At 45.9% G+C, this 115,343-nt stretch carries 111 protein-coding genes, 1 tRNA gene and 2 pseudogenes (2 of these 114 cut by a window edge); 93 read left to right on the forward strand and 21 right to left on the reverse strand.

All coding sequences use genetic code 11. The features are described from left to right. Together V1224_05315 and V1224_05320 are read left to right on the forward strand one after the other, a co-directional pair. Nucleotides 1-144, forward strand: partial view of a hypothetical protein gene (locus tag V1224_05315; GenBank protein ID WWR16853.1) — the 3' end only. Its footprint begins 1,230 nt before the window's first position; 144 of the gene's 1,374 nt are visible here — the last part of the coding sequence; the start codon falls outside the window, past its left edge; it ends in the stop codon at nt 142-144. Between the two features lie 14 nt (nt 145-158). After that, complete coding sequence (locus V1224_05320; GenBank protein ID WWR16854.1) at nt 159-566, forward strand: hypothetical protein; 408 nt, start codon at nt 159-161, stop codon at nt 564-566. Between the two features lie 71 nt (nt 567-637). Here the strand turns inward: V1224_05320 and V1224_05325 are convergent. Further along, nucleotides 638-711: transfer RNA gene (locus V1224_05325), tRNA-Val, on the reverse strand. A gap of 78 nt (nt 712-789) precedes the next feature. Between V1224_05325 and hemL the strand changes: the two genes are divergently transcribed. Then, nucleotides 790-2,052, forward strand: a complete 1,263-nt coding sequence (gene hemL, locus V1224_05330) for a glutamate-1-semialdehyde 2,1-aminomutase (protein WWR16855.1) — start codon at nt 790-792, stop codon at nt 2,050-2,052. A 17-nt stretch (nt 2,053-2,069) separates the two neighbouring features. On the opposite strand, the gene V1224_05335 is transcribed toward hemL, so the two are convergent. Next, the gene (locus V1224_05335) at nt 2,070-2,633 is read right to left on the reverse strand and encodes a chromate transporter (protein ID WWR16856.1); all 564 of its coding nucleotides are present in this window, start codon (nt 2,631-2,633) and stop codon (nt 2,070-2,072) included. Next, complete coding sequence (locus V1224_05340; protein WWR16857.1) at nt 2,630-3,193, reverse strand: chromate transporter; 564 nt, start codon at nt 3,191-3,193, stop codon at nt 2,630-2,632. The genes V1224_05335 and V1224_05340 overlap by 4 nt, the downstream gene beginning before the upstream one ends. A gap of 130 nt (nt 3,194-3,323) precedes the next feature. On the opposite strand from V1224_05340, the gene V1224_05345 reads away from it, so the two are divergent. Continuing rightward, nucleotides 3,324-4,217: a LysR family transcriptional regulator gene (locus tag V1224_05345; GenBank protein ID WWR16858.1), complete on the forward strand. Its 894-nt coding sequence runs from the start codon at nt 3,324-3,326 to the stop codon at nt 4,215-4,217. A 244-nt stretch (nt 4,218-4,461) separates the two neighbouring features. Here the strand turns inward: V1224_05345 and typA are convergent, their stop codons facing one another. Then, entirely contained in the window at nt 4,462-6,294 is a 1,833-nt protein-coding gene (gene typA, locus V1224_05350; protein ID WWR16859.1) for a translational GTPase TypA, read from the reverse strand. Nucleotides 6,295-6,487: 193 nt separating this feature from the next. Between typA and V1224_05355 the strand changes: the two genes are divergently transcribed. From V1224_05355 to V1224_05380, 6 genes are all read left to right on the forward strand, one after another. Continuing rightward, a complete protein-coding gene (locus V1224_05355; GenBank protein WWR16860.1) occupies nt 6,488-7,135 on the forward strand; it encodes a single-stranded DNA-binding protein in 648 nt (215 codons plus the stop codon). Nucleotides 7,136-7,283: 148 nt separating this feature from the next. Then, nucleotides 7,284-8,168: a 4-hydroxy-tetrahydrodipicolinate synthase gene (dapA, locus tag V1224_05360; protein WWR16861.1), complete on the forward strand. Its 885-nt coding sequence runs from the start codon at nt 7,284-7,286 to the stop codon at nt 8,166-8,168. A 127-nt stretch (nt 8,169-8,295) separates the two neighbouring features. After that, complete coding sequence (locus V1224_05365; GenBank protein ID WWR16862.1) at nt 8,296-8,784, forward strand: hypothetical protein; 489 nt, start codon at nt 8,296-8,298, stop codon at nt 8,782-8,784. Nucleotides 8,785-8,802: 18 nt separating this feature from the next. Continuing rightward, nucleotides 8,803-9,150: a DUF4190 domain-containing protein gene (locus V1224_05370; protein ID WWR16863.1), complete on the forward strand. Its 348-nt coding sequence runs from the start codon at nt 8,803-8,805 to the stop codon at nt 9,148-9,150. A 119-nt stretch (nt 9,151-9,269) separates the two neighbouring features. Next, nucleotides 9,270-10,031 (forward strand): 4-hydroxy-tetrahydrodipicolinate reductase, encoded by a 762-nt coding sequence (gene dapB / locus V1224_05375; GenBank protein WWR16864.1) that lies wholly within the window; start codon nt 9,270-9,272, stop codon nt 10,029-10,031. A 3-nt stretch (nt 10,032-10,034) separates the two neighbouring features. Beyond that, nucleotides 10,035-12,026 carry a fructose-1,6-bisphosphatase gene (locus V1224_05380; protein WWR16865.1) on the forward strand — a complete coding sequence of 664 codons (1,992 nt, stop codon included), beginning with the start codon at nt 10,035-10,037 and terminating at the stop codon, nt 12,024-12,026. A gap of 84 nt (nt 12,027-12,110) precedes the next feature. Here V1224_05380 and V1224_05385 read toward each other — a convergent pair whose 3' ends face one another. Next, a complete protein-coding gene (locus V1224_05385; GenBank protein ID WWR16866.1) occupies nt 12,111-12,530 on the reverse strand; it encodes a hypothetical protein in 420 nt (139 codons plus the stop codon). 241 nt (nt 12,531-12,771) lie between these two features. Here V1224_05385 and hisA point away from each other — a divergent pair, with 241 nt between their 5' ends. Further along, complete coding sequence (gene hisA / locus V1224_05390; GenBank protein WWR16867.1) at nt 12,772-13,548, forward strand: phosphoribosylformimino-5-aminoimidazole carboxamide ribotide isomerase; 777 nt, start codon at nt 12,772-12,774, stop codon at nt 13,546-13,548. A gap of 1 nt (nt 13,549) precedes the next feature. Here hisA and V1224_05395 read toward each other — a convergent pair whose 3' ends face one another. Together V1224_05395 and V1224_05400 are read right to left on the reverse strand one after the other, a co-directional pair. After that, nucleotides 13,550-14,506, reverse strand: a complete 957-nt coding sequence (locus V1224_05395; GenBank protein WWR16868.1) for a hypothetical protein — start codon at nt 14,504-14,506, stop codon at nt 13,550-13,552. 173 nt (nt 14,507-14,679) lie between these two features. Beyond that, nucleotides 14,680-14,880 carry a cold-shock protein gene (locus tag V1224_05400; GenBank protein ID WWR16869.1) on the reverse strand — a complete coding sequence of 67 codons (201 nt, stop codon included), beginning with the start codon at nt 14,878-14,880 and terminating at the stop codon, nt 14,680-14,682. A gap of 189 nt (nt 14,881-15,069) precedes the next feature. Here V1224_05400 and V1224_05405 point away from each other — a divergent pair, with 189 nt between their 5' ends. Both V1224_05405 and V1224_05410 read left to right on the forward strand, forming a co-directional pair. After that, on the forward strand, nt 15,070-15,855 hold the full coding sequence (locus tag V1224_05405) for a peptidoglycan DD-metalloendopeptidase family protein (protein WWR16870.1): 786 nt from the start codon (nt 15,070-15,072) through the stop codon (nt 15,853-15,855). A 9-nt stretch (nt 15,856-15,864) separates the two neighbouring features. Then, nucleotides 15,865-16,287 carry a polymer-forming cytoskeletal protein gene (locus V1224_05410; GenBank protein WWR16871.1) on the forward strand — a complete coding sequence of 141 codons (423 nt, stop codon included), beginning with the start codon at nt 15,865-15,867 and terminating at the stop codon, nt 16,285-16,287. A 176-nt stretch (nt 16,288-16,463) separates the two neighbouring features. On the opposite strand, the gene V1224_05415 is transcribed toward V1224_05410, so the two are convergent. After that, complete coding sequence (locus tag V1224_05415) at nt 16,464-16,754, reverse strand: YerC/YecD family TrpR-related protein (GenBank protein ID WWR16872.1); 291 nt, start codon at nt 16,752-16,754, stop codon at nt 16,464-16,466. A gap of 133 nt (nt 16,755-16,887) precedes the next feature. On the opposite strand from V1224_05415, the gene V1224_05420 reads away from it, so the two are divergent. The 3 genes from V1224_05420 (at nt 16,888) to V1224_05430 (ending at nt 20,000) form a co-directional block, all read left to right on the forward strand. After that, the gene (locus V1224_05420; GenBank protein ID WWR16873.1) at nt 16,888-17,523 is read left to right on the forward strand and encodes a DUF1836 domain-containing protein; all 636 of its coding nucleotides are present in this window, start codon (nt 16,888-16,890) and stop codon (nt 17,521-17,523) included. A gap of 96 nt (nt 17,524-17,619) precedes the next feature. Further along, nucleotides 17,620-18,591: a PfkB family carbohydrate kinase gene (locus V1224_05425; protein WWR16874.1), complete on the forward strand. Its 972-nt coding sequence runs from the start codon at nt 17,620-17,622 to the stop codon at nt 18,589-18,591. A 68-nt stretch (nt 18,592-18,659) separates the two neighbouring features. Continuing rightward, nucleotides 18,660-20,000 (forward strand): hypothetical protein, encoded by a 1,341-nt coding sequence (locus tag V1224_05430; protein WWR16875.1) that lies wholly within the window; start codon nt 18,660-18,662, stop codon nt 19,998-20,000. Nucleotides 20,001-20,274: 274 nt separating this feature from the next. Here the strand turns inward: V1224_05430 and V1224_05435 are convergent, their stop codons facing one another. Then, a complete protein-coding gene (locus V1224_05435; GenBank protein WWR16876.1) occupies nt 20,275-21,288 on the reverse strand; it encodes an ABC transporter substrate-binding protein in 1,014 nt (337 codons plus the stop codon). A 163-nt stretch (nt 21,289-21,451) separates the two neighbouring features. Between V1224_05435 and V1224_05440 the strand changes: the two genes are divergently transcribed. From V1224_05440 to V1224_05535, 20 genes are all read left to right on the forward strand, one after another. Then, complete coding sequence (locus V1224_05440; GenBank protein ID WWR16877.1) at nt 21,452-23,887, forward strand: UvrD-helicase domain-containing protein; 2,436 nt, start codon at nt 21,452-21,454, stop codon at nt 23,885-23,887. 126 nt (nt 23,888-24,013) lie between these two features. After that, complete coding sequence (locus V1224_05445) at nt 24,014-24,301, forward strand: hypothetical protein (GenBank protein ID WWR16878.1); 288 nt, start codon at nt 24,014-24,016, stop codon at nt 24,299-24,301. Between the two features lie 123 nt (nt 24,302-24,424). Continuing rightward, the gene (gene rlmD, locus V1224_05450) at nt 24,425-25,819 is read left to right on the forward strand and encodes a 23S rRNA (uracil(1939)-C(5))-methyltransferase RlmD (protein ID WWR16879.1); all 1,395 of its coding nucleotides are present in this window, start codon (nt 24,425-24,427) and stop codon (nt 25,817-25,819) included. A 316-nt stretch (nt 25,820-26,135) separates the two neighbouring features. Continuing rightward, nucleotides 26,136-27,092: a ParB/RepB/Spo0J family partition protein gene (locus V1224_05455; GenBank protein WWR16880.1), complete on the forward strand. Its 957-nt coding sequence runs from the start codon at nt 26,136-26,138 to the stop codon at nt 27,090-27,092. 25 nt (nt 27,093-27,117) lie between these two features. Continuing rightward, nucleotides 27,118-27,414, forward strand: a complete 297-nt coding sequence (locus V1224_05460) for a TnpV protein (protein WWR16881.1) — start codon at nt 27,118-27,120, stop codon at nt 27,412-27,414. A gap of 132 nt (nt 27,415-27,546) precedes the next feature. Further along, a complete protein-coding gene (locus tag V1224_05465; GenBank protein ID WWR16882.1) occupies nt 27,547-28,488 on the forward strand; it encodes a ParM/StbA family protein in 942 nt (313 codons plus the stop codon). Nucleotides 28,489-28,503: 15 nt separating this feature from the next. Further along, on the forward strand, nt 28,504-28,959 hold the full coding sequence (locus tag V1224_05470; GenBank protein WWR16883.1) for a hypothetical protein: 456 nt from the start codon (nt 28,504-28,506) through the stop codon (nt 28,957-28,959). 202 nt (nt 28,960-29,161) lie between these two features. Next, nucleotides 29,162-29,350 carry a hypothetical protein gene (locus V1224_05475; protein WWR16884.1) on the forward strand — a complete coding sequence of 63 codons (189 nt, stop codon included), beginning with the start codon at nt 29,162-29,164 and terminating at the stop codon, nt 29,348-29,350. A gap of 183 nt (nt 29,351-29,533) precedes the next feature. Then, complete coding sequence (locus V1224_05480; protein ID WWR16885.1) at nt 29,534-29,887, forward strand: hypothetical protein; 354 nt, start codon at nt 29,534-29,536, stop codon at nt 29,885-29,887. Between the two features lie 29 nt (nt 29,888-29,916). Beyond that, nucleotides 29,917-31,374: a relaxase/mobilization nuclease domain-containing protein gene (locus V1224_05485; GenBank protein ID WWR16886.1), complete on the forward strand. Its 1,458-nt coding sequence runs from the start codon at nt 29,917-29,919 to the stop codon at nt 31,372-31,374. 233 nt (nt 31,375-31,607) lie between these two features. After that, nucleotides 31,608-31,820, forward strand: a complete 213-nt coding sequence (locus V1224_05490; protein WWR16887.1) for a helix-turn-helix transcriptional regulator — start codon at nt 31,608-31,610, stop codon at nt 31,818-31,820. Nucleotides 31,821-31,866: 46 nt separating this feature from the next. Beyond that, entirely contained in the window at nt 31,867-32,856 is a 990-nt protein-coding gene (locus V1224_05495) for an AAA family ATPase (protein ID WWR16888.1), read from the forward strand. A 13-nt stretch (nt 32,857-32,869) separates the two neighbouring features. Further along, on the forward strand, nt 32,870-35,395 hold the full coding sequence (locus V1224_05500; protein WWR16889.1) for a S8 family peptidase: 2,526 nt from the start codon (nt 32,870-32,872) through the stop codon (nt 35,393-35,395). 68 nt (nt 35,396-35,463) lie between these two features. Then, entirely contained in the window at nt 35,464-36,978 is a 1,515-nt protein-coding gene (locus V1224_05505; protein WWR16890.1) for a class I SAM-dependent DNA methyltransferase, read from the forward strand. Further along, complete coding sequence (locus V1224_05510) at nt 36,968-37,318, forward strand: hypothetical protein (protein WWR16891.1); 351 nt, start codon at nt 36,968-36,970, stop codon at nt 37,316-37,318. Before V1224_05505 ends, V1224_05510 begins: the two co-directional genes overlap by 11 nt. Before the next feature lie 77 nt (nt 37,319-37,395). Beyond that, nucleotides 37,396-38,574 (forward strand): restriction endonuclease subunit S, encoded by a 1,179-nt coding sequence (locus V1224_05515; protein WWR16892.1) that lies wholly within the window; start codon nt 37,396-37,398, stop codon nt 38,572-38,574. Between the two features lie 73 nt (nt 38,575-38,647). Continuing rightward, entirely contained in the window at nt 38,648-39,541 is an 894-nt protein-coding gene (locus V1224_05520; protein ID WWR16893.1) for a hypothetical protein, read from the forward strand. After that, nucleotides 39,541-40,482, forward strand: coding sequence for a DUF1848 domain-containing protein (locus V1224_05525; GenBank protein WWR16894.1), 942 nt, complete (start codon nt 39,541-39,543; stop codon nt 40,480-40,482). The genes V1224_05520 and V1224_05525 overlap by 1 nt, the downstream gene beginning before the upstream one ends. 19 nt (nt 40,483-40,501) lie before the next feature. Then, the gene (locus V1224_05530; GenBank protein WWR16895.1) at nt 40,502-43,621 is read left to right on the forward strand and encodes a type I restriction endonuclease subunit R; all 3,120 of its coding nucleotides are present in this window, start codon (nt 40,502-40,504) and stop codon (nt 43,619-43,621) included. A gap of 40 nt (nt 43,622-43,661) precedes the next feature. After that, entirely contained in the window at nt 43,662-44,681 is a 1,020-nt protein-coding gene (locus V1224_05535; protein WWR16896.1) for a PDDEXK nuclease domain-containing protein, read from the forward strand. Between the two features lie 246 nt (nt 44,682-44,927). On the opposite strand, the gene V1224_05540 is transcribed toward V1224_05535, so the two are convergent. Then, nucleotides 44,928-46,352, reverse strand: a complete 1,425-nt coding sequence (locus V1224_05540) for a hypothetical protein (GenBank protein ID WWR16897.1) — start codon at nt 46,350-46,352, stop codon at nt 44,928-44,930. Nucleotides 46,353-46,797: 445 nt separating this feature from the next. Between V1224_05540 and istA the strand changes: the two genes are divergently transcribed. From istA to V1224_05575, 7 genes and pseudogenes are all read left to right on the forward strand, one after another. Further along, the gene (gene istA / locus V1224_05545; GenBank protein WWR16898.1) at nt 46,798-48,354 is read left to right on the forward strand and encodes an IS21 family transposase; all 1,557 of its coding nucleotides are present in this window, start codon (nt 46,798-46,800) and stop codon (nt 48,352-48,354) included. Beyond that, entirely contained in the window at nt 48,351-49,118 is a 768-nt protein-coding gene (locus tag V1224_05550) for an ATP-binding protein (protein ID WWR16899.1), read from the forward strand. The genes istA and V1224_05550 overlap by 4 nt, the downstream gene beginning before the upstream one ends. 156 nt (nt 49,119-49,274) lie before the next feature. Continuing rightward, nucleotides 49,275-49,451 (forward strand): annotated as a pseudogene (gene mobC / locus V1224_05555) (plasmid mobilization relaxosome protein MobC). A gap of 160 nt (nt 49,452-49,611) precedes the next feature. Next, on the forward strand, nt 49,612-49,950 hold the full coding sequence (locus V1224_05560; GenBank protein ID WWR16900.1) for a hypothetical protein: 339 nt from the start codon (nt 49,612-49,614) through the stop codon (nt 49,948-49,950). A gap of 3 nt (nt 49,951-49,953) precedes the next feature. Continuing rightward, nucleotides 49,954-50,322, forward strand: coding sequence for a VapD family protein (gene vapD / locus V1224_05565; protein WWR16901.1), 369 nt, complete (start codon nt 49,954-49,956; stop codon nt 50,320-50,322). Nucleotides 50,323-50,485: 163 nt separating this feature from the next. After that, nucleotides 50,486-50,776, forward strand: coding sequence for a CD1845 family protein (locus tag V1224_05570; protein ID WWR16902.1), 291 nt, complete (start codon nt 50,486-50,488; stop codon nt 50,774-50,776). Nucleotides 50,777-50,855: 79 nt separating this feature from the next. Continuing rightward, nucleotides 50,856-52,271 carry a relaxase/mobilization nuclease domain-containing protein gene (locus tag V1224_05575; GenBank protein WWR16903.1) on the forward strand — a complete coding sequence of 472 codons (1,416 nt, stop codon included), beginning with the start codon at nt 50,856-50,858 and terminating at the stop codon, nt 52,269-52,271. A 168-nt stretch (nt 52,272-52,439) separates the two neighbouring features. On the opposite strand, the gene V1224_05580 is transcribed toward V1224_05575, so the two are convergent. Beyond that, a complete protein-coding gene (locus V1224_05580) occupies nt 52,440-52,805 on the reverse strand; it encodes a helix-turn-helix transcriptional regulator (GenBank protein WWR16904.1) in 366 nt (121 codons plus the stop codon). Nucleotides 52,806-52,952: 147 nt separating this feature from the next. On the opposite strand from V1224_05580, the gene V1224_05585 reads away from it, so the two are divergent. From V1224_05585 to V1224_05630, 10 genes are all read left to right on the forward strand, one after another. Next, the gene (locus tag V1224_05585; protein ID WWR16905.1) at nt 52,953-53,141 is read left to right on the forward strand and encodes a helix-turn-helix domain-containing protein; all 189 of its coding nucleotides are present in this window, start codon (nt 52,953-52,955) and stop codon (nt 53,139-53,141) included. Then, complete coding sequence (locus V1224_05590; GenBank protein ID WWR16906.1) at nt 53,134-53,832, forward strand: response regulator transcription factor; 699 nt, start codon at nt 53,134-53,136, stop codon at nt 53,830-53,832. Before V1224_05585 ends, V1224_05590 begins: the two co-directional genes overlap by 8 nt. Then, nucleotides 53,829-55,058: a HAMP domain-containing sensor histidine kinase gene (locus V1224_05595; protein ID WWR16907.1), complete on the forward strand. Its 1,230-nt coding sequence runs from the start codon at nt 53,829-53,831 to the stop codon at nt 55,056-55,058. Before V1224_05590 ends, V1224_05595 begins: the two co-directional genes overlap by 4 nt. 64 nt (nt 55,059-55,122) lie before the next feature. Next, nucleotides 55,123-55,818 carry an ABC transporter ATP-binding protein gene (locus V1224_05600; GenBank protein ID WWR16908.1) on the forward strand — a complete coding sequence of 232 codons (696 nt, stop codon included), beginning with the start codon at nt 55,123-55,125 and terminating at the stop codon, nt 55,816-55,818. Continuing rightward, nucleotides 55,802-58,162 carry an FtsX-like permease family protein gene (locus V1224_05605; protein ID WWR16909.1) on the forward strand — a complete coding sequence of 787 codons (2,361 nt, stop codon included), beginning with the start codon at nt 55,802-55,804 and terminating at the stop codon, nt 58,160-58,162. Before V1224_05600 ends, V1224_05605 begins: the two co-directional genes overlap by 17 nt. Nucleotides 58,163-58,268: 106 nt before the next feature. Next, complete coding sequence (locus V1224_05610) at nt 58,269-58,436, forward strand: hypothetical protein (GenBank protein WWR16910.1); 168 nt, start codon at nt 58,269-58,271, stop codon at nt 58,434-58,436. Between the two features lie 308 nt (nt 58,437-58,744). Next, nucleotides 58,745-59,167, forward strand: a complete 423-nt coding sequence (locus V1224_05615) for a sigma factor-like helix-turn-helix DNA-binding protein (protein WWR16911.1) — start codon at nt 58,745-58,747, stop codon at nt 59,165-59,167. A 507-nt stretch (nt 59,168-59,674) separates the two neighbouring features. Beyond that, complete coding sequence (locus V1224_05620) at nt 59,675-59,878, forward strand: hypothetical protein (protein ID WWR16912.1); 204 nt, start codon at nt 59,675-59,677, stop codon at nt 59,876-59,878. A 133-nt stretch (nt 59,879-60,011) separates the two neighbouring features. Further along, entirely contained in the window at nt 60,012-60,188 is a 177-nt protein-coding gene (locus V1224_05625; protein ID WWR16913.1) for a hypothetical protein, read from the forward strand. Between the two features lie 89 nt (nt 60,189-60,277). Continuing rightward, on the forward strand, nt 60,278-61,786 hold the full coding sequence (locus V1224_05630; protein WWR16914.1) for a recombinase family protein: 1,509 nt from the start codon (nt 60,278-60,280) through the stop codon (nt 61,784-61,786). A 26-nt stretch (nt 61,787-61,812) separates the two neighbouring features. Here V1224_05630 and V1224_05635 read toward each other — a convergent pair whose 3' ends face one another. Continuing rightward, on the reverse strand, nt 61,813-62,550 hold the full coding sequence (locus V1224_05635) for a hypothetical protein (GenBank protein ID WWR16915.1): 738 nt from the start codon (nt 62,548-62,550) through the stop codon (nt 61,813-61,815). 610 nt (nt 62,551-63,160) lie between these two features. Here V1224_05635 and V1224_05640 point away from each other — a divergent pair. From V1224_05640 to V1224_05665, 6 genes are all read left to right on the forward strand, one after another. Further along, complete coding sequence (locus V1224_05640) at nt 63,161-63,325, forward strand: SHOCT domain-containing protein (GenBank protein ID WWR16916.1); 165 nt, start codon at nt 63,161-63,163, stop codon at nt 63,323-63,325. Between the two features lie 154 nt (nt 63,326-63,479). Beyond that, the gene (locus tag V1224_05645) at nt 63,480-65,183 is read left to right on the forward strand and encodes a recombinase family protein (GenBank protein WWR16917.1); all 1,704 of its coding nucleotides are present in this window, start codon (nt 63,480-63,482) and stop codon (nt 65,181-65,183) included. A gap of 1 nt (nt 65,184) precedes the next feature. Beyond that, the gene (locus V1224_05650) at nt 65,185-65,418 is read left to right on the forward strand and encodes a hypothetical protein (GenBank protein WWR16918.1); all 234 of its coding nucleotides are present in this window, start codon (nt 65,185-65,187) and stop codon (nt 65,416-65,418) included. A 246-nt stretch (nt 65,419-65,664) separates the two neighbouring features. After that, nucleotides 65,665-67,716, forward strand: a complete 2,052-nt coding sequence (locus tag V1224_05655; GenBank protein WWR16919.1) for an N-6 DNA methylase — start codon at nt 65,665-65,667, stop codon at nt 67,714-67,716. Between the two features lie 17 nt (nt 67,717-67,733). Further along, the gene (locus V1224_05660) at nt 67,734-68,798 is read left to right on the forward strand and encodes a restriction endonuclease subunit S (protein WWR16920.1); all 1,065 of its coding nucleotides are present in this window, start codon (nt 67,734-67,736) and stop codon (nt 68,796-68,798) included. Between the two features lie 260 nt (nt 68,799-69,058). Next, complete coding sequence (locus V1224_05665) at nt 69,059-69,811, forward strand: hypothetical protein (protein ID WWR16921.1); 753 nt, start codon at nt 69,059-69,061, stop codon at nt 69,809-69,811. A 70-nt stretch (nt 69,812-69,881) separates the two neighbouring features. Here the strand turns inward: V1224_05665 and V1224_05670 are convergent. Further along, nucleotides 69,882-70,219 (reverse strand): annotated as a pseudogene (locus V1224_05670) (helix-turn-helix domain-containing protein). A gap of 177 nt (nt 70,220-70,396) precedes the next feature. Here V1224_05670 and V1224_05675 point away from each other — a divergent pair. The 15 genes from V1224_05675 to fba all read left to right on the forward strand — a co-directional run bounded on the left by V1224_05675 (nt 70,397) and on the right by fba (nt 84,991). Continuing rightward, nucleotides 70,397-71,212, forward strand: a complete 816-nt coding sequence (locus V1224_05675) for a transporter substrate-binding domain-containing protein (GenBank protein ID WWR16922.1) — start codon at nt 70,397-70,399, stop codon at nt 71,210-71,212. 22 nt (nt 71,213-71,234) lie between these two features. Continuing rightward, nucleotides 71,235-72,023: an amino acid ABC transporter permease gene (locus V1224_05680; GenBank protein ID WWR16923.1), complete on the forward strand. Its 789-nt coding sequence runs from the start codon at nt 71,235-71,237 to the stop codon at nt 72,021-72,023. After that, on the forward strand, nt 72,013-72,750 hold the full coding sequence (locus V1224_05685) for an ATP-binding cassette domain-containing protein (protein WWR16924.1): 738 nt from the start codon (nt 72,013-72,015) through the stop codon (nt 72,748-72,750). The genes V1224_05680 and V1224_05685 overlap by 11 nt, the downstream gene beginning before the upstream one ends. Nucleotides 72,751-72,813: 63 nt before the next feature. Then, nucleotides 72,814-73,698, forward strand: coding sequence for an ATP-grasp domain-containing protein (locus V1224_05690; protein WWR16925.1), 885 nt, complete (start codon nt 72,814-72,816; stop codon nt 73,696-73,698). Nucleotides 73,699-73,797: 99 nt separating this feature from the next. Continuing rightward, the gene (locus tag V1224_05695; protein WWR16926.1) at nt 73,798-74,724 is read left to right on the forward strand and encodes a sugar-binding domain-containing protein; all 927 of its coding nucleotides are present in this window, start codon (nt 73,798-73,800) and stop codon (nt 74,722-74,724) included. Nucleotides 74,725-74,951: 227 nt separating this feature from the next. Further along, a complete protein-coding gene (locus tag V1224_05700) occupies nt 74,952-75,587 on the forward strand; it encodes a DAK2 domain-containing protein (GenBank protein ID WWR16927.1) in 636 nt (211 codons plus the stop codon). Nucleotides 75,588-75,627: 40 nt separating this feature from the next. Next, a complete protein-coding gene (locus tag V1224_05705; GenBank protein ID WWR16928.1) occupies nt 75,628-76,629 on the forward strand; it encodes a dihydroxyacetone kinase subunit DhaK in 1,002 nt (333 codons plus the stop codon). Nucleotides 76,630-76,643: 14 nt separating this feature from the next. After that, nucleotides 76,644-76,970 (forward strand): hypothetical protein, encoded by a 327-nt coding sequence (locus V1224_05710; GenBank protein WWR16929.1) that lies wholly within the window; start codon nt 76,644-76,646, stop codon nt 76,968-76,970. A gap of 428 nt (nt 76,971-77,398) precedes the next feature. Then, nucleotides 77,399-79,336, forward strand: coding sequence for a DNA mismatch repair protein MutS (locus V1224_05715; protein ID WWR16930.1), 1,938 nt, complete (start codon nt 77,399-77,401; stop codon nt 79,334-79,336). A gap of 28 nt (nt 79,337-79,364) precedes the next feature. Beyond that, complete coding sequence (locus V1224_05720; GenBank protein WWR16931.1) at nt 79,365-79,544, forward strand: hypothetical protein; 180 nt, start codon at nt 79,365-79,367, stop codon at nt 79,542-79,544. 80 nt (nt 79,545-79,624) lie between these two features. Continuing rightward, complete coding sequence (locus V1224_05725) at nt 79,625-80,890, forward strand: hypothetical protein (GenBank protein WWR16932.1); 1,266 nt, start codon at nt 79,625-79,627, stop codon at nt 80,888-80,890. 327 nt (nt 80,891-81,217) lie between these two features. Continuing rightward, complete coding sequence (locus V1224_05730) at nt 81,218-81,649, forward strand: hypothetical protein (protein WWR16933.1); 432 nt, start codon at nt 81,218-81,220, stop codon at nt 81,647-81,649. A 91-nt stretch (nt 81,650-81,740) separates the two neighbouring features. Continuing rightward, nucleotides 81,741-83,075, forward strand: a complete 1,335-nt coding sequence (gdhA, locus tag V1224_05735) for an NADP-specific glutamate dehydrogenase (GenBank protein WWR16934.1) — start codon at nt 81,741-81,743, stop codon at nt 83,073-83,075. Nucleotides 83,076-83,376: 301 nt separating this feature from the next. Beyond that, nucleotides 83,377-83,967 (forward strand): NUDIX hydrolase, encoded by a 591-nt coding sequence (locus V1224_05740; protein WWR16935.1) that lies wholly within the window; start codon nt 83,377-83,379, stop codon nt 83,965-83,967. Nucleotides 83,968-84,055: 88 nt separating this feature from the next. Beyond that, nucleotides 84,056-84,991: a class II fructose-1,6-bisphosphate aldolase gene (fba, locus tag V1224_05745; GenBank protein WWR16936.1), complete on the forward strand. Its 936-nt coding sequence runs from the start codon at nt 84,056-84,058 to the stop codon at nt 84,989-84,991. Between the two features lie 107 nt (nt 84,992-85,098). Here the strand turns inward: fba and V1224_05750 are convergent, their stop codons facing one another. Beyond that, complete coding sequence (locus tag V1224_05750) at nt 85,099-85,605, reverse strand: DUF5721 family protein (GenBank protein ID WWR16937.1); 507 nt, start codon at nt 85,603-85,605, stop codon at nt 85,099-85,101. A gap of 162 nt (nt 85,606-85,767) precedes the next feature. On the opposite strand from V1224_05750, the gene V1224_05755 reads away from it, so the two are divergent. After that, nucleotides 85,768-86,628: a DegV family protein gene (locus tag V1224_05755; protein ID WWR16938.1), complete on the forward strand. Its 861-nt coding sequence runs from the start codon at nt 85,768-85,770 to the stop codon at nt 86,626-86,628. A 249-nt stretch (nt 86,629-86,877) separates the two neighbouring features. Here the strand turns inward: V1224_05755 and V1224_05760 are convergent, their stop codons facing one another. Both V1224_05760 and V1224_05765 read right to left on the reverse strand, forming a co-directional pair. Further along, nucleotides 86,878-87,177, reverse strand: coding sequence for a DUF1294 domain-containing protein (locus V1224_05760; GenBank protein WWR16939.1), 300 nt, complete (start codon nt 87,175-87,177; stop codon nt 86,878-86,880). Nucleotides 87,178-87,209: 32 nt separating this feature from the next. Further along, nucleotides 87,210-88,433 carry an argininosuccinate synthase gene (locus V1224_05765; GenBank protein ID WWR16940.1) on the reverse strand — a complete coding sequence of 408 codons (1,224 nt, stop codon included), beginning with the start codon at nt 88,431-88,433 and terminating at the stop codon, nt 87,210-87,212. A gap of 278 nt (nt 88,434-88,711) precedes the next feature. On the opposite strand from V1224_05765, the gene argC reads away from it, so the two are divergent. From argC to V1224_05800, 7 genes are all read left to right on the forward strand, one after another. Next, nucleotides 88,712-89,767: an N-acetyl-gamma-glutamyl-phosphate reductase gene (argC, locus tag V1224_05770; protein WWR16941.1), complete on the forward strand. Its 1,056-nt coding sequence runs from the start codon at nt 88,712-88,714 to the stop codon at nt 89,765-89,767. Nucleotides 89,768-89,818: 51 nt separating this feature from the next. Then, nucleotides 89,819-91,633 carry a polysaccharide biosynthesis protein gene (locus V1224_05775; protein WWR16942.1) on the forward strand — a complete coding sequence of 605 codons (1,815 nt, stop codon included), beginning with the start codon at nt 89,819-89,821 and terminating at the stop codon, nt 91,631-91,633. A gap of 1 nt (nt 91,634) precedes the next feature. After that, a complete protein-coding gene (locus V1224_05780) occupies nt 91,635-92,078 on the forward strand; it encodes a GNAT family N-acetyltransferase (protein ID WWR16943.1) in 444 nt (147 codons plus the stop codon). A 39-nt stretch (nt 92,079-92,117) separates the two neighbouring features. Next, entirely contained in the window at nt 92,118-93,341 is a 1,224-nt protein-coding gene (argJ, locus tag V1224_05785) for a bifunctional ornithine acetyltransferase/N-acetylglutamate synthase (protein ID WWR16944.1), read from the forward strand. A 101-nt stretch (nt 93,342-93,442) separates the two neighbouring features. Next, complete coding sequence (gene argB, locus V1224_05790) at nt 93,443-94,336, forward strand: acetylglutamate kinase (protein WWR16945.1); 894 nt, start codon at nt 93,443-93,445, stop codon at nt 94,334-94,336. Next, complete coding sequence (locus V1224_05795) at nt 94,333-95,526, forward strand: aspartate aminotransferase family protein (GenBank protein ID WWR16946.1); 1,194 nt, start codon at nt 94,333-94,335, stop codon at nt 95,524-95,526. The genes argB and V1224_05795 overlap by 4 nt, the downstream gene beginning before the upstream one ends. A gap of 21 nt (nt 95,527-95,547) precedes the next feature. Next, on the forward strand, nt 95,548-96,825 hold the full coding sequence (locus V1224_05800) for an extracellular solute-binding protein (GenBank protein WWR16947.1): 1,278 nt from the start codon (nt 95,548-95,550) through the stop codon (nt 96,823-96,825). 11 nt (nt 96,826-96,836) lie between these two features. Here V1224_05800 and V1224_05805 read toward each other — a convergent pair whose 3' ends face one another. Both V1224_05805 and V1224_05810 read right to left on the reverse strand, forming a co-directional pair. Then, a complete protein-coding gene (locus V1224_05805) occupies nt 96,837-97,403 on the reverse strand; it encodes a methyl-accepting chemotaxis protein (GenBank protein ID WWR16948.1) in 567 nt (188 codons plus the stop codon). Beyond that, the gene (locus V1224_05810; protein WWR16949.1) at nt 97,396-98,862 is read right to left on the reverse strand and encodes a cache domain-containing protein; all 1,467 of its coding nucleotides are present in this window, start codon (nt 98,860-98,862) and stop codon (nt 97,396-97,398) included. The genes V1224_05805 and V1224_05810 overlap by 8 nt, the downstream gene beginning before the upstream one ends. Nucleotides 98,863-99,054: 192 nt before the next feature. Here V1224_05810 and V1224_05815 point away from each other — a divergent pair, with 192 nt between their 5' ends. The 7 genes from V1224_05815 to holA all read left to right on the forward strand — a co-directional run bounded on the left by V1224_05815 (nt 99,055) and on the right by holA (nt 106,986). Then, on the forward strand, nt 99,055-99,486 hold the full coding sequence (locus V1224_05815) for a DMT family transporter (protein WWR16950.1): 432 nt from the start codon (nt 99,055-99,057) through the stop codon (nt 99,484-99,486). Between the two features lie 158 nt (nt 99,487-99,644). Next, entirely contained in the window at nt 99,645-100,454 is an 810-nt protein-coding gene (locus tag V1224_05820; protein ID WWR16951.1) for a helix-hairpin-helix domain-containing protein, read from the forward strand. An 81-nt stretch (nt 100,455-100,535) separates the two neighbouring features. Further along, nucleotides 100,536-101,225 (forward strand): response regulator transcription factor, encoded by a 690-nt coding sequence (locus V1224_05825; GenBank protein ID WWR16952.1) that lies wholly within the window; start codon nt 100,536-100,538, stop codon nt 101,223-101,225. Between the two features lie 12 nt (nt 101,226-101,237). Beyond that, nucleotides 101,238-102,713 carry an ATP-binding protein gene (locus tag V1224_05830; protein WWR16953.1) on the forward strand — a complete coding sequence of 492 codons (1,476 nt, stop codon included), beginning with the start codon at nt 101,238-101,240 and terminating at the stop codon, nt 102,711-102,713. A 37-nt stretch (nt 102,714-102,750) separates the two neighbouring features. Then, nucleotides 102,751-103,662: a GerMN domain-containing protein gene (locus V1224_05835; GenBank protein WWR16954.1), complete on the forward strand. Its 912-nt coding sequence runs from the start codon at nt 102,751-102,753 to the stop codon at nt 103,660-103,662. 31 nt (nt 103,663-103,693) lie between these two features. Continuing rightward, nucleotides 103,694-105,979 carry a DNA internalization-related competence protein ComEC/Rec2 gene (locus V1224_05840; protein WWR16955.1) on the forward strand — a complete coding sequence of 762 codons (2,286 nt, stop codon included), beginning with the start codon at nt 103,694-103,696 and terminating at the stop codon, nt 105,977-105,979. Between the two features lie 32 nt (nt 105,980-106,011). Next, nucleotides 106,012-106,986 (forward strand): DNA polymerase III subunit delta, encoded by a 975-nt coding sequence (gene holA, locus V1224_05845; protein WWR16956.1) that lies wholly within the window; start codon nt 106,012-106,014, stop codon nt 106,984-106,986. A gap of 33 nt (nt 106,987-107,019) precedes the next feature. On the opposite strand, the gene V1224_05850 is transcribed toward holA, so the two are convergent. Continuing rightward, nucleotides 107,020-108,474: a DUF6612 family protein gene (locus tag V1224_05850; protein ID WWR16957.1), complete on the reverse strand. Its 1,455-nt coding sequence runs from the start codon at nt 108,472-108,474 to the stop codon at nt 107,020-107,022. A gap of 299 nt (nt 108,475-108,773) precedes the next feature. Here V1224_05850 and V1224_05855 point away from each other — a divergent pair, with 299 nt between their 5' ends. From V1224_05855 to V1224_05870, 4 genes are all read left to right on the forward strand, one after another. Next, entirely contained in the window at nt 108,774-109,499 is a 726-nt protein-coding gene (locus V1224_05855; protein ID WWR16958.1) for an ABC transporter ATP-binding protein, read from the forward strand. Between the two features lie 6 nt (nt 109,500-109,505). Then, on the forward strand, nt 109,506-111,218 hold the full coding sequence (locus tag V1224_05860) for a hypothetical protein (protein ID WWR16959.1): 1,713 nt from the start codon (nt 109,506-109,508) through the stop codon (nt 111,216-111,218). A 1-nt stretch (nt 111,219) separates the two neighbouring features. Then, a complete protein-coding gene (locus V1224_05865) occupies nt 111,220-112,593 on the forward strand; it encodes an ABC transporter permease (protein WWR16960.1) in 1,374 nt (457 codons plus the stop codon). A gap of 131 nt (nt 112,594-112,724) precedes the next feature. Beyond that, nucleotides 112,725-113,573 (forward strand): formate/nitrite transporter family protein, encoded by an 849-nt coding sequence (locus V1224_05870; protein WWR16961.1) that lies wholly within the window; start codon nt 112,725-112,727, stop codon nt 113,571-113,573. Nucleotides 113,574-113,671: 98 nt separating this feature from the next. On the opposite strand, the gene glgD is transcribed toward V1224_05870, so the two are convergent. After that, the gene (gene glgD / locus V1224_05875; protein ID WWR16962.1) at nt 113,672-114,814 is read right to left on the reverse strand and encodes a glucose-1-phosphate adenylyltransferase subunit GlgD; all 1,143 of its coding nucleotides are present in this window, start codon (nt 114,812-114,814) and stop codon (nt 113,672-113,674) included. Beyond that, on the reverse strand, nt 114,808-115,343 hold the 3' end of the coding sequence (locus tag V1224_05880; GenBank protein ID WWR16963.1) for a glucose-1-phosphate adenylyltransferase. The gene runs 673 nt beyond the window's last position; the window shows 536 of its 1,209 coding nt (coding positions 674-1,209); its start codon lies beyond the right edge, outside the window — the gene reads right to left on this strand; its stop codon occupies nt 114,808-114,810. The genes glgD and V1224_05880 overlap by 7 nt, the downstream gene beginning before the upstream one ends.

The following is a 115,343-nucleotide window of genomic DNA, read 5'->3' on the forward strand; positions in this document are numbered from 1 at the left end:
TATTCTTATAAAGAAGATCAGGATTTAGATGAATGGATGGCAGATTACGCCAGTAAAAACAATACTTATGATACTGATCAGAAACAGAATTTTCTACATATGAAACAGGACTTTGAACAGTACAGGAAGAAACGGAGCGCGTGAGGAGGAAATTTGTGATGAATATGATTGGTTATGCGTTAATCATGGCAAAGAGATTTTATGATGAAGACACTTACAATCATGCAATAAGAGTTGCTACTTATATAGCGGAAAATCCAATGATTCACGATGAAAATATGGAGGACTGTATTGCTTTGGGAATTATGCATGATCTGTTGGAAGATACAAAGTATTTGAGCGGTGGAATTAACGATTCTCATTTCAAAGAATGTCTGGAACTGCTTACAAGACCGAATGATATGGACTATATCAATTACATAAAAAATATCAGAGAGTGTTCCGATACGAATCCGGAATCTTATTGGGTAAAACTCGCCGACATCAAAGATCATTTGTCAGAAACAGATACTTTAACGGACGAGTTAAAAGAAAAATATTTAAAGGCATTGCCATATTTATTATAAGAATGGTATGATTGATCTGTCATACGTGCAAGAACACATGGACATATGGAACGGAATAGAACAAACGAAAATGGAAGCAAAGGGGCTCGAACCCTTGACCTCCCGCTAGTCAGGCGAGCGCTCATCCCAGCTGAGCTATGCTTCCATCTGATTTATTATATCATATTCGGACGGAGATTGGAAGAAGAAAAACAGAAAAACTATATTTCATCAGGAGAATCATATGCAGATACAGAGATCACAGGAATTATACCGGGAGGCGCTGACCCTGATGCCCGGCGGCGTCAACAGTCCGGTGCGGGCATTTGGCAGTGTAGGAGGCACGCCGCTCTTTATCAGGCGGGCGCAGGGAGACCGCCTGGTCGATGAGGACGGCAATAGCTGGATCGATTATGTGTGTTCGTGGGGGCCGTGTATTCTGGGCCATGCCCATCCACAGGTGGTGGAGGCCGTGCGGGAGGCGGTCTGCGACGGGCTTACCTATGGAGCGCCGACGGAAAAGGAAGTGAGGCTTGCCGGTATGATCCGCGCGTGTATGCCATCAATGGAAAAGCTGCGGCTTGTCAATTCCGGCACAGAGGCGGTTATGAGTGCGATCCGGGCGGCCAGAGGCTATACGGGCAGAGAAAAGATCGTCAAGTTCAGAGGCTGTTATCATGGACATTCCGACAGCCTGCTCGTGAAGGCGGGGAGTGCGGCGCTGACAGGCGGGGTGCCGGACAGTGCCGGCGTACCGGTTTCCTGCACGGAACATACACTCATCGCCTCTTACAATGACCGCGAAGACGTGGAGAGGCTGTTCGCCGCGTATGGAGAGCAGGTCGCCTGTCTGATCGTCGAGCCGGTGGCGGCCAATATGGGCGTTGTGCTTCCTCAGGAGGGATTTTTGGAATTCCTGCGGGAGATTACCGAAAAATATGGTGCGGTGCTGATTTTCGACGAGGTAATCACAGGATTCCGGCTGGGGATCGGCGGTGCGCAGGCGCACTATCATATCGCGCCGGATCTGACGACGCTGGGGAAGATCGCAGGGGGCGGGATGCCTTTGGCCGTATACGGGGGCCGGAAGGAGATCATGGACTGTGTGGCTCCTCTTGGCAGCGTATATCAGGCGGGAACCTTGTCCGGGAATCCGATTGCCACAACGGCCGGGATAGCGACGCTCTCCGTTCTCATGGAGCATCCGCAGATTTATGATGAGGTGGAGGAAAAGGCAGCCAGACTGGCGTCAGCCTATGAGAAGACGGGACGGGTACAGATTAACAGGATCGGTTCGCTGCTCTGTGCTTTTTTTGCGGAAAGGCCGGTGACAGATTATGACAGCGCCGTTGCTTCTGATACCGGAACCTATGCGCGCTATTTTAAACATATGTTAGATTATGGTATCTATGTGGCTCCGTCTCAGTTTGAGGCGATGTTTGTCTCCGCGGCGCACAGTGCGGAAGATATTGAGAAGACCGCACGGGCAGTTGAGACATTTGCATAAGATATGGGCGTGTATTGTTATGTTAAGTAAAAGATAAGCCCGGCGGCGCCGCTGATCAACATGATTGCGATCGGATTGATCTTCCATTTCCGCAGCAGGAGCAGCGCCGCCAGAAATATGAACAGCGCGGCCCGATCAAATGATAAAAAATTCAAATGGGATCTGGCGCCGCCATACAATGCCGTCATCAGGATTGTGACCGAGGCCGAAATGATCAGCCCCAGGGACGCAGATTTCAGTCCGTTCAACACTTCGAGCGCATAGACAGACTTTTGGTGAGTCTGGAAAAAGCAATATAATACGAGAGAAATGATAACACCGCAGAGTACACATCCGGCTGTTGCGGCCAGAGCGCCCGCGAATCCGCCGATCTGCAGCCCAACGAAGGTCGAGGTATTTACGGCCAATGGTCCCGGCGTCATCTGTGAGATGGTGATGATGTCGGTAAACATTTTCTCGCTGATCCAGCCGGTCTTTTCCACGACTTGTTCCCGGATCAGAGGTATGATTGCGTAACCGCCGCCGATACTTAATAAGCCGATTTTCAGAAATTCAAGAAATAAATTCCACACAGGATTCATTTACCTTTCCTCTTTTTATAAAACACCTGAAAGATACACAAAAAGCAGCAGATTATGAGTATCAAAGCCACGTTGATACCAAATAGGAAATTTGCCATGAATGAGAGAGGGATCATGGCAGATAAAAAGAGAGAACGCCTTTTCAGAATCAACGCACACATATCAGTGATCAGATCAATCATTAAAGCTGCGACACCGGCTTCCATTCCCTTTAAGATTGCCGTAACGATTTCGTTTGAGACAAATAGTTTATAAAATGCAGAGACAACTGTGAGGATGATGAGTGGAGGGAGGACCGCGGCAAGACAGCTAATCAAGGCTCCCGCGATACCGGCGACTTTATATCCGGCCAAAGCAGAGAGATTGATTGCGATCGCTCCGGGCGTCGACTGGGCTATGGCCGCCATGTTGATTAATTCTTCTTCCGTAAAATATCGCTTTTTTGCTACGAAAAACCGACGAACCATCGGGACAACGATATATCCGCCGCCAAATGTGAAAGCGCTGATAAAGAGATTGACTGCCAGGAGCCAGCCATAGGTTTTCAGATTGTGTTTCAAATTATCCCTCCTTTGCTCTGCTTATTATATCTTTGGAACAATAATCTGTAAAATGCTATAATTTCATATTATCCATCTAATTTATTCATGCCTAAAAGGGGAACATGACATTGAGATCAAAGGAGAAGACATGGTAATACGATACCTGGAGATTTTGGAAGCGGTTGCTGAGACCGGAACATTTACAGGAGCCGCCAGAAAACTGTATATTACACAGTCGGCAGTGTCTCATGCCATCGCTGAACTGGAAAAGCAGGCGGGAACCGCTCTTTTTGAACGTTTTCCCAAGGGCGTTGCCCTTACCCGCTGTGGGGCAGCCCTTCTGGAGGAGTCGCGAAATATTCTGACGGCCTGCAGAAGTTTAGACAGGAGAATTCATCATCTGGAAGAAAACACGCCTGTCAATATCGTGTCGAGTATTACGGTCGCCTCTTTTCTGCTTCCTGAAATACTGAGCGAATTAAAAAGCTCATCCCCGGAAGTTCAGGTTTCCGTCCGGGTTGCAAGCGCAAATGCTGCGATTGATATTTTGCAGCGTGGGAATGCTGATATTGCATTTTGGGAAGGAATTGCCCCTGAGGGTGATTTTCAGAAGATCCGTCTGGGTGCATATCGGCTGTGCGCTGCCTGTGCGCCTGATTTTCATTTGCCAGACCGGATGATGACACCGGACCGGCTATGCAGCTATCCGCTGCTGCTTCGTGAACAGGGGAGTGCAATCCGTGATACGTTTGACCGGATGCTCGCGCTTGTCAATTTGAAAGCGGAACCTGTCTGGGAGAGTGTGAACTCACTTGCTCTGATCAAGGCTGCTGAGGCTGGGCTGGGCATTACTGTTTTGCCGGAAAAGTTACTGTCGGATTCTTTGTTCCTGAAGAAATTGTGTTTGATTCCTGTTGATCACATGGAAATGGAAAACCAGATGCTGGCGTTATACCATAAGGATAAGTATATGACAAAACCTTTTCAGATTTTGACAGACAGGCTGAAAAGCAGAGAGGTATCCTGCTGTTTCCTGACATGATACCCTTTGTCCACTGAGGTTATTATTCCTATATTAATGATTGACCTTTACAAATCCGCTCTGCTAAGGTATAGTAATACCTATGAAGCAGATGCGGATTGTCTTTTTGTTTCCGGTGCGATACCAATGTTATCTCACGGACTCCGTTTCTAAATTCTTTTCTACATCAATTCGATCGAATTTCATTGATTTCCATCTGATTTTGTTTATTTCTTCGACACAGTAATGTTATTTGCCTGCCTTTTCAATTCTTTTTCATGGCGGCGCGTTTTCTCATCGTCGGGTCAAGGATTTTCTTACGGATCCGCAGACTTTCAGGTGTGATTTCCAGAAGCTCGTCCGTGTCGATAAACTCTAACGCCTGTTCCAGACTGAGAACTCTCGGCGGCGTCAGACGAAGCGCTTCGTCTGCGCTGGAGGAACGGGTATTGGTCAGATGCTTTGTCTTGCAGACATTCAGTTCAATATCTTCCCCTTTTCCATTTTGCCCGATTACCATGCCGGCATAGACTTTTTCACCGGGTCCGATAAAGAGCGTTCCTCTTTCCTGGGCGTTGAAAAGTCCGTAGGTGATGGCTTCGCCTGCCTCAAAGGCAATGAGAGACCCCTGTTTTCGGTATTGAATATCGCCTTTGTAGGGACCGTAGCCGTTGAAGACGGAATTCATGATGCCGTTGCCTTTCGTATCGGTCAGGAACTCGCCGCGGTAGCCGATCAGCCCTCTTGCGGGGATCGAAAACTCCAGACGTGTGTAGTTTCCGTTGATCGGTTTCATATTTAACAGTTCCCCCTTGCGGGTGCTGAGTTTTTCAATGACCGTACCGGAAAATTCTTCGGGCACATCTACGTACACCAGTTCCATCGGCTCCAGCTTCTTGCCGTCTTCGTCCGTATGGTATAAGACTTCCGCTTTACTCACGGCAAACTCATAACCTTCCCGGCGCATATTCTCTATGAGAACGGACAGATGCAGTTCGCCTCTGCCGGACACTTTAAAGCTCTCTGTCGTGTCTGTCTCCTCCACCCGCAGGGATACGTCTGTGTTCAGCTCGCGCAGAAGTCTGTCGCGCAGATGGCGGCTTGTGACATACTTGCCTTCTCTGCCTGCCAGCGGGGAATCGTTGATGATAAACTGCATGGCGATCGTCGGTTCGGAAATCTTCTGAAAGGGGATTGGCTTCGGATTTTCCGGGGAGCAGAGAGTATCACCGATGTGAATGCTGGCGATTCCGGAGATGGCCACGATTGAACCGAAGCGGGCCTCCCTGACTTCTGTTTTGCTCAGACCGTCAAATTCATATAATTTACTGACTTTTACTTTCTGAGATTTGTCCGGATCATGGTGATTGACGATGACAACTTCCTGTCCGACGCTGATCGAACCGTTGTCTACTTTGCCAACGCCGATGCGGCCTACATATTCATTGTAATCGATCGTGCTGATGAGCATCTGGGTACCGGCGTCGGGATCGCCGACCGGTGCAGGGATATAATTGATGATCGTCTCAAAGAGAGGGATCATATCGGTGTTTTCACTGTCAAGATCGAGTGTTGCCGTTCCTTCTTTGGCGGAGGCGAAGACGAAAGGACAGTCAAGCTGTTTTTCGTTGGCCTCCAGGTCGATAAAAAGTTCGAGCACTTCGTCGATGATTTCCTCCGGGCGCGCTTCCGGGCGGTCGATTTTGTTGATGCAGACGACGACCGGATGGTTCAGTTCCAGTGCCTTTTTCAGTACGAATCTTGTCTGCGGCATTACGCCCTCAAAAGCGTCTACGACAAGGATGACGCCGTTTACCATTTTCAGAACCCGTTCCACCTCACCGCCAAAATCGGCATGTCCGGGTGTGTCGATGATGTTGATCTTCGTACCTTTGTACATGACGGCAGTATTTTTGGAGAGAATGGTGATACCCCGTTCTCTTTCGATGTCACCGGAATCCATGACCCGTTCTGCCACTTCCTGGTTTGCCCGAAAGACGCCGCTCTGCTTCAGAAGCTCGTCCACAAGGGTTGTCTTGCCATGGTCCACGTGCGCGATGATTGCTACATTTCTTATATCGTTTCTTGTCTGTTTCATAATCTCCTCCATCAATAAAAACCAAATAATTATAGCATTCCGCGGAAGAAGTTGCAAGCAGGAAGAAATGTCGAATCCGCAGTCCGGAATTGTCGAATCCGGCGTCGGATACAAGTTCTAACAAATAAAAAGTTACATATATTAGTAATACATCACTGGAAAAAATTCTTTGAATTAAGAAGGGAGAACAACAATGACAGATAAGGTAATTGAAAACAACCAGGTAACGATCATGGGAGAGGTCATAGGTGATTTTGTATTCAGCCATGAAATTTTTGGAGAAGGATTTTATATGGTGGATGTAGAAGTGGCCCGTCTCAGCGAATCTTCGGACGTTATTCCGGTCATGGTCTCAGAGAGACTGCTGGATGTCAGTGCGGACTATAAAGGAAGATACTTGTGTGTGACCGGACAATTTCGTTCTTACAACAGACATGAGGAAAAGAAAAACAAGCTGGTACTCTCCGTGTTCGCCAGAGAAATTGAATTTATGGAGGCCATAGAAGAGAGTGCGAAAACAAATCAGATCTATCTGGACGGTTTTATATGTAAAGAGCCGGTATATAGAAAGACGCCGCTCGGAAGAGAGATCGCGGATCTGCTGCTGGCGGTCAACCGGCCTTACGGGAAATCTGATTACATACCATGTATCTGCTGGGGAAGAAATGCCAGATATGTGAGCAGCTTTACGGTAGGCTCCAGATGTCTTGTGTGGGGCAGGATTCAGAGCCGGGAATATATGAAAAAGATTTCAGAAGAGACGACGGAAAAGCGCGTTGCCTATGAAGTGTCGGTGAGCAAACTGGAACTTGCTGACGAACTGGAAGAAAGCTGCCAGTAATCTCTGTTCAGGAGCAGAAAGACGATTGACAGTGTTTTTTATGTCTGTTATGATAAATGTATTCTAATAAAGCAATAAAGTGCATAGAGGCTGGCTCATCGGTATCTGAGCCAGCATTTTTACATTATCGTCTAAGGAGGAAAGAGAGATGGCAGTATTCAAAGGGGCGGGTGTGGCGATCGTTACACCATTTCATGAGGATGGTTCCGTAAATTATGAGAGTTTTGCAGAGCTGTTGGAATTTCAGATCGCAAACGGAACGGACGCGATTATCGTCTGCGGTACGACGGGAGAGTCGTCTACACTGACACATGAGGAACATCTGGATGTGATTCGCTATTGTGTCAAACAGGTGGCAGGAAGAGTGCCGGTCATCGGCGGTACGGGTTCCAACTGCACGGAGACGGCGGTCTATCTGTCTCAGGAAGCGGAAAAAGCAGGGGTGGACGGTATTCTTGTAGTGACACCCTATTATAATAAAGCGACACAGAACGGACTCTACAACCATTTCAAAAAGATTGCCGATTCCGTTTCCGTGCCGATGATTCTGTATAATATCGCAGGCCGTACGGGGATTAATATCGCACCGGAGACGATCGTGAGACTTTGCCGGGACGTGAAAAATATCGTTGGCGTCAAAGAGGCCTCCGGAAATATTTCTCAGGTTGCCAAGATTATGTCTCTGGCTGACGGCTGTGTGGATCTGTATTCGGGCAATGACGATCAGATCGTTCCGCTGCTCTCGCTCGGCGGCAAAGGTGTGATCTCGGTTCTTTCCAATGTGGCGCCGAAGCAGACGCATGACATCTGCGCAAGGTTTTTTGAGGGAGATGTGGAGGGAAGCCGGAAGCTCCAGCTGGATGCCCTCTCTTTGATCGATGCGCTGTTCTGTGAGGTGAACCCGATCCCGGTGAAGGCGGCGCTCAATCTTCAGGGCAGAAAAGCAGGGTCTCTGCGTATGCCGCTCACGGATATGGAGCCGGAGCATGTGGAGAAGCTGAAAAAAGCCATGAAAGAGTTCGGAATTCTGTAGAATATACGGTATAAATCTTGACAAACAGGGGAACTTTTTGTAAGATTTACTTGATTCATGCTGACATATAATAAGAAGCTGAATTCTATCATGAATGATATTAGAGTAAGGGAAGGGAGTAGTTATCATGAATTGGACAGTCACAGACAGTAATGGACAGACGCATAATCTTGCGTGCAAGGCAAAGGCTTTCACAGGCCCTCACATCACGGTAGATTCTAATACATACCGTGTAAAATCAAGCAACTGGTTTGTAAATCTGGTTGATTACAGTGTGGATTTTCCGGGAGCGAACTGCCATATCGTAATGATTGGCAACAAGATGAGACTTGCGGTAAACGGTGTATATCAGGATGACGGAAGTGCATATGAACCGATGACTTCGATTCCGGCATGGATATGGGTCCTGGTGGCGCTGAGTGTGATAGGCGGATATTGCTGCGGAGGAATTATCGGTATTGCGGTAGGTGCGGTATTCAGTACAATGTATATCACTAACATTTTGAAGAAAAATACCACTAAGGTATTTATCTGGTTTGGTGTGTTTGTTGTAATCGCCATTATCCTGCTTTTCCTTCAGTTCCAGCTTGTGGCATTGACGAATTCCGTGTATTGATAAATACAGAGGCAGCGTATGAACGAGAATCAGAACAATAGTCAAAACAATAACGGGTATACGACGTTTACACCCAATAATTATAACGGTCCGGTCGTAGTGGCCAATGCGATTCCGGAGAAAAACGGCAAGTATGCGGTGGCCAGTCTTGTACTTGGTATTTTGTCATTGATCTTTTGCTGGACGATAGCGGCAGGATTTGTAATGAGCATCATTGGTCTTATTATGGGCATCATCAGTCTTGCTAAGAAAAACCCGCAAAAGGGTATGGCGATCGCCGGGGTTATCCTGTCAGTGCTGGCGCTTCTGCTCAGCGTGGCAATGGTTGTTGCAGTCGTTGTGATGGCAGGAGCAGGATACTTATAATATGTAGATTGAGGAAAAAGGAGAAGAGTGCTCCGGATATTGTTCCGGGGCACTCTTTGTAACATTTATGTGAATACAAGTGGCAAATGGAATGATTGGCAAGAAAGCAGGGATAATTTATGGTAAAGATCATCATACATGGATGTAATGGCCGCATGGGGCAGTTTGTCAGCAAAATGGCGGCGGAAGACAGTGAAGTGGAAGTAGTGGCGGGGATTGATCTCTCGGATCATCGGGACAATCCCTATCCGGTCTTTGATGAGATCGGGAAATGCGAGACCTCGGCAGACGTGGTTATCGACTTCGCATCGGCAGCGGCGGTGGACGGACTGCTGGATTATTGCAGGGAGAAGAAAGTGCCGTGTGTACTCTGTACAACCGGACTCAATGAAGAGCAGCTCAGGAAAGTGGAGGAGACAGCAAATGAGACCGCGGTTCTGAGATCAGCGAATATGTCGGTCGGTATCAATCTGCTGCTAAAATTATTGAAAGATGCGGCCGGGGTACTGGCGGCTGCCGGTTTTGATATGGAGATCGTGGAGAAGCATCATAACCAGAAACTTGACGCGCCGAGCGGTACGGCTCTGGCTCTGGCAGATTCGCTGAATGAGGCGCTGCAGGGGGAATATGAATATGTGTATGACAGAAGCGCCCGCAGACAGACACGGCCGCAGAAGGAGATCGGCATCTCGGCGGTGAGAGGCGGCACGATCGTTGGGGATCATGACGTCATATTCGCGGGTACAGATGAAGTGATCACATTTTCGCACAGGGCCTATTCAAGAGAAGTGTTTGCAAAAGGAGCAATTCAGGCTGCGAAGTTTCTGGCCGGGAAACCGTCCGGGTATTACAGTATGAACGATGTGGTAGAAGGAAAGTAAGAGATGGAGATAGCAACGGAAAAAATCGGTGAAGATGTCATAGAGATGGAGCTGATGTATTTAAAGACTCTGGCAAAGCAGTATCCGACGATCGCCTCGGCGTCCACGGAGATTATCAATTTACAGGCGATTCTCAATCTGCCCAAGGGGACGGAACATTTTCTGACAGATATTCATGGGGAATATGAGCAGTTTAATCATGTGCTGCGCAACGGTTCGGGCTCAGTCAGAAGCAAGATTGATGAAGAGTTTGGCAATACACTGAGCAGCAGGGATAAGAAAAGTCTGGCGACGCTGATCTATTATCCGAAAGAGAAGCTGGAGCTTGTGCTGCAGCAGGAGGATAATATTGACGACTGGTATAAAATTACACTCCATCGTCTCGTACAGATCACCAAACGTGTCTCTTCCAAATATACCCGTTCTAAGGTGAGAAAGGCATTGCCGAAAGATTTTGCCTATATTATCGAAGAACTGATCACGGAGAAAGCGGACATCCAGGACAAAGAGGCTTACTATAATGAGATCATCCATACGATCATCCGTATCGGCAGTGCGCCGGGTTTTATCGTGGCGCTGAGCCGGCTGATCCAACATCTTGTCATCGATCATCTGCATATTGTGGGAGATATTTATGACAGAGGTCCGGGGCCGCATATCATTATGGATACACTGGAAGAGTATCATTCCGTTGACATTCAGTGGGGCAATCATGACATTGTCTGGATGGGGGCGGCCAGCGGACATCTCGCCTGCATAGCCAATGTCATCCGTGTGGCCGCCAGATACGGCAATCTGGATACACTGGAAGACGGCTATGGGATCAATCTGATACCGCTTGTGACATTTGCCATGAAGACATATGCCGATACAAACTGTGACCTCTTTGCGATCAAATATAATACCAATTATAATACGAAAGACCTGGGCATAGATATGAAGATGCACAAGGCGATCGCGATTTTGCAGTTTAAACTGGAAGGTCAGGTCATCAAGCGTCATCCGGAGTTCCGGATGGAGGACAGGCTTTTGCTTGACAAGATCGACTATGAAAACAAAACGGTTATGATCGGCGGCAAGGCTTATGAGATGCGGGATGTGGATTTTCCCACGGTCAATCCGGAAAATCCCTATCGGCTGACAGAGGAGGAGGCGGAACTGATGGAGCGGCTCCGGCAGGCTTTTGTCCACTGCGAGAAGCTGCAGAGACATATCCGTTTCCTGTTTTCCAAGGGCGGTCTGTATAAAGTATATAATTCCAATCTGCTCTATCATGGCTGTGTGCCGATGGATGAGGAAGGTAATTTTAAAAGAGTCGAAGTGGATGGCAGGCAGTACAGCGGCAGGGCACTGTACGATGCGCTCGAGCATTATGCGAGAAAAGGATTTTATAACCGGCGTAACGTGGCCGAGAAGAGAAAGGGGCAGGATATTCTGTGGTATATCTGGGCCGGTCCCAATTCTCCGGTGTTCGGTAAAAATAAAATGGCGACGTTTGAGCGGTATTTCGTGAAAGACAAAGAGACGCATGTGGAAGTAAAGAACAGCTATTACCGGCTGATGGACAATGAAGAGATCGTCAATAAGATCCTGCGTGAGTTTGGACTTGACGAAACGAAATCTCATATCGTGAACGGCCATGTCCCGGTTGAGCTGAAGAAAGGGGAGACGCCGATCAAATGCGGCGGTAAGCTGCTGATCATTGACGGCGGATTTTCCAAGGCTTATCAGGGAAAGACGGGTATTGCCGGCTATACGCTGATTGCCAATTCACATGGTATGCGTCTTGTCGCCCATGAGACATTTGAGTCCAAAGAAGCGGCGATCCAGAACGAGTCGGATATTTTCTCCGATTCCATCGTTATTGAAACGGCTGTCAATCGTCTGCAAGTGGCGGACACGGACATCGGCAGAGAGTTAAAGAACAGTATCTGCTATCTGGAGCTGCTTCTGCAGGCATATCAGGATGGCAGTCTTGTGGAAAAGGTAAAATAAAAAGGACTGTTGCATCTCATAAAAAGAAATGCAACAGTCTTTTTCAGATCCGCTTTTTCTGTAAAGTACCGTATGCGGGTCAGATCAATCGTTATTGGAACCTACCACATCATCGGTAACATCGGAGACACCGTCTGCGATGTCGGAAACGCCGTCTGCGGCATCATCGACAACATCGCCTATCGCATTGCCGGCGTCGTCGAGTACGGTTTCGTTGCCGCCGTTTGTCGTGTTATCCGTTGTATTCTGATCGTTGTTGTTATTGTCGGCGTCTGTCGTATTGGTATCCGTGCCGTTACCTGTTTCTGTACCGTCGGTGCCGGTGTTGCTGTCCGTAGTTCCGGCTGTCGTATCAGTTGCAGCACCGTTTGTCGTGTCATTGGTCGTGCCGTTTGTTGTTCCCGTCTGATTGTTCTCATTGCTTTTTTTACCACAGGCGGCAAGCGCTGCGCACAGCATGATGAGAACAAGAGAGAGGGACAGCATTTTTGCGTACTTTTTCATAATCTCGCTCCTTTTCTTTTACACTGATCGCACTGCGGCGGCATGAAAACAGATCGCGGAAGCGATCGGCCGCAGGCGGAGAATCCTGCAAGCAGGCTTCTTTCTTGGTAGTATGTTCCGTGAAAAAATTTTTATACATGTTTTAAATGAAATGACGGGGCGGGAAATCATTGTATGAAAATGGCAGTTGAGATAAAATAGAAACTAGGAAAACTAAAGAGAATGATAACAGGAGATTACTATGCAGTTCAGACCATGCATTGATATTCACAATGGCAAAGTGAAACAGATCGTAGGCTCCAGCCTGCGGGATGCGGATGATTTTGCGCAGGAAAATTATACGGCGGAGCATGATGCTGCCTATTACGCCCGACTATACAGAGAGAAAGGAATCCGCGGCGGACATGTGATTTTATTAAACGGAGCGGACAGTGCATATTTTGAAGCGACGAGAACGCAGGCACTGCAGGCGTTGAACGCATATCCCGGCGGCCTTCAGGTCGGCGGAGGGGTGAATGCAGAGAATGCGGTCACGTATCTGGATGCCGGAGCATCCCATGTCATTGTCACATCCTATGTATTTCGTGATGGCAGAATTTACTATGAAAATCTGCAAAAACTTTGCCGTGAGACAGGTAAAGAGCGCCTTGTACTTGATTTAAGCTGCCGGAAACGTGATGGACAGTATTATATTATGACGGACAGATGGCAGAAATATACGGACCAGATTCTGGACCGGAAAATATTGGAATTTCTGTCGGATTATTGTGATGAATTTTTGATTCATGCCGTTGATGTTGAGGGAAAAGGAGATGGCATTGAAGAAGAGCTTGTGAAGTTTTTAAGTGATTTTGAGAAAATTCCCATCACTTATGCGGGTGGCGTCCACAGCTATGGAGATATTCGGCTGTTAAAAGAGAAAGGACGCGGCCGAATTCATGTTACGATCGGCAGCGCCCTTGACCTGTTCGGGGGTCATTTGAAACTGGAGCAGATATTAGCGGAAGTCAGTGGATAGATTACAGATCAGTAATTGTTTTCTGTGGAATCTCCTCTTCCGGCTGGGGCGGCATGGACGCCGTATACGACAGGGTGATACTTCCGAGCGGATTGTCGTCCTCGTCGTAGAAGGTCACGGTAAAGGGGTCCTCGCCAAGCTGATAAATTTTAATGTCCAGTTTTCCATCCTGTTGGAATTCTTTTTCATTGAAGCGGACTCTGTTTTCGTCATAGTTTTCCACTCTGGCAAGAACAGCGGGCTTTCTTACAAGGATGTCGGCAGTAAGCACGTCACCGACAAAGACGGCGGAACCGCTCGGGAGAGAGGGGACGACGCCGTAATTGGCCACGCCGTAACACCAGGAGGAGGCGTCTGTCAGCTCTTTGGAACGGATTGTTCCGTCGCTTGAAGTAAAGGCGCCTTCTTCCAGGTTTACATAATAAGTTTCACCGCTTTCAGGAGTATCCGCCAGGCGGATGACCAGGTGTGTGCCGCTGTTCCAGCCAAGCAGGCTGAATGTGGAATCCTGTTCACCGACAAGACATTTCTCTTTGTCCTCTAAGTTGATCTCTTCCACGACGGAATCGTCAGAGAGTCTGTGGACCGTCATTTTTCCTGTGCCGGGGATCACGTCCTGGCGCTTGAAGTAAGCGTGGAGCGTATTGCTTCCATATACCATATAATACCCTTTTTCATTGGGCATGAAGCTCACCGGACCGATGGAATCACCGGGCAGCGGAGCATCTTCGGAATCTTCGCCGGCCGGGGCAGCGGATGGTTTGTCCTCGGCGGTCTCTTCTTTGGCGTCGGTTTCCTGGCTGTCACTTTCTGCCGTGTCGGCTTTGTCGTTATCTGCTGCCGGAGCCGTCTGCGCCGTTTCAGGGGAAGGGACTGCAGCGCTTTCTGAGCCGCACCCGGTCAGCAGGGCGGCAGCTACAGCCGCTGTCATAATAAAAAGTAATGCCGTTTTTTTCATGATAGTCTCCTTTCTGATGTTTCGGGAAAAAAAGAACCAGCCTTTGAGGCTGGTCCCTCTCATAATCCGTTAAAACAATATTGCGTATTTCTAAAATAAAATGAATTTTCGGGTCAATTTATATTAAGAAAAGGCACATCGAAAAACTGATTATAGAGCGTTACAAGATGATCTTATAACTTAGTTACGTTTACTGCCTGCGGTCCTTTTTCTCCGTTCACTACTTCGAACTCAACAGAAGCGCCTTCTTCAAGAGATTTGAAGCCTTCCATATTCAAGCCTGAGTAATGTACGAATACATCATTTCCCTGCTCATCGGAAATGAAACCATAACCTTTTTGGTTGTTGAACCATTTTACTGTACCTTTGTTCATTCAGATACCTCCAAAATAATATATGAAATTGTTGAATACAACAAAACTAGAATAGCATATAAAGAAAAAAAAGTAAAGAAAAGAAGACAAAACTTTCATTGAAAATAAAAAAATATTACAGAGTTATTAAGATAAATTTTACAAAACAGAAAAAGTGTGATAAAATCATTCGTACGGAGGTGAAAACAAGTGGAATCCGGAAAGCATAAGAAGAGAATCACTTATACGATCATGATAATTCCTGATTCTCCGGATGGAGGTACACATCCTTTTTATCTGAAGCAGAAAATGATAACGACTGTTCTCAGTCTGACTGCGGTGATACTGGCAATATCGCTTGGCGCCGCAATATTTTTCTGGGCATCTTTAAAGAGGGTGCAGCCACGGGAGGAAGAGCTACAGCAGCAGATAGCAGAGTTGACAGAAGATAATATACAGCTTGAAAAGGACAATCTGGAATTAACCGAAAAGGTTACTATTCTAAGCGATACAGTTGCGAAGAATGCGGAGACGCAAAAGGAACAGGAAAAGGAAGAGGAGGAAAAAAGAACTCCCACAGGATTTCCTCTTGCGGGCAGAGCGACCATACTGCAGAGTTCTGAGACGGATGCAGCTTTGACGGCAGAGGCCGGGGACACAGAGGGCGGTGATGGTGACGCACAGGAGGAGACCATACAGGAGCCGATCGTGGTATTCTCTGCATCTGTTGGCACAAAGGTGATTGCCACAGCCAGCGGAACGGTCGTTTCCGTAGAGGATGATGAGGTTTATGGACACAGGATAACGATTGACCATGGAAATGGTTATATGTCGATCTATCGCGCGGCTTCCGACCCAAGAGCAGCGGCGGGGGATGAAGTGGAATCAGGCAGCGAACTGTATGAGATGCAGATTCCGGACGAGAGATTGGGTTATCAGATCACACAGGATGGTACACTGATAGATCCGCTGGATCTGTTGGAAGTATACGGTTAGGAGGGGACTATGTTATCAAAGAAGAACAACAATGACGCAGTAAACGGGAACATTAAAAGTATCATCGGGCAGGATGCCGTGTTTGAGGGCACCCTGCACGCAAAAGATACGACAAGGGTAGATGGGCTGATCAAAGGCGATGTGGAGATCGGAGAGGCTCTGATACTTGGTGTTACCGGTAAGATCGTGGGCAATGTCAATGCGTCTACGATCATGGTTGGAGGACAGGTGGAAGGAGATCTGAATGCAAAAGATAAGATCGTGATCTCAGCCACCGGTAAAGTTACCGGAAATATACGTGCGAAGAAGCTGATCGTGGATGAGAACGGTGTATTCCGCGGACAGTGCTTTATGGGGGAAGAGGTTATCAAGAAGGAAGAACCTCAGACCGCTCAGACGGCAGTCAAAGACGAAAAGAAAGATAAGATCTGAAAGTTTACATAAATCTGTAAAAAAGGATCAAAATGAAAACAGGAATTTCCGCAAGTCATTACAGAACAAAATGGCTTTCGGGAACTCCTGTTTTCAGTTATATCATCTTTCAGACCGGGTGGCCCAAAGAGGTATTTTCCTCTTGCCCGTTGACCGGTGAAAATCAATAGGTTCTTTTATTTTTCTGCAAGTCTGTCAAAGATCAGATCATAGCCATCGTTGCCATAATTCAGAGAGCGGTTGACACGGCTGATTGTGGCTGTGGAAGCTCCTGTTTTTTCGGCAATCTCCAGATAGGTCTTATGTTCCCGCAACATTGTGGCGACTTCGAATCTCTGAGAGAGAGATAACAGTTCGTTGACGGTGCACAGGTCCTCAAAAAAACTGTAACACTCTTCCTTGGAATGTAAACATAAAATGGCGTCAAACAAATGATCGACCGCCTCTGTCCGGATTTTCTTGTTCATGATACCCTCCTTTGCTACTCTGCTAACATTTTAACATACGAAAGTCAGGGAGTAAAGAGACAATGGGAATCTGAAAGAACTGCTTGTCATGTAGTTCTAAAAACTATATACTATATCAAAAGAGGTGTAGAACATGACGATAAACACAGAAGATTTGCTGAACAGCATTATGGAAAGTTTTGACAGGATCGGGCATGTGAGGTCGGAAGATATTCCGAACATTGATCTGTATATGGATCAGGTGACGACATTCATGGACCGCAACCTGAAAAATACGACGCGGGACCCGGACAATGACAAAATACTGACAAAGACAATGATTAATAACTATGCAAAAAACAATTTGCTCCCGCCGCCGGTAAAAAAGAAATATTCCAAAGAGCATGTGCTGCTTTTGATCTTTATTTACTATTATAAAAATATATTGTCGATTACGGATATACAGACATTGATGTCACCGATAACCGAGCACTATTTCGGCACGGCAGACAGTCTTAATCTGGAGGCAATCTATGATGAGGTATTCCGCCTGCAGGGGGATCAGATTGAACGCCTGAAAAAGGATGTCCTGGACAAGTATAAAGATGCGCAGGGTTCCTTTGCGGAAGCCGGGCAGGGTGAGCAGGATTTTCTGCACATGTTTGCATTTATCTGTTATCTGAGTTTTGACGTGTATGTGAAAAAACTGCTGATCGAAAAAGTGATTGACAGCTTCCAGAAAGCGCAGACAGGTAAGGACAATAAGACGAAGGACAGGAAGAAGGATTAGGGAGACATCTCTTGTCCGTTACCGTTCTATTTGATAAAATATAAGGAAGAGCTTCTTAATATCTACCAATAATCATGTCTTACAGGAGGGAAAGAAATGGCGGAAAAGAAATATGATGTGTTGGCGCTGGGGGAACTTTTGATTGATTTTACAGAGAATGCAGTCAGCAGTCAGGGTAATCCGATGTTTGAGGCGAATCCGGGCGGGGCGCCGTGTAATGTGCTGGCGATGCTGAACAAGCTGGGAAAGAAGACCGCTTTTATGGGAAAAGTAGGAAAAGACCAGTTTGGCGTTATGCTGCGAAATGTATTGAACGAGCTGGGAATCGGTACGGAAGCGCTTTATGAGGATGAAGATGTGCGCACGACGCTTGCCTTCGTACATACGGCAGAAGACGGGGACCGGGATTTTGCATTTTACCGGAATCCGGGAGCGGATATGATGCTGGATGTGTCCGAGGTCCGGGAGGAGATGATCATGGATGCGAAGATTTTCCACTTCGGAACGCTCTCCATGACGCACGAAGGCGTCCGGGAGGCCACGAAAAAAGGACTGCGTATTGCCAGAGAACATGACATTCTGATTTCTTTTGATCCGAATCTGCGCCCGCCGCTGTGGAAGAGTCTGGACGAGGCGAAAGAGCAGATCTTATATGGATTGGGGCAGTGTGATATTCTGAAGATCTCTGATGATGAGATTTTGTTTGTGTCCGGCTGCGATACGATAGAAGCGGGTGTGGACTGGATTCGGGAGCGTTACGGCAATATTCGCCTGCTGCTGGCGACGCTCGGGAAAGAGGGAAGCTATGCGTATTATAAAGATCAGAAAGTGATGGCAAAACCGTTCCTCAATCCGAATACGATCGAGACGACAGGGGCGGGAGACACGTTCTGTGCCTGCATTCTCAACTATGTGCTCGAACACGGTCTGGATGAACTGAACGAGAAAGACCTGCTGGAGATGCTGACATTTGCCAACGGCGCTTCCAGTCTGATCACGACAAGAAGAGGCGCGCTGAAAGTGATGCCCGAGAAAGAAGAAGTGGAACAATATATTTCCGGCAGGTAACGTCCGATTCAGTCAAGGGAACAGAAATTCTGCATAAACTAAATGGAAAGTAATTTTCAGGAGGTTCTATGCAGACTTTTAATCCATTTGAGGAGAGACCGATACCGGTTGAGAAATGGTTTATGGACTGGGACACGATGTATCCCTGTCCTTACAACAAAGAGACAGTAAATCCTTACACGAAATGCCGTATTGTTCTCATGAACGGCACCGAGTTTGAGGCACAGTGGTTTTCGAGAAACTTTTCCAGACATTGCGGCAATAATGACATCAGGAGGGAACTGGCTCTTGTGCGCAGGAGCGAGCAGCAGCAACAGAAGCGGATCAGCTGTCTGAAACCGAAGAATGAGACGATACTGGAGCACACGATTTCCTATGAACAGCTTGCCGTCGATCTGACGAGCGTCCTGGCGAAGCAGGAGAGCGACTGTAATGTAAAGAATGCGCTGAACTTTGCCTTGCTCGAAGATTTTGACCATCTGTATCGTTATTCCAATCTGCTGGACTATGAATATGGCGGCTGTCCGGAAAAGCTGGTGGGCGGTTATACGGAGATTATGCCTGCCCGCCCGACGATCTCGGAGCACAGACATCCGAAAGACAGCATTTTCCATCATATCGGCAAGGAGGCCTCTGTGCAGACAAAGCTGAATGTGGGCATTATCACTGCAGCCGAGCAGCAGACGATGAACTACTATATGAATGTGGCACCTCTGTACAGCAAGTCCGATCTGGGCCGGAGACTGTATCAGGAGATCGGCATGATCGAAGAAGAGCATGTGAGCCAGTACGAGAGTCTGAAAGATACGGATATGACATGGCTGGAAGACTGGCTGATGCATGAGTATACGGAATGTTATCTGTATTATTCGTGTATGCAGACAGAATGTGATCCGTCGATCCGCCGTATCTGGGAACAGTGTCTTGTACAGGAGATTGCACATCTTCATAAGGCAAAAGATATGCTCTGGGAATATGAACACAAAGACTGGATGGAAGTCATCCCCTGCGGGGACTTCCCACAGATATTGATACTGCGTTCCAACGTAGATTATGTGCGGGAGATCATACGTACGACGACAGGCAATACTCAAAGAGAAGAGTGTGTCGTACCGCTGTTGCAGCTTCCGCCGGACTACAGATTTTATGAATATCAGGATATTGTGAACTGCAATGTGGGCAGTGTTGCCAGTCATAATGTGATCTGTCAGCGGATTGCGGGCAGAGGTTGTGACTACCGCTATGAGATCGCGCCGAGTCCGCTCATTGAGCTGCGTGACCGCAGGATGGATAATACCCAGCTCGCAAGGGATCCTCAGGCAACACCGGCTTCCACGCAGGTTTGCGGTACGAGCATGGGAGGATGCAGCTGTGTGGTGAACACGGAGTGCGGCCCTGTGACATTCTGATCATTCCATTCAATCTGAGATAATATCTGTCCACCTCAGAGAAACAGCGGTCGACAGATTTCATGTGAGAAAGAAGAAAGACAGCGCCAGGCTGTGAATGTTCCAGTTCACAGCCGGCGGTGTCTTTTATATGTGACAGAGATGAAAACGGGGAATGCGGGAGAGGAAAAGGGCATCCGCAATGTCATGTGAGACAGTGGGATGCCCTGATAATTATCCTGCCGACAGCCGGCAGGTTTCGCCCATATATGTGGATCACGACAGGAGAGCGGGATTATTTTGCGGCTTTCTCTGCAAATTCTGTCGTCACGAGGTCTTCATAAGGCACGCGGCTTTCCAGTTCGCCGGCCTCTTCCAGAATGTTTTGCAGCAGGGCAAAGGCATCCTGCTGGAAGATCAGGTTGTCGGCCCAGGTATCCTGCTCCGCGTAGCGGGTTACGATCGTGGTGATCGTCTCCAGGTCGGTCTCTTCGAACTGGGGCTGGATGATCTTGGCGATTTCTTCCGGCGTATGGCTGTTGACATAGTCCATGCCTTTTTGCAGGGCATTGGTGAACGCCTGGATTGTGTCAGGGTTTTCTTTGATAAAGCTGCTCTTGGCGCTGAATGCAGTGTAAGGCACATAGCCCGAATCCGTTCCGAGGGAGGCTACCACATAGCCGTCGCCTTTGGCCTCCAAAGAGGTGGCGTGAGGCTCGAATTCAACGGTGAACTGTCCCTGTCCGCCGGAGAAAGCAGCCGCAGTGGAGCCGAAGTCAATGCTCTGATCGATAGAGACATCTGCTTTGGGATCAATGTTATGTTTCTTCAGAATATACTCGAATACCATTTCCGGCATACCGCCCGCGCGTCCGCCAAGGACGTCGGTCCCTTTGAGCATATCCCAGGAAAAGTCGTCGATCGGTTCCCGGGAGACCAGGAAGTTGCCGGCGCGCTGTGTGAGCTGGGCAAAGTTGACGACCGGATCGGAAGTCCCGCCCAGATATGTGTAGATAGATGCCTCAGAGCCCATGAATCCGATGTCTGCTTCGCCGGAGAGAACGGCGGTCATCGTCTTATCCGCACCGAATCCCGTCACAAGCTCTACTTCCAGTCCTTCCTCCTCGAAATAGCCTTCCTCGATCGCCACATACATCGGCGCGTAAAAGATAGAATGCGCGACTTCATTTAAAACAACTTTTTTTGCGGCTGCATTCTGCGCGCTTTGCCCTGTCGCAGCTCCGCAGCCTACCAGAGTGGTGAGCAGCAGAGAGAACAGGAGCAGTAAACTGATCAGTTTTTGTTTCATAATGGGTTCCTCCCAAATAAGAATTGATAGTGTATTATATTTGGAAAGTTTGTAAAAGGTGCGAAAGTTATGATATAATATCGACAGACATGATAGCCGCCGGATGGCATCAGCCATTATATCCGGAGGTCATTCCCCAAATTATTGCAGGAGAAAAATCAAGATGAGTATATACGACACTTTAAACGAACAGCAAAAGGAAGCGGTCTTTCATACGGAAGGCCCGGTCCTCATTCTTGCAGGTGCAGGCTCCGGTAAGACGAGAGTCCTGACTCACAGAATTGCCTATCTGATCGACAGGTGCAGCGTCAATCCATGGAATATCATGGCGATCACCTTTACGAATAAGGCAGCAGGTGAGATGAGGGAACGCGTTGACAATATTGTAGGTTATGGTGCGGAGAGCATTTGGGTGACGACGTTCCATTCCAGTTGTGTGAGAATGCTGCGGCGGTACATAGACAGGCTTGGTTACGATAACAATTTTACGATCTATGATACCGACGATCAGAAGACCGTCATGAAAGACATATGTAAACGGTTGGAGATCGATACCAAAATGCTGAAGGAGAGGACAATCCTCTCAGCGATCTCTTCCGCGAAAAATGAGTGTATTTCTCCGACGGAATTCGAGCTGAATGCCGCCGGGGATTTTACTGCGCAGAAAATTTCCAAAGTGTATGGAGAGTATCAGCGGACGCTGAAGAAAAACAATGCGCTTGATTTTGACGATCTGCTCGTCAAAGCTGTGGAATTGTTCCGGACTTGTCCGGATGTGCTTGAGTATTATCAAGACAGATTTCGCTATATTATGGTGGATGAATATCAGGATACCAATACAGTACAGTTTGAATATATCCGTCTTCTTTCCGCAAAGTACAGAAATCTGTGTGTGGTGGGCGACGATGACCAGTCGATCTATAAATTTCGCGGTGCCAATATCAGAAATATTCTGGACTTTGAAAAGGTATATCCGGAGGCGAAAGTCATCAAGCTGGAGCAGAATTATCGTTCCACGCAAAATGTGCTCGACGCGGCGAACCAGGTAATCCGCAATAATATTGGCAGGAAAGAAAAGGCGCTCTGGACGAATAAGGGCGCTGGCAATGCCATTCATTTCCGGCAATTTGAAACGGCATATGACGAAGCGGAATATATTACGGAAGACATCCGCAGGAAAAAGCGGGAAGCGACGGCAGACTATGGAGCGTGCGCAGTACTCTTTCGAACGAACGCACAGGCCCGTCTGCTGGAGGAGCGTTTTGTCGTTGCCGGCATACCCTATGATGTAGTGGGCGGTGTAAACTTCTATGCCAGGAAAGAGATCAAAGATCTCCTGGCTTATTTAAAGACCATTGACAATGGCAAGGACGATGTGGCGGTAAAACGGATCATCAATATTCCCAGGCGGGGGATCGGCGCCGCCACGATCGCCAGAGTGCAGAGCCATGCGGATGAGCGGCAGATCAGTTTCTATGACGCTCTGAGGGAGGCGGATCAGATTATGGCCATCGGCAAAAGCGCTGCCAAGTTGCAGCCTTTTGTGACACTGATCCAGGGGTTTCGTGGAAAACTGGAGTATTATGGATTGCAGGAATTGCTGCAGGATATTATTGATACGACAGGCTATGTAAAGGCTCTGGAGGAATCCGGGGAAGAGGATGCGGAAAACAGAATTGAAAATATCGACGAATTGATGAATAAAGTGATCGCTTATGAGGACAGCCATGAGGAGCCAAGCCTGAGCGGGTTTCTGGAAGAAGTGGCGCTCGTGGCCGATATTGACAATGTGTCGGATGACGACAACAGAGTATTGTTGATGACACTGCACAGTGCCAAAGGACTGGAATTTCCCCATGTATATCTTGCAGGCATGGAGGATGGCGTGTTCCCGAGTTATATGACGATCACAGCGGATGATCCTCTTGAAATAGAAGAAGAGCGTCGGCTCGCCTATGTGGGTATTACGAGAGCGAGAGAGGATCTGACGCTGACGTGTGCAAGGGCGCGTATGGTCCGGGGCGAGACGCAGTATAATATGGTCAGCCGGTTTGTGAGGGAGATACAGGAGGAACTTTTAGATCATAAGCCACCTGCGGTCAAAAAGCGGGGCTGGGAAGATTATTCAAATGATACCAGTGTCAGAAGTCATTTCCGGGAGAAGCCCTTTGGAGGAGATTTCAGTGGATTTGGCGGTGACAGCGGCGGAAGAAAAAGTTCGGAAGGTGGATTTGGCGGCGGCCGAAAGATAAGTGCAATGGGTTCTGCCAGCGGGCTGGGCGGCGGTGTAGGTGTTACCAGACCGGTGAATGATCCCCGGCTCAGGCCCAAAGCGATCGTTACACCGCGCAGGACAGAAGAAGAAAACCGGCCTTTTTTTACAAAAGGAGCCGCATCAGGCGTCAGCTTATCTAAGGGGGCACCTGCCGGAGAAAGACCGGATTACGAAGTGTCTGACCGGGTGAGACATGTGAAATATGGAGAAGGGACTGTACGCAATATCGAAGAGGGCGTCAGGGACTACCAGGTGACAGTTGAATTCGACGGTGCGGGGACGAAAGTCATGTACGCCGCCTTCGCAAAATTAAAAAAAGTCTGATCAAAAAATTGAATTAGGTGTAGTAAATTTAATGCAAAAGTGGTACAATATGTAAGACGATAATTTGCAAGAGACGACCACAGATAGAATACCGATTACGGTGTTCGGAAAAGGAAGGAAGGTTTTATGAATAGATTGGAAGATGTCATCAATATGAAAAGGTTACAGGAGCTCTTAGGAAAAAAGGAGGAAAAGAAAGAGATTTCTCCGATTTGTTGGGTGATCGCTATCGGTTTGATTGTGGCGGTAGCAGCCGGTATTGCCTATGCAGTATATCGTTATTTCACACCGGATTATCTGGAAGATTTCGACGATGAGTTCGAAGAGGATTTTGACGATGAATTTTTTGATGATGAGGATGAGTCCGGCGAGGCTGCATCGGTAAATACGGAGGAGAAGGCAGCAGAAGAATAATGCCGGAGACAAAATGAATTGAGTATGTGGCGGGGTGTGGAGACATCCCGCTTTTTCGTGTTAGAATCAGGTATTTGAATTTGATACAGAGGATTATCACAAGTTCGGGAGGAAGTAGCAGCGATGAAGAAAGGTCAGATTGTACAGGGACAGGTGGCGGATGTGAAGTTTCCCAATAAGGCCACTGTATTGTGTGAGGATGGGACCACGTGCGTTGTCAAAAACGCATTACCGGGGCAGAAAATCTCTGTGATGATAACTAAAATACGGAAGGGCAAAGCGGAAGGCCGGCTTCTGGAGGTGCTGGAACAGGCAGAGAATGAGATTGAGAGTGATTGTCCCCATTTCGGGAAGTGCGGCGGCTGTAATTACCGGAACCTGCCTTATGAAGAGCAGCTTGCTCTGAAAGAGAGGCAGGTAAAGGCATTGCTTGTACCGGTTCTTGAAAAACAGTCCGGGAAATATGTCTTTGAACCGATCCGCAGAAGTCCTGCGGTCCATGGCTATCGCAATAAGATGGAATTTTCCTTTGGCGATGGCTGCAAGGATGGTCCGCTGGAGCTTGGCCTGCATAAGAGAGACAGTTTTTATGATATTGTGACGGTATCGGATTGCCAGATCATAGATGAAGATTATCGTAAGATTGTTAAGACAGCGCTGGAATTTTGCCGGGAAAAGAGATTTTCCTTCTATCACAGATTGCGCCATACCGGCTATCTGCGTCATCTGCTCGTAAGAAAAGCGGGCAAAAGCGGGGAGATACTGATCGCGGTTGTGACGACAACGCAGGAGGAGCATGATCTCGCGGAGCTTGCGGAGCGGCTGTGCGCTCTTGCATTGGACGGAAGGATCGTGGGAGTTCTGCATACGAAAAACGACAGTGTCGCTGATGCTGTAAAAAATGACGATACTGTCGTTTTATATGGACAGGATCACTTTTATGAGGAACTGCTGGGTCTGAAATTTAAGATTTCTCAGTTTTCCTTCTTCCAGACAAACAGCCTTGGGGCGGAGGTGCTGTACGAAACGGCGCGTGAGTTTATCAAAGAGGCAGGAGCAGGAGCGGACAGCGAGCCGATCAAAGTGCTTTTTGATCTGTACAGCGGAACGGGTACGATCGCTCAGTTGATGGCGCCTGTGGCCAGACGGGTAGTCGGTGTGGAGATCGTGGAGGAGGCGGTGCAGGCCGCCAGAGAAAATGCGGCGCTGAACGGGATAGATAACTGCGAATTTCTGGCAGGAGATGTACTGAAGGTGATAGATACGATAGAAGAAAAGCCGGATCTGATCATCCTCGATCCGCCCCGCGACGGTATCCATCCGAAGGCGCTGGGAAAGATCATCGCCTATGGTGTGACTCATATTTTATATATTTCCTGCAAGCCGACGAGCCTGGCCAGAGATCTGGAACTGTTCCTTGCAGGCGGATATGAGGTGGAGAGAGTGACGACAGTGGATATGTTTCCGGGGACCGGGCATGTGGAAGTCGCATGTTGTCTACAAAGGAAGGATTCGTAGAAGTCCTTGAGTTTACGCACTTTGCGAGGATTTTTAAGTTTAACCGAACACCTGAAATTGGAAAGAAAAAAGAGATTTCTCACGAGATTAAAGTGTCCGTAGTTATGGAACTCGTATGAGTGGACACAAAAATGTATCGTTCACAAACTCAATCATTACAGAAAAATCTTATCAACAACTGAATAATAGGTAAGTCGAAAGACCGCTTGTTTTCTATATTTTTGTGGTATGGAGCAGGCGGTCTTTTTTGATTTTAGAACTGCCAGCATTCATCAGACACCTTGATAATCAAATTAAAAAGTAGGAGGACAAACAGATGGAGCAGACTGGCAAAAAGAGTATATGTGGGATTTTCGGCCACAATGTACAGACAGAAAATGTAAAGATCAGCGAACTGCATGATTTTCAGGGGCATCCGTTCAAGGTAGAGCATGATATGCAGCTCTTTGAATTATCGAAGAGTATTGAGGAGAAGGGCGTACTTGTTCCCTTGATTGTAAGACCAAACCCAATTGGATCAGGGTATGAAATCGTTGCAGGGCACAGAAGAAAAGCAGCCAGCGAATGGGCAGGTATAGACACGGTTCCTGTGATGATTGTGCAGATGGATGATGCAGAAGCAACGATAACGATGGTGGATAGTAATTTACAGCGCGAGCATATCAAGCCTAGTGAGAAAGCTTATGCCTATAAAATGAAGCTGGAAGCCATGAAGCAGCAGGGAAAGAAAATTACTGAACCTATGTCTCAAGTTGGGACGAAGCTGTTAAAGAATGTGGGAGAAACCGGAAAGCCCGTACTTCGTTCGGATGAGCTTTTAGCAAAACAGGTTGGGGAGAGCCGGAACCAGATTGCAAGGTATATCCGTCTGACAAATCTTATTCCCAAGATTCTTGATATGGTGGATGAAGGGAAAATAGCGTTTACTATAGCGGTGGAACTTTCTTATCTGAAGGAAGAGGAGCAGTATGAGCTTCATGCGGTAATGGATTTGGAGCAGTGTACGCCGTCTCTTTCACAGGCAAACAGGATGAAACGCCTGAGTCAGTCAAAGGGGATTGATATGGATAAAATGTATGATATTTTGGGAGAGGAAAAAGCAAATCAGAGAGAACAGATTAAAATTAGGGCAGATTCGTTATCGCAGTATTTTCCCGCAGATTTCACACCAAAGCAGAAAGTGGAACTGATAGAAAAATTGGTCAGGGATTGGCATGAAAAACAAACAGGTATTCATAATCGTTCAGCTAAAAGAGTGGAAAAATCACGATAGAAACAGATGATTGGAGGATAAAGTTATGGGTAGGCAGAAAAAAGAATTATCAATATTTGAACAAATGGGTGGCACTTACACAGAAAAAGACGGTATCTTATATCCCAATATCCGTATTGGCGAAGAAGAAACAGAAGCAATGCAGAATACCTTTTCAGGAAAATACGGAGATTTATGGAAAAAGTATCTGAAAGAAAACCAGCCGGAAAGATATTATCATTTGGTTCATTTAGGGCAGTTGAGACAAAAAGCGGCAGAAATCAATGAAGAAGCAAATGAATTGCTGGAAAGGATTATGCAAAAGTATTTACAGAAGCATTAACCGGAGAATCCAGATTCTACAATGGAAATGTGGCAGCTTCGGGAACAGGCTAAGGCAATGGCAGAGGAAGTGGTTCTTCAAGATGTTGTCTACTGCTATCACTAAATCAAAACGAAAAGAGAGGGAAAAATTATGGCGAATATAAGAGAATATAACATGAATGGAACATTGATTTTAGGAATTGATCATGGATATGGGAATATCAAAACAGCACACAGGGTATTTCCAACAGCGCTGATCAAGAGTGAGAAAGCGCCAACTTTCAGTAAAGATTATTTGGAGTATGATGGACATTTCTATATTATCGGGGAAGGTCATAAGAGCTTTATCGCTGAAAAGCAGTCGGATGATGATAATTATATCCTGACGCTTGCGGCAATTGCAAAAGAACTGAACGCAAGGGAATTAACCTCTGCCAGAGTGCATCTTGCAGCAGGACTTCCGTTGAAGTGGGTGCAGGCGCAGAGAGAATCTTTCCGTCAATATCTGATGCAGAATAAGATTGTGCAATTTCGTTATAAAGGCAGACAGTACGAGGTTGAGATTGCCGGATGTACGGTCATGCCGCAATGCTATTCTGCGGTGGCGGAAAACTTGAAAGATTTTAAAGGGATGAATTTACTTGCCGACATTGGCAACGGAACAATGAACATCATGTATTTAAACAATGGAAGGGCGATGGAGAGTAAATCATGGACAGAGAAACTCGGTGTTTTCCAGTGCATGCAGCGTATCCGCAATAAGGTGCTGGACGAAACGGGAACAAACCTGATGAACGAGGTCATTGAAAATTATCTGAGGACAGGGGAAACGGATATTGCAGAGCCTTATGCCTCACTCATGAAAGAAGCAGCAGTTTCCTATGTACAGGAGATTTTTCAGAAGCTGAAGGATTATGAATATAATGAAAGCCTTATGCAGCTTCACTTTATGGGCGGCGGCGCAAGAATCGTGGAAGTTGTCGGGGAATATAACCGGGAGAGGACGCATTTTAATCACGATATCTGTGCGACTGCAAAGGGATATGAATATTACTGTTACATGATTTTGCGCCACAACAAAAAGTGCAGCTAGAAAGAAGGTGCAGGAATGACAGGAAATATCCGTAACCGCAATGTGCGGTTTTATGAGGAAAAGGAAGCTGACAGACGGGCATGGGAAATACTTCACTCAGAAGCTGTCAGGGCATTTCCCTCGCAGAATGACTTTATCATTCAGGCAATCAATGATTTTTATGACAGGCATCTGGCAATATCGGATGATCCTTATCTGGAAACAAGGGAAAAAGAGGATGCCTTTGCAGATAGGATCGTGGAAAAGGTGGAACAGAAAGTGCTTGGCAACCTGTCACAGCTTATCGGCATTTACCTTTTGCAGCAGAATATCTTGGCAACAGGAAATGATGCACGAGCGGAAAATTATTTGAAAGAAAATGGGGAGATGCAGGTATTAAGTTCCGGCGGTGGTATTCTGCAAAATGGCGGGGAAGCTGAAACAGAGGAACTGGAGGAGAATGAGTTCCTTGATTTCAGTTTTGGAGGATAGCCGGAATGGGGGTTCTTAGGGGGCAAAGCCCCCTGAGCAGGTAGCACCGGTGGCGCAGACAGTGAGGAAGAAATAAAAACCGGAGTGTCCGGCAGGCACTCCGGTTTTTATTTTTGACGAGCTGGCAAGCCAACGGTACTACCTGCCTATATCATTCCCACCACATCGGCGGCAGGTGGAAAAGTGCCTGAATGGGAAAGTGATGTGGGAAAGCCGGACGGAGCGCAGAGCGAGGGGAGGCTTTCGTCTGGAAGCTGCGTTTTTTGCAGCGGACAGACTTATGGGAATGATGTGTCCTGCTTACGGAGCATTTCTACGACAAGGCTACAGAAAATGCGGTGAATGGTATCGAATGGAGACAAAGGAAAGAGGGATTGCAGCCAATATTTGAATTGAAATCGTGATATTGAAAATGTAGCCACTACTGCAAATGTCAGTAGCCAATTGAATAAAGGTGGATACAGGAAGTGAGAATTTAGGAGCCATACACGTTGAGAAGAATGTGTCTGGTTCTTTTTTGATGCAAGGTTGTTTTTAGAAGATAGAGAGATCATTATCAGATTGGAGGAAATTTATGGGAAACAGGACAAGGGATAGAGTAATCTATATCCGAACCGATGAAAGGCTGCAGGCAGAGTTTGAAAAACAAAAAGAAGCTAGCGGATACGGCAGCAATGCAGATTTTATAGATTATCTATTGCGGGTAAGTGAAGGAAAACAGGCAGATGGCGTTACGCTGAAGGATGTGCGTAATTTATTGTCAGAGCTTTCGGCGGAACTCAAAAAACAGGGAGTCAATATCAACCAGATAGCAAAGATATTCAATACCTATGGCGGCATGGATATGAAGCAGCCACTTGAATATACGGAATACAGATATAAACAAATTGAAAACAGTCTGCTTCGTATATGGGAGAAAATAACCTAAACAGAAAAAATGAGGGGAGAATGTGGTCTATGGCAGAGGTTTATGGAAATGTCAATGTGAATTACAGTTACTGCAAATCTGTCGCACAGTTAAAAAGTGCGGCAGATTATATTCTTGGAACGAAAAAAGAACAGATAAAAGAAGGAATCCAAAAGACAAGAGCGGATCTGTACGGAGCGTTTGGATGTAACAGGGATAATTTTGCTAACAGTCTGCTGATAACAAGGAAAATGCACGATAAAAAATATTCTCGTTACAAGCAGAAAGATATTCTGGCGCAAAAGATGTCGATTTCTTTTCATCCGGATGATAACGATAAGCTGACCTATGAGGAAGCAGATAAGATAGCAAGGGAATTTGCACATAAATTCTTTTGGAGCAAAGGATATGAAGCAATGTGGGCGGTGCATATGGACACAGAGCATATCCATGTGCATTTTATTGTGAGCAACTGTAATCTGAAGGATGGTAAATCTTTCCGCAGGGGAATGCCGGAATTGAAAGAGATGTCGCAGTTTTTCGGGGAACAGTGCATGGAGCGGGGGCTGACACATTCGGTCAGGGATACATTCTATAATGAGGAACGGACGCAGGAACGGAAAAGTTTTGCGGAATGCCAGATGCAGAAGCATGATAAGTTGTCTTTTAAGGAAGAGATCAAGACTTATGTAAGACTGGCAATGAACAGCACTGAAACAAGAACGCTTGCGGATGTGGTGGAGATGTTAAAGAAAATATATCTCATGGATATACGATTAAAAGGGAATACCATTAGTTATGCACTTCCGTACCATGCGGGTAAAGCAGGAAAAGCGCAGGCGGTCAGGGGAAGCAAGCTTGGGAACCGTTTTACAGTGGCAGGGATCAGACAGTATATGCAGGAGAAAGAGCAGAAACAGGTGGAATACAGGCGTACCATGCAGGATATTGAGGAAGCAAAGCAGTATCTTGATGATTATGAGGAATGGAGCGAGGAGAGAGGAAAAGCGGATAAATCAGAATATGTTTCTCCATATTCTGAGAGTGTTTGGGGTAAAGAATCGGAGATGACGGTAGAAGCAGATAAAAAGAGTGGCAGGAATATTTCATTTTACGAAGCCTTCGACCGTTTTCAGGTAGATAATGACGTGAATGAGAATGATGAAGAAATCTTTTATGGAAGTGTTTTTCAAGAGTTCAATGAACAGTGGCAGGGTAAAAAAGAAGCTGTTTTAGAGAAAAAATCAGAAATTATCAGACAAGAAGATATAGATTTTTCAAAGCTTTCCCTAGAAGAACGTGCAAAGCTGCTTCCACCACCGACAAGCAATCAAATGACAGAATTAAAAGAGTATCAGAAGCGGATGGGATATGATGAAGGCAAAATAAAAAGTATGAAATATAAGATGACAGTCTATGATGAGTTCTTGAAAGAGTATGAGTATCGGAAAAAACATTGCGGAGTAATGGATAATATTCAGAAAAAGCGAAGAGGTAGGGAACGATGATATTAATAGAAAGATATAATAATGTCACATACTTTCTTTCTCAGAGATGAATAAGCAATGCTATTCGTACAAAATATTTATTATATTTGCTATGGAAAACAGCAGTTGAATATTTTTTCGAGAACGAAATATGTAATTTGTGGATATTTGGTTGGAAAGAAGTAAATATGTAGCAAAAGGAATTGATTAACGCTATAGCATGTGCTATATTCTAAGAGTGGAGGTATAGACATATGGCATTTAGTGAGATAATTAAGTGTATTAGAAAAGAATTGGGAATTACACAAGAAGAACTGGCTCATGAATTGAATGTAAGTTTTTCTACGATTAATAGATGGGAAAATGGACACAGAGTTCCTAAAAGATTAGCAATCGTATGTTTAATAGAATTTTGCAAAAAGAATACTGTAGGTATGAATGTGATTTCGGAATTAGAAAAATTTTAGAAGTGCAATAATCTTCAAACAATGCTGGTCTGAAAGGAGATTACAAATGGCTAGAGCCGATTTATTAAAAAAATTATTTAGTAGTTTTAAGCAGGATAATAAAGAAATGTTTTATGCTGTGGCAACAGAAATAATTGAAGATGAAAAAAAGAAAAACCATGGTATATTGGCAGACGATTTGAAATTAATTTTGAATGGAAATTATAAAAAGAAAAGTGTAAATACTTTTTCTGTAAACACTCCAAGAGATAAAGATAAAGATATGCCCTTAATTGAAATAATATATCCGGAAAAATATTTTTCGGATTTGATTGTTTCGGAAAATAGAATTATTCAATTGCAACAGATAATAAAAGAATTTAATAACTGGGATATATTAGTAAGCAACGGGGTCTTTCCTATAAGAAGAGCATTGTTCTATGGACCGCCGGGATGTGGTAAAACGTTAGCAGCACAAGCTCTAGCGGGAGAAATAGGGATTCCAATGCTATATGTAAGATTTGATGCATTAATTTCATCATATTTAGGAGAGACTGCAAGCAATATTAGTAAAGTATTTGACTATGCAAAAAAGGATAGTTGGTTGATTTTTTTTGATGAATTTGATGCGATTGGAAGAAGTCGTAATGATAATACAGAGCATGGAGAAATAAAAAGAGTTGTTAATGCCTTTCTGCAGCAAATTGATAATTATAAAGGACACTCATTAATTATTGCAGCAACTAATTTTGAACAGTCATTGGATTATGCGATTTGGAGACGGTTTGATGAAACTATACGCTTTGATATGCCCTCCAATGATGAAAAAATGAAGTTGTTTGAACTAAGAATGAAGAGATTTAAAGGACCTGTACATGTTTTGGAACAATATCTGAATGAACTGGAGATGTTTTCGCATTCAGATATTGAAAAAGTTTGCCAAATAATAATGAAGCAATGCATATTGGACGGAAAAAAAATTTATACAAAAAGCGATATTGAGCAAGCAGTAAAGAAGCAGGAAAAAAATGTTTCTTTGAGAAAAACTCGATATTAAGGGGGATTAAAGCATGGCAGAATATAATCATATTGAAATAATGCGAGAAGAAATGGTACGACCGTATAAGTTTCCGCCATATAAAAATGCACCACATCCACCTGTACGCAATAGGAAGCAACATGGAGAGGAACTGAAAATACAATTGGAGACATCATTAAATGAGATTTTAGTTAAAAGACGTGATATTGGAATTCAGTCTGAAAATCTTGTTGTCTTGGAATTAATGAGTGATGCGCTTTCACCTAAGCGACTTGAAGATTTGGTGCGCAAATTTAATATGTATTTAGTAGAAGAAACTGATATACCAAATAGTAATAAGTCCAAACTTGTAGTTCAATTTGAAAATGTGAATGACATACAGGCGTTTAATCATGAAAGAAATTTATGGGAAGAAGATGATGAAAGTGAATCTATTATGACATATGCGCAGAGAAGAGACATATTTTGCTGTATAGATACCATAAGAACAGTAACAAGAGAAGACAGAATAGGAGTCAGGTTAAAAGAGTATTTTACAAATGCTGCCTTATTTCCAACGGGATTATTTGTTGTGAATATAGATGTTTGGTTTAATGGAGAAAAAACGACAGCACTTGAAGTTGAAGGGCAAATTAGGGATGTCTTAGGAACTGGAGGAAGTAAGCTGTTAGGGGATTTATTTCAGACACCAAGTTTACTTTTGGGAAGAGTATTAGTGAATGAATTTACGCTAAATGCTTTATTAGATATGGATATTATTGCAATGATAGAATTGCCATTTAGTAAGGTTTCTTCAGAACCATTTGAATTATTGAAGTCAGATTATGAACCTATTGTACAGGACGAATTAACAGATGAAGCACCATTGGCGGCAGTTTTGGATTCAGGAGTGTATACTGGAAACCCGTTATTAGAGCATGTAGTTGTTGCCGAGGAAGAGTTTGATATGACGGAAAATACAACAACAGATATGAATGGACATGGTACGGGAGTTGCAGGCATTGTAGTGTATGGAGACTTTGATAAATGCCTGCAGACCAATATTTTTAAGCCATTGGTTAGGATTTGTAATGGAAAAATAATGCATGATGAAGAGGGAGAGCCTTGTTTCCCATTGGACAAAAGACCAGAGCAAATGGTAAAAGAAGCAATAGAATATTTTCATGACGAATTTGGATGTAGAATATTCAATTTATCTGTTGGAGACAGAGAACAGCTGTATTGTGGTGGACGGCAGTTTGCATGGGCAGAAATGCTGGATGCGTTATCACGAGAGTTGGATATTGTCATTGTTATAAGTGCAGGAAATTTAGATAATCCGGAGTTGGCGGAATTTATTTCACGTGAACAGTTAATGGAACAATGTCGTGATCAGTTATTTCAGAAGGAACATAGGCTTATTGCTCCAGCAACATCAGCATTAGGAATAACTGTTGGATCTATAACCAGATTTGATGAGCCATCTGCGATTCCTCATGGGATTGCAAGAATTTCTGTTGGTAAGAAAGATTATCTATCTGTGTTTACCAGAATAGGAAAAGGAGTAAATAAAGCAATAAAACCTGATTTTGTTGATTATGGTGGGAATTTTGCCGTTTCACAGTTTACGAGGGGAAGAAATCAATGGTTTAAAAAAGATATGAGATTGTTGGAGCCTACACTGAATAATGGTAATGATAAAATATTTAAGGGATATTGTGGAACAAGTTTTTCTGCTCCGCATGTTACACATATAGCAGCAAGAATAGAAAGAGCATTAGAAAAACAATTGAATGAGAAGCCGTCTGCAAACTTGATACGTTCATTATTAGTAAATTCAGCAAGATGTACGGAAGATATGATTGAATGGGGCGAGAAATCTAAAGATGGATTATATACAGGTAAAGATAATCCCAAACAAGAAAGAAGACTTCGGCTGTATGGGTTTGGAAAAGCCGATGAAAGTGTATTATATTCCGATTATAACAGAGTGACATTATTTGCGGAGGACAGGCTTTCATTACGCTCTTTTCATCTTTATAAAATACCAATGCCTAAAGAGTTTTTGCTGACGAAGGCAGATAAAACTATTTCAATCAGTTTGGCATATAATCCCATAACAAGACTTAGCAGAAAGGATTATTTAACAAATAATTTGTGGTTTGAGGTTTTTAGGAAGATAGATGAAGAGACGTTAGTTCAGTATAAGGCAAAAAAGGAGTCAGGGCAAGACAACGAAGATGATTTGGATAAATTTCCAAATCAATATAAAGCGGATTTTTCTCCGGGATATAAGGAAATTAGTAAAGGAACATTGCAACAACGTATTTGGAAAAAGAAAGCCAGAGGTGGGAAGGATTTACTTTGGGACGTAAATGATCCATACATATATATTTTGGTTACTGGTAAAGAAAGATTTAAGTATGCCGAACAGGAAATGCCGCAGGATTACGCATTGGCTATTACTTTTTCTTATGACGGTGAAGAAGATATTAAATTATATGACAGATTAAACGCAAATGTCAGAGTGAGAAGGCGTCAGGAAGAGAGGGCACGCGACAGAGCAAGGCAAAAGTGATTTTAAGCATAGCATGGTGGCATAATCTATATGGATGGAACAAAAGATATTAGATTTGGAGGAAAATTATGGCAACAGGGACTACGAATATAGGATTCGAAGAGAAGCTGTGGCAGGCGGCGGATAAATTACGCTCTAATATGGATGCGGCAGAGTATAAACATGTAGTATTGGGGCTTATATTTTTAAAATATGTTTCTGATTCATTTGAAGAAAAATACCAACAATTATTAGCAGAAGGTTATGGAGATGAAGAAGATAGAGACGAATACATAGCAGAAAATATTTTCTATGTACCTATAGACGCTCGATGGAGTGAAATTAAAAAGTATGCCACCAGTACGGATATTGGCAAGGTTATAGATCATGCAATGGATGCAATAGAAAAAGAGAATGATTCATTAAAGGGGGTTTTGACTAAAAATTATTCCCGTCAAGAGTTGGACAAAACAAGACTTGGAGAACTTGTGACACTTTTTACGAATATTGAAGTTGGTTCAACAGCAGCGCAGGAAAGGGATGTTTTAGGCAGGGTATATGAATATTTTCTAAGTAAGTTCGCAAGCGCAGAGGGAAAACTGGGTGGAGAATTTTATACACCTTCTTGTATTGTTCGTACCCTTGTTTCAATGATAGAGCCATTTGAAGGACAGATTTTTGATCCGGCTTGCGGAAGTGGTGGTATGTTTTGTCAGTCGGCACGGTTTGTCAGGGAACATCAGGGAAATGTCAGGGATATTTCTATTTTTGGGCAGGAGAGCAACCCTACTACATGGAAATTGGCAAAGATGAATTTGGCAATTAGGCAGTTGGAGGCGAATCTTGGAAAGCATAATGCAGATTCGTTCCACGACGATCAACATAAGATGTTAAAAGCAAATTACATATTGGCGAATCCGCCGTTCAATATTTCAGATTGGGGCGGAGAACGGTTACAAGAAGATATTCGTTGGAAATATGGCATTCCTCCTGTTGGAAATGCGAATTTCGCTTGGCTTCAACATATGTTGCATCATTTGAATCCGGCAGGTGGTGTGTGCGGCACAGTTTTAGCGAATGGTTCTTTGAGTTCAAATACATCAAATGAGGGAAATATCCGTACAAATATGGTAAAAGGTGATGTTGTGGAATGTATCGTAGCGATGCCAAGTCAGCTTTTTTATTCTACAGGTATTCCGGTTTCACTGTGGATTATGCGGAAGGGAAAGACAGAACACTCCAAAAATAAAGTGCTTTTTATTGATGCAAGAAAATTAGGGCATATGATAGACCGGAAAGTCAGGGAACTGTCGGAAGAAGATATTAGAAAGATTGCGGATACATATCAGAATTGGAGACAGGGAAAAGAATATGAGGATATTCAGGGCTTTTGTAAGGAAGCATTATTAGCGGAGATTGGAGAGCAGGATTACATTTTAACGCCGGGGCGATATGTGGGGATAGAGCAGGAAGAAGAGAACGGAGAGCCATTTGAGGAAAAAATGCAGAGGCTGACTTCGGAACTGTCAGGATTGTTTGCAAAATCGCGTGAGTTGGAAGATGAAATAAGGAATAAATTGGGGGCGATTGGGTATGAACTTTGATTTGGGAGAGGTTTACAAAACTTATGAGAATCTAAAGGAAAAGTATGATTTTAAGGAATATGAGGATGAAATTGAAGGGAATGACAAAGTTTTAAATAGTATTCCGTTTGATATGCAGAAAGCGCAACAAAGAATATCTATGCTCACAGGAAAGTACCGAATGGAGCTTAATCTGTTGGCGCATATTTATGGAAATAACATGAGTGTAACCAGTCAGCCTGTTTCAAAACCACCAGAGATTTTATGGAATGAGTTGAGATATATCAATCAACATATTCCATTATTTGCATTGGAGAGGAAAGGGATTTCCGATTATCTAAATCACAAAATGGGGTTTTGAAGAGGTTAAAATTATAATAGGCAAGAAGGAATGCGAATAAGGTGCGTAAGAAATAGGTAGATGAAGGTGGCGAATATATGGCAAAATGGTTTCCAAAAAGATTAGATGAAATTGTTGAATTCAATCCCCGTGAAACAATTAAAAAAGGTGTCATTGCAAAGAAAATTGCAATGGATAAATTACAGCCCTTTTGTAGGGATATCACAGAATTTGAATTAGAATCTTTTTCAGGCGGTACAAAATTCCGAAATGGTGACACTATTATGGCAAGAATAACACCATGTTTGGAAAATGGGAAAACGGCTAAAGTTAATATTTTAGATGATGGAGAAGTTGGTTTTGGCTCTACCGAGTATATTGTTTTTAGGGCAAGAGAAGGAGTAGATGCAGATTTTGTATATTATTTGATATCTAGCCCATTAGTTAGAGAACCGGCAATTAAGTCAATGGTAGGATCTTCTGGAAGGCAGAGGGTTCAAACGGATGTGGTTCAGGGCATAACAGTGATGGTTCCGACGTTGGAGGAACAGGAAGCCATCGCAGGTATTCTAAAATTGTTGGATGATAAAATTGCGGTAAATAGAAAAATAAACCATAATTTAGAGCAACAAGTTCAATCTTATTTTCAAGAATTATTTGTTGATAATGTTGCCCCTGAGTGGATTACCGGTACAATCAGCGATTTCGGTGCTGTTGTTGGAGGTAGTACGCCTTCTAAAGCCAAACCAGAGTATTACACTAAGTCTGGAATTGCATGGATAACGCCGAAGGATCTATCCATCAATAAGTCAAAGTTCATCTCCCATGGTGAAAATGACATCACTGACCTTGGCTTAAAGAACAGTAGTGCAACCATCATGCCCAAAGGAACTGTTTTATTCTCATCTCGTGCGCCAATAGGTTACATTGCTATCGCTGCTGGTGAAGTAACGACAAATCAGGGTTTCAAATCGATTGTACCTAAACTGGAGATTGGAACAGCTTTTGTGTATTTCTTTTTGAAACGCAATCTCTCGATTATTGAAGGTATGGCTTCGGGATCTACCTTCAAAGAAGTTTCTGGCAGCACAATGAAAAACATTCCTGCGGTCATTCCTGATAATGAAACACTTGCCAAATTTAATGATTTTTGTGCTCCTATATTTGCGCAACAGCAAGTTTTAGAAGAGCAAAGTCAATCACTTGTAATATTGAGAGATAATTTGCTACCAAAGCTGATGTCTGGCGAGGTCGATGTCTCCGACATCCTGCTCTAAGCCATTAAATTATTGTTTAAAGTGATTATAGTCAGTGGATTCTTTAGTATATCATAATGATTGGAGGGTAAAAATGAAAATTGATAAAATAGTAGAATATTGCGATAGAAATATAAAGAAATATGCGTCGAAAAGAGTATGTGAAGATTGTAATCATTGTACGAAATGTCCGGGCAATTGTGGGAAATGTTTGGATCAAGTTCATTTGTCTAGGGAAGTAGATGAACGACAAGATTATGATTGTTCATATATGGTACAATATTATGTTTGCAGATATATGTATGCATATGCTTCTGAAATAGGAGATTGTCTGAATATTATAGAAAGCGAAATTATGGAGTTGCCGCATATTAACATGTTATCAATAGGTTCAGGACCCTCACCAGATTTGTATGCTTTATGGAAATTTAAGAAAGATAAAAAATATTCAAAACCAATATCGTACATTGGATTTGAACATAATAAATATTGGGAAGATATCAATGAAAAGACAAAGGAAATATTTTCAAAATCTAATATTGGTATACAATATTTTTATGAAGATGCTATCGAAACTTTCAAAAACCAAAAAATGGCTAAAACAAATATTTTAGTTTTACAATATGTTTTATCTCATGTAGTTTATAATGGAAGAGAGGATGAGATTGAAGAATTCTTTAATAACCTTATTGAAAATGTGATTTTAAGTATGGAGGATAGGGCATTTATAATCATTAATGACATCAATCATTATTTAGCGAGAGATAGATTTGAGTTGTTGGAAGAAATGATTGAAGATCACGGAAAAAATATACGAGTACATAAGTATTATTATCCGTATGATGGTATAAAAGATGGCCAAAGAGATGGAACAGCGCATGAGAGTTGTGACTTGGATTGGGATTATGAAATAGATAATGAATTTGTTGATGATTATAATGTAAGAGCAATGTGTAGAAGTGCGCAACATATAATAGAGGTGTTTTGATGATATTAAGTGTGAGTAGGAGAACAGATATCCCAAATTACTATTCGGAATGGTTTATTAATAGAATTAAAGAGGGGTATCTATATGTTAGAAATCCAATGAATATTCATCAGGTAAGTAAGATTGATTTGTCTCCACAAACGGTGGACTGTATCGTATTTTGGACAAAAAATCCTTTGCCAATGATGGATAAGTTAGATCAATTAAAAGAATATAATTATTATTTTCAGTTTACTTTGACAAGTTATGGAAAAGATATTGAGCCGAACTTGCCAGATAAGAGAAAACAGGTAATAAATACTTTTTGCCAATTGTCTTCAAAAATTGGGAAAGAAAAAGTGATTTGGAGATACGACCCCATTCTTTTTACGGATAGATATACAGAAGAATACCATATCAAGGCTTTTCGTGAAATTACAAATGCATTGCAAGGATATACGGACAAAGTGGTAATAAGTTTTGTTGATTTGTATGCTAAAACAAAGAAAAATATGAAAGACATTCATGTAGTAAAATTAGAAGATAGTAGATTTTTTGAGTTTGTATCAGAACTTTCGCTTATTGCTAAAGATAATAAGATGAAAATTGCAACATGTGCAGAAGAAATTGATTTGGCTTCGTATGGAGTAGGACATAATTGTTGTATAGATAAGGAATTGATAGAAAAAATAATCGGTTGTAAGATAAGTGTAAAAAAAGATAAGAATCAGAGAGAAGAATGTGGATGTATTGAAAGCATAGAAATAGGTTCTTATAATACATGTAAGAATGCTTGTAAATATTGCTATGCAAATTATTCAGACGAAAAAGTTAATAGCAATTGTCAGATGTATAATCCGCAATCTCCTCTATTATGTGGAACAATAACCAAAGAAGATAAAATTACTGAACGTAAGATGAAATCTTTAAAAGAGGGGCAAATAAGTATATTTGATTTATAGCAGGAAAGGATTGGACGTTATGCCAATTAATGAAAATACATTAGAACAGGTCATCATATCAGAACTACAGGAAAAAGGATACGAATACCTCTATGGACCAGACATTGACAGAGATTACCATGAAGTGATTTTGAAAGAATACTTTGACTCTGCTATGCTGAAAATAAATCCGAAAATTACATCTGATATTATAGAAGAAGCCTACAAATCCATAAAAAACCTCGGACTGTTAAAGTTAGAAGATATGAATGCCGCCTTTCATAAGTATCTGATTGAAGGTGTTCCTGTTTCTTATCGTGTGAACGGCGAGCAGTCCACTTTCACAGTGCATCTGATAGATTTTGAAAATCCGCAATTAAATGATTTTAAGGTTATCAATCAGTACACCGTCATAGAATACAAGAATAAAAGACCGGATATACTGGTTTTTATCAATGGTATTCCGATGGTGCTTTTTGAATTAAAAAACATGGTTCATGCTGATACTATGGTAGAGGATGCCTATAAGCAGATAAAGAATTATCAGTTGGATATCCCCACATTGTTCTATTATAATGCGTTTAATGTTATAAGCGATGGCTTGGATACAAGAGTGGGAACAATAACTTCTGATTTTACAAGATACATGACATGGAAATCGGAGAATGGGGAAAGACCTGAAGAATCAGGGGTAAATTATTTTACAACGCTTATTAACGGAGTATTTCCGAAGGAAAGGATACTGGACATTCTTCGTAATTTTATTGTGTTTCAAGACATCAAAGGCAAGACAGTAAAAATTATTGCGGGATATCATCAGTATTTTGCAGTCAGAAAAGCGGTTGAACGCACTAAGAAATCATTGGATGAAAACAGCCGGAAGGTTGGCGTAGTATGGCATACGCAAGGGAGCGGCAAAAGTCTGTCTATGGTATTTTATACAGGATGTATTGTCAGCAACCCTGAGTTTAACAATCCAACCATTGTTGTTCTTACAGACCGTAATGATTTGGACAACCAGCTTTTTGGTACGTTCTGTGCCAGTTCAAAATTACTGCTGCGTCAGACGCCCAAACAAGCCCAGAACCGAGAAAATCTGAAAGATTTGTTGCGGGTAAATGCTGGCGGAATTATATTTACCACGATTCAAAAGTTTGAAGAAAGCAGTGAAATTTTAAGCGAGCGAAGCAATATTATTTTTATGGCTGACGAGGCGCATCGGTCACAGTATGGACTTGATGGCAAGCTGGACAGGAAAACAGGCGAGTGGAAGTATGGAATGGCAAAGTATATGCGGGATTCACTTCCCAATGCCACATTCATAGGATTTACCGGAACACCAATTGATTTTGATGATAAATCTACAGTTGAGGTTTTTGGCGATTACATAGATATTTATGATATGACACAGGCGGTTGAGGATGGTGCAACTGTGCCTATTTATTATGAAAATCGTACCGCAAAGCTCAAGTTGAATGCAAACCTGTTAAAGAAAATAGATGCAGAATATGATAAGTTGGCAGCGGAAGCATCTGAGATTGCAATAGAGAAATCCAAATCTGATCTGTCATCCATAGAGGCAATCATTGGCTCAAAGGAGCGTTTGAGCCTGCTGGCGGATGATATTATTGCACATTATGAAGACAGGCAGTATGTTCTGACGGGGAAGGCAATGATTGTTTGTATGACACGCAGGATTGCCATTAATTTGTATAAAATCATTTTGGAAAAGCGCCCTGAATGGAAAAATAAGATTAAGGTAGTACTTACTTCCAGTAATAAGGATGAAGAAGAATGGCATGATATTATTGGAAATAAGGCATACCGGGATCAGCTTATGGTTGAATTTAAGGATGAAAAGAACGAATTCAAGATTGCCATAGTTGTGGATATGTGGCTGACTGGTTTTGATGTTCCATCAATGGCAACCATGTATATAGATAAGCCGATGAAAGGTCACAATCTGATGCAGGCGATTGCGCGTGTAAACAGAGTGTATAAGGATAAAGAAGCCGGACTGATTGTTGATTATATCGGCATGGCTGCAGAGCTGAAGACAGCTTTAAGTCAGTATACAAAGAGAGATCAGGATAAGATTTCTGACTTGGGACAGGCTTATTCGATTGCGCTTGGAAAACTTGAAATTATGAGAGATTTCTTTTATGGATTTGACTATTCAGCGTTCTTTGGAGATTCAGATACAGAACGACTGGCTGTTATTGCAGACGGCGTAAATTTTGCCCTTGAATTTGAGGAAGATGAAAAGAAGGAGTACATCAAAGAAGCCACAGCACTCAGCCAAGCAGAAACCTTATGCCGAAGTCTGCTTGATTTACCTACAAAGCAGGAAATTGAATTTTTTAAGAGTATTAAGGATGGACTCTGCAAGTGCGGAGGACGGGTGGGGATTACCTCGAACGAAATCAATGCAAGAATAATGACAATGCTTGAGCAGGCAATAGAACAGGACGGTGTGTATAATATATTTGCACAGGCTGGTAAGAAGAATCCTGAAATTTCAATATTGTCTGATGAATACATGGACAAAATCCGTAAAATGAAGCATAAAAATATAGCCGCAGAGATGCTGCGTAAATTGCTGGAGGACAACATTCGTGTATTTGCAAGGACTGGTGTTGTAAAGTCACAGCTTTTTTCGGAGAAGATGCAGAAATTATTAAAAATTTACAATAACAGATTGATTACCAGCGCAGAGGTAATAGAAGAATTATTGAATCTGTCAAGGGAAATGACAGAAGCATATAAGGCTGGGGATGAAAAGGGTTTGTCAGTGGAGGAACTGGCATTTTATGATGCGCTGGCAGCAGATTCCGAAGTCCTTAAAAAGATGCAAGATGAGGTTTTAGTGGAAATGGCACAGGAATTGACTGAATTAATTCGTAGGAGCAGGACGGTTGACTGGGATAAGAAAGAGTCTGCCCGTGCTTATATGCGAACGCAGGTAAAACATCTTCTGAGAAAGTATAAGTATCCGCCGGAGAAAGCTAAAGGAGCTATTGACATCGTGATTAAGCAGGCGGAGCTGATGAGCAGTAATATTAAGCCTGAATCAGTAGTTTATGATTTGGGGCCATGGACAAAACCTTTGATGGTGGCAGAGGATTCAGTATATGGCATGAATGAAAAAAATAATGTGTGATTTGTCAGACAGTGTCTGACAAATTTAGAAAGGAAATGCTATGGATGAATTGGTAAAAAATTCAGCAGGTTTTGAAAAAATGATTTCGGATATTGAAGCATTGGTAAATACATCAAAAAATGAATTAGCGACATCAATAAATAAAGTGATGACGGTGACTTACTGGAGCATTGGAAAATACATTGTTGAATTTGAACAGGATGGCAATGCGAAAGCAGCATATGGAAAAAATTTGCTTTCCACAATATCAAAGGAGCTGACATTACGTTTGGGAAAAGGGTATAGTCGTCCAAACTTAAATAATATGAGAAAGTTTTATTTAAAATATTCAAATTGTCAGACAGTGTCTGACAATTTATCATGGTCCCATATATGCGAATTGATAAAAATAGATGATGAACTCGAACGCAGCTTTTATGAGAAAGAATGTGTTGTGGAAAACTGGAATGTCAGAACATTGCGGAGACAGATGGATTCAGCGTTGTTTTTGCGATTGGCTTCCAGCAGGGATAAAGAAGGAATTTTAAAGTTGGCCCAAAATGGCATTGAGTGCCAAAGTCCGGAAGATATTGTAAAGAGCACATATACGTTGGAATTTTTAAATATTCCAGAGCAGGAAAAGTATAGTGAAAATGATTTGGAACAAAAAATTATAGACAATTTACAAAAGTTTTTGTTGGAATTGGGCAAAGGATTTACATTCGTTAAGCGGCAGTATCCTTTAACAATCAATAATGTTCATTACCATGTGGATTTAGTATTTTATCATAGAATTTTGAAATGCTTTGTTCTGATAGATTTAAAGAAAAACTCTGTTCAACATGAAGATATTGGGCAGATGAACATGTATATGGGTTATTTTGCAATAGAAGAAAATATGCCAGATGATAATCCGCCTATTGGAATTATATTAAGCAAAAACAAGGATGAATTATTGGTAGAATATGCAACGTATGGAATGGACAGTAATTTATTTGTATCTAAATATGAGTTATACTTACCAAATCGAAAAGAACTTGAAAAATTGGTCAAAGATATTTTAGATGACGAAGAAAATTAGGAACAAATTTAGATAGTGTGTTTTAATGATAAGGTGCTGATTGAATATTTGGGCGAACTGAGTGATTTGAATAGCACGACATTTGAGGGCATAATTTAACTTTCGCTAACTTTTACTAAGAGGCAAATTTATGTTTCACAACAGCATATACAATGTCAAAAACCTTTATTTTATGCGGTTTTTGACATTGTTTTTATGATTTGGATAAAGTTTTAACTTTCGCTAACTTTCATGGCGACCAAAATGTTATTGACGATGGCGGGAACATTCAATGTATTTATTTTTATATGCCAAAGCTTGCTCCGGTTTCTGCCATCGGGAATACAGGTTATTCAGGTACAAATAAACAGTTTTGGCATAATCGTTATCGGTTCCCATGACTTCCGAAATAATATTTTCCGCAGATAAAAGATGAAGTTCGGCTTCTTTAGCATTGCCCTCGGAAAGCGCAATCGCACCATACATCATCTGGCAGACTCCATTATCTAAAGTTTGTGTTCCCTCATGTTCCAAAACAAGATTCTCATAGGAGGCAAGAACCTGTTTTGCAATATCTGTATTTTTGGAGAGGATCAACATATTGGTAAGATTCAACAACTGTTGTAGCATATCATGTGATTCTGCCAGTCCAAGATGTACATATTCCTGACGGATGGTTAAAGCAGTATGGAGCATTTCAGCAGCCTCTTTTGTCTTTTTCATCAGCAGGTATGTATTGGAAAGATTGTTGTACAGGTTTGAAAGCAGATTTGCTGTCCGCTGGTCAGCATCTTCTGTATGGTACGGTTCTAAGATACTGACAGCTTTTAACCGTTTCTTCAAGGCATTTTTATAATCATTTTTGATAAGAAACAGTTCTGCCTTATAGTCAAGAAGCAACGCCCTGTCGCAGTAGGAATGCGTATCCTGTTTCATTACATACTCTATCCGTTCTACAAGTTTTGGCAGATAGTTCGTCACAAGATATTTTTCAAGACATGGGAACATATCCTGAAGGAACAGCAGATAATCCTCTGGTATGTCTGCTAAAATATTTTCTGTAATGCTGATAAGCGAATCAATCACATTCTGTGGTCTTTTAACTTCCAGTCCATGCACAAGGCAGATGCAATGCAGACTGTCAAGCAGTGTATGGCAGTTTGATACGGACGGTAAAGTTTCCAGTGCAACAATCTCTCTTATCAGTGGGTGCAGACTGATTTTCCGGTTTTCTTTGTCATCATGGATAAAACCGTATTTGGCAAGATAATTCACATCATTTAACGAGGGCAGTTTCAGCCAGTTCTTAAAAGCTTTTTTTAATACGCCGGAGGCAGAAAGCAGGGAAAGGTTACGCAGGACATCAAGACAGGGATCAGACAGTTTCCCAAGCTGTAACAGTTTCCTTAAATGCTCTGCCATCAGTCCATCAGTGTAATCTCCATCCTTATATAATTCAACAGCTTCACCGGAAGCAATGCTCAGCCCACAGGTCTGTAGTTCATATAACAGTTCTTCTGCTTCCATGCCGCTTGCGGATAAGGACAACGCTGACAACACAACGGTTAGCGTATGGTTGTGTACGGTGTGTATGATTTGCTTTGCTGCCAGTGTATCTTCTTTTGCGGAAGGGCACAGACGGTAAAACAGTTCCGGCAGTTCGGTATCTGTATCCAGTTCTTTTAATTCCATGATGGGGTACTGCGTAGGACGGCATCTGGTGGTTATCAATAGCTGAAAGTCATTCTGTGCAAATTCCCTGAAAAAGCTGTCATCCTTTGGAAGTGCATTGCAACGGTGTACAAAGGGAACATAATAAAAAACTTAATAATGGACTGCCAATCTTACACAAAGTACCGCCCAAACGAGACTACGGGCGGTATTTTTGTATCATGGCGGAGAAAGGAGGAACTTCCCACGGGGGCTTGACTGAAAAGTTGAGCCCTGAATATTATCCTCCTTGGGAGCCACCAGTTTCCCGCTTGAGAGCCATCCGGAATGGATATTTTCCACCTTCAGAGCCACCACAACATATTGTGCTGCCATGTATATTTGATTTTATTATGGATCTCCTTATAGTTATTTCTGGAGAACTGCAAATGCAGTATCACCAAATAATCTATAAGGAGGTCTTTTTATGTTTAAGAAGACAAAAGTCAGAAGCATTCTCGAACTTCTGGGAAAAAATCTAAGCGCAAGGGAGGTATCAAAAGTTTTAGGTGTATCCAGAAACACCGTCGCCGAAGTTCAGGCATTGTTTTTACAGTCAGGCAGATCGTGGGATGATATTTCTGAATGGGATGACGACAGACTCTATGGACTGTTTTATCCGGATAAGTTTAAATATAAGCCCAGATATGCACCGGTTGATTATTCTTACGTCCATAAGGAATTAAAGAAGACAGGCGTCACAGAGAAGCTCCTTTGGGAAGAATACTGTGCCAGATGTGAGAAAGACGGGGCACGTGCATGTTCTTATATAACATTTGCTAAAAATTATAAGAAATTTACGGCAGATAAAAACTATACGAGCCACATAGAACACAAACCCGGATTAGAGATTGAAGTTGACTGGTCCGGCCCTGCAATGAGCTATACGGAGCCGGATACCGGGGAACGTATAACAGCATACCTGTTTGTTGCAACTATGCCCTACAGCCAGATAAGCTATGTGGAAGCCGCAGCCAGTATGGATGAAAAAGCATGGCTTTCCTGTCATGTAAACATGTTCCGGTTTTTTGGCGGGACACCGGTAAAAGTTGTCTGTGATAACTTAAAAACCGGAGTGACCTCACATCCTAAAAGAGGTGAGATCATACTAAATGAGGCGTATCTTTCGCTTGGCGAGTATTATTCCGTAGCTATCATGCCAACAGGCGTCAAAAAGCCAAAGCAGAAAGCAAGTGTGGAAGGGAGTGTGGGTAAGATTGCCACGGCTGTTATCGCAAAACTCAGAAATGATACCTTCCCATCATTAGCCGCATTAAATGCCGGAATCCGAAAAGCGGTAAAAGAATTCAATGACAAGCCTTTCCAGAAGCGCCCCGGAAGCCGCCGGAGCATCTTTGAAACGGAAGAAAAACCATACTTGAGAGCCCTGCCGCTTATTCCCTATGAAGTCTGTGAATGGTCTTATGGGCATAAAGTCGGCAGCAACTCTCATATATGGTGGAACAAAGGTCAGTATTCCGTTCCATACAGGTATATCGGATACAAGGTGGATATCAAATTTAACAGCCATCTTGTATTTATCTATTATAACAGAACAGAGATAGCAAAGCATCCGATACTTTCCAAACATATGACAAACGGTATGCGGACAGAGCAAGCCCATCTTCCTTTGCCGCTCAAAAAAAATCTGTCAGTGGAAGATCTCTGTGACAAAGCAAGGGAAACAGGCCCCAAAACATTTGAGGTAATCCGCAGGATGTTTGACGAGGCAAAAGTGAAAGAACAACCCATGCAGACAGCAAGAGCCATACTTTCCATAGCGGATATCTATACACCGGAAGTCCTTGAAAAAGCATGTGATAAAGCGCTCAGGCAATACCATATGCCTTATTATAAGACTATATATTCCCATGCCAGGAGCATAAACAGTGCAAAAGAACTCACAGAGTTCAAGGAAAACAATCAGAAATTCGGAATTGTCAGAGGCGCAGATTATTACAAAAAAAGGAGAGACGACAAATGAACATTGAAATAAAAAAGAGTTTATCGGTATTAGAATTAAGCGACCTTGCAAGAATCATAGAAATGCAGGAAAAAGATATAAAACTTGTGGATCTAAGCTACGAAAAGCGTTTGGAACTGCTTCTGGAAACACTGATACAGGAACGGGAGAACAGGCTCATAAACAGACTGATCAGGAATGCTTACTTTAAATATCCTAGCGCAAGCTTGGAATCATTGGATTACGATTCCAGACAGATAAAAAAGTCCACGATCCTGAATCTGGCCACAATGGGATTTGTTTCCAATGCAACAAATCTTGTCATCACAGGACCGACCGGCGCTGGAAAGACTTACCTTGCATGCGCCCTTGGCGTGGAAGCGTGCAGACAAACTTACAGGGTTTTGTATATCAGGATGCCTGACCTGATGCGTAACTTTGAGAATCAGAACGACAACCTCAGGGAGCTTACAAAATACAGGAAAAGGATCGGCAACTATCAGATCCTTATCCTTGATGAGTGGCTTAATTACAAAATTTCCGAAAAAGACGCCAAGAACCTCTATGAGCTGTTTGAACAGCGCAGCGGGAATCATTCCACCGTCTTTGTCGGACAGTATCCTGTCGATGAATGGCATGGCAGGCTCGGCGGCGGAACGCAGGCAGATTCCATCATGGACAGGATTATCCATAATGCCTATGAAATCCCTACAAATGAAACAAACCTGAGAAAGCTGTATGATTCAAAGAAACTGAAAAAGCTTGTTGACGAAATAGAATCATGATCGTCTGAATAAGCTATACATGTTATTGCCTCTGTTGTATTTTGAAGCAACAGAGGCAGTACTACTATATCTTGTGTCCGGGGTGGCTCTCAAGGTGGAAACTTCCAGGTGGCTCTCAAGCGGGAAACTGGTGGCTCCCAAGGAGGATAATATTCAAAAGAGCTGATCTCTCTGCAACGGCGCTGTTCCAACAATCTCAATCAGGTTGCCATACACGCACATACCTATGGCGTGTACCCGGAGGAAATCGACGGATTGAAGCGGGACTATGAAAAACTGTGGAGCGAGGTGTCAAAGGTGCTGCGGGAGCTTTCCGAGCTGGTGGCAAAGTAAGACGAGGGCGGCAGGCTTCCGTTGCGGGGCTTGCCGCCCTGCTCTTTTTTTACCACTTCGGGCCAGCATGACCCGAAGCCCGTCATAAAAAATTCAGATTTTCAAGATTGTAGAACCAGCTCTATAATGATATAATAATTCAAGAAGGGAGGCTGATACCATGCTGAAAATGGTTATTCGCATGAATGATGATAAAATCACAGCCGAAAATAAGTACCGGCTGGATGGCATTTACAACACAATCAATCATACATTCCAAACCGTGGGCCTTCCCCGTATGGAGGATGGTTCCGGCGCTTTGGTATTCCGTGACTGCGGCAGAGCGAGGGATTTTAGTCTGTTCGGCCGGATCGTCAATACCTTGAAGCGGCAGACATGGTTTATGGATAATGTTTCTGTGTGGCGTCTTTGTGACAGTGACGATTCTGACAGTCCAGATGATTTCAATGAAGAAGATCTGTTGACCCACTATCAGGAAAAAACAGCAATGAGGGCTTGAGTTTTGGAGAGAAAATATTTCAAAGCCTTAAATTTTGATCTGGACACCCATCAATTAAAAGAGCATTACCCCGGAGCCAATTACCGACAGGCGTATGACGACTTGCGCCGGTTCTTCAAACGGCATCGTTTTTCTCACCGTCAAGGCTCCGGCTACATATCGGATGATAAGCTGGCAACTGCTGATATATACGATTTGATGGATGAATTAAGCAGACAGTTTCCGTGGATTGGAATATGCGTGAATAAAATTGATGTGACCAACGTGGGACGGCAGCACGATTTGACAGAGCTCTTGAAACCAGCAGAGGATATTGTTATCGACACTTCGCTGCTAACAGTTCCCGATTGCCCGCAGCAGGAAACAGAATAACAGAAATTCGGCAGGACATGAATGTGTCCTGCCGAATTTCTGTTTTCGGGCCATACTGGCCCGAAGGTTTGGGACAGGATTTACTAATCTTTCGCAACATTTATGTCCCCGGGCAGGCATGATAAAATAGGGGTAGGAAGGATAGATAAAGGAGGTTTTGAAGATGAAGATACTGCTGAAAATATTGGTTGCTCCCTTTGCTTTGGCGTTGTCCCTTCTGGCGGCTCTGCTGGTATTCCTGTTTGATATTTGTGCCGTCCTGCTGACGATTGCCTCTGTGATCCTGGCGGTGCTGGGTGTCGCTCTTTTTTTCACGCCGACGCCCATAGGCGGGATTGTATTTCTGTTTCTTGCCTTCCTTCTTTCGCCGTATGGACTGCAAGCGGCGGCGGGCTCCCTTCTTTGGGCGCTGGACGGAGGCAAATCCGCTCTGTACCGGTTTCTGGCAAGTTAAGCAGCCTCGGGCCATACTGGCCCGAAGTCGGGGCGGTCTGAATGGGTCGCCCTTTTCTCATGGAAAGGAGGGATGATTTTTGGCTACCACAACTTTGTTGCAGCGCCATGCGGGCGAAGGCGAAACGATTGCCGAGGCTATCCGGGATTGTCTGGACTATGGCAAGGACCCGGAGAAAACAGAAAGCGGAAAGTATATCTCCGCTTATGAATGTGATCCGGCCACCGTGGCGGACGAGTTCCTTTTGGCAAAGGCCAGCTATGCCGCTATGACGGGCCGGGAACAGAAGAAAGAAAATGATGTGCTGTGCTATCAGATACGACAATCCTTCTATCCGGGCGAGATTACCCCGAAGGAGGCAAACCGTATCGGCTATGAGCTGGCTATGCGCTGGACGAAGGGGCGGCACGCTTTTATCGTTACCACGCATACTGACAAGCAGCACATCCATTGTCACATTTATTACAACTCCACCACCCTTGACTGTACCCGGAAATTCCGAAACTTTTGGGGTTCCAGCTTTGCCCTCCGTCGGCTCTCTGACAGGCTGTGTCTTGAAAACGGGCTGTCCATTGTGGAGAACCCGAAGCCCCGGAGCAAGAGTAAGTATCGGAATTATGGAGAATGGCAGAAAGAACGAAAAGGGCCGCTTTCTTATCAGGACAGGCTGCGCCTTACCATTGATACTGTACTGGCGGAACGCCCCGCCGATCTGGATGAATTTCTTGTTCTGATGAAACGGGCCGGATATGAAGTCAAGAAGGTTCGGGGCGGCGGTATCAGTTTCCGGCTGACCGGGCAAGGGCAGGAACGCTTCACCCGTCTGCGTGCCTCCACGCTGGGGGACGGCTACGACTTGCAAGATGTTCTGGCCGCCATTGAGGGCAAAGAAAAACGCCCCGGGCACTCGGAGCGGAAAATCAGTCTGGCGGTGGATATTCAAGCAAAGCTGGCTGCCGGTAAGGGGCCGGGATATGAACGCTGGGCGAAGGTATTTAACATTAAGCAGATGGCCGCCGCTCTTGCCTATATACAAGACAATGGCCTGACCGATTATGAGCAGTTGGCGCAGAAGGCCACCGAGGCGGCAGACCGTTTCCATGCCATTTCCGAGCAGATCAAGCAGACAGAACAGGCCATGAAAACCAATGCCGGGCTAAAGGCCGCAACGGTTCAGTATGCCAAAACCCGTCCGGTCTTTGAGCAGTATAAGGCGACGAAGTACAGCCGGAAATTTCTTGCGGAGCATGAGGCCGACCTTGAACTGTACCGGGCTGCACAAGCGGAAATGCGCTCTCTGCTGGGCGGGGCAAAGCTCCCCAAAATGGATGTGCTGAAGGAAGAAGGCCGCAAGCTCACAGCAAGGAAAAAACAGCTCTATGGAGAATACCAAAAGGCACGACGGGATATGCAGGAGATTGTCACGATCAAGGCGAACATTGACACTCTGATGGGCTACACCGAGCCGGGCAGAAAGCATGAAAAGGAGCGTTGAGATTATGAAAACAAGGAGCAAAGCGACGCTGACACTTCGGGCCATGTTGGCCCGAAGATACGGGTTTGGGGCGAGCCCCAACAAGCCGCCTTTGTGCCACTTGTGGCCACAGAGGCATTGCTTGCCACTTAGCGGCAGCCCCTAAAATGGCGCAAAAAACAGAGGCCCTTATTCTGGAACCTCCGTTTCTCTGGCTTTCTTAATGCCTTCGGCTGTGGCTTCTATCACGACAAGCTCTTTTTCATTCATGGAGTTTAGAAGTACATCAATATGCTTTCTGCAAGAGCTTGGCCTTGCCCCTCCGTCCGCATGAATAAACTGGTCAACTGAAACGTCAAACATAGTAATGAGTTTAACAAAAAGGTCGAAGCTGGGATATTGACCTTTGTTCTCAATATTCATAATGGTACGGGAGTCACGGTCTACTAATTCCGCAACATAGGCTTGTGTCCAACCCTTTTCTTCTCTGGCTCGTTTGAGAGCTGCCCCGAGGCCGTGAAAGTCAAACCTTCTTTCATCTTGGTTCATTCTCATATCACCCTATGTCATTGTACATTTCGGGTTGGATTATGAGAATGTAATGAAATTTTATATAAAGTAGTATTTCATTTCATCAATGTGCAGCCTCCAACTTGTACTATTCGAGATAAAGAACTATAATGTATTCTGTGGAGGTGCGAAATGGACTATATGACATTGAAAGAGACCGCCGAAAAGTGGGGCGTGACACCTCGTAGGGTAAATTATTATTGTGCCGGAGGGCGTATCCCCGGCGCTGTGAAAATGGCCGGTGTTTGGCTGATTCCTAAAACTGCGGAGAAGCCGCTTGATGGCCGGACAAAACAAGGAAAGGAATTAAAAAATGAATAGAATATTACTATTGGAGGATGATGTTAGTCTGATAGATGGCTTGGTCTACTCTTTGAAAAAGAATGAATTTGATGTTGAAGTTGCCCGTACTGTATCTGAAGCAAAACAATACTTATCCAAACTCGACAGATACGATTTGTTGATTTTGGATGTCACCCTGCCAGATGGAACTGGATTTGATGTATGTGAAACAGTACGAAAAGAAAATCAGAAAGTCCCGATTATATTCCTGACCGCATCGGATGAAGAAGTCAACATAATCCGTGGGTTAGATAGCGGCGGGGACGATTATATCACCAAGCCTTTCAAGCTGGGGGAATTGTGTTCCCGTATCCGGGCGCTGCTGCGTCGGGCCGGAGTTTCCAAAAGCGAAAAAAACACTTCTATGGAATGTGGCGACATTACCATTGATCTGTTGGGTAGCCGTGCAACCTTAAAGGGAAAAGCATTGGATTTGACAAGCGCTGAATATCGTTTGCTTTGCCTGCTGGTAAGAAATGCAAATCGCGTTGTGACAAGGGACATCATTCTAAATGAGCTGTGGGATGATACAGGAAATTTTGTTGATGATAACACCCTGTCCGTCTATGTACGGCGGCTTCGTGAAAAAGTGGAAACCGATCCGTCCCATCCAGAACACCTTATAACCATCCGGGGATTTGGCTACCAATGGAAAGAGGTGTCTGTATGAGCTTGTACCAAGATAGACAGATTAAAGGCTTCCTGATATTTTTAATTTTGTTTTCCCTGTTGTTTGTAGGTACAGGAGCCGTTTTGACTATTTATCAGGTGAACGATGTGGAAGTCCTATGGCTCAAACACGATGAAGCGGTTTCGTCCTCACTTTTGGAACAGGGTGTTTCTAAAGAAGTGATAGCAGTTGCCTTTACTAATACGAACATTAGTGAAAATGGCAGGTCATTATTAACGGCTGCGGGTTTGGGAAAACAGGCAGAAAGCAGTATGCGGCCTTTTTTTAATCAATTTCAGCGTTCCGCTTTCTTCATCATGCTATGCACTGTGTTATTTTTTCTCTTTGTGCTTACCATAGGAGTATTCGTTTTTTTCTGGAAAAGGAAGCGATTGTACCAACAGGCCGACAAAATATTATCAAATTACATCAACGGGGATTACTCTTCTCATTTGCCACAGAATTACGAGGGTGCAATCTATCAAGTGTTTTCTTCGATAGAACAGCTTGCAACTATGCTCCAATCCAAAAACGAAACAGAGCGTAAAGCAAAAGAGTTTTTGAAAGACACCATATCCGATATATCTCACCAGCTCAAAACGCCTCTGGCAGCCCTCGCTATGTATCAGGAGATCATTGAAAGTGAGCCAGAAAATGCAGAAACGGTCAAACAGTTTGCGGCGAAGATGGGTATTTCTCTAAAGCGTATGGAGCAGTTAATCTTATCCATGTTGAAGATAACCCGACTGGATACGGGAAACATCATTTTTGAGAAAAAAAGTTGCCGTGTGTCCGAGCTGATAGCTCATTCAGTCAATGACCTAACCACAAGGGCTAAAAGCGAAAGCAAGCAGATTCAGATAGATGGCGATGGTGAACAGCAGCTTATTTGTGACATGGAATGGACAGGCGAAGCGATTGGAAACGTTGTAAAAAATGCGCTGGATCACACACAAGCTGGCGGCATTGTCTATATTACATGGGATCGCACTCCTGCCGTGTTTCGTATTTTTATTTCTGATAATGGTAACGGTATAGCCCCGGAAGATATTCATCATATCTTCAAACGCTTTTATCGCAGCAAACATTCTCTTGATACACAAGGAATTGGACTGGGGCTTCCCCTCGCCAAGTCCATTATTGAGGGGCAAGGCGGTGTTATCTCCGTACAAAGCGAAGCTGGAAAAGGTACGCGGTTTACACTTTCTTTCCTTACGGAACTGTAAGGTCAAATTCATCTGCTTGTAAGCTGCTTTTGCTATCCTTTTGAGAAAGGAGGTACTGATGACTATGGAAATATTGAAAGTACAAGATTTATGTAAAACTTATGGAAAGGGTGAGGCGAAAGTCGAAGCGTTGAAGAAGGTTTCCTTCTCTCTGGATAAAGGCGAATTTGCTGCCGTTGTGGGTGAATCCGGTTCTGGCAAAAGCACATTACTGAACTGTATTGGAGCTTTGGATACCCCTACCTCCGGCCACATTTGGGTTGATGAACAAGACCTGTTTTCCATGAAAGAGGAACAGCGCACGATTTTCCGCCGTCGTAATATCGGCTTTATCTTCCAATCCTTTCAGTTGGTTTCCGAGCTGAATGTGGAGCAGAATATCATGTTTCCGCTTCTTTTGGACTATCGCAAACCAGACCCGGCAGCAGTAGAAGAAATTTTGGAACTCTTGGGCCTTACCGAGCGTCGGCGTCACCTGCCGAGCCAACTATCCGGCGGACAGCAGCAGCGTGTTGCCATTGGTCGGGCGTTAATCACAAAGCCCAAACTGATTCTGGCGGATGAACCTACTGGCAATCTGGACAGCAAGAATAGTCAGGATGTTATTACCTTGCTTACACAGGCTTCCCGCCGCTATCAGCAAACAATCCTGATGATTACCCACAATAAGAATTTGACTGCATCCGTTGATCGGGTGTTTCGGGTATCAGATGGCGTTTTGACGGATTTGGGAGGAAAAACAAATGAAGCATTATCTTGACCTTGTTCCCATATCCGCAAAAATCCACAAGAAGCAAAGCAGAATGTCTATTTTTTGCATTGTGCTGGCTGTGTTTCTGGTTACAACTATTTTTGGAATGGCAGATATGTTCATCCGCAGCCAGATTTTGCAGGCACAGCAGGAGTCTGGGAATTGGCATATTGCCATTCGGAATATCAGTAATGAGAAAGCTGCAATTATCGCTTCACGGCCTGATATAGAAGTGTTTTCACCGTATGGCGTTCTCAATTATCGTGGAAATTTAGGCTATACTTTGGGTGGAAAAAATGTAGCGATATGCGGTTGTGATGAAAGATATATAACTGAAATCTGGACTGACCAACTTGAAGAAGGTGTTTTTCCACAGACAAGTAATGAAGCGTTGGTGACTGAAAATGCAAAGCAGATAATGGGTGTTGCGATTGGTGATCCCATTGCCGTAGAAACTCCTGATGGCGACAAACTGAATTTTACCATATCAGGATTTATGAATAATACCGCCTCGATAATGAGTGGCGACTCCTACGGCATCATTTTGAACACAGAGGATTACTGCACTATTTATCCGAATGTATCAGACGGGGAACCGAATGATTACGGCATTATGTTTTACGCTCAATTTGCAAACACAAGAAATATACAAGGGAAAATTGCTGATTTGAAAGAACAATGCAATTTATCGGATGAACAAATATCTTCCAACAATAATCTGCTTGGATTGCTTGGACAAAGCCGTGTTCCCTTTTTATTACAGGTTTATTTGGCCGCGGCAGTATTGTTTGTGCTGGTAATGTTAGCTGGTATTATGATGATTGCAAGCAGCCTTAACAGCAATGTAGCCCAGCGTACAGAATTTTTCGGCCTTATGCGCTGTATCGGTGCAACACCAAAACAGGTTATGCGCTTAGTACGGAAAGAGGCGCTTAGTTGGTGCCGTTTGGCGATCCCTGTGGGTATTTCCATCGGTGTAGTTGTCATTTGGGTCTTATGCGCGATTTTGCGTTTCCTAAGTCCGGAATTTTTCAAAGCGATGCCTACATTCGGATTTAGCGTACCAAGTATTCTTGCAGGAATCGTTGTGGGCTTGGTAACAGTTTTGTTCGCTGCCTATTCTCCGGCAAAGAAAGCAGCAAAAGTATCTCCGCTGGCAGCGGTGTCCGGTAATGCAAACGACTTGGAGCCTGCAAGAAATGCCGCTAATACACAACTGCTTAAGATTGATACAGCACTTGGAATTTATCACGCAAAAGCAAATCGGAAAAATCTGTTTTTGATGACAAGCTCATTTGCTCTCAGTATTATCCTTTTCCTTTCATTCTCTGTAACAGTTGAGTTCATGCAGCATACCTTAACACCGCTCCAACCTTGGACAGCAGATCTATCTATCATAAGTCCCGATAACTCCTGTGCTATTGACAAAACAGAACTCGATAGTCTAAAGGAAAATCCTGTTGTGGATTTAGCGTATGGAAGAAAATTTGCATACGAGGTTCCGTCTGTCACAAACGGTATTGAAAAAAAGATGGATTTAATCTCTTATGAGCAGTATCAATTTGATTGGGCAAGGGACTATTTATTAGAGGGTTCTCTGGAATCTGTGCAAACTGATTTAGGGACGGGCTTAATTGTTTATAATTCGCAGAACACAATACAAACAGGCGATACGGTATCCCTGAATATAGACGGACAAAGTGAAGAAATTCAAATTGTTGGAATATTGTCCAACTGTCCGTTTTACAGTGCCGCCGATGTTGGAACAATTATTTGTTCAGAGGATACATTTGAACAAATTACTGGCGAGTCGAAATATACGGTTATTGATGTGCAGTTAGTGAAAGGCGCAACAGACGAAGAGGTTTATGTGATCCGCCAAATGGTAGATTCATCATTTACTTTCGCTGATGAACGCATGGGTAACAGCAGTACCATGGGAACTTACTATTGTTTTTGGCTGTTCATCTATGGATTCCTCGTCCTAATTGCAATGATTACAATTTTTAACATAATCAATAGTATTTCCATGAGTGTGTCTGCACGGTTGAAACAGTATGGCGCTTTCCGCGCCATCGGCGTTAGCATGGGACAGCTAAGTAAAATGATCGTTGCAGAAGCCTTCACCTATACCATAATCGGCGGTGTAGTTGGTACGGTGTTGGGACTGTTTTGTAATAAGCTATTGTTTGGAATGTTGATAAGTTATAGATGGGGGGATGCTTGGACTCCTCCATTACCAGAGGTAGCCGTTATTCTGTTGATTGTTGTAATCTCTATAATTTTGGCTGTGCAAGGGCCAATCAAGAGAATACGCAATATGTCCATTGTTGATACAATCAGCGCACAATAAATTCAAATCATATATAAGCAGGTGGGTTTTTAATTAAGCCCGCCTGCTGTTATTGAGCTTACAGTTTCGTAAGTCAAAATTCACCTGTTTGTAAGCTGGAACTATTATGATTAAAACAGAAATTGAAAATACATATCTGCCGGACGACGGCAAAAGAAAAAAAGCCGTCGTACAGCAGACACATTTACACGCCTATGGAGCGGCGGCTTTGATTTTCAGAGCCGCCGTTTCTTTTCGTCTATCCCTAAACCAACGACGACCTAACACCGTGTAAATCCACGGCGGCATATAGGAGGATTGCCGCCGTGTCTATTTTTGTCTTTTTTCACAGTACCCATGACCTACATCAGTTAAAAAAAGCATAGCTCCCCCTCCGGGTTATTCCGGCTATGTATGCGAAATTTGTTGGAACCTTAACTATTATGTCATTTCACGCGTCCGTGTGGCTTCATGCCGCCCGGGCGCTTTTGCGTTCTTATGGGGCGGCTTCGGGTCATGTTGGCCCGAAGCCATTCCCCGGTGCCGCTCCCCGCCGCCTTCGTTTCGGTCACTCGTCAACCAACAACCGAAACGGAGGTCAATATGGCTATTATCAATTTGCGGGACTATTACCCATTCTATACATCGGATTGCTTCATGGAAGTATCGGAAGAAGTTGCAGAAATGTTCAAAGAGTTTGATCGTAAAGAGGCTGCCTACCGGCTGCGTACATACCGCCACAAAGCCTACTATTCCCTTGATCGGGATGACGGGCTGGAGCATGAAGCTGTCTTTGTCGCCTTATCTCCCCATGAACTGTATGAGCGGAAAGTGACCATGCAGGAGCTTCATGCGGCGATTGCCAGTCTGCCGGACAAACAGGCAAAACGGATTTACGCTCATTTCATTCTCGGCATGACCAAACAGGATATTGCCCGGGCAGAGGGTGTCCATGAAAAAGTGGTTCGTGTCGCAATCGAGCGAGGTCTGCGGCGCTTAGAAAAAATTTTGAAAAATTCTTTGTAAGGCGTACCGATTTAGGCCGGAAAATGAAATGGCTTATGAGAGGCAAAACACTTCGGGTCACAATGGCCCGAGGTTCAGACAAACCTCATGCAGATTGAAAATTGAATAAAAAGACACCCGGATACGAAGGGAAACGCGCTGTGTGACAGACCCGCCATGACCTCGGATTTCAGAGAATACAGTCTTTGTAAAACTGAGCGAGCGAACAGGTCCATGCCATAGGTGGGGCAAGGCTGGCTCCACCGGAACAGGCGCAGAACCCGGATACTTGCGTTTAGTCACAGTCCGAGCGTTGAAGCGGTCTTGCAAGCCGTGAGCCGTCGCAGGCAATGAGAACGCCTTGCCATCAGAATGGGGAGAGTTGAAATACTATGGGGCATGAAGCCTATGCCCGTCCGGTGTGTCTGAAATGAAGTGAAAACCTATGGGGAGCCCCCGGCAATGTTGTCTGATGATAGGCCAACCGATCCGGCGTGGCTCCCCATCTTTTCAAAAAAGGAGCACTTTATGGGAAATGCGTTTGGAATGATCCCCGGCTTGGAACCGGACGAATGGAGCAATGACGCCTGCCGTGGTTATGTCATTATGGCAATGGAGAACTGCGGATTTTCAAAGAAGGATATACGGCGTGTTGTGGGGCAGCTTTATGAAGTATTCGACCTCAACAGCGTGGAGGACGCCAAAGAAAAGTACCTTTCCAGTCCTTACTGACCTCGGGCCACATTGACCCGAAGTGGAGAAAGCTCAAAGGGCGGCACCTGCTGGGTGCCGTCTTTTGACATTTCCCCACGGGACAAGTGGGAAAGGCTGGCATATACACGCACTTTCGCAAAGGAGGTTTTCAATGACGCAAGCTGTCACTTATGAACGAGAAACAAAGTCTGTCGCATTTCAAGGGAAGATCATTGTGCTGGAAAGCCTCACGCCGGTACTTCCCCCGAAGGAGAAAGAACAGCGCAAAAAAGAAATTGAGCGTTGTCTTTACGAGGTGTTCAGCAAATATGGAGACAGATTTCCCTAATCATTCGCAACATTGTTGTCCAGGGCTGCTGATGGTATAATATAGTTGTAAGGTTGGTAGCTCCATTCCAACAAGGAAAGGAGCCCAATATGGAATTTATCAGAGAAGATTGTATTTACGCAAGACAGTCAGTAGACCGCAAGGACAGTATCAGCATTGAAAGTCAGATCGACTTTTGCAAGTATGAATTGAAAGGCGGGAGCTGCCGGGTATTCAAGGACAAAGGCTATTCCGGTAAGAACACGGACAGGCCGGAGTTTCAAAAGCTGCTGGGCGAAATCCGCAAGGGAAAGGTTCGGCGGGTCATCGTGTACAAGCTGGACCGTATAAGCCGCTCTATTCTGGACTTTGCAACGATGATGGAGCTGTTTCAAGAGTATGATGTGGAGTTTGTATCATCCACAGAAAAGTTTGATACTTCGACCCCGATGGGTCGGGCCATGCTGAATATCTGCATTGTATTCGCCCAGCTTGAACGTGAGACAATTCAGAAGCGTGTCACAGACGCCTACTATTCCCGGTGTCTGAAAGGCTTCCACATGAGCGGACAGGCACCATACGGTTATCAGTTAGAGCCTACTGTGGTAGAGGGTATCCGCACAAAGAAAATGGTTGCCGACCCCATAGCCGCCGACCATGTACGGCTGATGTTTGAAATGTACGCTGAACCGGAAACCTCCTTCGGAGATATTACCCGATACTTCGAGGAACAGGGTATCAAGATTTACGAGAAGTCAATGGTTCGGAGTTTTCTTTCCCAGCTTTTGCGAAACCCCGTTTATGCACAGGCCGACTTGGAGCTGTACGAATTTTTCAAGAGTCAGGGTGCAGCGATTGTCAATGACGCTTCTGACTTTGCCGGAACAAACGGCTGCTATCTCTATCAGGGGCGGGATGTGAAGGAGGACAAGGACAGGTGCTTAAAAGACCAGATACTTGTTATCGCTCCCCATGAAGCACTCATTTCCTCTGACACATGGCTGAAATGCCGGAAAAAACTTATGGCAAATACCACCTTCCAGCAGGGACGGAAACCGAAGAACACTTGGCTGGCTGGAAAAATCAAATGCGGGCATTGTGGGTATGCTCTGAAAGCCACCCATGTACCAAACAGCACCGGGTATTTCCGCTGTACCAAACGGACGGAAAACAAAGGCTGTCCGGGCTGCGGGAAAATCCGCAAAGAAGAATTTGAGCAATTCATTTTCTCGGCCATGCAGGAGAAGTTCAAAGACTTTCAGATACTCCACGGCAGAGAGGAAAAAGTCAATCCGAAACTGACCGCCTATCAAGTGGAGCTGGTACAAGTGGAGGCAGAAATTGAAAAGCTGCTGGATACGCTGACCGGAGCCAATGCGACCTTGCTTGCCTACGCCAACAAAAAAATTGAAGAACTGGACACCCGACGCCAGACCATTTCAAAGGCAATCGCTGAATTGAGCGTTGAAACCATATCTCCCCAGCAGATAAAGAAGTTATCCTATTATCTCGACAACTGGGAGAGCATAGATTTTGACGACAAAAGAAAAGCCGCCGATGGTTTGATCTCTACGATCAAGGCCACCAGCGACCGTGTTCAGATAGAGTGGAAAATCTGACATTTCCGCTCTATCGCCCCTCATTTCTATTTTATCTTGTTTGTACCCCTTGTACACTGATGTTTAAAATTATCAAGAATAATAAGGCTGTCACGGTGCAGCTTTTTCAAAATCTTATAGTGCTTATCAAAAAGCATTTCCTCGGTCATTTCACTGGTATCATTATCAAATTCCATGCCTGCAATGTTTTTCTTTAAATCTCCCGTATAGTAGAGATAAATGAGATTTGTATATTTCTTACGGTTCTTATCCGCATAGTATTTTGCAAATTCACTTTTCCCAATTCCTGCCACACCGCTGATAAAAAGTGTGGGGTGTTCCTGTAACAATTTTCCACATTCTTTCAGTTCATTTTTGCGCCCTACAAATTCTTCTGTAATGGAGGGCAGGCGGCTGCTTTGTATGGTATCGGATAAATCGGGTGAAAATAAGCCGCTGTGTTCATGATCTGACAGAATGGCATAACGGACTGCGGCAGTAAAAAATGCCGCATTATCGGTAAGTGCAAGTATTTCATTTGTGGTTTTGTTACCAATGATATTGCGGCTGTCATTGATCAGTTCCTCTATTTGGGAACGTGCCTGTGATTCATTTATCAGGTTCGGAATGATTTTGCATCGGAAATCTTCTTCCATGACTTCAAAATTATTTTCCTCATAAATGCGCAGAATTTCCATAGGTATCGGTCTTGCTCCGGTGCACCAGCGGCTGTACATGGTGTTGTTTTCTGCATATATTTCACTGCTTGGAAGTTCATCGTTCAAGTATGCAGAAAATAAGCTGCGGACAAGCTGGTGTTGCTGATATGTTTTCTTTTTATTTTCAAGCAGTATGCTTATTATATTTGCAAAGGTAAGTCGATTTCTCAAATTATTTTCTCCTTCAAAAAATTCTATGTCAATGTATGGTCAAGTCTCTGTCAATGTTTTTCCGTTTTCTGTATTGGTATCATAAATCCATGAAAGCGTAGCCGCTTAAAGCCATCAGGCAGACAAGGCGGTTACAAAAGAATTATATCATGCTGTGGATAAATCTTGTGTCGAATTATGAAAAAATTGGAAGAAGGTTTGGAAGCAGCAAAAGAACATTGATAAACAATCCGCCAAAACGGATTCATGAGCTGTATTTCATGCCAACAGACCTGCAAAGACACTTTTACAGGAAAAGAGGAGCAGGCAGACACTTCCGAAAGGGTGGGAATATTCCGAGCAGGGGAAGCCCACAGGCAGATTTTGAAACAGAGATCGTTGCTAAAGGTCAGCAATGACAGCATGGGATGCGAATGGAAGCCGAAAGGGTCAACGCTTTTGCCAGAGATGTTCATTTTGTTAAATTCAATGTATCAATAAAGAAGCCGATAGTGAAAATATTAGAATGAGGAGGAGTCGGATGACAAGAGAAATGGAGTATGCAAAGTGTATGGCAGTCCTTCGCAGGATTTACCGTAAGGGGAGTATTACAGAATCAGAGTATCGATATACAAAGGGGAAACTGAAAGACAGATTTATGATTGTGGAAAATACCGATGAAGCAGCATAAAATTTTTCGGTACATTCGTTAATATTTAAGTTTGAGTATATGATGGCAGCATACAGAGGATGTTTCAAAAAGAAAAATCCTTTGCAACTGTCATTTTCCATATAGGACTGACAGAAATTACTATGCAGATTATTTTAAAGATTGGAGGAATTGTATGAGCGAAGTGCAGGTATTGCAAAAGACAAAAATTGTTCCGAATGGCAGGAACAGGGGCAGTACGGGAGCTTTGAGGGTTGACCGTATCAGGGTGGCGGCATATTGTCGTGTATCTACCGATGATGATGAGCAGTTAGGGAGCTTTGAATCACAGAAACTGTATTATGAACAAAAGATAGCATCGAATAAAGATTGGGTAAATGCAGGAATATTTGCGGATGAAGCGGTCACAGGAACAAAGACGGATAAGCGGAGTGGCTTTCAGGATATGATTGCCCATTGCAACAATGGCGAAATAGATATGATACTTACAAAGTCTATTTCAAGGTTTGCCCGCAACACGGTAGATACGCTGAATTATGTGAGAATGTTACGCGACCGGAATATTGCCATATTTTTCGAGAAGGAAAATATCAATACACTTGATATGAACGGCGAGCTATTATTGACTATTATGAGTTCCTTGGCACAGCAAGAGGTGGAGTCACTTTCACAGAATGTCAAGATGGGATTGCAGATGAAAATGAAGCGTGGCGAATTGATCGGTTTCAATGGCTGTTATGGATATGATTATCATACCGAGGACAAGAGCATAACTGTCAATGAGGAAGAAGCGGAGATTGTCCGTATGATTTATGATATGTATCTGGAGGGTTATGGAACGACCACGATTGCAAAACGGTTAATGGAACTTGGAATTAAGAATAAAAAAGGAGAAGTAAGCTGGCATACGCATGGTGTTATGGGGATGATTAAGAATGAAAAGTACAAAGGGGATATTCTTCTGGGAAAGACATTTACTACCGATCCAATTTCCAAACGCAGGCTTGCAAATATGGGAGAAGAAAACCAGTATTATCTCAGAGATCATCATGAGCCGATTGTCTCAAGAGAAATATGGGATAAAGCAGAGGAAATACGCATGAAGCGTTCCAGAAATAAAGTAGTTGAAACAACCGGAAACAGGGAACGTTATACACGTCAGTATTCCTTCAGTAGTATGTGCGAATGTGCCTATTGCGGACATAAGCTCACACGTAGGACAAGACACAGCAGGTCTGATTATGAAAAACCGGTGTGGCAGTGTATGAATGCCACTAAGAATGGCATTGCCAACTGCCCGAACTGTAAAGCAGTCGATGAAGCAATTTTAGAGGGAGCTTTTCTGGATACTTTTGGACTGCTGGCAGGCAATTTTGATGATGTGCTGGATGTGGTATTGTCATATGTGGCGGAATCGGCTGACAGTGATGAAAATATACGGAAGAAACAGCAGATTGAAAAGGATATTTCTTCACTGGAATCAAAGACATTACGGATGACAGACATGCTGATTGATGGTACAATATCCAAAGAGGTGTACGAGGAAAAAATGGTGGATTTCACCAGAAAGCTTCATAAACTGTCCGAGAGGAAAGCACTTCTTGAGGACAGTATCTGCACACAGAAAGATATAAACAGGCGGATGTCAGAACTCCGTGACACACTTGAAAAAGAACAAGTCCTTGATGAATTTGACAGGGTGGTTTTTGAGAGTATCATTGACAGGGTAATTGTCGGAGGATATGAGGAAGACGGGACACCCGATCCTTACAAACTGACCTTTGTGTTAAAAGGTAATCAAACAGGAACAGTGCCACATGCTAAGGAGCAGTTTAAGGAAAAGGCAAAGAAGTCAAAGGAAGAAAAGAGGGTGTCATAAGATGGAGAGCAGGCTGGCAGAAGTTGTTGATAAGACTGTAATTGTGGAAGTGGACACAGAATTAAGTTTGTGTTCATGTGAGAATGACGTGGTGGACGAAACGTGTTCATTAGGCGGTGACGACACATGTGGAGACGGTTTGTTTATTGTCCAAACTTCATACAGACCAGATCAACAGATCGAGATAGAGTTTGATGAGCCTGGTTTGACGGAAAGAGTGCAAAGATTGCCATGAGAAAATCAAGGATTATGTGATGGAGTATATGGGATTGAAAGTCAGCAGTTTGTATTTTACACAAGTGAAAAAATGAGGTATCATCGAGCGTAGGAATTATAACAAGCAGAAATTTGAGGATACAAAGTATTAGCAGTGTACACCATTAGGGATGCTTTGAAGTATTTTCGAATGAGAAACATATACTGTTCTCTATTACAGTATTGATGATATTATTTATGGACTTACAGATAAGGAGAAATCGAAATGGCAGTAAAGGTAGTGGTTAAATCGATTGAGCCCAATATTGCTGATTTGGCGAATGGTTGGCTCAAATCGTATAAATTGGATTATAAGTTAGAGCAGGAATCGCTAAATACAGAAATTGATACCGCACTAAATGATTATTTTTCTAAAAACGGAGGTACAGGTGGAAATAGACCTGATTGTAAACTTCTGCTCCAGGATAAAGACTTGAATTTCTATCCTGTACTTATAGAATATAAGGGATATAAGGACAAACTTGTCAAACTTGATGCTAATTGTCAAGTGGATAATAAGACAGCAAAGAATATCCCTAATTTTAAAAATATAAATTCTTATGCTGTTAATGGTGCTGTTCATTATGCTAACGCTTTACTGCACCATACAAGCTATACTGATATTATTGCCATCGGTATGACTGGTTATAAAGATGATAATGGCAATATTCAGCACTCTATCGGGTGTTACTATGTTTCCAAAAGCAATTTCGGTATTGGACAGAAGATTGATGAGTATTCTGATTTTTCATTTCTTAGAAAAGAGAATTTCAGCAGCTTTATTGAGAAAGTAAAGAACCTGCAATTATCGCAAGAAGAAATTGATAGGCTAAAAGAGCAGAGAGAAAAAGAAATAGATGTCAGTTTGATAAAGTTGAATAATGACATATATCAAAACGAAAAGGGATTGGGAGAGGACGACCGTGTGTACCTTGTGGCAGCTTCTATTATTGCCACTCTTGGCATTCCAGGAAAAGTGGCACCTCTCGAAAAATCGGAGCTTAAATCTTCATCAGAAGAGGGTAATATGGATGGAGACATTCTTATTAGGAAGATTAAAGCTTTTTTAAACGAAAAAAGGATACCCAGAGAGAAAAAAGAACTTATTGTTAGAACATTGCAGAACACATTGACTACTGATAATATTAACAGAGTTGAAAACGGCGAAAGCCAATTAAAACGTGTGTTTACAAAGATTGTTGATGATTTAGGTATCTACTATAAAATTGGATTAACCACTGATTTTACAGGTAAATTGTTCAACGAAATGTATGGATGGCTGGGATTCTCACAAGATAAACTGAATGATGTTGTCCTCACGCCTTCTTATGTTGCCAAGTTATTAGTCAAACTTGCAAGAGTCAATAAAGATTCTTATGTATGGGATTTTGCCACTGGTTCTGCTGGACTTCTTGTAGCTGCTATGAATGAAATGCTCAATGATGCGAAGGAAAAAATTAAGTCTCCTGACGAATATCAAAGAAAGGCTGATGAAATTAAGACGACACAACTGTTGGGCATAGAACTACTTTCCAGTGTTTATATGCTTGCTATTTTGAATATGATTCTTATGGGTGATGGCAGTTCCAATATTTTGAACAAGGACTCTTTAACGGATTTTACTGGTAACTATGGCTTTGGAAAGACCAAAAATAAATTTCCAGCGGATGCTTTTATTTTAAATCCTCCGTATTCCTCACCCGGAAACGGAATGAATTTTGTTGAAAAAGCTCTTTCTATGATGTATAAGGGGTATGCAGCCATTATCATTCAGAACTCAGCAGGTTCTGGAAAAGCAATAGAATACAATAGAAGAATACTTAAACACAGCACATTACTTGCAAGTATAAAAATGCCTATAGATTTGTTTATTGGTAAATCAAGTGTACAGACAAATGTTTATGTGTTCAGAGTTGGGGAGGCCCATCAAAAAGATGATGTTGTTAAGTTTATAGACTTCTCTAATGATGGCTATACTCGTTCTAATCGTAAAAAGGCAAGTAATAATTTAAGAGATACTGATCATGCAAAAGAGCGTTATCAAGAGATCATTGATTTAGTACGCTTTGGTAGAGGGAAGCTAGGCTTATTTACAGAAAGAGAGTACTATGAGGGAACGATTGACCCAGAAAACGGTGCGGATTGGAATCAGACTGCACCGGTAGATACCAAGCCTACTCTGGAAGATTTCAAAAAAACTGTAAGTGATTACCTTGCATGGGAAGTTTCCAAATTATTGAAAAATCAGGATTGTGAGGATGATAGCCTGGGAAAATAGAAGCCTCACTTAATAATATGTTACAGGGGATTAAGTGGGGCAAATTTAGATTGGGGGACTTGTTTGAAGTAGAATCATATACGAAAAGATTTGATGCAAACAAGGTTAAAATTAAAGAGAGGGGAAAGTATCCCTATATAGTCAGAACGAGCTATAATAATGGACAAAGAGGTTATATAGATGAAAATGAAGAATTTTTAAACACTGGAAATACTATATCATTTGGGCAGGATACTGCTACTATGTTTTATCATGAAAAACCATATTTTACAGGTGATAAAATTAAAGTGTTAAAGCCTAAAAATATTAAATTCAATAAAAATAATGCTCAATTCTTCCTTGCCGTATTAAAAAAACCTTTTGAATTGTTTTCTTGGGGAAGTTCAAGTTTTAATGTTGATATTATTAAAAGTCAAAAAATAGAATTACCTGTTAAAAACAATGAAATCGATTATGATTTTATGGAATCTTTCATAGATCAGTTGGAGGCTCAGCGAGTCGCTCAGTTGGAGGCATATTTTTCTATCATTGGACTGAAAGACACGAAATTATCTGTTGAAGAGGAGCAGGTATTGAAGGATTTTGGGAGGCTGGAATGGGGAAAGTTCAACCTTGAAAAATTATATGGGAAATCGACTCGTGGACAGCGCTTGAAAAGTGCTGATAGAATTTTAGGAAATTTGCCATTTGTGACTGCTGGCGAAACTGACGAAGGCGTTTCGGATTTTATTGGTAATAGGGTTCAAATTTTCTCTAAAAATACAACTACAATCGACATGTTCGGTTCTGCTAAATATAGAAACTATGAATATGGTGGAGATGATCATGTTGCGATTGTGCATACAGAAAAATTGTCGAAGATGGCAGCAATATTTGTCACAACAGCAATTCACAAATCATCACATAACGGTCAATTTGATTACGGCAGAAATTTTTATGCTAAAGATGCGGATAGGCTTGATATTGTTCTGCCAGTAAAAAATGGGCAGCCTGATTATGATAAAATGGAAACTATTATTTCTGCGATTCATAAACATGTTATGAAAGAAGTTGTTTTGTATGTGGATAGTAAATATACTTAAAAAATAAAAGTAGCATTAATTGACAAGTAAAAAAGATTAAAAATAGTTGTAAATTTGACTTGTGTGGAGGATGGTATGGATTTTTATAAAATGCTGGAAAAAAGATTCATTTGTGGTGTGGACTGATGAGTATGGAATTGAGAGTAAATTGTAAATTCAGCTTATTAAATAATACTAGGCGTCAATGCGATTTGAGAAAGCCTGTATAATCTATAGTAACATTATTTTTTGTTAAGGAGTAGAGAAGTGGAGAGTGTAACATGGCAAAATATGCGTATCGGGATAATAAAAGAAGAGAGATCATTTATTCAGCAGATGCTGTAAGGGAAGACAGGGATAAAGCGTTTTTTTGTCCAAATCCTAATTGTGGTGCACGATTATATGTATGTGCTATTGACGGAAGCAGAAATGCTTATTTTAGAGCATCAAAAGCAGGTTATCCGCATTCTTCAGAGTGTCCATTTGGATCAAGTAATGCCGAGTTTGATGAGAGACAATTTGACCCATATCAATTTTTGTTTGATGATGCGATGGATCATCTTTATACTGCAACTAAAACCAGAAAAAATAGTACAATATCAGGGGAGCATAAAAAAGGCGAAACGAAAAAGCATCCGCCCAGAACATTAAGACAAATATATGCTATGTGCAAAAGCTTTCCAGTCAATTATTTATATGGAAATAAAAAAATTGGCGAGATGATTTTAGATGACAGAAGCGAATACAGGTATCCTGAAGGATGTTATGGCAATATAATTATTGAAGCAGTTGCAAAAAGAAGAATATATGACAATAAAAGTAAGCAAATCTACTTAGCAGCACCAGTAATTAGTAAAAAATACTCTTTTACATTATGCTTTTCAGATGTTAATACATATCGAATCATTCGGGATGAAGTGTATTGTAATCAAGGTAAAATACTTGTTGTTGCCGGAAAATGGAAATCATCGGGAATACGTGGTTGCTTTGCGACAGAAGTAATTGGGCAAAAACAAATAGCTGTTATAAAATAGTAATAGTTGCCAAACTATATATTTTGACTTTATTGAACTAATAATATTGTGAACACGTATAGCTGCTTTTTCACCCCTCATAGGTATCTTTGTACTGTTCGCCCCAGAGTTTCATAGCGTCGAGGACTGTCTGCAGACTTTGTCCGAGTTCCGTCAGGGTGTATTAACCCGCGGAGGGACTTCCGGATAGACGGTGCGGGTCAGCAGACCGTTTTCTTCCATTGTCCGCAGTTGTTTGGTCAGAACTTTCTGGGAGATCGAACCGATTGATTTTTTCAATTCGTTGAAGCGCTTTGTGCCGGTAAGCAGATCGCGAAGGATCAGGACGGCCCACTTGTTGCCGATCAGGGCAAGTGTTGTTTCCACAGGACATTCTGGTAATTGTGTGGGAGATTGCTGCTTTGTCATATCCATCATTTCCTCTTATATTCATTATAAACCGCAAATAGTCTCTTTTGGAAACTTACTTTCTTTCAGGTTCCCTATTTACAAATGAAACTTACTATAATATCATATCATTAGCCATTTTGAGTGTCAAGGAATAGAAAATGGGTCGGAAGAAAAGAGAGGAGAAAGAAGCAAAAGATGAAAAGAAAAATTGCATTGTTTATGACGATGGTATTGTTGGCAGCGGCCATGAGCGGATGTGCGTCTGCCGGTAACAAAGAGGAGTCTGAGCCGTTGGTGGTAGCGATGGAACTTGCCTATCCGCCATTTGAGACAAAAGATGATGCCGGAGAACCGGAAGGGGTCAGTGTAGATCTGATGGAGGCGTTCGGAGAATATGTGGGGCGTGAGATCCAGATCAAAAACACGGCATGGGACGGTCTGATCCCTGCGCTGCAGACAGGGTCTGCCGATATTGTGATCTCTTCCATGACCATTACGGACGAGAGAAAAGAAGTGATTGATTTTTCTGATCCCTATGCCAATGCGCTTCTGGCGATCCTCGCCAATGCGGATTCGGATATTGCCTCCATAGAAGACCTGAATCAGGAAGGGAAGATCATCGCCGTTAAATCCGGTTCCACAGGACATATGTATGCGGAAAAGAATCTGACCAGGGCAAAGGTTCTGGCAATGCCGGATGAGAGCGCCTGCGTGATGGAAGTATCTCAGGGCCGGGCGGACGGATTTATTTACGACCAGTTGACGATTTACCGGAACTGGCAGAACAATCAGGATACGACAAAAGCGGTCTTTATTCCTTTCCAGGACCCGGAACAATGGGGAATCGCGGTGCAGAAAGGGAATACGGAGCTGCTGGATCAGATCAACGCATTCCTTGCGGAGTACAGGGAAAAAGGCGGTTATGAGGAACTGACTGGAAAATACCTGACAGAGGAAAAGAAAGCGTTTGATGAACTTGGCTTTCAGTGGTTCTTCGAGATAGCCGAGTAACGCTGAAGAAACGGGAGTACCTATGAAGAGATTGCGAAGATTATTTTGGACAGCGGAAAAAGAAAAAGCAGACCTCATGGCAGTTGTGGTGAATATGCTGCTTGTGGCGCTGCTTTGGATACTGCTGTTCTGGATTTCCCTCTATACAATTCAGGTACGGCTTGACTTCTCATTTTTCGGACAGTTTCGGGTCCGTGTATGGGACGGATTTCTGATGACGCTGAAGCTCAGCCTGCTCAGTCTGGCGCTGAGCTTTGTCATCGGTGTGCTCAGCGCCGCCGGACAGGGTGCGTCTTTGTTGTTTGTGAGATATTTTTGTAATGTTTATGTGAAATTTATCCGGGGAACGCCGCTGATCATGCAGATTTATCTGTTCTTTTATATTGTGGGTACTGCGTGGGGTGTGGAAAACCGCTTTGTGTCGGGAGTGCTTATTCTGTCCGTGTTTGAAGGCGCATATATCGCGGAGATCATCCGCGGCAGCCTGTTGTCAATAGAAAGTTCGCAGTTAGAAGCGGCCCGCGCGGTTGGCTTTACGCGCAGTCAGACTGTGCGTTATGTTATTCTGCCGCAGATGGTGGCAAGGACGCTTCCGGCGCTCACAGGACAGTTTGCCTCCATCATCAAAGACTCATCACTGCTCTCCATGATTGCAGTCATAGAGCTGACACAGACGATGCGGGAGATCAGTGCGGTGAATTTTCGCCTGTTTGAATGTTATTTGTTTTTAGGTGTCCTTTATCTGTGTCTGACGCTGCCGATTTCCCTGGCCAGCGAATGGCTGGAAAGGAAGTTTCGTTATGAAAATTGAATTCCATAATCTTTCCAAACAATTTGAGCAGGACTGCCCTGTCCTGCAGCCCATGGATTTCTCGGATGAAGTGCATACGCTGGCGGTCATCGGGCCTTCCGGAGGTGGAAAGTCTACGCTCCTGCGGATCATTGGCGGTCTGATTGCTCCGACGACCGGGACGTTATCGGTGAACGGAGAAAAGGTGGAGACGGGAGAAGCGGCTCTGCAGAATTACCGCCGGAAACTTGGATTCGTCTTTCAGCAGGGCGGGCTGTTCCGGCATATGAATGCGCGGGCTAATATTACGGTTCCTCTGGAACAGGTCCATGGGTTTTCTCATGAGGAAGCGTCTGCGCGGGCGATGGAACTGCTTGAACGGTTTGGACTGAAAGAGGACTGGAAGAAAAAGCCGGCGGAGCTCTCGGGTGGACAGCAGCAGAGGGTCGCGATTGCAAGGGCGGTGGCAGCAAAACCGCGTCTGCTCTTATTGGATGAGCCGACGAGTGCACTGGACCCGGAGTACACGACAGAGGTGCTGGATATAATCCATGAACTGAAAAAGGAAGGGATGGATTTTATCATTGTCACTCATGAGATGGGATTTGCCCGCCATGCCTGTGACAAAGTGGCATTTCTCTGTGACGGGGCTTTGATGGAATACGGTGACAGCGAGCAGATTTTTACCAATCCTCAGACAGAGAAACTGCGCCGTTTCTTAGGGAAACTACTGGAATGGAATGTGTGATCCGGCTGACTGCAGGAATCTTCTGGCGGCAGGAGAAAAGAGGAATATTACAGGGGAAAAATAATGGTGACAGCAATTTTATATGAATCGGAAGAATGGTCAGTCTATGCGCTCAGAGACCGGCTCTGTGCACTTGGAACGGAGGTTATCTTAGTGAATCTGGAGGAAGCAATTCCCTATGAGGCGCTGAGGGATTGCCATCTGGTGATCAGCCGGATCTTTGCGAGCGCACAGTTTCGTGGACATGAGAGAAGTCTTTTGAGCATGGAAGCGGTACATAAATTTCTGAAGGAGCAGGGGATTCGGATGGTAAATTCCTATCAAGCGCACCAGTATGAGGTGAGCAAGGAACTTTCCACGAAGACGCTGGAAAAGTATGGCATCGGTGTGCCCGAAGTATACGGGACATTCCGGAAGGAAGAGGTTTATCAGCTTCCGCTTGTTTATCCGCTGATTCTGAAGCCGGACTGTGGAGGCCGGACGAACGATACTTATATCGTGAAAAGTGAGAGCGAACTGCGGGAGATTGTGCCAGGACTGCGTGACATAACGATGATCGCCGAGGAATATCTGGAGCCTGTCCATGGGTATCTGACACGGATCGAGGTGATCGGGGGAGAATGCCGTCTGATCGTAAAACGCAGCGTGACGGAAAACGGACTGTCCGCTTACCGCTTTGGCTCTTCATATGAATGTTATGATGACTGCCGGGACAGCATCCGAGAGACAGCGGTGCGGGCGATGGCACTGTTGGAGATCGAGATGGGCAGTCTGGACATCATTGAGACGGAAAGCGGATTTTATATTATTGATGTTAACGCGGTTTCCAATGTATCGGAAGACAATACGGAGATGTTTCAATTTGACCTTATGAAGGAAATGTCAGAATATCTTGTCGAAAAATATGGAAACGAGGCCGGTGGGGATTTTATGCGGGAGAGGGTATGAAATGTTGCATTTGCGTCCAGATAGGATATAATGAGAAAGAGAGATAGCGGCCCTGCCGGCCTGGTGTCTCCGGCATGACAGGGAAAGGGGCGCATGAGAATGACATATGAAAAGCAGCAGCGTCTGGCGTATGTGGCCCGCCGCTACTATCTGGAAGACCAGAGACAGAGCGATATTGCCAGGGAGCTGGGAGTATCGCGTCCGATGGTCAGCCGGATGCTGTCAGAGGCCAGAGAGGCGGGTATCGTCGAGATCGCGGTCCATGAGCCGGACGGGCGGGCAGCCGGACTGCTGGAAAGGCTCTGTGCGGCCGGCCTGATCCGGGGCGGACGTGTGGTGGAGGACGGCGGGGATGACAGACTGACGAATCAGGAACTTTCTCGTGAGACAGCCGGACTGCTGGAGCAGATACAAGCCCGCCGCCTCGGTGTGGGATGGGGCTATTTTGCAGGCCAGCTTGTGAACTGGCTGGAGGCAAACCCGCGGCAGGACAGCATGGTCAGCCATATCTGTCCGCTGATCGGAAATGCCGGTTTTCCGATTCGCAATTATCATTCCAATGAGAATGTGCGTCTGCTCGCCCTGTATCTGGGAGCAGAGCCATATTTTCTGAATCTGCCCGCACTTCCGGAGAGTCCGGAGGAAAAGCAGGTGCTCTGTTCCACGGAACTGTACCATCAGATCTGCCGGGTATGGGAACAGATGGATACGGCGCTTGTCAATATCAGCAACTATCCTTCCACGCCGGATTTCGCTTCAGTGGCCCGCTATGGAAACCGTCTGCAGGAACGGCACGCCTGCGGCCGTCTGCTGGCATATTATTATAATGAGGCGGGCAGTATCATAGACTCGGAACAGGATTTTGCCATACAGATACCGCTGGGGGTATTAAGACGCTGCGGTCAGGTGATCGGCGTATGCTCTGCCAATACGAGTGTCAGAGCATTGCAGGGAGCGCTGCGCAGTGGGTATTTCACGCATATCGTTGCCCGAGCCGGGCTCGTGCGTGCATTACTGGAACTATGAACCTGCGCCTGCTGTATGCAGACATCTTATCTTGTAAAAAAGAATAATAGTAACATATGTAACCATGTACGGCAGCGAAGAAGCGGCCGGATATGGTTATTTTTGTGCAAAAATATGAAAATATTTATAATATGAAAATTAAAATTGTAGGAAAACACCATATAATATTGACATCTGTAACATATACGCTATAATGATAGTAACTTTTGTTAAGGGAGGGATGTACAATGATTCTTGACCGCAAGGCAGTTGCGGACATGTTGCTTGGGGCGGCGCAGCAGTTGGAGGAACATGCGGACCGGCTCAGTGAGATTGATTCCCGTTTCGGAGACGGGGATCACGGCATTACGATGCGCAAGATTGCGCGTCTGATTGAAGAACAGATTCCGGAGTGGGAGGATCGCTCCATACATACATTTCTTGATGATCTGGGGATGGCTGTCATGGAAGTCAAAGGCGGTTCGGCAGGGCCCTTATATGGCACGATGATCGGAGGCCTTGGAGCGAAGCTGGCAGAGGATGAGAAGGAACTGGATGAAGATGCAGTGCGGAGGATGTTTGCCGGTGCCCTGGAAGAACTGCAGGAGATCACGACAGCGAAAGTGGGAGATAAGACCATGATGGATGCGCTGATTCCGGCGGCGGAGGCGGCGCAGCAGGCAGAAGGAGATGTCCTGGTGATCGCGGCGGCAGCGGCGGAGGCGGCGGAAGCAGGAGCCAGGGCAAGCGAAGGGTTTGCTTCGAAGTTCGGGCGCGCGCGCAGCTATAAGGAGCAGACCATCGGCACACCCGATGCGGGTGCGGTGTCAACTTCGCTGTTTATCCGGGGAATGGTACAGGGACTGGAAAGTTATTTACGTTAAAGTCTGTTATGAGAGCAGTTGAAAAAGGAGGGTATAGCCTATGAAAATGAAGAAGTTTATCAACGATCCCGAAAATCTCACGAGCGAGGCGCTGGATGGTCTGGCGGCGGCCAATCGCGATATTATTTACCGGGGAGAGGAAAATATGATCGTCAATAAGGCACTGGAGACAGCGGACCGCGTGACGATCGTGACGCAGGGTGGTTCGGGACACGAACCGGCGCTTTCAGGCTTCGTGGGGGAAGGAATGGTCGATATATCGGTTGTCGGCGACGTTTTCGCTGCGCCCGGGCCGCAGGCGTGCGTCAATGCGATCAAACTGGCGGATAAGGGAAAAGGGGTTCTGTATATCGTACTCAACCATGCAGGCGATATGCTGACTGGCAATCTGACGATGAAACAGTGTAAGAAGCTGGGACTCCATGTCGTGAAGGTGGTGACGCAGGAGGATGTGTCGAACGCGCCGAGAGAAAACTCGGACGACCGCCGGGGCCTTGTGGGATGTATCCCTGCCTATAAGATTGCGGGTGCGGCAGCAGCCGAAGGCAGGAGTCTGGAAGAGGTAGCGGCAGTCACACAGCGGTTTGCTGACAATATGGCGACACTTGCGGTGGCAGTGCGCGGCGCGACCCACCCGTCCACCGGTGCGGCACTGGCAGATCTCGGAGAGGAAGATATGGAGATCGGCATGGGCCAGCACGGAGAGGGAGGAGGCGGACGCCAGCCGATGAAATCTGCCGATGAGACGGCGGAGATCATGGTCAAAGCGCTTGTACAGGATATTGGCATTCAGCCAGGGGAAAAAGTGATGCTGATTATCAACGGCTCCGGAGCGACGACATTGATGGAGCAGCTGATCATTTACCGCCGCTGTGAGGAAGTTCTTCGGGAACAGAATATTGAGATCGTGGCAAATTATGTCGGGGAACTTCTGACCGTGCAGGAACAGGCCGGATTCCAGATGTTTATGGCGCGTATGGACGATGAACTTCTGCGCCTGTGGAACGCACCGTGCCATACCCCTTATCTGACAAAAGTATAAAGGAGGGAATGATTATGTCAGCAGAATATATGCACATCGGGATACCGGTGACAAACAAAAAGCCAGGTATGACCTATAATGAGGGCGGTAAATTCTGGGTCAGCAACGTTGACGACTATGACTATAAGATTGAATATCTGAAGTTTGAGGAGGGAACGCCCTTTCCGGAGGAGATTCACCGCAATCCGCATGTTGCCTATAAAGTGGATGATCTGGACAAATATATCAAAGATGCGGACAGCGTTATCTGTGGACCGATGGAGTCCGGCAGCGGTGCACAGCTTGCCTTTGTCTGGAAAGATGGCGCAATTCTCGAGCTGTATCATCGTCCGGAGGCATAAAAGGCGGAGCCAGGTCTGCCTCAGCGGATTTTTCTCTGTTTGTCCGGGTGAAATAAAGTCGGCTCTTGACAAAGGCGGCCTACTACAGATATAATGCTTTAAGAATAATTTACTAGGAGAATATTTTATGTTAAGTGTGGTTGTAATGGAGAAAATTGCAAAATAAATATTGCAATGGCGGTCTGCGTTGTATGGAAGCAGTCTGCCTGTTTGTTGACGGAAGTTGCCGTCGACGTTTTCGCCTTACAATATGCTTACGATTGTGGTAACAATTTTCATAGGGATCACTAGACCATGGTATCGAATGCTTTCAGGGGCAGCCATGGTCTTTTTTTGGCGATAAGCCCTGACTGTCAGGAGCTGTCAATCTTACGGCTGTTGACCGGTCCGTATCTGTAAGGCGGCAGAAAAAGGAGGAGAACGGAGAGATGAACACAAATCAGAATATGGATTGGGACATGGACAGGAATATGGAGAAACAGATCGCGTTCGACCGGATCAAAGAGATGTGGTCAGAGCTGACTCTGACAGAATGGGCCAGAAAGCAGATCGCAGCGATGACTTTTTACACGGAAGAAGACAGATTGCGCAAAGCGCTCAAAGATACGACAGATGCCAGGGCACTGATGGAGAAACAGGGGATGCCGCCGCTGCAAAGCGTCACCGAGGTCAGAGAGATTCTGCTGGCAGCGGAAAAGGGAGTCTGTCTGATGCCGGAACAGCTTGAACGGGTGGAAAAGATACTGACGGTGATCGGCCGCTTAAAACAATATCTGAATCGGGGGAAAGCAGACGGGAATCCGCTTGCCTGGTATGAAGAAAATCTGTCTGTGCCGCAGGAGCTTCGGGAGGAGATCAACAGACAGATCCGGTGCGGCGCCGTGGATGATCATGCGTCCGCAGAGCTGCAGCAGATCAGGAACCGTATGGCGGTATGTGAGGAACAGAGGAAGCGGAAGGCAGAACAGGTCATGCGCTCCAGGCAGCGCTATATGAGTGATACATTCTGTACATTCAAAAACGGGCGGATCTGTGTGCCGGTCAAAAAAGAATATAGGCATAAAATAGAAGGAAGCGTCGTGGATCAGTCTGCCAGTGGCAGCACAGTGTTTCTGGAACCTGCCGGAGCGGCTAAATTTTATGAGGAACTGCAATTACTTGAAATCAGCGAGGAAAATGAAAAATACCGGATCCTGTATACGTTGACAGCGATGGTTGATGCGGCAGCAGCCGTGATTCGGGAAGATATTGTGTTGATGGAAAAGCTGGATTTTATTATGTCAAAAGGAAAACTGAGCATGGATATGAAGGCTTCGGCGCCGTCTGTCAATAGTGGACGCCGTATCGTCTTAACAGATGCGAGGCATCCTCTTATGGACCCGGCAGTCCATGTGCCGCTGCAGTTTCAGGTGGGAGAAGAGACCAGGGGAATCGTGATCACCGGACCGAATACCGGCGGCAAAACTGTGGCGATCAAGACGGTTATGCTGAACTGTATGATGGCCCAGTGCGGACTGCATGTCACCTGCCGGGAAGCGGAGATCTGTATGAATAGTTCGTATCTGTGCGACATCGGAGACGGACAGGATATGACAGCAAATCTGTCTACGTTCTCAGCCCATATCAAACATGTGCTGGCGATACTGCGGGCGACAGATAAGGACAGCTTTGTCATATTGGATGAGCTGGGATCGGGGACAGACCCTGCGGAGGGAATGGGCATTGCAGTCGCCATATTGGAAGAACTCAGAAAGAGCGGAGCCCTTTTTCTTGCCACAACACATTATCCGGAAGTAAAAGAGTATGCCGAACAGGTGAAAGGAATGATCAATGCGAGAATGACGTTTGACAGGGAGACGTTACGGCCGACTTATCAGATGGTCATGGGAGAAGCCGGGGAGAGCTGCGCCTTTTACATTGCAGACAGACTGGGAATGCCGGAAGACATGTTAAAGACAGCGGTCAGAGCCGCCTATGGGGAAACGGCGGTCGGGTCTTACCGGTTTGTGCATAAAGAAAAGACAGCAGGCGCCCGCGGTGGCAGCAGGCTCGTCCGTCATAAGAAAAAGCAAAAAGGCGCGGCAGAGATTACCTATCAGCGTGGAGACAGTGTTATGATATATCCGGATCGGAAGCTGGGGATCGTATTCGAACCGGCCAATGAGAAAGGAATGCTGCGGGTCCAGCTGCCGGACAGAAAAATATGGATCAACCATAAAAGAGTCAAACTGCAGGTGGCAGCCACACAGTTGTATCCGGAAGACTATGACTTTTCAATCATTTTTGATACGGTTGCCAACCGGAAAATCCGGCATGACATGGAACGGAAATATACGGAGGAGACGATTGAATATGCGGAGGAATAGAAAAAGCTGCTTTGGAGTGATATAATAAATGGGAACCGGCGCGGACACGAAACGGCCACAGGAGAAAAGGAGATCGTTTCGGCCTGAGAAGAAGCGGGAGAATAAGAGCAAAAGGGAAGAATACGATGATTGGGAAACGGATGAAAAGAGCAGGAGCAATATTGGCTGTCCTCTCTGTTACAGTCATGTTGTCGGCGTGCGGCAATGAGGCGCCGGCAGGGGATTCCGTACAGGTCGGATCGGGGATGGGGGAGTGATTTTGGTACCAAAAGCTGTGTTTTAAGATAGATGAAAAGGGGAGTGGGTAAGATGTCAGGGAAATGGATGGAACGAACAGGACTGTTGCTGGCAGTGGTGTCTGTTATGGCCGTACTGGTGGCATGTGGACAGGGGACGGACGCGGGAGAGGAAGCACAGGGAATGCTGGAAGAGATCGCGGAAGAGGAGTTTGAGAGCGCAGCGGATGACGCCTCACAGTCCGAAGCTGCTGCGGGCTCGGGGCCATTGGAGACGCCGGGAACATCACCTGTGAATGATGGAGAACAGGGAAGTGCAGAGGCGGAGAACAAGAAGGAAATGTTCGGTGAGGACTGTATTGCGGAGCAGGTTTTTTCTGTCTCACTCAGTGAATACGACGGCGACGTCTGGTTTGTGCCGTTTGCGCCCTCTGCTGAGCGTCCGGAATTTTGGATGCAGATCGTGCAGGACGATGAGGTCCTGACGGAGATTGCAGGTTATGTTCCGGCCCGTCTGTCCGGTGAGACGTTTGTCAGTCTGGATGCTGTCTCTTTTTATGATTTGAATTTCGACGGCTTTACAGACATTGTCCTGATCGAGACTTACGGAGATAACCGGTTTGCGGCGGTTTATTACGGATTTGAGACAGAAAACGACGGATATGAGGGATATTTTTGGGTGCAGGAGGAACTGTCCGAAGGGATAACCGCCGCGGTATCGGATCTGTCCATCTCAGGAATCCGTGACTTTCTCACAGGCGGGAAAAAGAACGGAGAATTTTCCGGTTATCAGGAGGCATATGAAACGGTCGGCAGGCTGTGCGGACTGGAGGGGGCGGACGGGTATGATCTGATCTATGTTGACGATGACGGGACACCTGAGCTGGCCGCCTGCAAAAAGGGGTACCATGTGAGTCTGTATACATATGAAGGAGGAACCGTGTACAACGTGATGGACCGATGGGCTTACGGCGCCATGGGCAATGCGGGGTATGAATACCGCCCGCGGAGCAACAGGCTGCGCAATTATAACAGCGATTATGCAGGGGCGATTATGTATGCTACCTATATGGAGATCAGCAGCCGTCATAGCTTAGAGACGGTTTCTGAGATCAAGACAGTCAATTTTGATGATGTCAACGGAAACGGAATGCCCGATCCGGAGGAGGAAGGGTCGATCGGATATTATGGAATCAGTTATATAGACGGCAGAGAGGCGACAGACGAGGAGTGTGCGGCGCTCGCCGCTGGAGAATATGAGTATATCGAAGGCCGTATGAGCCTGGAAGAATTGCTGAGAAAATTGAATCAATCGTGAGTGCCTGTAAGGGGTATCAGTCACAGACCGCTGAATTTTGGGAGATCATAATTCGGCGGTTTTTTATCGTATAGAAATGCTTGATACGATAAAAAACAAACTTGCAGCTCTTAACATTATAATGTTCACAAAACATTGCATAAAAAGACAGGAAAGAAAAATTTTATTGCGGTAAGATGTCATTAAGGAGGAGACAGGATGGAATGGCTGAAAAACATGAATGCGGCAACCGGCTATATCGAAAGTCATCTGGACAGTGGCTGCCGTTTTTTGTGATTAGAATCCTGTGGATCGGGGCATCCTGTTAAAAAAACAGGTGGGATTATAATGAGACGGGAAGATATTCAGGTACTGCGCGATGTGCAGAAAAATGCGGAACTGGCAATGAAAGCGGTGGATACGATCAGTGATAAGATATACGATGATTCTCTGGCGTTGCAGCTGTCACGGCAATCGCTGAAATACTCACAGCTTCGCAATCAGGCGGTGGATAAACTGCTTGCCGCGCATCTGGAACCCGCGCGCACGACGGTGATCGAAGAAATGCTCGTGGCAGGGGGAATCCACAGAGATACCTTGCTCAACACGAGTACAAGCCATATTGCGGAACTTGCCATTCAGGAGAGCAGCAGAAAGATCAGCAGGCTCTGTCAGTCGTTGCACAAATATACAAATGCCGGGGATGATACCGTAGAGATCGCGCGCGAATTTATGGACTTTGAGGAGACAAATATCAGGCAGCTTCGGAAATTTCTGTAAAATGAGCTTGCCATCGGGAGATACGCGTTATATAATACTACTTGAGCTTAAATAATTATACGTGTATACAATAATAAAGGAGGACAATATAATGTCATATGTTGATGAAGTGATCGACCTGGTAGTTGAGAAAAATCCCGCGCAGCCGGAATTTCATCAGGCAGTCAAGGAAGTCCTGGAATCTCTTCGCGTTGTGATCGAGGCAAATGAAGAGGCATACAGAAAAGATGCGTTGTTGGAGAGACTGGTGACACCGGAGAGACAGCTCTTGTTCCGCGTGCCGTGGGTAGACGATAAAGGACAGGTTCATGTGAACAATGCGTTCCGCGTACAGTTTAACAGCGCCATCGGTCCCTACAAGGGCGGCCTGCGCCTGCATCCTTCCGTAAACCTGGGCATTATCAAGTTCCTTGGATTTGAACAGATTTTCAAAAATTCTCTGACCGGGCTGCCGATCGGCGGCGGTAAGGGCGGTTCTGATTTTGATCCGAAAGGAAAATCCGACCGGGAAGTGATGGCGTTCTGCCAGAGCTTTATGACAGAGCTGTGCAAATACATAGGCGCGGATACGGACGTGCCTGCCGGCGACATCGGGACCGGTGCGAGAGAGATAGGCTACCTGTTCGGACAGTATAAGAGGATCCGCGGCGTGTACGAAGGCGTACTCACAGGCAAAGGTCTGTCTTATGGTGGATCGCTCGCCAGAACAGAGGCGACCGGCTATGGGCTTCTCTATCTGACGGAAGAGATGCTCAAGTGCAACGGACATGACATCAAAGGCAAGACAGTAGTCATCTCCGGTTCCGGCAACGTGGCAATCTATGCGACACAGAAGGCGCAGCAGCTCGGGGCAAAAGTCGTGACCGTGTCCGATTCTACAGGGTGGGTTTACGATAAGGATGGTATCGATGTGGACCTGCTGAAAGAAGTCAAAGAAGTAAAACGTGCAAGACTGACGGAATACGCTAAGGCAAGACCAGGGGCAGAGTATCACGAAGGCAGAGGCGTATGGAGCATCAAATGTGACGTAGCGCTTCCGTGTGCAACACAGAATGAGCTTCATCTGGAAGATGCGAAACTGCTTGTGGCAAATGGCTGTATCGCGGTTGCGGAGGGCGCCAATATGCCAACGACGATGGAAGCGACCGAATATTTACAGGAACAGGGCGTTCTCTTTGCGCCTGGAAAGGCTGCAAACGCGGGCGGCGTTGCCACCTCTGCTCTGGAGATGAGCCAGAACAGCGAGCGTCTGAGCTGGACCTTTGAGGAAGTGGACGGAAAACTGAAGAATATCATGGTCAATATCTTCCACAATCTCGATGCGGCTGCTAAGAAATATGGAATGGAAGGCAATTATGTGGCCGGCGCCAATATCGCCGGATTCCTCAAAGTTGCCGATGCCATGACGGCGCAGGGGATTGTCTGACGGTCGGTCTCTCATATAATATAAAATATAACATTGACAAGTCCTGTAAACCCGGTGTTTATGGGGCTTTTCATTTACGCTGTTTTGGGTGGAAGGGCTTAATTCCACAGGCTGGTTACCGGTCAACTGCCGCTGTCTAACCATTTGATGATGTAGTGGCAAACAGACAGAAATATTGATATTGTCCATCAGGCACATTATAATAGGACTGGAAGCATCTGAGCTGCCGTCTAACGATGTAAAAGTCGTAAAGTGGCAGCTTCAAAAATACATGTGCAAAACAGAAAACGAAGGTGAAACAATGGATTTGATCAGACAGGTACAAAGGTACATACCATGGAATGAACAGGAGGAAAAAGACAGAGAAGAACTACTCTTGCAGCTGCGCAAGGAAGACATTTTTCTGCGGGAAAACAAGGCGGCGCATATGACGGCTTCCGCCTGGGTGGTGAACTATGCCAGAGACAGGGTATTAATGGTGTATCATAATATTTATGATTCCTGGTCGTGGCTCGGCGGTCATGCGGACGGAGAACGAGATCTGCTCTCGGTGGCAGTCAAAGAGGTGAAGGAAGAGAGCGGCATCGGTGATGTGACGCCCCTGATGTCAGATATTTTTTCGCTGGAAATACTGACGGTCGATGGACATGAGAAAAATGGCATCTATGTGCCGTCACATCTGCATTTGAATGTGACGTATTTACTGGAAGCAGATGAAAATGAGCGGACATCGACGAAACCGGATGAGAACAGCGGAGTCGGCTGGTTTACGCTGGAGGACGCGGTGGAAGCGTCCTCAGAACCGTGGTTTCGGGAACGGATTTACCGGAAACTGAACCGGAAACTGGCGGAGTGGACGGTGGCCGGACAAAAGAAAAATATAACAGTTTGATATGGACAAAATGCCGGAAAAAGTTTACAATAATGAATGAGAGTTGAATCCTTAAAAATTTAATATAATCGAAAGGAAGGTACGAAAAATGGCATTGGTAACAACGAAAGAAATGTTCAAAAAAGCATACGATGGACATTATGCAATCGGCGCTTTTAATGTGAACAACATGGAAATCGTACAGGGTATCACAGAGGCAGCAGGAGAGTTAAAATCTCCCATCATTCTTCAGGTTTCTGCAGGAGCCAGAAAATATGCTCAGCACGAATATCTGGTAAAACTGGTAGAGGCAGCGCTGTCATTGAACGACATTCCGATCGCTCTTCATCTTGATCACGGTGGAGATTTCGAAATCTGCAAATCCTGTATCGACGGTGGATTTACTTCCGTAATGATCGATGCTTCCAAATATTCTTTTGACGAGAATATCGAAATCACAAAGAAAGTCGTAGAGTATGCACATGAGAGAGGTGTTGTTGTAGAGGCAGAGCTTGGCAAACTTGCAGGCATTGAGGATGATGTCAATGTAAAAGCTGACGATGCACAGTATACACAGCCGGAAGAAGTAGAAGAATTCGTGAGCCGCACAGGTGTTGATTCCCTTGCGATCGCCATCGGTACAAGTCATGGCGCTTTCAAATTCAAACCGGGCCAGAAGCCGCAGCTTCGTTTTGACATTCTGGAAGAAGTTTCCAAACGTCTTCCGAACTTCCCGATCGTTCTTCATGGGGCGTCTTCCGTATCTCAGGATTATGTTAAGATCATTCAGGCAAACGGCGGAAACCTTGCGGATGCAATCGGTATTCCGGAAGATATGTTGCGTGAAGCTGCTCGTTCTGCAGTATGCAAGATCAATATTGACTCCGATCTGCGTCTTGCCATGACAGCAGGTATCAGAGAAGTTATGTGGAATGATCCTTCCAAATTCGACCCGAGAGAGTATCTCAAAGTGGGCCGTCAGTATGTAAAAGATGTTGTTGCTCATAAGATTACGGAAGTACTTGGAAGCAACGGAAAAGCATGAGATAATTGACAGCGTTTTTTTGATAATTGCTATAAAAGAAAAGATAGAGAGAAAGACACGGAGGTCTTTTTCTCTATTTTTTATTATCTCAGGAATCAACGCCGATTTCACACCATTGGTTCATAGTCAATCTCTTTATTTTTCAAAAATCGTCGGAAGGATTCGTCCCACAATCTGTCCGGAGTTTTGTCCGGCAGAAAGGAGGAGAGCGCAACACCCGTCGTACAGGTCATGCTGCCGTCCTCATATCGTATTGTGAGAACAAATGCCTTGACGAAGTGATCAGCAATGGTGGTTTCACTGTCTGTGAGCAGTTTTTGCATCAGTTCCGGTTTTAGCTGGAGAACGAATTTCATGCGCACTGGTGTCTTTTTTCCGCGGATAAGGGAAAAAAAGAGCGGACGGATCTCCGACCAGCAGGTAAGGAGATAAGGGCGCAGAGAAGGCTCCTCCCATTCTTCTGTCGTATAAAAGTCTCGTTGCAGGTGACCGTCGATCGTAAAGGTATTGTAGGTGGTGATGACAGCCTGTTCTAAGAGAAAAATATCAAAACAGTCCGTTGCCAGCAGTCGGCTCATAAAGGTTTTCAGTTCCGTAATTTTACACGCGATCATATCAGACTCCTTTTTTGTCAATAAATACAGTATAAATGAAAATGGTCCGTAAGGAAATAGGGAAAATTGCTTTACACATAAGATATATCATGCTAAGATAATGTAGTAATAAAAACTACATGATGCGACATAAAATGTAAGAAATTCGGAAATACTACGCACATGGATTGCAATGCGGAGGAAATGATGAGTTATAAAATAGTACTGGACAGCTGCGGAGAACTGCCGAAGCAGTTTCAAAATGACAGCAGATTTGAGAGGGTGCCATTGAGCCTTATGGTCGGAGACTATCAGGTTATGGACGATGAACAGTTTGACCAGAAGGAATTTTTGTGGCAGGTAGCCCAGTGTCCGGAATGCCCAAAGTCTTCCTGCCCTTCGCCGCAGCGGTATATGGAGGCTTGTGAGACACAGGCTGACCGCGTATATATCGTGACACTGTCCTCTCATCTGAGCGGCAGTTATAACAGCGCGGAGCTTGGGAAACAGTTGTATCTGGAAAAACATGGGGACAAAGACATCTGTGTGATCGATTCACACTCCGCGAGCTGTGGACAGACGCAAATCGGGCTGCTGGCCATGGAACTGGAAGAGGCAGGGCTTCCCTTTTCACAGATTACACAGCGTTTGTTAGCATACAGAGACGAGATGAGGACGTATTTCGTGCTGGATAACCTGGAGACGCTGCGCAAAAATGGCCGGCTTTCTGCGGTCAAATCCATAGTGGCACAGACATTGAATATCAAACCTGTCATGTCGGCGATCGGCGGCGTAATCATTCAGAAAAGTCAGGCGATCGGCGTCCGTAAGGCACTGGTAAAGATCGTAGATTATATGGGGAAGGAAATCCCGGAACTGAAAAAAAGACGCGTCATTATCACCTATTGCAACTGCCCGCAGCGGGCGGTTTATGTGGAAGAGATGCTGCGCGCCAAAGGCTGTGAAGGGGAGATTCTGATTCTGGAGACTGCCGGAGTCAGTACGATGTATGCCAATGACGGTGGCGTGATTATCACGGCGTGACTTTCAGCCGTTTCCGATATTTTTCTTTTGCATGTTCATACGCTTCTTCGATGAGCGGCTTTCATTGTTCGAATGTCTCTTCACCCGGACTCAGACAACAGGTCCAGCCCATCCAGGCATAGACCTGTATTCTCTGATTTTATGTTGGTCTGAGTTTGGTGAAAACCTGACAGAATAAAACACAATATCATACAATCAGAGACAGCGCCTGCCGTCTGGTGAGCAGGAAACTGTCTCTGAAATTTTTCTCTACATGATCTGGAACGTGAGAGAGGAGCGGGTCAGAAAAAATACGACTGCCAGCTGCAAAAGAAGGATCGCGGGCATTCCGTAGACAAAATACCAGTGTCTTGTCTTATGACGGAACGTATACATGCCCAGTATGGAGCCGACACTGCCGCCGATGACGGCGATGATAAAGAGCGTGGCTTCGGGAATGCGGAAAGCCCCTTTTTTGGCTTTCCATTTATCAATTCCCATCAGGGCAAATCCGATGATATTTAACACGACGAAATATCCAACGATCGTCAGGATCACATCCATATTCATTCCCCCCCCGTTTCCGGATCTTATCTTTCCTTTTATTTTTGTTCGTTCTCTGCTTCCTGCATTTTCATGGCGCGCACTTTGCAGGAGAGACCGAATAAGTTGATAAAGCCCTCCGCGTCATGATGATCGTACAGATCGCCGGTCGTAAAGGAAGCGATGCTCTCATTGTAGAGAGAGTAAGGGGAAGTCGTACCGGCTTTGATGATATTTCCCTTATACAGTTTGAACTTTACTTCGCCGGTCACATACTTCTGGGTGGAAGTGATAAAAGCCTGTGCCGCTTCACGAAGCGGAGTGAACCATTTTCCTTCGTATACGATCTGCGCCAGCTTATTACCCATCTCTTCCTTCTCACGCAGCGTATCCCGATCGAGAATCAGTTCTTCGAGCTGCTGATGTGCCTCATACAATATCGTTCCACCCGGTGTCTCATAGACGCCGCGGGATTTCATGCCGACAACACGGTTCTCTACGATGTCCACGATACCGATGCCATGTTTTCCACCGAGGGCGTTGAGCGTACGGATGATGTCGGACACTTTCATTTTCTGGCCGTTTACGGAAACAGGAATTCCCTGTTCAAAGGTCATCGTCACATATTCGCCTTCTTCCGGTGCGTTTTCGGGAGTTGTTCCAAGCACGAGTAAATGCTGAAAGTCAGGTTCATTTCCCGGATCTTCCAGTTCCAGCCCTTCGTGGCTGATATGCCAGAGGTTGCGGTCACGGCTGTAGCTGGAATCTGCGGAGAAGGGCAGATCAATACCGTGAGCTTTGCAGTAAGCGATCTCACTTTCCCGGGAATCAAGCGTCCATTTGTCATTTCTCCATGCGGCAATAATCTTCAGATCGGGAGCCAGTGCCTTGATAGCGAGTTCAAACCGGATCTGATCGTTGCCCTTTCCGGTCGCGCCGTGGCAGATAGCTGCCGCACCTTCTTTTCTGGCGATTTCCACCAGCTTTTTCGCGATCACAGGTCTTGCCATCGAAGTGCCGAGCAGATATTTGTTCTCATATACGGCATGTCCCTGCACACAGGGTACGACATATTCATCGCAAAATTCGTCAATGACATTTTCGATATATAATTTCTCTGCGCCGCAGAACTTTGCTCTTTCTTCCAGACCGTCCAGTTCTTCACCCTGTCCGCAGTCGACGCAGACGCAGATGACTTCATAATCAAAATTTTCTTTTAGCCAGGGAATGATTGCAGTCGTATCCAGACCGCCGGAATAGGCTAAAACCACTTTCTCTTTCATATATTGCTGCCTCCTCAAATAGAATGTTTTCCTGTGTATGATTTATCGGTGCATGGATATGCGCCATGCACCTAATATACATCATTTGAGATCAGAATGCAAGTGCAAAAATATGCAATTTTTTATAAAATATTAATTAAATATTCATAATTTTGCCGGAAATTAATGTATATTATTCGTTATAAATGTATTATTATGCAGATTGACAGGGGGAGATTATTAGTTTATATTATAGAAAGCAGAGAAAACAGGAAAAATTTTACCGGAAAGGGACTATTATGATAAAAGCAGGGATCATCGGTGCGACCGGATACGCAGGCGCGGAACTGGTGCGCATTCTGGCGGCACATAGGGAAACAGAGATCGTCTGGTATGGCTCAAAGAGCTATATCGACCGGCAATATGCGGATATATACAGAAATTTCTTTCAGATTGTGGAAGAGAGCTGTCTGGATGACAGGCTGGAGGAACTGGCAGAGCAGGCGGATGTGATCTTTACTGCGACACCGCAGGGGTATCTCGCTTCTATTTTAAAGGATGAAATATTATCGAGGACAAAGATCATAGACTTGAGTGCGGATTACAGGATCAAAGACGTTGCAGTCTATGAGAAGTGGTATGGCATTGAGCACAAGTCTCCGCAGTATCTGCCGGAAGCGGTCTATGGACTGTGCGAGATAAACAGAGAGGATGTGAAGCAGGCCAGACTGGTGGCCAATCCGGGCTGCTATACGACCTGTTCCATTTTGACAGCATATCCGCTCGTAAAGGCGGGACTGATCGATCCGGATACGCTCATCATTGACGCCAAGAGCGGCGTCTCCGGTGCGGGCAGAGGAGCGAAGACGGCCAATCTGTACTGTGAGGTCAATGAAAACAGCAAAGCCTATGGGGTGGCGACTCATCGGCATACGCCGGAGATTGAGGAACAGCTTGGCTATGCGGCGGGCAGAGCGGTCACGGTGAGCTTTACGCCGCATCTCGTGCCGATGAACAGGGGGATTCTTGTGACGGCGTATGCCTCTCTTGTGAAAGCGGCGGACGGCAGTCTCCCTTCCGGTGAACAGGTGCGGGCAGCTTATGAATCCTGTTATGGAAAGGAATCTTTTATCAGAGTGCTTCCGGAAAACGTATGTCCCGAGACGAGATGGGTGGAGGGGAGCAATTATGTGGACGTGAATGTGAAGATCGATGAGAGGACCGGCCGGGTGGTGATGATGGGAGCGCTCGACAATTTGGGGAAGGGCGCAGCCGGGCAGGCAGTCCAGAATATGAATCTTTTGTTCGGGCTCCCGGAGACGGAAGGGCTGATGATGGTGCCGGTTTTCCCATAAAGGTTCTGACACTCCAATCCATAAGGAATTTTTTACAGATAGGAATATAGTATGGCAACAAAAAAAAGAAAAGATGCGTTTATCATGCAGGCGGGAGTTCTGGCTGCGGCAGGTATCCTTTGCAGGATTATCGGCGTATTATACCGCAGTCCGCTGACAGGCATTATCGGGGATGAAGGCAACGGGTATTACAGCTCTGCCTATAATTTTTATGTGATCATCCTGCTTGTGTCTTCGTACAGTATCCCTTCCGCGATTTCCAAAGTGATCGCCGGGAAACTCGCCCTCAAGCAGTATAAAAATGCCAATAAAGTATTCCGGTGCGCGCTCCTGTATGTGATCACGGCAGGGGGCGCGGCCAGTCTGTTTACATTCTTTTGCGCGGGATTTCTCGTGCCGGAAAATTCTGCCGTCGTACTGCGTGTGTTTGCACCGACGATTTTTCTCTCAGGACTTCTCGGTGTGCTCCGGGGGTATTGTCAGGCATATGGCACGATGATGCCGACTTCCGTCTCACAGATCCTGGAACAGATTCTCAACGCGGCGGCCAGCATCGGCGCGGCGCTGTGGTTTATCTCAATGGCGGAAAAAGCCTCCGATACGACGAGAGCGGTGTACGGCGCAGCAGGCAGCGCTGTGGGTACGGGAATGGGAGTGCTGGTGGCGCTGCTCTTTATGACCGGCGTATATTTTCTCAACCGTAAACCGATCCTCCGCATGGTCAGGAGAGACGCCGGGGGCAAAGAGGATTCTTATGGGGAAGTGTTTAAAGTGATGATTGGCATGGTTACACCGATCATACTGAGCACTTTTATCTATAATTTCAGCACTTCGCTGAACCAGACCATATACATGAGAGTGATGGCCGGGACGAAGCAGATGGCCGAGGCGGAGATCGCTACAATGTATGGTATTTTCGCAGGTAAGGCAGTGGTAATCTCCAACATACCGATCGCGCTTGCCTCCGCGATGTCATCGGCGGTCATACCGGCGATCTCTTCTTCCCATGCGGTTGGGGACAGACGGCAGGTAAAGACAAAGATCGCCGAGGCCGTGCGCACGACAATGCTGATTGCCATTCCCTCTTCGGTGGGGCTTGCCGTGCTGGCGAGACCGATCACAGAGCTTTTGTTTCCGCAGAAGGCATCCCTGGAGCAGGCGGCGCTTTTGCTTGCTTCGATCAGCATTACAGTAGTTTTTTACTGCCTGTCAACCATCACAAACGGTGTGCTGCAGGCTGTGGGAAAGGTCAATCTTCCGGTTATCAATGCGGCGGTGTCTCTCGTCATACAGACAACGGTGCTTGTCGCCCTGCTCATCTATACGGATGCTAATCTGTATGCCCTGTCTGTGGCGATGATTGTATATTCGCTGCTGATGTGTATTTTAAATCAGATGGCGGCCAGAAGAGCCTTGAAATATAAACAGGAATTTACCAAGACGTTTTTCAAGCCATTTCTGGCGGCCATATTGATGGGGCTTGTAGCATATGGCGTATATGAAGGAGTCTATCATCTGCTGCCGATCAATGTCGCGGCGCTGGCCGCGGCGCTTCCTGTAGCGGGTGTCGTCTACTTTGTGACGGTGATGGCGCTTGGCGGGGTGGAGGAAGCGGATCTGCGGCGTCTGCCGAAGGGACATCTGCTTGTGGCATTCGGCAGGAAATGTTATCTGCTCCGTGACCCGGAGTATACGAAAGCGGCGCCGGTGAAAAAGGCGGGAAAGAAGCAGACGGCGAAAGCCCGTACGGGAAATACGCGCGCGGACAGAGAACGGACTGAAAAAAGAACAGCGGAAAAACGTACCGGCGCCAGAAAAAAGACGACGGGAAAGGCTTCCGGAAAGACCGGGAAGACGAGGAAATGACATGGTACGGGAAATGAAGATAGAAGATTACGATCAGGTATATGCGCTTTGGATGACAGTAAAAGGATTTGCCATGCGCAGCGTGGACGACTCCCGGGAGGGGGTGGAGCGGTTTTTGCTGAGAAATCCTCATACAAGTGTGGTGGCGTGTGAGGATGGGGCTGTCGTAGGGGCAATTCTCTGCGGCCACGACGGGAGACGGGGCTGTCTGTATCATGTATGTGTGTCGTCGGCTTACCGCAGACGCGGCATTGGTACGGCGATGGTTGTCTTCGCCATGGAGGCTCTGAAGCGGGAAAAGATCAGTAAAGTCTCGCTCATTGCCTTCACGGCCAATGACGGAGGCAATGCCTTCTGGAAACGGATCGGATGGACGAAGCGCGAAGACCTGAATTATTATGACTTTGTGCTGAACAGAGAGAATATCGTGGCATTTAACCAGTAGGGTTACGGCTGTAAAAGGTTATCAAGAGGGGAGAAGAAAATGGAACGGATCAGAGGCGGTGTTACCGCGGCCAAGGGATTTCAGGCGGCCGGTGTGGCGGCTGGCGTCAAATATCAGAATCGGAAGGATATGGCAGTTATATACAGTGAGACGCCATGTACGGCAGCAGGGGTATTTACAAGCAATCTCGTAAAGGCGGCGCCGGTCGTCTGGGACCGGGAGATCATAACCGGGGGACGGCAGGTACGGGCAGTCATTGTCAATGCGGGCATTGCCAACGCTTGTACGGGAAAGCAGGGCTATGATTACTGCCGGGAGACGGCGCAGACGGCTGCGCAGGCGCTGCATATCGAAGAGGACAGTGTGCTGGTGGCCTCCACCGGCGTGATTGGGATGCAGCTGCCGATGGACAGGATCACCGCGGGCATACGGCTTCTGGCGGAGCAGATGGCGGATACGACGGAGTCGGGGGATGATGCGGCCCATGCCATTATGACGACCGATACCGAGGCGAAGCAGGTGGCGGTGACGATTGAGCTGGGAGGCAAAACGGTGACGATCGGCGGGATGTGTAAAGGGTCCGGTATGATTCATCCAAATATGTGTACGATGCTTGGGTTTATCACGACGGATGCCTGCATCGACAAAGAGCTGCTACAGGAGGCGCTGCGCACGGACGTACAGGATACGTTTAACATGATTTCGGTTGATGGGGATACGTCTACCAACGATACGCTGCTCGTACTGGCGAACGGTCAGGCAGGAAATCCATGTATTTGTGAAAAGGGAGCGGATTATGCGCTCTTTTGTGAGGCGCTTCATGTGATCGATGAGACACTGGCGAAGAAGATGGCGGGTGACGGCGAAGGCGCCACCGCTTTATTTGAGACGAAAGTCATCCATGCGGCGACGAAGGAAGATGCGAAGATACTCGCCAAATCAGTCATTTGCTCGAGCCTGACGAAGGCGGCTATTTTCGGGCACGATGCCAACTGGGGAAGGATTTTGTGTGCGCTCGGGTATTCCGGGGCAGCATTTGATCCGGAGAAGATCGCGCTTTATTTTACCGGCAAATCGGGAACCATTCTGATCTATGAAAACGGACAGGCTGCCGATTACAGTGAGGAGGAAGCGGCAGCGATTCTTTCGGAACCGGAAGTGACAGTTGTCGTGGATATGCGAATGGGAGAGGCCACGGCCTGTGCCTGGGGCTGTGATCTGACTTATGATTATGTGAAGATTAATGCCGATTACCGCTCCTGACCGGTGACAGGAGGATGGAGAGCGCATTGAATGAGAATATGTGAAGACCGGAACGGGTGAAGCCGCGTGAATAGAGAAAAGAGACGGGGAGGAACGCAGACATGCAGGAAGAGGAAATGAAACAAGTGCTGCAAAAGGCAGAGGTATTAATCGAAGCGCTGCCTTATATACAGAAATTCAACCGCAAGATCATTGTGGTAAAATATGGCGGGAGCGCCATGAGCAATACGGAACTGCAAAAAAATGTGATCAAGGATGTAACACTCCTGAAGCTGGTTGGTTTTAAACCGATCATCGTACACGGCGGCGGCAAGGAGATCAGCCGCTGGGTCGGAAAGGTCGGCAAAGAGGCCGAGTTTGTCAATGGGCTGCGTGTTACCGATGATGAGACAATGGAAATTGCGGAAATGGTATTGTCGAGGGTGAACAAGAATCTGGTGACAATGGTGCAGGAGCTCGGCGTAAAGGCGGTTGGCGTCAGCGGCAAGGACGGCGGCCTGCTCACAGTCAGAAAGCGCTATGCGGACGGACAGGACATCGGCTATGTAGGGGAAGTGACAGCTGTCAATCCCAAGATTCTGTTTGATCTGCTGGAAAAGGACTTCCTGCCAATTGTGGCGCCGGTCGGTTTGGATGACAACTTTCAGACATATAATATCAACGCTGATGATGCAGCCTGTGCCGTGGCCAAAGCGGTGAAGGCAGAGAAACTGGCATTCCTCACGGACATCGAAGGGCTGTACAGAGACATCAACGATAAATCTTCGTTCATCTCCAGACTGACGGCCTCCCATGCGCAGGGGCTGCTGGACGAGGGCTTTATCGGCGGCGGGATGCTGCCCAAGCTGGGTAACTGTATCTCTGCGATCAGGAACGGAGTTGGCAGAGTGCATATTCTCGACGGGCGCATCGCACATTGTCTGCTGCTGGAAATCTTTACCAATCAGGGAATCGGCACAGCAATCATTTCGGATGAGGAGGGCGAACCAATATGATGAAATCGTATATCGCGGAGGCGGAGTCTGCGCTGCTTCACACGTACAACCGCTATCAGGTCGTACTGGACAGAGGCGAGGGTGTCTGGCTGTATGACACGGAAGGAAAGAAATATCTGGATTTCGTGGCCGGGATCGCCGTGTTCGCGCTTGGCTATCATTATAAAGACTATGACGACGCACTGAAGGCGCAGATCGACCGGATTCTGCATACATCCAACTATTATTACAATGTGCCGGCCATTGAGGCTGCGAAAAAGCTGAAAACAATCTCTGGTATGGATCGCGTCTTTTTCACGAACAGCGGCGCGGAGGCAGTGGAGGGAGCGATCAAGGCCGCCAGAAAATATGCGTATCGCAAAGACGGCAGGACCGATCATGAGATCATTGCCATGAACCATTCCTTTCACGGGCGGACGATGGGAGCGCTCTCTGTGACAGGTAATCCGAAGTACCGGGAAGCTTTTGCGCCAATGATCGGCAATATCCACTTTGCGGACATGAATGACATCGAGAGTGTGAAAGCGCAGATCAATGACAGAACCTGTGCGATTCTGTTGGAGACGGTGCAGGGGGAGGGCGGTATTTATCCGGCACAGGAGGCGTTTTTGAGAGAACTGCGCAGTCTGTGCGATGAGAGAGATATTTTGCTTATTTTTGACGAGATTCAGTGTGGTATGGGACGGACCGGGTACTACTTTGCATGGCAGAAATTCGGGATCAGGCCGGACATTATGACGACGGCAAAAGGATTGGGCGGCGGAGTGCCGGTGGGCGCCTTTTTGCTGACGGAAAAGGCCGGCGCCGGTTCTCTGGAGGCCGGGGATCATGGGACGACTTACGGAGGCAACCCCTTTGCGGCGGCGGCAGTCTGCAAGATGATCGACCTCATGGAAGAAAACCGGATCACAGAGCATGTGCGGCAGATAACCCCTTATCTGGAAAAGAAGCTGGATGAGCTGGCCGGGAACTATGATTTTATTGAGACACGTAGGGGCAGCGGTCTGATGCAGGGGCTTGTGTGCAGAGGCGCCGTCGGGGATATAATCACCAGAGCGATGGAAAAGGGACTGATTCTGATCAATGCGGGAACATCAATTCTTCGTTTCGTTCCCCCGCTCATCATCACGGAGGAGCATGTGGATGAGATGGTGAGAATATTGGATGAGTGTCTGGCAGAAACAGTATAGAAACGGATAGAGGAGAGATACATGCACGGAAAAAAGAAACTGCTTTCATTGCTTCTTGTCGTCGTTCTTCTGGCGGGGGCCGCGGTTGCAGCCAGGGTGATCCCCGCTTCGATGGAGGAAGAATCTGCGGCCACGACCTTTGCTTCCGGAGATACGCTGTATTTCTGGTATGCAGATGATGCGCTGACCGATTTTCTGACAAATGTGTCAGCTTCATATTACAATGAAAAAGGAGTCCATGTCATTCCTGTGCTGCATACAGGTCTGGAATATCTGGAAGAGATCAATGATGCGTCCGTACACCCCGGGGATGAGACGCCGCAGATGCCTGATCTGTATATTATCAGCAATGACAGTCTGGAAAAGGCGTATCTGGCGGGGCTGGCGACACAGACACGGGACGAGGGACGGATCTGCAATACCGATACGTTTCCGCAGACGGCGTTGGATGCGGTCACATATGGGGGAAAATATGTAGCCTATCCGTTCTACTATGAGACAAGCGCCCTTCTCTATAATAAGACATACATGCAGGAGTCGGAAAAAGAGGTGCCGGTGACGATCGATGACATTCTCGCTTTTGCGGATGAGTACGATGCGCCGGAACAGGTGGAGGCGGTATTCAAGTGGAATGTGTCCGATATATTTTATAATTATTATTTTATTGGTAATTATATGGTGGCTGGCGGTGAGGCGGGAGACGACCCGTCGCAGATCGATATTGATAATGCGAGGACGAGAGAATGTCTGCAGGTCTATCAGAATCTGAATCAGTTCTTTTCCATTGATACGGAGGAAGTTACGTATGATACGGTGCTTCAGGACTTCATAGAAGGGAAAATCGTAATGACAGTGGCGACGTCCGATGCGGTCGCCCGTCTGGAGGAGGCCAGGGCGGAGGGGGCGTTTGCTTACGAGTATGGCATTGCCAAAATGCCGGATTTGCGGACAGATCTCAAAGGCAGAAGTCTGTCTGTGACAAATGCCGTCGTCGTCAACGGTTTTTCGGAGAAGGCGGAGGCAGCCAATGAATTTGCGGCTTATCTGACAAAAGAAAAGGCGGACGAATTATATGAAAATACCGGAAAGATCGCTTCCCGGTATGGCATTTCCTATGAAAACAAAAGTATAAACGCTTTTATGGACGAATACGAGAGCTCGATCTCCATGCCGAAGATGCTCGGTACGAGCAATCTGTGGGTTCAGCTGGAGATCTGTTTCTCCCGCATCTGGAATGGTGAGGAAGTGGAACCACTGCTCTCGGCATTGGCGGAGCAGATACGGAGGCAGATGGGATAGCTCCATGTCTGTCAGATACGGAACTGGCTGAGCAGGTCGTTCAACGTCCGTGCCTGGTCAGACAGCTCTTTGGAGACGGTAGCACTTTCTATTGCAGCGGCAGAATTTGATTGAACAACATTGGAGATTTCCTTAATGCCGTTTTCCACGAGGATGATCATTTCAGACTGCTGGTTGCTGGCTGTTGAGATCTCATCCATCAATGTTTTGATCGTCTGGATACAGTCGTTGATGACTTTCATTGCGGAGACGGCGAGATTGGTGGATTCTGTTCCTGCCTTTACATCTTCAATGGAATGGCTGACAAGATCGGTCGTGTTTTGGGCCGCTTCCGTTGATTTGGCAGCCAGCTCACGCACCGATTCTGCAACGACGGAAAACCCTTTTCCCAATTCACCGACACGTGCCGCTTCAATGGAGGCGTTCAGCGCCAGAATATTGGTGCGGTAGGCAATATCTTCGATCGTCTTGGTAACAGTAACGATCTGCGCGGAAGACTGGTCAATATTTTGGGTAGCTGTTATCAGTTGGTCCATTTTTTCACCGGCTTCGATTGTGTAGCCGGTGGCCTTATCCACCAGTTCGGTGGCGTCGCCGCAGCGTGCGGTGTTTGTTCTGATCTGTGAGGTGATCGCTGTGATATTGGATACAAGCCCTTCGAGAGAGGCAGCCTGCTCCGTCGTCCCTTTTTAAGAGAGACTGAGCACCGGTAGCCACCTGATCCGCACTTGTGTCAACCTGATTTGCCACCTGAGAAATATCGCGGATCATGTTCATCAGATTGACGTGGATGGATTTTAAGCTCTCGGACAGGGCCTTGAAATCTCCAATATAATAGGACTCATTTTTAGTAACGTCTACGGTCAGGTTTCCGGCGGCAATTTCGCCCAGGATTCGTCCGACGTCGTCGATGGTCTTACGCAGCCGGGCGCAGACGCGATGGGTTGTCTGCGAGATCATCCCGATCTCATCTGTTCTGTCATAAAAGATCTCCAAGTCCCGGTCAACGGTAAGATTCAGGTCTCCCAGCCGGCCTATGGCATATTCCACGGTCATGAGTTCTTTCCCCTCGCGATGCAGGATCATGAGAGTGATCACAATGATGGCGGCCGCGACAATGGCGCAGAGGGCACCGACGAGAAGGCGTACTTTCAGAACAGTGCCATAGACTTCTGAGGAGTCGTTGCGCACCATAAAGACCCAGCCCCGGTCACTCAGATATTTGTAGACGACCAGCTGCTTCACGCCATTTTCATCCCGGTAGGAGTAAGTATTTGCATCCGTGTTTCCGTCTGCCTGGATTCGTTCAATGATTTCGAGGTATCCGGCATCGGCAGTCTCGGTATTCAGCAGTGATTCGTCGTAATGATACAGATATACGCCGGTATCCACATCGAGGAAGACATATTCACTCCTGGGTAATCCTTCGATACTTAAGTTCAGCAATGCGTCTGTCAGGTGACTGGCGTAGACACCGGCTCCTACATAGCCGATACATGTCTGTCCGTCAAAAATCGGAAAATACATGGAGAGAATCATGCTGCCGGTGCCGGGTGATTTCATGATTCCCAGATTTGTCAGCTCTTCTTTTGCCAGAATCGTATCCTGAAACATTTCCAGAGATTCTCCCGTTCTTGTTGTAATCCCGATTGCTTCCGGAGAGGTATGTGTCAGGACATGGGTATCAGGCGTAGCAATATATAACCCTTCAAATACATTTTTGACAGAGGCGAATTCCTCGGTGTATTGCTGGGCCTCAGCCAATAGCGCGGGATCGTCTGGATGTAACAGTAGCTCGTGCACCTCGTCGCCCAGAGCAAAAGCGGTTACATATTCTTCTACGGAAGCAACATACGCATTGATAATAGCGGCTCTCGATTCTACAGCATCGGTCATCTGGTTGGTAATATCGCTTTTGACTACGGAAGCGGCGTTGGTGGATACTGTGATCCAGAGCAGCAGCATTCCCGCCAGGGTGATTGTTGTGGTGATGATACCGATACGTGTAGCCAGTTTTTTGTTTGCAAGAAATTTCATGACAGTCCTCCGAAAAACAGTTAATCTAGGGGATAAATCGTTTTATCAGCGGGATGAAACCGCCTGTCAGCCTAACTAATTTATTTTAACATATATTTTATACTATGTCGATAGAGTTATCGCGATAATGCAACAGATGAATGAAAAGAAGATTGGTTGTCCATAATATATGGAAAAAGGGGATCAGGCTATATGTTTGGATGGATCATCGCACTTGTTTCCGGCGCTCTGATGAGCGTTCAGGGGGTGTTTAATACGCAGGTCACGAAAGCGTCTACGATATGGATTGCCAGCGCTTTCGTACAGTTTACGGCGCTGCTTGTCTGTCTGGCGGCGTGGGCGGCTACCGACAGAAGTTCACTGATGAGCGTTTTTCAGGTTAAGCCTAAGTATATGCTGCTCGGTGGGGCGATCGGCGCTTTTATCACGTATACGGTTATCAAAAGTATGGACATGCTTGGACCGGCAAAAGCGGTCATGCTGATCGTTATCTCTCAGCTGCTTGTGGCATATCTGATCGAGTTATTCGGTCTCTTTGGCGTGGAGAGACAGCCGCTGGCCATGAGAAAAGTGGCAGGTATGGTAGTGGCGATTGTCGGCGTCATTTTATTTAAGTGGGAGTGAGCCTGGACGTTAACGGTACTTGATATGTATCAGTGCAGCCTGAACGGAAATAAAATTAAGAAAAGTGTAACAAACTAAGCCTTGCATTTGCAGGGCTTTTTTTATACAATAATAGCAGTCGGCGAAAAGGCTCCTGACAGAGAGAAGGAGCTGAAAATATGAAAAATAAGAGAAAGATTTCCGTGTATGGGACAGTGTTTTTCTGTATTTGTGCGGTTTTATTTTTATGCGGCTGTACCAGAAGAGCGGAGGGAGCAGACGGACTGGACGAAATCTTCCTGGCTGGGGCGGATGAGGCCTCGGGGCAGGGGAAACTGCCGGAAGGAAATGGTCAGGAGGCAGAAGATGTCAGTGGCAGCATTTCCGCATCAGACCAGAATGCACAACTGGAAGAGGATGCAACGGATCAGAGTCTGGGGCGATCGCCGTCCGGCTCTTACAATATGACAGAAATGTCAGAAAAACACGATTGCTATGTGTATATATGCGGGGCGGTCAGGAAGCCGGGAGTTTACCGGATGGAACAGGATGAACGGATCTATGCCGTCATTGAGAGAGCCGGAGGATTTGCGGAGGAGGCCTGTGAGAAATATGTCAATCAGGCGCTGAGAGTGGTGGACGGGCTGAAGATCTGGATTCCGACTGTGGAGGAGGCCAAAGAGAAAGAGGCTGCGGGCAGCGCCGGAGCAGGAAATGATGGCCTTGTATATCCTGCTGGCGGCGGGTATCCGGAGCAGGAAGGGGACAGCCGTGCACAGATGCAGAGAGAAGATGGTTTGGTCAATATCAATACGGCTGGCGAAGAGCAGCTGTGCACGTTGACAGGCATCGGTAAGGCCAAGGCACAGGCAATTATCGCCTACCGCGGGGAACACGGCAATTTTATACGCCCGGAAGATATTATGAAAGTGGCTGGCATCAAACAGAGCGGCTATGATAAAATCAGAGAACAGATCTCGGTAGATTAGACAAACCAGACGATAAGCAGGGACTCGCAGCCCTGAATCAATAGAATCATAAAGGAAACAGCAGAGCAGGAGTAAACAGAAATGGCGAAAAAGGTGTTGGTCGTAGACGACGAAAAACTGATCGTAAAAGGGGTTCGTTTCAGCCTGGAGCAGGATGGTATGGAAGTGGATTGTGCCTATGACGGAGAGGAAGCGCTGGAGAAGGCAAAACAGAATACGTATGATATTATACTGCTGGATATTATGCTGCCTAAGTTGACAGGACTGGAAGTATGTCAGCAGATCCGGGAATTTTCCAATGTACCGGTCGTGATGCTGACTGCCAAAGGGGAGGACATGGATAAAATACTGGGGCTGGAATACGGTGCGGACGATTATATTACCAAACCTTTTAACATACTGGAAGTGAAAGCAAGGATCAAGGCGATCATCCGCCGTACGGCGCCGAGGAAGACAACGGAGAACGAGACAAGGGCTGTGGAATACGGGGAGATGCGGATCGACCGCGAGAACCGGAGAGTGACGATCGCCGGAAAAGAGATCAATCTGACAGCCAGAGAGTTCGAGGTGCTGGAGCTGCTCAGCATGAATCAAAATAAGGTGTACAGCAGAGAAAGCCTGCTCAAGCTCGTATGGGGCGCTGATTATCCCGGAGATGTGCGCACGGTGGACGTTCATATCCGGAGACTGCGGGAGAAGATCGAGACCAATCCCAGCGAACCCAAATACGTCCATACGAAGTGGGGCGTAGGTTACTATTTTAAGCATTAGCGGAGTTTTTTGATGTTTGCGAAATGGAAAGAATACCTTGGCAAAGTGAAGATTCTCAGAAGTTTAAAAGCACGTCTGTTTTTGATTATTTTACTGGCAGGCATCGTGCCGAGTGTATGGATGCGGTATGCGGTTTTACAAAATTACGAGGACAGGGCGATCAATGTGAAGATCGCAGAGGTACAGAACCAATTCCGGATATTGGCAAATCATCTGATCACATATGGCTATCTGCATGATACATCTTCGGAGATCGTGAATACGGAGCTGGATCAGCTCTCCAATCTGTACGACGGGCGTGTGCTCGTCATCGACCAGAATTTCAAAGTGATTAAAGACACATATGGATTGAGTGAAGGGAAGACAGTGATCTCCGAGGAAGTCATAAAGTGCTTCAAGGGCAGTAACGCGACCAACTATGACAGAAAAAACGGTTATATTGAGATCACGACTCCAATTCTTGACACTGCGAAGGTATCTGCGGATTCTGCGCAGGACGAGAAAGAGACGATGGCGGAAGGAGTACTTCTCACAAGTGTTTCCACGGATACGATTACGACGACGATGGAGATTTTAAACAGAAGGGCTCTGATCGTGGAGATCATCGCTTTGGTTTTTGTGGTTGCGATCGCTCTGGTGTTGTCCAGCCTGCTGACAAAGCCTTTTGAACGAGTCACGCAGGCAATCAACGAAGTAAAGGCCGGTTTTACTGACGAACAGATCGCTGTCAATGACTATGTGGAGACCGAGCATATTGTCGACGCCTTTAATCAGCTTCTCGGCAGGATGAAGGTTCTGGATGATTCCCGGCAGGAGTTTGTGGCGAACGTGTCTCATGAACTGAAAACGCCGCTGACGTCAATGAAGGTGCTGGCGGATTCGCTGATGATGCAGGAAGATGCCCCTGTAGAGTTATATCAGGAGTTTATGGCAGATATTGCCAATGAGATTGAGCGGGAAAATAAGATCATCAGCGATCTGCTCTCACTTGTAAAGATGGATAAAAAGGCGGCGGACATTAACATTGACTCCGTTGACATTAACAATCTGCTGGAACTGATTTTAAAAAGGCTTCGCCCGATCGCCAGGAAAAAAGAAGTGGAGATCATCTATGAAAGTATCCGTCCCGTCGTTGCCGAGGTGGATGAAGTGAAACTGACGCTGGCATTGTCCAATCTGGTGGAGAATGCCGTCAAATATAACAGGCCGGAAGGCTGGGTCAAGGTGACGCTGGATGCCGATCACCAGTTCTTTACGGTAGAAGTGGCGGATTCGGGGATGGGCATTCCGCAGGAGGCACAGGAACATATATACGAAAGATTTTACCGTGTGGACAAGTCGCATTCGAGGGAAATCGGCGGGACCGGCCTGGGGCTTGCCATTACGAGAAGCGCTGTTCTGATACACAGGGGTTCTATCAAAGTGGTCAGTGAGGAAGAAGTGGGAACAACTTTCACCGTGAAAATCCCGCTGATCTATCTTGTATAAGTATAGTGGTGGAGAAAGATTCTGTGCGGAGGCAGAGATGAAAAAAACAGGATATATGCTGCTTTTATTTATCATCGTAATCATGTCCGGCTGTGGAAAACGCAGTGAGGCGGGCAGGGGAAAAACGATTGATATATATTATCTGAATAAAGAAGAGACAGGGATCAGCAGCGAACCGTATGAGGTCCAGGCAGCGGATACGAATCAGCAGATCGCGGAAGTACTTCAGGCTATGGCGCAGACGCCGGAGGACGTGGAGTTTAAAGCGCCGATCAGTGGCTCTGTGAATGTCCTGGAGGTAGTCAGAGACGAAGAGCAGGTCATCTTGACAGTTGACGAGAGCTACCGTAATCTGGAGCCGGCGGTGGAAGTACTGACGAGGGCGGCCTTAGTCCGTACCCTGACACAGCTCGATCAGGTGGAGTATGTCTCGATGAAAGTCAGAAACGATCCGCTGACAGATTTGTCCGGTAATCCGATTGGTATTATGGAAGCGTCCATGTTTATTGACAATGCAGGAGATGAGATCAGTACTTATGAGCGGGCGCGTCTGACCTTATATTTTGCGGATGAGAGCGGAACGAAACTGAAGGAGACGACAAGGTCTGTCGTCTACAATACGAATATTTCCACGGAAAAACTGGTTGTGGAGGAGCTGATCCGGGGACCGGCAAATGAGGAGACTTATCCGACGATTAATCCGGAGACAAAGGTCAACAATGTCACGGTGCAGGATGGCGTATGTTATGTCAATCTGAGCGAAAGTTTTCTGACGCAGATGACCAATGTGACATCGGAAGTGACGATCTATTCAATCACAAACTCGCTGGTGGAGCTCCCCAATGTAAATAAGGTGCAGATTTCCATCAACGGAGATACGAGCGGCACTTACAGAGAGAAGATCCCGTTCTCTACGATTTTTGAGAGAAATCTGGAACTGATTGAATAACGATTGATATTAATTGATAGAAGGAGAATTTTTGAGACGATATACTCTGTGTAAGCTGTGTTTTTGCATGATTGGGCTATTGTCTCTGATGCAGTGGGCGGGACAGCCGCCGGGGGCTCTGGTGCCGGAGATTCCCGGCGGTACGGCCACTGTCTTTGGAACGGTAGCACAGATAGAAGAAAAAGAAAACGCATATCATCAAAAGCAGGTCATCCTGTCCTTACAGTCCGCCGCGTTCTGCGGTGTGACCATTCCTGATAAACAAAATCAAATAACAGCATCGAATCAGACAGAGCGAACAGAGATTGGAGGGGTACTCTGCTTTATGGCGGAAGGAGAGGAGATGCCTCTGATTGGTCAACGCATTGTTGTGTCGGGACAGCCACAGATGTTTGAGGGGCGCAGGAATCCCGGAGGGTTTGATGCACTTTCCTGGTATCGGGCGCAGGGGCTGACGATCTCTCTGAAAAAAGCCAGGATAGAGGGAAGGGGAGAGCAGTACGATTTCTTTCGGCAGAAGCTGCATGAGTGCAGACAGGGGATGGCCCGGATATTGGATGCAGTCTGCGGGGAAGATGGAGGCGTGATGCGGGCGATGCTGCTCGGTGACAAGACGGCGCTTTCCGCGGAGCGGAAAAATCTTTATCAACAGGGCGGTATCTCTCATATCCTGGCAATTTCCGGGCTGCATATTTCCTTTCTCGGGATGGGCTTGTATGGCATTCTTAAGAAAACAGGAGTTCCGGTCGGGATTGCAGTATTTATAGCAAGTGTTTTTTTATTTTCCTATGTGACGATGACAGGCAGCAGCCCCTCTTCCTGCAGAGCAGCAATGATGATTGCGTTCTGTCTGGCAGCAGATTTGCTGGGACGCAGCTATGAAAGAATGACGGCACTGTCAGTTTCTGCGCTGCTGCTTGTTGCCAGACAGCCGTTATTGCTGGGACAGAGCGGTTTTCTGCTCTCCTATGGCGCTATAACAGGGTTGGAACTGGTCTGTCCGATTCTGACGGGTCTTTGGGAAAACCGCATTGCGAGGATATTTTTTGCAGGCGCCTCCATCTTTTTTGTCACCTTGCCGGTGATGCTGACGTCCTTTTATGAGATTCCGGTCTATTCGTTCTTTTTGAATCTGTATGTCATCCCGCTGATGGGAGTGGTGATCGCATTGGGACTGCTGTCACTTCTGGCCGGTCTGTTTTCGATTCCTCTGGCCAGGGCTATATTTTATCCGGTCCATTTGCTTTTGATTTTGTTTGACGGCGGCTGTCGTCTGACAGGGAGTCTTCCGGGTGATCTGTGGGTGATGGGCGCACCGTCTGTGATGCAGATCGTCATATACTGCATGATGTTAGCAACGTTCTGCATGATGAAAAAATATATGACGAAGCCATGTGCGCTGCTTTTGCTGGCAGGTGCAGTCTGGGTGATAAAGGCGCCTCTGCCTTCAGCGGATACAATGACAATGCTGGACGTTGGTCAGGGAGACGGCATTGTCATCCAAAGCAGTGACGGGACGACGATGCTCATAGACGGCGGCAGCTCCTCAGAAAAGGAGCTCGCACAATATACATTACTGCCGTATCTGAAATCGCAGGGAATCCGGCGGCTGGACTATGTGTTTTTGAGTCATATGGACGCGGATCATACGAATGGCATTGAGGCATTGATACAGGGGGAGGCAGCAGAAGAGGAAGAAGCACAGGCAGGACCGGGAGAGGGCGATCATAAGCGGCAGATCGAGATTGGGACTCTTGTACTGCCACCTCTGTCACAGCGGGATGAGGCATATGACAGGGTGGTGTCTGCGGCCCGGAGGGCTGGAATCCGGCTGTGCACGATAAAGGCGGGAGATCAGATGGAGATCGGAGGCTTTCGTTTCCTCTGCCTGCACCCGGAGGAAGGCGGTAGTTACAGTGACAGAAACGAGGCTTCCCTTGTGCTGTATGTGAGGAAGGGGAACTTCTCCGCACTTTTTATGGGAGATCTGGACGGGGAAGCGGAGGCCGCGTTTGTGCGGAGCTATCAGGATTCGCTCGGCGCAGTTACGGTATTAAAAGCGGGTCATCATGGTTCCGGTGCCTCCTGTGGTGAAGAATTGCTTTCATCCTGTCGTCCTGCGATTACGCTGATCTCCTGCAGCATGGACAATTCCTATGGCCATCCGGCCCCGGAAACACTGGCACGGATTGTTTCTGCGGGCAGTAAGGTCTATATCACGAAGGATACGGGCGCTATCTGTATCCGCATTGGGAAACGGCGGGTCCAGGTGAGGCGGATGCTGGCAGACGCAGACAGAAGGGGAAAATCCGATTGAAATCAGGAGTGTGCCCGTGATAAAATAGACATATGAAACAGTTAAATGAAGATATTAAGACGGGACAATTAAAACATGTTTATCTGCTCTCAGGCGAAGAGGCTTACCTGCGCAGGCAGTACCGGGACAGACTGCGCAGCGCTCTGGCCGGCGAAGATACGATGAACTGTCATTATTTTGAAGGGAAAGAGGCCAACCCGAAAGAGATGATCGATCTGGCGGAGACGCTTCCGTTTCTGGCACAGCGGCGGGTTATCGTTGTTGAAAACAGCGGTCTGTTCAAAAAGGGCGGCGAAGAGCTGGCAGAATATATGACATCTATGTCAGAAACAGCTTATTTTATATTTGCTGAGACAGAGGTGGACAAGAGAAGCAGGCTTTATAAGGCAGTGAAAGCAAGCGGGCGGGCAACAGAATTTCCCCTCCAGGATGAGAACACACTGCGCCGCTGGATCGCAGGTCTTTCGGCAAAAGAGAGCAAAGGGATTACCGATCAGACGATCCGCTATTTTCTGGAAAAGACAGGAAGCGATATGTCGAATATCCGCAGAGAGCTGGAAAAGCTGTTCTGTTATACACTGGGGCGCAATGTAGTCACGGAAGCGGATATTGATGCGGTATGCACCCGGAGGATTTCCAACCAGATATTTGAGATGGTGAATGCTATTGCCGATAAAAAGCAGGAAAAGGCGCTGAATCTGTATTATGATCTGCTGGCGCTGAAAGAGCCGCCGATGCGCATCCTCTTTCTGATCGCCAGACAGTTTAATCTGCTGATGCAGGTGAAGGAGTGCAGAAAAAAGGGCTATGACGATCATACGATAGCGGGAAAGACAGGACTGCGCGACTTTGTTGTAAAAAAATACGCTTCCCAGGCATCCAGATTTGAGATGAATGCCCTGAAGGAAGCGGTGAGTGCCTGCGTCGAGGCAGAAGAGAACGTGAAGACCGGCCGGCTGAACGATATTATGAGTGTGGAGCTTTTGATAGTGCAGTACAGCAGGTAATCGTCTGCCCTTTTTGCGAAAAGGTATTTGGGGTCAGCGATAAGGTTTGAACTGCGGCAGGGTCATACCAAAAGCATCATTCAGTTCAGCGAGCATCATCGGATAGTCTGCGTCCATCTGCTCAGGAAAGTAAGTGATTTCCGCATAGAGATAATAGCCATTACGCTTATAGTCAGCGTAGAGGAAAGTGATCCTCGGTATCGTTCCGTTTTCAAGATAATAGGCGACCTGTTTGCAGGCGATATTCAGTTCGGCATCGTACTGTGTCTTGCCAACGGCATCTTCATAAATATCCAGACCGGAACTTACGAGTGCATGATAGGCCTCTTCCACGATGTCCTGTGCGTTTTTGTCTGAAGCTATGACGGTCTGGCGCACCTGCATTCCATGTGCGGCGCATTGGACGGTATATCCGTCATCTTCATAGATGAGATCTTCTCCATAGGGAAGGAACGCGTCCACATATGCTTCCTGTCCGAACATCTCTTCCGGGACTTTGTGGTAAGCACAGCCTACATACCGGTATCCCAATTCTTCCGCCACATGAAAAAGACTCTGGTAATTCTCTTCTGTGATGTCGATCTCCGTGTTATTCTGGTTGTTGTCTGTGACGGAGAGCTGTTCGGCCTCCAGCGCTTCGGCCGGTATAGTGATTTCTGTCACATCGTTGATTGAGGAGACAGTCATAGTGACAGATACATTGTCGACATGGACTGCGGATGCGTCTTCTCCCATGTCGATGAGCGTCTGCGTCATCAGAGACTGTATGATGGCGGTCATATCTATCTCATATTTCATGGGAAAATAGCTTTCCTCGGCAATCCAGATGCTGATCGGAAGGTCGCCGAGACTGGAGAGCATAGACTGTAACATCTTCGTGGATTCCGGTGACAGACCGAGCTGCTCCATCTGTGTAAGGATGCCGGAGGCAGCAATCACGTCCAGCAGGGAATCTTTGGAGACGACACCATCGTAACGGGTTGTCGTCGTTCCGCTTATCGTCTCTTTGCCGTTTTCTGTGAAAGACTCGGCTGACGAGAGATAGAGCTCCAGAGTGGCAGGCGCATTATATCTTTCGACAGCGCCAATGTCTTCCATCTCTAATACGGTCCAGTACAGATCAGACCCTTTTCCGATTCCGGTATATGTTTTATAGGTTCCGGCATCTTCTGTCAAGTACACGGCCATGTCCATCGTGTCGAGGCCGTCGATGTTCGTGTTCATAGTCAGATACATCTGCTGCGGCTCCAGAATGTAGTCTTCGGAGGCAATCGCCGTCATCGTCATTGTCTGTCCCGCCTCATTACCGGAAAATTCCATGTTCATGACCATGTCATAGCTGATGCTGTCTATTTTGCCGATGCTTTCCTGTGCTTTGGGGATGACTGCCCGGGCGTCTTCTCTGCTGCAGGCGGTCAGACTGAGGCAGAGAAGGATAGCAGAAAGCATAAACAGGAGTGGTTTCCGTTTTCTTTTTCTCGGTTTCATAAAGTTGCCTCCTTTGTCTTGATTGATTGGTATATGATTTCCTGTTTTCCGTATTTCTTCTTAGTTCTATTATATTATTATATTATGGTAAAAGAGAAAATGGTACCTTTTTCCCTGATATGCCAGCATTTGTGCGACTTGAGGGCCATTGACTATGTTTTTTTGCAATGGTATAATATCGAAGATATGATACCGCCGGATGGCATCAGTTATCAAGTCCGAAGGACATGATATAATATCGAAGATATGATACCGCCGGATGGCGTGATATTAGACAGGTACAAAGGAGAGAACAATATATGGGAGAAAAGGCGCCGGTCATTGCGGTGCGTGATCTGTATAAAATATATCGGATCGGGGAGACAAAAGTACGCGCTCTGAACGGTGTGGATTTTACAATCCGGAGGGGACAGTTCTGTTCGATCGTCGGAGCTTCCGGTTCCGGAAAGTCTACGCTGCTCAATATGCTGGCGGGGCTGGAAAAACCGACCAAGGGAGAGATCGTGATCGCCGGGGAGCATATGGAAAAAAAGAGTGAGAATGAGCTTGTCCGGTTCCGCCAGGCACATATCGGATTTATCTTTCAGTCATTTAATCTGATGGCGACAATGAATGCGGTGGAGAATGTGGCGCTGCCTTTGACGTTTCAGGGAATGGAGCGCAAAAAGCGCACCAGACTGGCGGAGCAGATGCTCGATATGGTAGGGCTCCGGAAATATAAAAAGCATAAACCGACACAGATGTCAGGTGGACAGCAGCAGAGAGTGGGGGTCGCCAGGGCGCTTGTCGTACAGCCGGAGATTATTTTTGCCGATGAGCCAACCGGCAATCTGGACTCATCTACATCGAGGGAAGTGATGGAGCTCATGCAGCGAATTGTCCGGGAAAAGGGACAGACACTGATTATGGTCACACATGACAATGATCTGGCGCGGTTTGCGGACCGGATTTTTCATATCAGAGATGGAAAGATTCTGCGGATTGAGGAGAACAGCCAAACAGGCAGAGAGACAGAGGGGATTTAAAACAAGATGAAAAAAAGGGGAAAAAGGTTTGCAATTCTGGCACTGTGTATGCTGCTGATGGCAACGCATATTACAGCCTATGCGGATGATGACGATGAGGAAAGGGACAGCTATTCCAACGAGGCAGACGAGGACGAGATCGCGGACGCGGTCAACCGCCTGTCGGCGTATTTAAAAAATCTGAAACTGATCAACGGAGAGCAGCTTACGGATGAGCAGTTGAAAGCGCTGGAAAAAATATGCAATGACGCGCGTAATTATATTGCCGGCACGGATGACATCACACTGCCGATGGTAGAGACACAGGTCTCAGAGGCCAAAGCGATGATGGATGCCTATGTGCAGAAGTGTCTGTCGGATCGTCCACAGTCTACGATCGACTATCTGGCAGTCGGCAATCTCTATGATTCGCCGGTGGCGAAGTACGGGGAAGGTGTGCTGCTGATCCTGCCGATTCTGAATCTGGGAGAGGAAGATCTGACGAATGTTATTGTAACGCCTGTTATTTCCAATTCAGTGAAGGAATGGCCGTTTGAGATCAGCCGCACGGGATATGCGGAAGAGATCGCAGAGATCAAGGGCAGTCACAATATGGAGGAGGCTTATGCCAACCACGGGGAAGTACGCTATGCGCTTGCCACGAGGCAGGACGTGCTCACCGGGTATTATAAGCTGGACTTCAACGTCGTCTATGAGAGAGAGGGAAAGCCAGAGAAGGCTGTCCTGTCCACGTTTGTCAGGGCAGAGGGAAAGTCCGACAGCGGGAAGATTGACGAGCCGGAGAAGGACGAGAAGACTTCCACGCCCCGCATCATCGTCACCGGGTTTGAGACGGACCCGCAGGAAGTATTTGCCGGTAGCACTTTTATGCTGACGATCCATGTGAAAAATACGTCCCAGAAGACAGCCGTCTCCAATATAGAGTTCGATCTGAAGGCGGCTGAGGAAGGCAAAGATGAGAATACGCTCTATGCCGCGTTTCTGCCGACTTCCGGGTCCAATACAATCTATGTACCTTCGATCCCTTGCGGGGGCGAAAAAGAATTGCAGATCGAGATGACGGCCAAGGCGGATCTGGTTCAGAAACCTTACGCCATCGATATGACGATGAAATACGAGGACCACGAGTATAATCCTTATGAAAATGTGACAAGTTTGTCAGTTCCGGTCAGGCAGCTTTCCCGCATTGAGTACAGCACAGTGGAAGTTTTGCCGGAATCCATAACGCCGGGCGGGCAGGCCAATGTGGTGTTCTCTGTCTACAATACAGGGAAGACGACGCTGTACAATGTCAAGGTGCGGTTTGAGGATGAGACAGTGTCCGGTGGCGACTGCTTTGTAGGAAAGCTGGATTCCGGAGCTACCGGCAATGTGGACGCCATGTTGACAGGTGTGATGCCGACGACGGACGACGGAACGGTCAGGACGATCATTTCCTATGAGAATGATGCCGGTGAAGTGACGGAGACAGAGACGGAGATCTCACTGTGGGTAGAAGAGGAAATGATTGACGAGATGGACTATATACCAGAAGAGATCCCGGAGGAAGAACCGAGCAGGCTGCCGGTCATATTGGGAACGACTGCTGCTGCCTTAGTCGTGCTGGTGACAGTGGTCGTGCTGCTTATCAGGCGGAAGAGGAAAAAGAAAGCGGAGAAGGACCTGGCGGAAGATCTGGCGGATATTTTGAAGGACGACAGTGAGGAAAAGGGAGAATAACATGCGTTTTCGAGATCTTTTCAGTATGAGCGCGGCAAGTCTCTGGAAGCGGAAAGTGCGTACGGTGCTGACAGTGCTGGGCGTGGTGATCGGTACGGCTTCTATCGTCGTCATGGTTTCGCTGGGGCTGGGGCTGAATCGTTCCACGATGCAGAATATTGAGGAAAACGGCGGCCTGACAACGATCGAGGTGCAGGAAGCGAGCCAGTATATGGACAGTAGTGAGACGTCGGCGGAGAAAGACCAAAAACGCCTGGATGATGAATTCGTGGAGACAATCAGCACTCATCCTCACGTCAAACTTGTCTCCCCGGTACTCAAGTTTTATGTGCTGGCGAAATGCGGTGTATATGAGAACAGCTATATGGAGCTGCGGGGAATGAGCAGTGAGGCATTGCAGAGTATGAATTTTCCGCTTGCATCCGGCAGTCTGCCTCTCTCCGAGGACAGTCTGGAACTGCTCTATGGCAATCAGATCCTGGCGGAGTTTCAGAATCCGAAGACAGGTTCCGGCTATTGGCTGGACGGTACATTGCCGGACATCGATCTGGAAAAAGACGGAGTCTTTCTCGTCTATGATATGGACAGTTATTATGCGGCACAGAATTCTTCCGGCGGACTGCCCGGAGAGAGTGGACAGACTGCCGGAAAGCCGCCGAAGAAATATCTGGCTCAGTGTGCAGGCATCATAGACGGCGGGATGGATACGTATAAATCTTACAGCTGGGGTGTGTACTGTAATATCAAGGCGCTGGAAGCACAGCTCAGGCGGGTGTTTAAAAACAAGGTTGTACCCGGGCAGCCGACGACCGCTACCGGGAAACCGTACAAAGAACTCTACTACAGTGAGATCTATGTCGAAGTCGACGAGATGGAAAACGTGGCTGAAGTCCAGAAATGGATCACGGATATGGGCTATCAGACATACAGCAATTCTGACTGGGTAGAATCCACAAAAACACAGTACGGATATATTCAGGCGGTGCTTGGCGGTATCGGTGCCGTGTCGCTGATCGTGGCGGCGATCGGGATTACGAATACGATGATGATGTCAATCTATGAGAGGACGAAGGAGATCGGTGTCATGAAAGTGATCGGCTGTGATATGAGAGACATCCGCACATTATTTTTGATGGAGGCGGGATTTATCGGGTTGATCGGCGGCGTGGCCGGACTTTTGTTCAGTCTGCTGATTTCTTTTGTCATCAATCGAGTCGTGGCCGGTATGGGGATGGAAATGACACTCTCATATATTCCTCTGTGGCTGGCCGGTTCGTCGGTCGTTTTTGCCGTTCTGATCGGCATGACAGCCGGATTTTTCCCGGCGCTGCGCGCGATGCGGCTGAGTCCGCTGGCAGCGATCAGAAGTGAATAGCGACACCGGATCATGGCAGAAGATATATGTTTCCACTGCCCTGTCCACGGGCAGCATCAATTTGACTTCCGGCCGCTAAAATGATAGGATAAATACGATATAAGAGATACACAGAGGAGGAGAGATGGGAGATGGGGAACCAATTTAATTCGCCGGTGGAAGTGATACGCGGAAATATCGATGCCGGTGTGGGAAAGGCGGAGAGGCCGCTGGGGCAGATGATCCTGATGGGGATCATGGCCGGGGCATTTATCGCATTCGGAGGTGCAGCCAGCAATGTGGCAGTTCACGGTATCACAGATGTGGGACTTTCCAGGGCGCTGGCAGGGGCGATCTTCCCGGTAGGACTGATGCTGATCGTACTCGTAGGGGGCGAGCTGTTTACTGGTAACTGCCTGATTTCGATGGCAGTGCTGGACCATAAAACGACTGCCTTGAAGATGGTGCGCAATCTGGTCGTTGTCTATTTCAGTAATCTGGCCGGAGCGGTCATAACCGACAGCCTGATCTTTTACAGCGGACAGTTCAATTATTCTGCGGGCGGACTTGGCGCATATACGATCAAAGTCGCGTTGGCGAAGGTGTCCATTGAGCCAATGGCGGCAATCGCTTCCGGGATTTTGTGTAATATGCTCGTCTGTCTTGCCATATTGATGGCCGGAGCGGCGAAAGACGTGGCTGGTAAGGTTTGGGCGATCTTTTTCCCGATCTGGGCGTTTGTCTTGTGTGGGTTTGAACACTGCATTGCCAATATGTTTTACATACCGGCGGGCATCATGGCGGCGGGAGATCCACAGTATGTAGCAAAAGCGCAGGAATTGTATGGGATCACTGCCGAGCAGTGTGCCGGGCTGACTGCAGCCGGCAGTCTGCGCAACTTTATTCCGGTCACAATTGGCAATGTGATCGGCGGTGCACTTTTTGTCGGCGCCATGTATTATCTGATTTTTATCCGCAGGGGAAATGAACACCAGAAGTGAGTATGGGCGCGGTTGTCTGGTACTTTTGCCAAAATTGCAAAACGGAACATAAACAGAGGAATGACAGTGATTGTCATTCCTCTGTTTTTGCAGGATCGTCAGACGATCTGGAATTTTCCGATATAGATCGGGAAGGTATCCGTTCCTTTCATTTCTTTTCCGGAAGTAACCGTAACATTTTTATCGGTGATCAGATATTCCACATTGGCACCGGCCTCGATCTCCGTACTCTGCATGAGAATACAGTTGCGTACTTTGGCGCCCTTTGCGACTTTTACGCCACGGAATAAAATACTGTTTTCCACTTCTCCTTCGATGATGCAGCCGTCGGCAACCATCACGTTCTGGACTTTGGCACCGTTTGTGTAGCGGGTAGGGGTATCGTCACGTATTTTCGTATAGATCGGAGAGCCGGAGAAGAGAGCATCCAGATTGTAATCATCCAGCAGCTTCATATTTTCATCGAAATAGCTCTTCATATCACTGATACGAGCTACATATTTGTCGTATTTATATGCCTGTATGTTCAGCTTGTTCACCTGCGGTAACAGGACATCACGCTCGAAATATTCCTGGCCATGGATGGAGGCTTCGGTAATCAGGTCGATCAGAAGCTCGCGGGCGACAATATAGATGTTCATGGAGTAGTTTTTGACGCCGGTCTCTTTGCTGTTTACGTAAATCTTAGTCACACGTCCATCTTTGATGTCGAGCGTATAATAAAATCCCTTATCATTGGACTGGTATTTGATGATACTGTCAGGAAGAGGCTGCTCGTTGTATGCCACAGTCACGTCAGCGCCGCTCTCAATATGAGCTTTGATCATGGACTTATAATCAAAATTCACGATTACATTCGTGTCCGTCATCACCACATACTTTTCTTTCTGGTCTTTAAGAAAGTCCAGGATGCTGGCCAGTGCGCCGACTCGTCCGACATAAGGCTTGGCGCCTTTTTCAGCAAACGGCGGGAAAATATGAAGGCCACCATTCTTACGCACCAGATCCCATTCACGTCCGGAATCCAGATGATCCATCAGGGAATGATAATTGTTATTTACCATAACGGAGATATTGTCAATGTTGCAGTGAGCCATGCTGGACAGTACAAAGTCGATCAGACGATAACGGCTGGCAAAGGGGATGGAAGCCATCAAACGTACATTGACCAGCTCCGGTACGAGGGAATCATAACTGTTTGGGAAAATAATGCCCAATGCGCTTTTACTTGAACTTACCATTTCTCTTCACCGCCTTCCACATTTTTACTTACCATCGCTTTGGGACCGATTGTGGCGTTGTCACCGATCGTAACCCCGGATCCGACTGTTGCCACGCCGTCCTCATTTTCGGTAGGCATTGCACCGACAACAGCGTTCTCGCCGATCGTCACGTTTTCAGCTATGATACAGTGTTTGACTACGGCGCCGGACTTGATCGTAGTGCCGCCCATGATGACTGCATCTTCAACGATTGCGCCCTTTTCCACCTTAACGCCGGCAAATAAGACCGAATGTTTTACGGTACCTTTGATCCGGCAGCCATCGGTGATCATGGAGTTTTCGACAATGGCGTCCGCATTGATCTTATGACCTGTCATACCGCTGTTACGGCTGTATATCTTCCAGTCTTCGTCAAACAGGTTGATACCGCTGTGTTCCGGATCGAGCACTTCCATGTTTGCTTCCCAGAGGGAAGGGATCGTTCCCACATCTTTCCAGTAGCCGCTGAAGTGATAAGCATACATCTCACGACTGTCGCGGAGCAGAT

This window comes from Lachnospiraceae bacterium JLR.KK008, from assembly GCA_037015955.1.
Taxonomy (GTDB): domain Bacteria; phylum Bacillota; class Clostridia; order Lachnospirales; family Lachnospiraceae; genus VSOB01.

Coding starts and splice junctions, on each gene's coding strand:
- V1224_05710 (WWR16929.1), top strand. CDS start 76,644: ATGTCAGCAGAATATATGCACATCGGGATACCGGTGACAAACAAAAAG.
- V1224_05560 (WWR16900.1), top strand. CDS start 49,612: ATGCTGAAAATGGTTATTCGCATGAATGATGATAAAATCACAGCCGAA.
- V1224_05675 (WWR16922.1), top strand. CDS start 70,397: ATGAAAAGAAAAATTGCATTGTTTATGACGATGGTATTGTTGGCAGCG.
- V1224_05605 (WWR16909.1), top strand. CDS start 55,802: ATGAAGCATTATCTTGACCTTGTTCCCATATCCGCAAAAATCCACAAG.
- V1224_05430 (WWR16875.1), top strand. CDS start 18,660: ATGCAGACTTTTAATCCATTTGAGGAGAGACCGATACCGGTTGAGAAA.
- V1224_05760 (WWR16939.1), bottom strand. CDS start 87,177: ATGAATATGGATGTGATCCTGACGATCGTTGGATATTTCGTCGTGTTA.
- hemL (WWR16855.1), top strand. CDS start 790: ATGCAGATACAGAGATCACAGGAATTATACCGGGAGGCGCTGACCCTG.
- V1224_05700 (WWR16927.1), top strand. CDS start 74,952: ATGATTCTTGACCGCAAGGCAGTTGCGGACATGTTGCTTGGGGCGGCG.
- V1224_05570 (WWR16902.1), top strand. CDS start 50,486: ATGAAGATACTGCTGAAAATATTGGTTGCTCCCTTTGCTTTGGCGTTG.
- dapA (WWR16861.1), top strand. CDS start 7,284: ATGGCAGTATTCAAAGGGGCGGGTGTGGCGATCGTTACACCATTTCAT.
- V1224_05600 (WWR16908.1), top strand. CDS start 55,123: ATGGAAATATTGAAAGTACAAGATTTATGTAAAACTTATGGAAAGGGT.
- V1224_05620 (WWR16912.1), top strand. CDS start 59,675: ATGGGAAATGCGTTTGGAATGATCCCCGGCTTGGAACCGGACGAATGG.
- V1224_05650 (WWR16918.1), top strand. CDS start 65,185: ATGGAGAGCAGGCTGGCAGAAGTTGTTGATAAGACTGTAATTGTGGAA.
- gdhA (WWR16934.1), top strand. CDS start 81,741: ATGTCATATGTTGATGAAGTGATCGACCTGGTAGTTGAGAAAAATCCC.
- V1224_05595 (WWR16907.1), top strand. CDS start 53,829: ATGAGCTTGTACCAAGATAGACAGATTAAAGGCTTCCTGATATTTTTA.
- V1224_05755 (WWR16938.1), top strand. CDS start 85,768: ATGGATTGCAATGCGGAGGAAATGATGAGTTATAAAATAGTACTGGAC.
- V1224_05610 (WWR16910.1), top strand. CDS start 58,269: ATGATTAAAACAGAAATTGAAAATACATATCTGCCGGACGACGGCAAA.
- V1224_05345 (WWR16858.1), top strand. CDS start 3,324: ATGGTAATACGATACCTGGAGATTTTGGAAGCGGTTGCTGAGACCGGA.
- V1224_05665 (WWR16921.1), top strand. CDS start 69,059: ATGGCAAAATATGCGTATCGGGATAATAAAAGAAGAGAGATCATTTAT.
- V1224_05415 (WWR16872.1), bottom strand. CDS start 16,754: ATGAACAAGAAAATCCGGACAGAGGCGGTCGATCATTTGTTTGACGCC.
- rlmD (WWR16879.1), top strand. CDS start 24,425: ATGAAGAAAGGTCAGATTGTACAGGGACAGGTGGCGGATGTGAAGTTT.
- V1224_05750 (WWR16937.1), bottom strand. CDS start 85,605: ATGATCGCGTGTAAAATTACGGAACTGAAAACCTTTATGAGCCGACTG.
- V1224_05550 (WWR16899.1), top strand. CDS start 48,351: ATGAACATTGAAATAAAAAAGAGTTTATCGGTATTAGAATTAAGCGAC.
- V1224_05410 (WWR16871.1), top strand. CDS start 15,865: ATGTTATCAAAGAAGAACAACAATGACGCAGTAAACGGGAACATTAAA.
- V1224_05335 (WWR16856.1), bottom strand. CDS start 2,633: ATGAATCCTGTGTGGAATTTATTTCTTGAATTTCTGAAAATCGGCTTA.
- V1224_05400 (WWR16869.1), bottom strand. CDS start 14,880: ATGAACAAAGGTACAGTAAAATGGTTCAACAACCAAAAAGGTTATGGT.
- V1224_05725 (WWR16932.1), top strand. CDS start 79,625: ATGAAAAGGGGAGTGGGTAAGATGTCAGGGAAATGGATGGAACGAACA.
- V1224_05850 (WWR16957.1), bottom strand. CDS start 108,474: ATGAAACCGAGAAAAAGAAAACGGAAACCACTCCTGTTTATGCTTTCT.
- V1224_05765 (WWR16940.1), bottom strand. CDS start 88,433: ATGAAAGAGAAAGTGGTTTTAGCCTATTCCGGCGGTCTGGATACGACT.
- V1224_05485 (WWR16886.1), top strand. CDS start 29,917: ATGGCAGAGGTTTATGGAAATGTCAATGTGAATTACAGTTACTGCAAA.
- V1224_05740 (WWR16935.1), top strand. CDS start 83,377: ATGGATTTGATCAGACAGGTACAAAGGTACATACCATGGAATGAACAG.
- V1224_05585 (WWR16905.1), top strand. CDS start 52,953: ATGGACTATATGACATTGAAAGAGACCGCCGAAAAGTGGGGCGTGACA.
- V1224_05490 (WWR16887.1), top strand. CDS start 31,608: ATGGCATTTAGTGAGATAATTAAGTGTATTAGAAAAGAATTGGGAATT.
- V1224_05680 (WWR16923.1), top strand. CDS start 71,235: ATGAAGAGATTGCGAAGATTATTTTGGACAGCGGAAAAAGAAAAAGCA.
- V1224_05705 (WWR16928.1), top strand. CDS start 75,628: ATGAAAATGAAGAAGTTTATCAACGATCCCGAAAATCTCACGAGCGAG.
- V1224_05580 (WWR16904.1), bottom strand. CDS start 52,805: ATGAGAATGAACCAAGATGAAAGAAGGTTTGACTTTCACGGCCTCGGG.
- V1224_05590 (WWR16906.1), top strand. CDS start 53,134: ATGAATAGAATATTACTATTGGAGGATGATGTTAGTCTGATAGATGGC.
- V1224_05855 (WWR16958.1), top strand. CDS start 108,774: ATGGGAGAAAAGGCGCCGGTCATTGCGGTGCGTGATCTGTATAAAATA.
- V1224_05835 (WWR16954.1), top strand. CDS start 102,751: ATGAAAAAAACAGGATATATGCTGCTTTTATTTATCATCGTAATCATG.
- V1224_05630 (WWR16914.1), top strand. CDS start 60,278: ATGGAATTTATCAGAGAAGATTGTATTTACGCAAGACAGTCAGTAGAC.
- V1224_05530 (WWR16895.1), top strand. CDS start 40,502: ATGCCAATTAATGAAAATACATTAGAACAGGTCATCATATCAGAACTA.
- V1224_05825 (WWR16952.1), top strand. CDS start 100,536: ATGGCGAAAAAGGTGTTGGTCGTAGACGACGAAAAACTGATCGTAAAA.
- V1224_05775 (WWR16942.1), top strand. CDS start 89,819: ATGGCAACAAAAAAAAGAAAAGATGCGTTTATCATGCAGGCGGGAGTT.
- V1224_05440 (WWR16877.1), top strand. CDS start 21,452: ATGAGTATATACGACACTTTAAACGAACAGCAAAAGGAAGCGGTCTTT.
- V1224_05495 (WWR16888.1), top strand. CDS start 31,867: ATGGCTAGAGCCGATTTATTAAAAAAATTATTTAGTAGTTTTAAGCAG.
- V1224_05380 (WWR16865.1), top strand. CDS start 10,035: ATGGAGATAGCAACGGAAAAAATCGGTGAAGATGTCATAGAGATGGAG.
- V1224_05355 (WWR16860.1), top strand. CDS start 6,488: ATGACAGATAAGGTAATTGAAAACAACCAGGTAACGATCATGGGAGAG.
- V1224_05460 (WWR16881.1), top strand. CDS start 27,118: ATGGGTAGGCAGAAAAAAGAATTATCAATATTTGAACAAATGGGTGGC.
- fba (WWR16936.1), top strand. CDS start 84,056: ATGGCATTGGTAACAACGAAAGAAATGTTCAAAAAAGCATACGATGGA.
- V1224_05445 (WWR16878.1), top strand. CDS start 24,014: ATGAATAGATTGGAAGATGTCATCAATATGAAAAGGTTACAGGAGCTC.
- V1224_05370 (WWR16863.1), top strand. CDS start 8,803: ATGAACGAGAATCAGAACAATAGTCAAAACAATAACGGGTATACGACG.
- V1224_05520 (WWR16893.1), top strand. CDS start 38,648: ATGAAAATTGATAAAATAGTAGAATATTGCGATAGAAATATAAAGAAA.
- V1224_05515 (WWR16892.1), top strand. CDS start 37,396: ATGGCAAAATGGTTTCCAAAAAGATTAGATGAAATTGTTGAATTCAAT.
- V1224_05420 (WWR16873.1), top strand. CDS start 16,888: ATGACGATAAACACAGAAGATTTGCTGAACAGCATTATGGAAAGTTTT.
- V1224_05500 (WWR16889.1), top strand. CDS start 32,870: ATGGCAGAATATAATCATATTGAAATAATGCGAGAAGAAATGGTACGA.
- V1224_05640 (WWR16916.1), top strand. CDS start 63,161: ATGAGGAGGAGTCGGATGACAAGAGAAATGGAGTATGCAAAGTGTATG.
- V1224_05800 (WWR16947.1), top strand. CDS start 95,548: ATGCACGGAAAAAAGAAACTGCTTTCATTGCTTCTTGTCGTCGTTCTT.
- glgD (WWR16962.1), bottom strand. CDS start 114,814: ATGGTAAGTTCAAGTAAAAGCGCATTGGGCATTATTTTCCCAAACAGT.
- V1224_05435 (WWR16876.1), bottom strand. CDS start 21,288: ATGAAACAAAAACTGATCAGTTTACTGCTCCTGTTCTCTCTGCTGCTC.
- typA (WWR16859.1), bottom strand. CDS start 6,294: ATGAAACAGACAAGAAACGATATAAGAAATGTAGCAATCATCGCGCAC.
- V1224_05780 (WWR16943.1), top strand. CDS start 91,635: ATGGTACGGGAAATGAAGATAGAAGATTACGATCAGGTATATGCGCTT.
- V1224_05795 (WWR16946.1), top strand. CDS start 94,333: ATGATGAAATCGTATATCGCGGAGGCGGAGTCTGCGCTGCTTCACACG.
- V1224_05320 (WWR16854.1), top strand. CDS start 159: ATGAATATGATTGGTTATGCGTTAATCATGGCAAAGAGATTTTATGAT.
- V1224_05860 (WWR16959.1), top strand. CDS start 109,506: ATGAAAAAAAGGGGAAAAAGGTTTGCAATTCTGGCACTGTGTATGCTG.
- V1224_05465 (WWR16882.1), top strand. CDS start 27,547: ATGGCGAATATAAGAGAATATAACATGAATGGAACATTGATTTTAGGA.
- V1224_05690 (WWR16925.1), top strand. CDS start 72,814: ATGGTGACAGCAATTTTATATGAATCGGAAGAATGGTCAGTCTATGCG.
- V1224_05625 (WWR16913.1), top strand. CDS start 60,012: ATGACGCAAGCTGTCACTTATGAACGAGAAACAAAGTCTGTCGCATTT.
- holA (WWR16956.1), top strand. CDS start 106,012: ATGAAACAGTTAAATGAAGATATTAAGACGGGACAATTAAAACATGTT.
- V1224_05535 (WWR16896.1), top strand. CDS start 43,662: ATGGATGAATTGGTAAAAAATTCAGCAGGTTTTGAAAAAATGATTTCG.
- V1224_05820 (WWR16951.1), top strand. CDS start 99,645: ATGAAAAATAAGAGAAAGATTTCCGTGTATGGGACAGTGTTTTTCTGT.
- hisA (WWR16867.1), top strand. CDS start 12,772: ATGCAGTTCAGACCATGCATTGATATTCACAATGGCAAAGTGAAACAG.
- V1224_05455 (WWR16880.1), top strand. CDS start 26,136: ATGGAGCAGACTGGCAAAAAGAGTATATGTGGGATTTTCGGCCACAAT.
- V1224_05645 (WWR16917.1), top strand. CDS start 63,480: ATGAGCGAAGTGCAGGTATTGCAAAAGACAAAAATTGTTCCGAATGGC.
- argJ (WWR16944.1), top strand. CDS start 92,118: ATGGAACGGATCAGAGGCGGTGTTACCGCGGCCAAGGGATTTCAGGCG.
- V1224_05615 (WWR16911.1), top strand. CDS start 58,745: ATGGCTATTATCAATTTGCGGGACTATTACCCATTCTATACATCGGAT.
- V1224_05865 (WWR16960.1), top strand. CDS start 111,220: ATGCGTTTTCGAGATCTTTTCAGTATGAGCGCGGCAAGTCTCTGGAAG.
- V1224_05715 (WWR16930.1), top strand. CDS start 77,399: ATGAACACAAATCAGAATATGGATTGGGACATGGACAGGAATATGGAG.
- V1224_05525 (WWR16894.1), top strand. CDS start 39,541: ATGATATTAAGTGTGAGTAGGAGAACAGATATCCCAAATTACTATTCG.
- V1224_05385 (WWR16866.1), bottom strand. CDS start 12,530: ATGAAAAAGTACGCAAAAATGCTGTCCCTCTCTCTTGTTCTCATCATG.
- V1224_05695 (WWR16926.1), top strand. CDS start 73,798: ATGACATATGAAAAGCAGCAGCGTCTGGCGTATGTGGCCCGCCGCTAC.
- V1224_05475 (WWR16884.1), top strand. CDS start 29,162: ATGTGGGAAAGCCGGACGGAGCGCAGAGCGAGGGGAGGCTTTCGTCTG.
- argC (WWR16941.1), top strand. CDS start 88,712: ATGATAAAAGCAGGGATCATCGGTGCGACCGGATACGCAGGCGCGGAA.
- V1224_05540 (WWR16897.1), bottom strand. CDS start 46,352: ATGGAATTAAAAGAACTGGATACAGATACCGAACTGCCGGAACTGTTT.
- V1224_05810 (WWR16949.1), bottom strand. CDS start 98,862: ATGAAATTTCTTGCAAACAAAAAACTGGCTACACGTATCGGTATCATC.
- istA (WWR16898.1), top strand. CDS start 46,798: ATGTTTAAGAAGACAAAAGTCAGAAGCATTCTCGAACTTCTGGGAAAA.
- V1224_05720 (WWR16931.1), top strand. CDS start 79,365: ATGGGAACCGGCGCGGACACGAAACGGCCACAGGAGAAAAGGAGATCG.
- V1224_05815 (WWR16950.1), top strand. CDS start 99,055: ATGTTTGGATGGATCATCGCACTTGTTTCCGGCGCTCTGATGAGCGTT.
- V1224_05730 (WWR16933.1), top strand. CDS start 81,218: ATGAGACGGGAAGATATTCAGGTACTGCGCGATGTGCAGAAAAATGCG.
- V1224_05830 (WWR16953.1), top strand. CDS start 101,238: ATGTTTGCGAAATGGAAAGAATACCTTGGCAAAGTGAAGATTCTCAGA.
- dapB (WWR16864.1), top strand. CDS start 9,270: ATGGTAAAGATCATCATACATGGATGTAATGGCCGCATGGGGCAGTTT.
- argB (WWR16945.1), top strand. CDS start 93,443: ATGCAGGAAGAGGAAATGAAACAAGTGCTGCAAAAGGCAGAGGTATTA.
- V1224_05510 (WWR16891.1), top strand. CDS start 36,968: ATGAACTTTGATTTGGGAGAGGTTTACAAAACTTATGAGAATCTAAAG.
- V1224_05480 (WWR16885.1), top strand. CDS start 29,534: ATGGGAAACAGGACAAGGGATAGAGTAATCTATATCCGAACCGATGAA.
- V1224_05395 (WWR16868.1), bottom strand. CDS start 14,506: ATGAAAAAAACGGCATTACTTTTTATTATGACAGCGGCTGTAGCTGCC.
- V1224_05505 (WWR16890.1), top strand. CDS start 35,464: ATGGCAACAGGGACTACGAATATAGGATTCGAAGAGAAGCTGTGGCAG.
- V1224_05655 (WWR16919.1), top strand. CDS start 65,665: ATGGCAGTAAAGGTAGTGGTTAAATCGATTGAGCCCAATATTGCTGAT.
- V1224_05660 (WWR16920.1), top strand. CDS start 67,734: ATGTTACAGGGGATTAAGTGGGGCAAATTTAGATTGGGGGACTTGTTT.
- V1224_05685 (WWR16924.1), top strand. CDS start 72,013: ATGAAAATTGAATTCCATAATCTTTCCAAACAATTTGAGCAGGACTGC.
- V1224_05425 (WWR16874.1), top strand. CDS start 17,620: ATGGCGGAAAAGAAATATGATGTGTTGGCGCTGGGGGAACTTTTGATT.
- V1224_05365 (WWR16862.1), top strand. CDS start 8,296: ATGAATTGGACAGTCACAGACAGTAATGGACAGACGCATAATCTTGCG.
- V1224_05470 (WWR16883.1), top strand. CDS start 28,504: ATGACAGGAAATATCCGTAACCGCAATGTGCGGTTTTATGAGGAAAAG.
- V1224_05870 (WWR16961.1), top strand. CDS start 112,725: ATGGGGAACCAATTTAATTCGCCGGTGGAAGTGATACGCGGAAATATC.